Genomic DNA, 115,343 nt, shown 5'->3' on the forward strand with positions numbered 1-115,343 from the left:
GCGCGCTGGAGGCGTTAACGCTCAGTTTGCAAGCCTGCACAAGACCGGGAGATTGGGTGGTTGTGGAGTCGCCTGCATTCTATGGCGCATTGCAATCCTTAGAGCGGTTAGGTTTGAAAGCGCTCTCAGTAAGAACAGACCCAGTCACGGGCATTGACCTAGACTCATTGGAACGAGCGCTGCAAACACACGATGTGAAAGCATGTTGGCTGATGTCGAACTTCCAAAATCCTCTGGGTTTTACGCTCACCAACGAGAAAAAACAAAAGCTGATTGAGCTGACACAGCGATATAACGTGCCAGTGATTGAAGATGATGTGTACAGCGAACTGCATGCCGAGAATGACTCAGTTTACCCACTAAGAATGTTTGATGACATGGGCAATACCATGTTGTGCTCCTCGTTTTCAAAATCATTAATCGCAGGGCTACGTATTGGTTGGGTTGCGGCGGGAAAGCGGGCGCTAGAGGTACAAAAGTTACAGTTAATGAGTACATTAGCGACGAGTGCACCAGTGCAAATGACATTGGTGCACTATTTAACAAGCCGCAATTATGAATCGCATTTGAAGCAGTTACGGAAAAAGCTGTTTGAACGTAAAAGTAAGATGACGGATCTGCTTAATGAGCTGTTACCTGAAGAAGTCAACGTGTTAAGCCAAAGCGGCGGGTACTTTATTTGGTTAGAGCTTCCCAAGCATATCGACGCCTTGCAGATATATCGAGAAGCGCTAAAAGATAATATCAGTATCGCGCCGGGAAAGATGTTCAGCCTGACAGAACAATACGATCACTGTATTCGTCTTAACGCTTCTTTTGAGCTTAATGACAAATACGTTCATGCTCTCAATCTGCTTGCCAATATTATTCGCGATCATTTGGCGAAATAGCGACTTTCTTCAGTTTTTGGGTTTAATGGAGCGCGCCGGATTTCCAACGACTCGATCGCCCGGCGCAACGTCTTTGGTTACGACAGAGCCAGCGCCAACGACGGCCTGATCGCCAATGGTCACGCCTGGCAGTATGATAGCGCCCCCACCAATCCAAACGTTATTGCCGATTTTTACCGGTTTGGCGATCTCATCTCCGGCTAAGCGTCTTTGTGTATCGAGTGAATGAGCAGCTGTGTAAATTTGCACTCTAGGCCCAATCATGACGTTCGCGCCAACCTCAACCTGCCCATTGTCCAGAATAATGGCATCCCAGTTGATGTAGGTGTTTTCCCCGACGGACAAGTGGCAACCGTAGGTAAGTTGAAGCGGTGGCTCTATACAGGTGCTGTTTTCTAATTGGACGCCCATTTCCGCCAATAGTTGTCTACGGATATCTGGGTTTGGCTCGTGGTTAAATTGGAAGACAAGCTGCGCGGTTTTGGCGCGCATGAGCTTTAGTTCTTCATCCAGACAATTATAGGTTTCTCCAGAGCGCATCCGAGTCAGTTCTGACATAACAATCATTCCATCAATGTTATTTGCAACAAGGTGCACAATAATAAGTGAGAGTGATTCGAAGTGAAAATTTGATGCTTAAAAATCAGAAAGTTATCACTGATTTGCCTTGCGTATTCAGTCGGTTGATTGGCTCGTTTAGTACACAAAGACGTACTCCTTAAATGGTTTAATCGTGTTGAAGCCAAAGCGGGAAACCACTCGAAGCGTTTTACGTAGATTACAATATAGTTAATAAGAAGAACTTAATTGAGCCGCTTGCGCTATCGATTGGGCTAAAAATATAAGACTTATGCGCTCTGGCTTGCTGGTAACGATGAATCAAGAGTGAGCACTTTATGTTCGAACGGGTCATTTCATTTTTAGAAACAACGCTGTTTACCTTTAACGAACAACCTATCACGTTGTGGGCGATATTGATGGTGCCGACATGGGTGATTGTCGCTTTATGGTTGTCCAAAATTTTAATCAAAACCGTTACGTCAAGAATGTCTTCATCTGGGAAAGATCCAAACGTCATTCATTTGGTTAAACGGATATTATTTGTCATCGCTCTCGCCATTATTTTTATGACCACACTTTCGATGATCAATGTGCCAATCACCGCGTTCGCCTTTCTGTCTGGTGCCATCGCTATCGGCTTCGGTTTTGGTGCACAAAACATCATTAACAACTTCATAAGTGGCTGGATTTTGATTGGTGAGAAGCCAATCCGAATTGGGGACTTTTTAGAGGTCGAGGGCGCCAAAGGCATTGTCGAGCAAATAAATACACGTTCAACGCGAATCAGAAGAACCGATGGCGTTCACATGCTCATTCCCAACAGTCAGTTGATTGAGAACGTGGTGATCAACTGGACGTTATGCGACAGATTAGTCCGTGGCTCGGTCGTCGTCGGCGTCGCGTATGGGAGCGATGTCAAACAGGTTGCTGCCTTAATGGCGGAGGTGACTTCGCAGCAAGCGCAAGTTCTGAGTTCGCCAGCTCCAGACGTGTTTTTTCAAGACTTTGGCGATAATGCTTTGATCTTCGAATCTTATTTTTGGATTAACTCAACGGTTGAAGGCGGGATTCGATCGGTCGCAAGTGCCATACGTTTTGAAATCTATGAAGCTTTCGAAAAGCAAGGTATTGAAATCGCGTTTCCACAACGAGATGTGCACATTGATGGGCAAATCAAGTTGTCTAGGGAGAGAAACGGATAGGGCGATAAGCGGTGTTGGTGCCCTTATCTTGGCTTCGAGTAGTGATAGCGAGGCGGTCACAATATGGATTCACCTCGCTAGAAACCAGTTTGAAGGCGTTATTGGTTGTCCCACATGACTTCGCATTCTTCTTTGATTGCTGATTTTAGCAACTCAATCAGTGGAAAAGCTCTGCGTCCTAGGCTTACCGCGGGCTCTGCTTGTTCTTCCTCTTCGTCTACATCAGTAGGGAGGTTTTCTTCAGCTGCATTTTTCGCAGATAGAGCAGAAGTTAATCTTGATAGCGCGTCAGGAACATCTTGAGCGGAAATTGATCCCGGCACCGTGCCGCTGTGACCCATCATTTTGAGCATATCTAATGCAATATCACCAAACATTGTGACGTTTGAGTGGCTTCGACAACGAAATGTTATGAGCATTTACCTGATCCTGTTTTATATGTTCGGTTTGAAACTAAATTGTAGCTGAAATCAGACACTAATTAATGTGATGAAGACCGTTGAGCGTTAAGGTTTTTATGAGTAACAACAAAAAACGGGCACGTACGTCTGCATGCCCGTTGAAATATATTACCTGATTGGTTGTTGATGATTTACAAGCTATACGGATCGCCCAGAGCTAATGCGACCCTAGAAGCAGGAGACTTTCCTAACGCACGGCAAATTTGCCAACCCGCTTCATTGATGACGCTAAGGTCAACGCCCGTTTCAATCCCAAGTTGCTCACACAGATAAAGTACATCTTCCGTTGCAACATTACCACTGGCTCCTTTCGCGTAAGGGCAGCCGCCGAGCCCCGCTACTGCGCTATCAATGGTGTTGATGCCCATTAACAAGGCTTGATAGATATTGGCTAATGCTTGCCCATAAGTGTCATGAAAATGTACTGCGAGCGCGTCTTTTGGCAGTAGCGTTAACAACGAATCCAGCATGGCGATAACGCGATTAGGCGTTGCTTTACCGACAGTATCACCGAGCGAAATCTCATAACATCCCATATCAAACAACGTATTGGCGACCTTGGTAGTTTGCTCTGGCTTGATTACTCCCTCATATGGGCACACCATGGTACAAGACAAGTACCCGCGTACAGGAATGTTATGCTGGTTCGCCAATTCGATAACGGGCTCAAATCGAGCGAGACTTTCGGTAATGCTGCAGTTGATGTTCTTCTGGCTGAACGTTTCTGAAGCGGAGCCAAACACCGCAATTCGCTTTACACCGCTTTCCAGCGCACGTTCTAACCCTGCGAGATTTGGTGTGAGAGCGCTATAAACCACGTCAGGCTTTTTTGAGATACCAGCAAACACCTGATCGGAATCGGCCATTTGAGGCACCCACCTTGGAGAGACGAAAGATCCCGCCTCAATATGCTTTAAGCCACTGCTGCTTAGTTGGTTAATCAAACGGATTTTATCAACCAGCGTCACTGCCGTTTCATTTTGCAGACCATCACGAGCGCCGACTTCGACGATATTAACCTTCGCTGGTAGCATATTCGCGCTCCTTATCTTCACTGACGTTATCCGATATCAAAGACAAATTCAGCAGGATGGAACCGTGCTGTACTTGGTCCCCGTGCTGATAAAACAATTCGTCGACTTTTGCTGCTACCGGAGCCGTGATGGTGTATTCCATTTTCATTGCTTCGAGTACCAAAAGCGGATCGCCCGCCGCCACTTCGTCACCTTTAGCCACCATAACTGCTGAAATTATGCCGTTGAGTGGTGCGGTTGGACTTAGTTCATCATCTACATCTTTTGCAGAGTCAAAGTTAGGTTGATGAGCGAACGTGCGCTGTTGACCAAGATAAAATAGTGTTGTTCTTTGTTCATCGCTAAGTGCATTAAAGGTGTAACGCACATTATCAATATCGACGATAAACTGGTTGTCACTTTCAAGCAGGATGACCTGATGCAGCTCCTCGCCGCATCGGACAGTGAAGTGAGATCTTGTATCTTGCGATGATTGTTGCAAACGTGCCTGATGGTTGGCATTGGCATCCGTGAAGTTAAATCGGTAAACGTTGTCAACCGACAGTCTAAAACCTCGTTTGGTTGGCGCGGGTAACGTTGAGGTGTCTGATTTTGAAATGAGATCATTCCAGCGAGCAACCGCCGCCAATGTAAGCCAGATTGAATCCAACACGTCTTGCTGCTCATTTATGCCTTGTTGATGTGTGACGAGGAAACCTGTATCGAGCTCAATCTCGGCAAAGGCTGGCTGCGAAATAATACTGTGCAGATAACCAATGTTTGTCGTTACTCCACGTACGTGATATTGAGTTAACGCCTGCTTAAGCTGCTTTAGCGCGATATCACGAGTTTGCCCCCAGACGATCAGTTTGCTGATCATTGGATCGTAATATTCGCTGATGCTATCGCCTTGGGTAACACCACTATCAACGCGTACGCACGCTAGGCGCACATTACTGTCTGATACGGGTTCTTTTAAGTAGTCAATGCGGCCAGTCGACGGCATAAAGTCATTGTCTGTATCTTCTGCGTAAATTCGCAGCTCAATTGAATGACCGTTGTGGGTGATTTCAGATTGCGAAATAGGTAAATGCTCGCCAGCTGCAACTTTGAATTGCCACTCCACCAAATCAACGCTGGTGATCAATTCAGTGACAGGGTGTTCAACTTGCAGACGGGTATTCATCTCCATGAAGTAGAATTGACCTCGGCTATCGAGTAAGAACTCCACCGTGCCCGCGCCAACATAGTCGATCGCTTGAGCGGCCTGAACCGCAGCTTCACCCATTTGTTTACGCAGTTCATCACTAAGACCGGGAGCTGGTGCTTCTTCCACAACTTTTTGGTGACGGCGTTGAATGGAGCAATCGCGATCAGAAAGATAGACACAGTTGCCATGTTGGTCAGCAAATACCTGAACTTCAACGTGGCGAGGCTGCAATATGCATTTTTCGATTAGAAGCTGCTTGTCGCCAAAGCTTGAAAGTGCTTCACGCTGCGCACCGTCGATGGCCAGCGGCATTTCGGCTGCGCTATTGACTACTCGCATGCCTTTACCGCCACCCCCTTGGGTTGCTTTAAGCATCACTGGGTAACCGATTTTTTCAGCTTCCGCTAATAAGTGCTCTACGCTGTTGTCTGTGCCGTGATAGCCGGGAACCAAGGGCACGTTCGCCTCTGACATGATGGCTTTGGCTTGCGACTTCGAACCCATTGCTTCAATTGCGCTGGTGGAAGGGCCAATAAAAACAATGCCATTTTCGCTGCACGCTTTCGCCAGTTTCGGGTTCTCGGAAAGAAAACCATACCCAGGGTGGATAGCATCGGCTTGCCATTTTTTCGCAGCGCCGATAATCGCATCGATATCGAGATACGATTCACTCGCCGGAGCGGGGCCAATGAATTCAGCGAAATCCGCTTGTTTAACATGTAAGCTGCTGCGATCCGTTTCGGAATAGACGGCAACCGTCTCTATAGCCATGCTTTTTGCGGTTTTAATGATTCGGCAGGCAATTTCACCGCGGTTTGCGATCAGTATTCTTTTAAACATGATTCCTCCAATTGGCGGCGCGCTTTTGAAAAAATGCAGCTAGTCCTTCTTGTCCTTCGCTGGATACGCGAGCGGTTGCAATAGCTTGGCTGGTGTATTCAATTAATGAGTGATCGATAGGTTGATTGTCACAACGTAAGCAGAGTGCTTTTGCTGCCTGCATGGCTTGTGGACTGTTGTTAAGCAGGTGATCAATGGTGCGATTGACGGCTTCACGTGGTTGAGCGTCTATCTGATGAAGAATACTCATCGATAGCGCAGTCTCGGCATCAATCAGTTCGGCGGTTAAAAAGTAGCGTCGGCTTTGTCGTTGCCCAATCGCTCGGATTACGTAAGGTCCGATGGTAGCGGGTAATAAACCGAGCTTTACTTCACTCAAACAGAAGCGGCTTTCAGGTGTACCAATAGCGATATCGCAGCAGCAGATAAGCCCAAGTGCGCCGCCAAATGCAGCGCCATGCACCATAGCAATAGTCGGTGTGCTAAAGGTATCCAGCGTATGCAAAAGTTTTGCGAGTTGCTGTGCATCTTGCAGGTTTTCACTCTCGGTTTTGGTGGCCATTGACTGCATCCAGCCAAGATCCGCACCTGCAGAAAAGTGTTTCCCTTGCGCCGTTAGTACCAATGCACGTAGAGAGTCGTCTCTCTCAAGTTTTTCCAAGGTTTCGATAAGTGAAGCAATTAATTCATCATTAAACGCGTTGTGTTTCTCTGGTCGATTGAGGCTCACCCAAGCAACGCCATTGCTGTCTTTTTCAAGCAGTAGTCCGGTCATGTGACTTCCTTTGTCTGACATTTCAGTCTCTATTCCAATGCTCGCTAACCGTTACTTGTATAAACATCGGTATTCGCGAGGAGTTAAGGTTTGCCTTGCATCCGGCTACATACGGAAGATGCCAAATTTGCTGTCTGGTATTGGCGCATTAAGCGCAGCAGACAGAGCAATGCCGACAACATCACGGGTTTTCGCAGGGTCAATAATGCCGTCGTCCCACAAACGAGCACTGGCGTAATAAGCGTGACTTTGAGTCTGATATTGCTCCGCAATTGGACGTTTGAACGCTTCTTCTTCCTCCGCGCTCCAGCTTTCACCTTTGCGAGTTTTGATATCGCGGGTCACTTGCGCCATCACGCCAGCCGCTTGCTCTCCACCCATGACGGAGATGCGCGCGTTTGGCCACATCCACATCATGGTTGGATCATAAGCGCGGCCACACATGCCGTAGTTTCCTGCGCCATACGATCCACCAATCACTACGGTAAACTTCGGCACGTCTGCACACGCAACAGCAGTTACCATTTTCGCACCATGTTTGGCTATGCCTTCGGCTTCGTACTTCTGACCGACCATAAAGCCCGTTATGTTCTGCAAGAAAAGCAGAGGAATTTTGCGTTGTGCGCACAGCTCAATAAAATGCGCGCCTTTTTGTGCTGATTCCGAAAATAGAATGCCGTTGTTAGCGACAATGCCAATCGGCATACCGTGAATATGGGCAAAGCCACAGACCAAGGTTTCACCGAATAACGCTTTAAATTCATCAAATTGTGAGTCATCAACAATTCGGGCAATGACCTCTTTAACATCAAACGGCTTTTTAAGATCGGTTCCGACGATGCCGTACAGCTCTTGGGCAGGAAAACGCGGCTCCTGTGGCGTTTTTTGCTTGAGTTGAACGGGTTTCAAGTGGTTGATTTGTGAAACCGCTTGTCTTGCCAACTCTAACGCGTGGTGATCATTTTCTGCGTAATAGTCCGCCACACCAGAGGTGCGACAATGAACGTCTGCGCCACCAAGATCTTCCGCACTGACTTCTTCACCAGTCGCTGCTTTTACAAGAGGTGGACCTGCCAAGAAAATCGTGCCTTGTTCTTTGACTATGATGGATACGTCACACATGGCAGGAACATAAGCGCCGCCAGCGGTACATAGCCCCATGACCACCGCAATTTGTGGAATGCCTTTGGCCGACATACGGGCTTGGTTGTAGAAAATACGGCCAAAATGGTCTTTATCTGGGAATACCTCATCTTGGCGGGGTAGGTTAGCGCCGCCAGAGTCGACTAAGTAAACACACGGCAGTTGGCATTTTTCTGCAATTTCTTGTGCTCTTAAGTGCTTTTTCACGGTAAGTGGGTAGTAACTGCCGCCTTTTACCGTCACGTCGTTCGCGACGATCATGCACTCAGTGCCGTCAATCACCCCCACACCTGCAACCACTCCAGCACATGGAACGTAATCTGGATACACATCCCAGCCAGCAAATTGACCAATTTCTAGAAAGGACGAACCAGGGTCGAGTAGGGCAAGAATGCGCTCACGTACCGGAAGTTTGCCTTTCTTCTGCTGATGCTCGCGGGCTTTCTCACCGCCACCATCTTCTATTTGGGCAGTCACGGTATAGAGTTGATCTACGAGTGACGCCATAGAGCGGTAGTTTTCCTGATACTGCTCTGAATGGGTATTAATATTGGTCGTCAAACAAGCCATAAATAGCCGATCTCCATTCGGTAGACGGGTGACACCACCCGCCTTTATTTAGGTTGAATAAGATTTAGATTGAATAAGGAAGTTGTTTCGAGTTCGAACCGCCTAGGTATGATGATTAGGCGCTTTCGTTAAACAATTCGCGACCAATAAGCATGCGGCGAATTTCTGACGTGCCCGCACCGATTTCATACAGCTTGGCATCTCGCAACAAACGGCCCGTATCAAACTCGTTGATGTAGCCGTTACCGCCAAGTAGTTGAATCGCATCCAGTGCCATCTTGGTTGCCAGCTCTGCGCTGTAGAGGATCGCGCCAGCAGAATCTTTACGGGTGGTTTCACCCCGATCACAAGCGGCAGCGACGGCGTAAACATACGCTTTAGCGGCATTCATTTGTGTGTACATATCCGCGATTTTTGCTTGAACTAGCTGGAATTCACCGATGGATTTACCGAACTGTTTTCGGTCGTGAATGTAAGGCACAACGATATCCATACACGCCTGCATGATGCCAAGTGGGCCACCCGCAAGCACCACGCGTTCGTAGTCGAGACCGCTCATCAATACTTTCACGCCTTGGTTTTCTGCGCCGAGAATATTCTCCGCAGGGACTTCACAGTTTTGGAAGACCAGCTCACACGTATTCGAGCCGCGCATACCCAACTTGTCGAGTTTTTGTGCTTGAGTAAATCCAGGGAATCCGCGTTCCACAATAAATGCCGTGATGCCTTTGGAGTGCTGGCTTGGGTCGGTTTTTGCGTAGACAACATAGGTGTGTGCATCAGGGCCGTTGGTGATCCACATTTTGTTGCCATTTAATAGGAAAATATCGCCTTTACGTTCGGCTTTAAGCTGCATAGAGACCACATCAGAGCCGGCGCCGGGTTCACTCATAGCAAGGGCGCCGATATGTTCACCGGAGATGAGCTTAGGTAGGTATTTCTCTTTTTGCGCTTGTGTGCCGTTACGGTGGATTTGGTTGACGCAAAGGTTGGAGTGAGCGCCGTAACTTAACGCAACCGAAGCGGATGCTCGGCTGATTTCTTCCATAGCGATAACGTGGGCGAGATAGCCCATGCCTGCACCACCAAACTCTTCGCTGGTGGTCACACCTAAAAGACCCATGTCACCTAATTTGGACCAAAGATGGTTTGGAAAGTCGTTAGTTTGGTCGATAGATTGCGCTAGCGGCGCAATTTCTCTTGCAGCAAAACTATTGATTTGCTCGCGAAGCAAATCGGTATTTTCGTCATAAACAAAGTTCAGGGAAGAGTAGGTAGATTTCATTGCGTGTCCTTGCCTTTACGTCACCTACATCCCAGAGTTGAGGTGTTAGGTGACTTTTTCGCCTTTCATGGATCTCAGTGTGTTTTGGCATCGCAACTGCGCAGCATTTAACTCCATCATTACCGCTTGAATGTCGTTTGCTTGCTGTTGCAATGCTGCCTTCTTCTCTTCGATCAACCGAATCATATAGTTCAACTGCTCAGTACTTTGATCGGTATCGTAGAGTTCAAATAACTCTTTGATATCTGCAAGAGAAAAGCCCAATCGCTTACCTCGCAAAATCAGTTTTAGTCGAATTCGATCACGACCATTGTAGATTCGAGTGTTGCCTTTACGTTCTGGAGTTAGGAGACCTAAATCTTCGTAGAAGCGAATGCTTCGAGTAGTAATGTCGAACTCTTTCGCGAGCTCGCTGATCTTAAATGTGTTCATTCCTTAACCTTACGACTTTCGTATAACATTCATACGAATATACAGTTCGTTAACGTTAAAGTAAATAAACAACACCCACTGCTGAGCCTTGATATCACTCGCATTTACCCGAAATAAATGAGTCACTCGAACAAACAATAACCTCAAACTTGACGTTAACGTAAATGTTAGTATAGTTATGACGTAAACGTCAACAAAAGGTTAATGGAATGAAAAATGAAACATGGATTGTTGCCGCTAAGCGAACGCCTATCGGCTCTTTTCAAGGTGCATTAGCTTCAACAGATGTCACGGAACTCGGTGCGAAAGCCATTCAAGGGGCGCTAGCCGAAAGCCAACTCGATGTGCACAAAATAGACGAAGTGTTGATGGGATGCGTTTTACCCGCCGGTGTGGGGCAAGCGCCTGCAAGACAAGCAAGTCTTAAAGCTGAAATGCCACAATCGATTGGTTGTACGACACTGAACAAGGTTTGTGGATCGGGTATGAAAACCGTCATGCTGGCATATGACCTTATTCAATCTGGCAATGCGCATGCTGTCATCGCTGGTGGCATGGAAAACATGTCGTCTTCTCCTTATCTATTAAAGAAAGCGCGTGATGGTTTCCGTTTAGGTCACGAGCAAGTGCTTGATCACATGTTTTATGACGGGTTGCAGGATGCCTACCAAGGCGAGCTGATGGGTGTCTTTGCAGAACAGACGGCGCAAAAGTATCAGTTCAGCCGTGAAAGTATGGATGCCTGGGCGCAACAGTCGTTGACTCGTGCGCAGAAAGCAATCGAACAAGGTTTGTTCAAAGAAGAGATCGTGCCTGTTAACGTAAAAAGTCGACGCGGCGAAACCTTGGTTGTAGACGATGAGCAACCGAGTAAACTCGACGTCACTAAAATTCCTACCTTACGCCCTGCGTTTGCTAAAGATGGCGGCGTAACGGCAGCCAACTCAAGTTCTATTTCTGATGGTGCATCGGCAATGATCTTAGTCGATAGTGAGTTTGGCCGTCAGGAAAACCTTCAACCTCTAGCCAAAATTGTCGCGTACAGCACGCATGCAAGACAGCCTGATGAGTTCACCATCGCCCCCGTCTTCGCAATTGAAACGCTGTTGGAAAAAACGGGCTGGGACAAATCAGACGTGGACCTTTGGGAAATCAATGAAGCTTTTGCTGTCGTGACTCAATACGCGGTGAAAGCTCTCGAACTGGACGAGAGCAAAGTGAACCCTCGCGGAGGGGCTTGTGCGCTGGGGCATCCAATAGGCGCAAGTGGCAATCGAATCCTTGTCACTTTGATTCATGCGCTAAAACAAACTGGTGGTAAGCGTGGCGTTGCATCGCTTTGTATTGGCGGCGGCGAAGCTACCGCTATCGCGATTGAAATCTGCTAAATCACTCTCAACAAAGTTTCACTTACATAACAGTAGTCAGTAACAAGCTGAAAAATACAAGGATGTCATCATGACAGAACAAGTAAAGCAGTATATCGGTGGTGAATTTGCCATCTCCGATTCAAAACAATGGCTAGATGTAACCAACCCGGCAACCAACGAAGTGATTGCACAAGTACCTTGTGCCACCGAATCGGAAATGAATGCGGCGATTGCCAGCGCAACAGAAACGTTCAAACGCTGGAAAGAAGTTGCAGCGCCGGAGCGTGCTAGATTGATGTTGCGTTACCAACATCTGCTAAAAGAGCAACACGATGAGTTGGCGATACTGCTTTCAAGTGAGACAGGCAAAACCCTCGCGGATGCAAAGGGTGACATTTGGCGTGGGATTGAAGTCGTAGAACAAGCGGCGAACATTTGTAGCTCAATGATGGGCGAAACGGTGGAAAACGTCGCGACCAATATTGATGGTTACTCTTACATTCAACCGCTCGGTGTTTGTGCTGGCATCACACCCTTTAACTTCCCTGCGATGATCCCATTGTGGATGTTCCCGATGGCGATCGCTTGTGGCAACACCTTTATTCTAAAACCTTCGGAACAAGTTCCGCTGACTGCAATGAAATTGGCAGAGCTATTTGAACAAGCTGGTGCACCAAAAGGCGTATTGCAAGTTGTTCACGGGACCAAAGAGCAAGTCGACCGCATTCTGACTGATCCAGTCGTTCGTGCGATCTCTTTTGTTGGCTCTGTGCCCGTTGGTGAGTACATCTACAAAACAGGTACAGACAACCTGAAACGCGTGCAGTCATTTGCAGGTGCTAAGAACCACATGGTCATCATGCCGGATGCAAACAAACAGCAAGTCATCAATAACCTAGTTGGCGCGTCAGTTGGTGCTGCAGGCCAACGCTGTATGGCGATTTCGGTTGCCGTATTTGTCGGCGAAACCAAAGAATGGATTCCTGAGCTTAAAGAGGCGTTAGCTCAGGTTCAGCCTGGCGCGTGGGATGATGAAACCGCCGGTTATGGTCCACTGATTAGCCCTCAAGCGAAGCAGCGAGTGGTGAATCTGATTAATGAAGGCAAAGCGTCAGGCGCGAATTGTGTTCTGGACGGGACAGATTGCCAAGTACCTGGCTTCCCGAACGGTAACTGGGTGGGGCCAACACTGTTTACCAACGTGACCACAGACATGTCGATTTATCAGGAAGAAATTTTCGGGCCTGTACTGTTAACTATGGAAGTGGATGACCTAGATGAAGCGATTGAACTGATCAATGCAAACCGCTTTGGTAATGGTACGTCTATTTTCACGGCGAACGGCGCTGCCGCGAGAAAGTATCAACACAATATCGAAGTAGGTAACGTAGGAATCAACGTACCGATTCCGGTGCCATTGCCGTTCTTTTCGTTTACTGGGTGGAAAGGCAGCTTCTACGGCGACCTGCATGCTTACGGTAAACAAGCGGTTCGCTTCTACACCGAGACGAAAACTGTCACCGCGCGTTGGTTTGAAGATGACATTCCAAGCGGTCCAAACATGACTATTCAACTTAGCTAATTACTGGATTAGCGACACCTCTAGCCAAGCCCTTCATCCTTTTAGAGGGCTTGGCTCGGATACAAATGCAACGAATTAGACCTTAGGACTTCAAGATGGATTTTGAATTAAACGAAGATCAACTCGCGTTTGCCGAAGTAGCAAAGCAGTTTGCAGACCAAATGTTAGCGCCGCACGCGGCCGAGTGGGATGAAAACCATCACTTCCCTAAAGATGTACTGCGTCAGGCGGGTGAGCTGGGCTTTTTGAGTATCTACACGCCACCAGAGCACGGTGGCTTGGGGTTATCTCGTTTGGATGCGGCGATCATTTTCGAGCAGTTGGCTATGGGTTGTACCGCGACTACTGCGTTTATGACCATTCACAACATGGCGACGTGGATGATCACCAGCTTTGCCAAAGCCGAAGTGGCGCAGCAATTTAGCGCGGATCTAATTTCGGGTGAAAAGCTCGCTTCCTACTGTTTAACCGAACCTAATGCCGGCTCTGACGCCGCTTCTCTAACGACTAGCGCAGTGCGTGATGGCGATGAGTTTGTTCTCAATGGCGCAAAAGTGTTTATCTCGGGTGCCGGTGATACAGATGTATTGGTCGTGATGGCGCGTTCGTGTGGTGAAGGAGCGAGTGGCGTTTCTGCATTCGTTGTTCCTGCTGATTGCGAAGGCATTAGCTACGGTAAAAAAGAAGCCAAAATGGGTTGGAACTGCCAGCCAACTCGCATGATTACCTTCGAAAATGTCCGCATTCCGGCTGACTATCTGTTGGGTGAAGAGGGAGAAGGCTTTAAGTTCGCCATGCTTGGCCTTGATGGTGGTCGAATCAATATCGCTACTTGTTCCGTCGGTACTGCGCAACAAGCACTGAACGAAGCCAAGCAATATATGAACGAACGCAAACAGTTCGGCCGTTCACTGGCGCAATTTCAAGCGTTGCAGTTCAAGCTTGCTGATATGGCGACTGAGCTGGTCGCTGCGCGTCAAATGGTGCGACTCGCTGCCGCTAAACTCGATGCCCAGCACGCAGAAAAAAGTGCGTACTGTGCCATGGCAAAACGCTTTGCTACTGATGTGGGCTTTAAAGTCTGCGATCAGGCGCTGCAAATTCACGGTGGCTATGGCTACATCAAAGAATATCCAGTCGAGCGCCATTTCCGAGACGTTCGTGTTCACCAAATTCTTGAAGGTACCAACGAAATCATGCGTCTGATCGTCGCAAGACGATTACTAACGGAAGGCGTTGAGCTGCTTTAGTCAGCGAGACACAGCCTTACCTAAAGAAATTAAAAAGGACTGAAAGATTATGACGGCACAAATCAAATTAGAGCGCGAAGCGCATATTGCCAAGCTCACGATTAGTAATCCGCCAGCGAACACTTGGACGCTTGAGTCTTTGAATCAGCTAAAAGAGTTGGCGATTGAACTTAGCAATGATCGCTCTATTTATGCGTTGGTTTTAACAGGCGAAGGCGAGAAATTCTTTTCTGCTGGAGCAGATCTTAATAACTTTGCATCGGGTGATAAATCACAAGCAGCAGACATGGCGTTCGCATTTGGTGAAGCGTTTGAAGCGCTGTCTGCATTCGATGGGGTTTCTATCGCAGCGATTAATGGCTATGCGATGGGCGGCGGTCTGGAAGTGGCGATGGCGTGTGACATTCGTATCGCAGAAGAACAAGTACAAATGGCACTTCCTGAAGCATCGGTAGGTTTGTTGCCGTGTGCGGGTGGGACGCAAAACCTGACCGCGTTGGTAGGTGAAGGTTGGGCGAAGCGTATGATCCTGTGTGGCGAGCGTGTGACGGCCGAGCGAGCGGAAAAAATTGGGTTAGTCGAAGAGGTGGTGGCGAAAGGTCAAGCACTCGAAGCGGCTATGGAGCTAGCACAGCGTGTTGCAGGTCAATCACCGAAATCTGTGTCTGCGTGCAAAACGCTCATTCAAGGTCGACGCAGCCAAACTCATGCAGCTGGATTGGTTTCGGAGCGTGAACTGTTTTTACAGCTGTTCAATACACAAGATCAGACTGAGGGTGTGAATGCGTTTTTGCAAAAGCGCAAGCCACAATGGACAAACAGCTAGCGGAGGCCAAATGACAGGTACAGTAAATGTTTCAAAACTTGAGTGCGCTGATGGCTCTGTTATTGGTGTGCTAGAGCTTGATAACCCAGCAGCTCTCAACGCGTTGAGTTACGTGATGATTGAGAAGTTGTACAAACAGCTTAATGAATGGCAAACGGACGACAGCGTCATCGCGGTATTCTTGCATGCTCAAGGTGAAAAAGCGTTTTGTGCTGGTGGTGATATTCAAGCGATCTACCGTGCACTTGAAAACAAAGAGCAAGACTTTGATTCTGCGTTTTCAGCGATGGAAACCTTCTTTGACCTCGAATATCGCTGTGACCATCTTATTCATACTTATCCAAAACCGATCATCGCGTGGGGACATGGTTATTTGATGGGCGGCGGTGTGGGCTTATTTATGGGTGCCAGCCATCGCGTTGCAGAAACGACCACACGCTTTGCAATGCCAGAGATTAAAATTGGCCTTTACCCAGATGTAGGCGCGACGTACTTCCTAAACCAGTTGCCAAAACATTTGGCACTGTTCTTAAGTTTGACGGCTTGCCAAATTAACGCAACAGATATGAAAGCGTTGGGGTTAAGCCAATGGATTGCACAGCCAGAAAACAAGCAAGTGCTGCTGGATCTGCTTGCATCGATAAGTTGGAAAGGTGAAGCGAACATCAACGAAAAAATCGCCACTATGCTGCGTTCGGTACAAGTTGATGAGCCAAGCGAAGGGATGTTGATGCCCTATGCGGAATTGATTGAGCAGTTATGTTCGGGTGACTTAGCGTCAATTGTTGATGCAATCAGCCGTGCTAACGTTGATAGCAAGTGGTTCGTCAATGCGCAAAAAGCACTGAACTATGGCAGTCCGTTGTCGCTCAGTATCACTTATCAGCAGTTAACGCAGTATCAAAACCTCTCTTTGAAAGCGTGTTTTGATATGGAATTTAACCTAACACTACGTTGTGGCTTAGAAGGTGATTTTAGAGAAGGGGTTCGTGCGCTGATTATTGATAAAACCAATCAACCGACTTGGCAACATCGCACGGTTTCTGACGTAACGCCACAAGTTTTGGAGCGCTTCTTCTCGCCAATTGACTCAGCAGAATACCCACTGACCGCATCGTCGGTAGCTATAGCGGCACTTTAGTACAAGGAAGAAATACGATATGGACAAAATTGCATTTATTGGCCTTGGTAATATGGGTGCGCCTATGGCTAAGAATCTACTCAAAGCGGGCTTGAACGTCGAAGTATTTGATTTGAACCCAAACGCAGTTGAAGAGTTGACCGCATTGGGCGCTTCAAGTGCCGATTCCGTTCAGCAGGCAGTACAAGGTGTGGAGGTGGTTGTCACTATGCTGCCAGCGAGCCAACACGTTCAAAGCGTTTATCTTGGTCAAGATGGCATCTTAGATAACGTCGAATCAGGTACCTTGCTGATTGATTCTTCCACCATCGATCCGGCGACTGCTCGTTTGGTTGGCGAAAAAGCATCGCAACTTGGTATCAGTTTTGTTGATGCACCAGTATCTGGTGGCGTTGCGGGCGCAGCAGCAGGTACGTTAACTTTCATTGTTGGCGGCTCGCAAGAGAACTTTGTTCAAGCCAAAGCGGTGCTTAGCCACATGGGCAAAAACATCTTCCATGCAGGCGATGCTGGAGCTGGTCAGGTGGCGAAGATCTGCAATAACATGATGTTGGGCATTTTGATGAGCGGCACCTGTGAAGCACTCAATTTAGGGATGGAAAACGGACTCGATCCCAAAGTGCTTTCCGACATCATGTTGCAAAGTTCAGGGCGTAACTGGGCGCTAGAGCTGTATAACCCTTGTCCAGGTGTGATGGAAAATACGCCTGCAAGCAATGGTTATCAAGGCGGCTTTATGAGCCAGTTAATGGCTAAAGATCTGGGTCTTGCGATGGAAGCGGCGGTTGCCAGTCAAACATCAACGCCAATGGGCAGCTTGGCTCGTAATCTGTTTAATTTTCACAACGGTCAGGGCAACGGGCAAAAAGATTTTTCAAGCTTGTTTGAGTTCTACCAAAAGCAAAATCAGGCCTAAGGAGCGCTTATGGAGTTAGCAAATAAGGTCATTGCGATCACGGGGGCAGGGCAGGGGCTGGGTAAACAAATGGCACTGTCACTGGCGGAAAATGGCGTTCATCTTGCGCTTATCGACCTCAATTCAGATCAACTGGCTGAAACGAAAGCGGAATGTGAATCTCTCGGCGTTACCGCTCGTTTTTATGTGACGAACGTGACTGACGAACAGCAGGTGTGCACTGCTTTTGAGCAAATTGAGGCAGATTTCAAGCAGCTCAATGGCGTTATCAATAACGCAGGTATTATGCGTGATGGTATGTTCATTAAAGTCAAAGATGGTCAGGTTAACACGATGTCGCTGGAACAATTTCAGTCTGTTCTAGATGTGAATGTAACAGGCACTTTCCTGTGTGGCCGTGAAGCGAGCAAGGTAATGCTGAACACCGATAGCAAAGGGGTTCTGATCAACATATCCAGCGTTGCGCGTGCCGGGAATATTGGTCAAACCAACTATTCAGCATCTAAAGCGGCGGTAGCCACCATGGCAACGGTGTGGGCGAAAGAGTTAGGGCGTTTCGGAATTCGCTCAGTGGCGATTGCTCCGGGTGTCATCAAAACTGCCATGACAGACCAAATAAAACCTGAAGCGATGGAACGTTTAATCGGAATGATTCCAGTTGGACGTTTAGGTTTGGCGGATGAAATTTCATCGACCATAAAATACGTGTTAACCAACGAATTCGTGACCGGACGAGTGTTCGAAGTCGATGGCGGAATGCGAATGTAACCCCCTCTGCAACATAAAAAAGGGGAGCGAGTTTGATTGTCCGCTTCCTTCCATTTTCTCCTTTCTTTTATTGCTTCTATCTGAAAAATGTATTGGATGCATGGTCGACTGCTATCTCATCGAACGGTATAAAAATTGATTCTATTTCTAATGTGAATGGTTAGTTCTATATTGCTTGTCATGTAAATGTATCAACTCACAACTAAGACGATCTTTTGTCTCACTAACGAGATCGTCATTCTTGGTGTGTAAAAAACATTCTTATTGGTCATATTGTAACCGAAAACTATTTCGGCATCTAAAGATGGTGATTTATTATTCAGCGCAAAATACATGGGAATATGAGGCTGACTGAATAACCTTCAGTTGTCTTAATAATAAATAATCAGAATTCTCAATTACACTGAAGTAACTACCCATTAGGGAAGAGCAATAATGTCACTATTTCATTCGCTTAGGACGATGCCGCTATTATTGGGGTGTCTGTGTTTTTCTGTTCAGGCCTCCACAGAAAAGGTGGAACAGGAAGGTAAGTTTTTACAGTCGTTAGAAGGCATCGAAAATCAAATTTACGCATTACCTCAGAGTTCTTTAGCTTTGATTGAAGCGTTAGAAGAAGAGTCTTTACTACAAAACCAACCAACAGCGCTGTTGGTGCGTTACTGGCTTGCCAAGGCCACGGTTTTAGAGCTGCTAGGGCGCGTAGAAGAGAGTCAGAGTGTCGTTCAAAAAGGATTGGAGCTTGTGCGTCCACAGAGCCATGAGTATCTCCTGTTTAAGTTGATTCAGATGCGAACTATGGTTGGAAAGAGCGATATCGATACCGCGCTTTCTGCGTTGGATAGCTTGTTGGAAACATCGCGTGAGAATGGTGATAAGCAACTTGAATCAGAAATCCTGTTGCTAAAAGGACGCTATTACGATGAGCAAGGTGAGTTTAAAAAATCCTATGCTGCACTTATGTCGTCCATGGATGCGGCTGAATCTTCAGGTGTTCACGGGCTGGTCGAACGTGCAGCACTAGAGCTAGGTGACGTACTTGTCAAAATTCAGGGTTACGACCGATCTGAGGCGCTTTTGGAACAAGCATATCGCTATTTTAGGGATAGGCGTATGTCGTTCAATGAGTTGTTGAGCGTTTTGACGATAGCGAAACTTCATAAAGCACAGTTCCAATACGAAGAGGCGATAGCGTCATATCAGCGAGCGTTAAAGCTGGCTCAAATTATCGGTGATGGACGCTTTAGATTTCGAGTTAACCTTGAACTTGCAGCTTTATATCGCGAGACGAATCAAGAAAAGAAGATGGTTAACCACTTGAAGCTGGCGGAGAATTTACAGTACAGAGAAACGTCTAGCGCGTATTTGGCAACATTTAAGTTGTTACAAGCCGAATATATGTTAGAGCAGCAGCAATTTGAAATACTTTTAGCGATGATCGCACCAATGCTGCCGGAGATTATAGATAGTCGATACGTCAAGCAACAGCAAATGGAGCTACTAAAAGTCGCCGCTATGGCCTATGCGGGAAGCAATGACTTTAAACTAGCATTCGAAACTTACGGTAACTATCACGATAAATTTATCCAATTTAGCAATCAAAGAGAAGTTGAAAATCTTGAGCGCCAGCAGACGTTATTTGAGTTGGAACGACTTGAATATGAAAACGAAGATCTCAATTGGAACAATGTGTTGCAGCGTATGGAGCTAGAAAATAACCGTCGTACTTTTTACTTATTGGGTGAAGCGCTACTTGCGCTCATCGGTGTTCTATTTTTGATGGCGGTAGTATTTCTCGTCGTCAATCGCTCGCGTTTGAGAATGCGTCGCCTCGCAAAGACAGACACATTGACAGGGTTGTTCAATCGCCGTTTTTTAGAGGACTGGTTCACTAAACCAGTAGAAGTGAGGCGTGAGCGAAAAGAGAAACCGGTACCTCAATCTAAGCAAGAAAAGATACAACACTTTGTTTTTGAGCAAGTCGAGCAAGTTAAGTACGGTTATCTAGCTTTAAATAAATGGGTAGATAGCAAACTCGATAAACAGAAAATGGTGCCAAATAAACCACAATCGGGGCCAGTAACTTTAGCGTTAATCGATGTGGATTATTTCAAGCAGGTAAATGATACCTATGGGCATGTGTTTGGAGATACCGTACTAACGGGCGTTGCCAAAGTGTTGGAGGAAACTGTACGTGAGAACGACATTGTTGCTCGCTTTGGTGGTGAAGAGTTTGTTGTTGTTATGCCCAATACAGACCATAAAAACGCCCTTATTACTGCAGAACGTTTACGTAGCGCTTTATCCCTACATGGCTTTGTTACGGAACAGAAAGAAGAAGTGAGAGTGACCTGTAGTTTTGGAGTCGTTACCACTGAAGATAATGAGATGAGTTTTAAATCACTTTGCGATCAGGCCGATAAATTGCTTTATCAAGCGAAAGCGAACGGACGCAACTGCGTGAAAGGTCGCTCGCTAGCGTAACAGAAATCAAAAGTTCAGGCTCATCGCACGATGAATCTGAACTTATCCCTCCCATTTACTTTGATAGCCAAGTGACTTTGAGATCCTTGCTTCGAATATAAAACGCTGAATCTAACATCTTAAAGTCACTTGGCGATATTACTTAAAAATGGCTTAAGGATATCGAATCGCATATTCATGGCGTTCAATATAACCTCTCTTTTTGCCTTCTTCACCTTCAAAGTGCGAATGCCACTTGTGTCTACAAAACTATAACAAACTAGTGTGTCTATTCTTTGTACAAATAAACCGTGTACAGGTGAAATGATTAGTGGTCGATATAAATTTTTTGTGGCACAGATTTTTGTTGTTCAAAAATCAACTCGCTCATCATCGTTTTAAAAATGGATAAATGGTTAAGTATTTGATTTTGTTTTACTTATTTATTTGTTCTTAAACTAAAATCTAGTTATCCCGACAAGTTCTTGCTGAGCAATTTTTCGTACACCCTCAACTTTTCATCCTTTTTTACTAACATTTTTCTTTAAAAATAATTTGAGTTCGAATTAATTTTCAGGCATTTTATATTTAACTAACCGTTCAATTAAAAATAACAGGGACGCAAAATGCCAAAGGTGGGGATGCCTGAAATCAGAAAACCGCAGCTTGTGAAAGCGACAATGTCGGTGATTGATAGAGTCGGTTTACACGCGGCGAGTATTTCGTTAATCAGCAAAGAAGCCGGTGTATCAACGGGGATTATCAACCACTATTTCGGTGGTAAGCACGGATTGCTGGAGGAAACGATGCGCGAAATATTGCGTCAGCTTTCGTCCACTATCACACAGAAGTTACGTGAGCTGCCAAGTGATGCTCATCACCAAAGAATTAACGCCATCATTGACGGTAACTTTGTCGGCTATCAGGCAGAAAACCAAGTTGCTAAGACTTGGCTGGCGTTTTGGTCGTACTCAATGCATGACGAGCAGCTCAAGCGTTTACAGCGTGTCAACGAACGACGTCTATTGTCCCACCTAAGAAAAGAACTCAAAGCATTATTAAATGCAGAGCAGGCTGAATTGGTTGCTCATGGTATTGCATCACTTATTGATGGAATTTGGCTGCGCGGAACGCTCAACCCGCAAGGCATTGATGCAGAAAGAGCGAGAATCATCATCAACGATTATCTCGACAAACAACTTACGTTTTATTCTGAAAAAATATAAAAGTTACAGGTCTTCAAAATGGAAATGAAAGCACACTATATCAATGGTGCGATGTACGACGGGTGTTCAGATGAACACTTCACCACTTACAATCCGGCGAATGGTGAGCCATTGGCCAACATTAAACAAGCGAACCAAGACGATCTTCAAGCAGCGATTGAATCGGCAAAGAAAGGTTTTGCTGCATGGTCGGCGATGACTGCGATTGAGCGCAGCCGTATTTTACACAAAGCCGTTGCCATTTTACGTGAGCGTAATGACGAACTGGCTGCATTGGAAGTGGCAGATACTGGTAAGCCCATTCAAGAAGCTATCGCGGTTGATGTCACAACAGGTGCCGATGTTCTTGAGTACTATGCTGGCCTTGCTCCAAGTCTACAAGGTGAACAGCAGCCACTCAGCGACGATCAGTTTTTCTATACACGTCGTGAGCCATTGGGCATTTGCGCGGGTATTGGCGCTTGGAATTATCCAATTCAAATTGCGATGTGGAAATCGGCGCCAGCACTGGCTGCGGGCAACGCAATGATCTTCAAGCCATCAGAAGAAACACCATTAACGGCGCTTAAGCTCGCCGAAATTTATTCAGAAGCGGGCATGCCAGATGGCGTATTTAATGTCGTGCAAGGAGATTACCGAGTAGGACAGATGCTAACGGCGCATCCTGATATCGCAAAAGTGTCATTCACGGGTGAGTCAAGCACCGGTAAAGTCGTCATGAGTGACAGCGCTAAGACACTAAAACAAGTAACGATGGAGCTTGGTGGTAAGTCTCCACTGATTATTTTTGATGATGCGAAGTTAAACGATGCCGTTTCTGCGGCCATGGTGGCGAACTTCTACACCCAAGGTGAAGTTTGTACGCACGGTACACGCGTATTTGTCCATGAAGGTATTTATGACGACTTTATCGCACAACTTAAAGCCCGAACCGAGCTGTTAGTCGTCGGCGATCCGCTTGATGAGAACACGCAGATTGGCGCGCTAATCTCTAAAGATCATGAATCGAAAGTTCTAGGAGCGATTGAAGCCGCGAAAGCGAGTGGCGCGACGTTACTGACTGGCGGCTACAAAGTAACAGACAATGGCCTAGCTAATGGTAACTTTGTTGCTCCAACCGTATTTGTTGATTGCGATGATGATATGAGCCACGTTCAACAAGAAATCTTTGGCCCGGTAATGTCAGTTCTGAAATTCCGCGATGAGTCGGAAGTGATTGCGCGTGCAAATGGCACCGATTATGGCTTAGCGGCAGGTGTATTTACTCAAAACCTATCTCGTGCGCATCGTGTGATCCACCAAATTCAAGCGGGTATTTGTTGGGTTAACACATGGGGTGACTCACCTGCGGAAATGCCAGTTGGCGGCTACAAGCAATCAGGTGTTGGCCGTGAAAACGGAGTCGAAACCCTTAAACATTACACGCAAACGAAGAGTGTTCTGGTTCAGCTAAGCGACTTCGAAAGCCCTTACAAATGATACTACTCATAGTAGATAACTGACCACTTTAGCTTGTTAAAATGCTCGATAACTACGTTGTCAATTTTGATTGTAGGTTAACTACTTATCAAAATTTCCGCCTTGTTCTCAAGCATTTTTCCTACGCTAATTTCGCTCACTTATCTACGGTGATGAGTATTAACTCCTAGGAGAATAAAAATGCAACAACACTACGATTACATCATCGTCGGTGCGGGTTCGGCCGGCTGTGTGTTAGCGGATCGCTTAAGTGAAAGTGGTCAAAATTCGGTCCTATTACTCGAAGCGGGTGGGTCGGATAAAAGTATTTTTATCCAAATGCCAACAGCGCTTTCTTACCCGATGAACACTGAAAAATACGCGTGGCAGTTTGAGACGGTTGAAGAGCAAGGGTTGGATGGTCGCCAACTTCATTGCCCTCGCGGAAAAGTTCTGGGCGGTAGCTCGTCTATCAACGGCATGGTTTACGTTCGCGGACACGCTTGTGACTTTGACCAGTGGGAAGAGGAAGGCGCGAAAGGCTGGAACTATCAGTCGTGTTTGCCTTATTTCCGTAAAGCAGAGTCTTGGATTGGTGGTGCTGATGAATATCGGGGCGATCACGGTCCAGTCGGCACATGTAACGGCAACGATATGAAGCTCAACCCGCTGTACCAAGCTTTTATTGATGCAGGCAAAGAAGCGGGTTACCCAGAAACAAAAGATTACAACGGTTATCAACAAGAGGGCTTTGGCCCAATGCATATGACCGTCGACAAAGGCGTACGCGCTTCGACCTCTAATGCATACTTAAGCCGTGCTAAAAAACGCAAAAACTTCACCCTAATGAAGAGGGTGACGGTTCATCGAGTTTTATTAGAAGAAACTGGTGCAGAAGGCAAGAAAGCGGTAGGCGTTGAATTTGAAAAGTCAGGTTCAATTCAGCAATGTTTTGCGAATAATGAAGTGATTTCGAGTGCGGGTTCGGTTGGCTCCGTTCAGCTGTTGCAGCTTTCAGGCATTGGCCCTAAGGCAGTATTAGAAAAAGCGGGCATTGAGGTGAAACACTCGTTGGAGGGGGTAGGTAAAAACCTGCAAGATCACTTAGAAGTGTACTTCCAATATCACTGTAAGCAACCTATCACGCTCAACAGCAAATTAGGTTTGGTGAGCAAGGGCTTGATTGGTACTGAGTGGATATTAACTCGCAAAGGCCTTGGTGCTACTAACCACTTTGAATCGTGTGCGTTTATCCGCTCTCGTGAAGGACTAAAGTGGCCAAATATTCAATATCACTTCTTGCCAGCGGCAATGCGCTATGACGGGCAAGCTGCTTTTGATGGTCATGGTTTCCAAGTGCACGTCGGACCTAACAAGCCAGAAAGTCGCGGGTCGGTCGAAGTTGTCTCTGCGAATCCGAATGATAAGCCGAAGATTGAGTTTAACTACATTTCCACTGAACAAGATAAGCAGGATTGGCGTGATTGTATTCGCCTTACTCGCGAGATCCTCAATCAGCCAGCCATGGATGAGTTTCGTGGGGACGAGATCCAACCCGGTCTGAACATCACAACGGATGAACAGATTGATGAATGGGTGAAGCAAAACGTCGAGAGTGCTTACCATCCATCTTGTACCTGCAAAATGGGCGCAGATAATGACCCATTAGCCGTCTTAAATGAGCGATGCCAAGTACGCGGTATTCAAGGCTTGCGTGTGGTGGACTCTTCTATTTTCCCAACCATTCCGAACGGTAATTTAAATGCGCCAACGATTATGGTGGCAGAACGCGCCGCGGATATGATTTTGGATAACGCCCTAGAAACGTCGAACAACGTACCAGTTTGGATTGCACCGGACTGGCAAGAGATGCAACGAATGCATCCGCCAAAAAGAGATCTCGATTCGATCTCATAAAATGAAAAAATCAGTAATCATTACAAGGAATTCAACATGTCTAAGATGACAAAAATCTTCTCAACAATTGCACTAAGTACTTTAGCAACAGGCGCTTACGCCAACCAATGTGAAACGGTTCGTTTCGCAGATGTAGGTTGGACTGACATCACTGCGACCACTGCCGTTACATCAGAGTTACTTAAAGGGTTGGGGTACAAAACGAAGACTGATCTTCTGTCTGTGCCTGTAACTTACTCCTCTATGGCTAATGGCGATATCGACATTTTCTTAGGTAACTGGATGCCAACGATGGAAGGTGATATCGCGAAATACCGTGATGCAGGTACCGTTGAAACCGTACGCGCGAACCTCGTTGGCGCAAAATACACGCTAGCGGTTCCAAAATACGTTTATGACGCAGGCGTGACCAACTTCGCTGACCTAGTAAAACATGCCGACAAATTTAAAGACCGCATTTACGGCATTGAACCAGGAAACGATGGCAACCGCTTAATTCAGTCAATGATTGATAGCAACGCATTCGGCCTAAAAGATTTCAGCCTAGTTGAGTCCAGTGAAGCTGGCATGGTGTCTCAAGTATCACGTGCCGCACGCCGCAATCAATGGATTGTGTACCTAGGTTGGGCGCCGCACCCAATGAATAGTAACGTTGAAATGGAATATCTAGCGGGTGGTGATGACTTCTTCGGTCCTAACTACGGCGGCGCGAACGTCTACACAAACGTACGTAAAAATTACCTCGCTGAGTGTCCAAATGTAGGTCAGCTAGTGAAAAATCTAGAGTTTAACCTAGAAATGGAAAATGAACTGATGGAAGCGATTCTTAACCAGAAACAGAAGCCATCAAAAGCAGCGCAAGCATGGTTGAATGCAAACCAAGAGCAAATTGAAGCGTGGCTAGAGGGCGTGAAAACGGTAGATGGCCAAGATGCGCTAACAGCTATTACAAACTACTTAAAAACAAACGCTTAATAAGCAGTATTTGAGCTCGTTTTTTTAAAAGAAAGTGGGCAGAGTTTTGCCCGCTTCATTAACACAAAGGTTTTATTTTGAATTTTATTACGGACAACAAACTACCGTTGGGCCAATGGATGGAAACTGGCGTCGATTGGTTAACCATCAATGCATCGGGTTTTTTCGATGCAATCTCTATTACACTTGAAACGATCATTCTTTTCGTGGTGGACATTTTTAAATGGATGCCACCTGCAGCGCCAATCATTATGACGGCGGCAATTGCTTGGTTCTTACATCGCAGCATTCCTCTTGTCGTATTTATCGTGTTGGCCTTACTCGCAATTCTCAACCTTGGTTACTGGCAAGAAATGCTGGAAACCTTTGTCCTTGTGTTTGCAGCGACAACGATTTCCGTATTAATTGGCGTGCCGTTGGGCATTATGGCGGCGCACCGTCCTTGGTTATACACCTTGTTGCGGCCAATACTCGATTTGATGCAGACCGTACCGACATTCGTTTACCTAATTCCAACCTTGGTTCTGTTTGGCTTAGGTATTGTCCCTGGTCTAATCTCGACCATCATTTTCGCTATCGCTGCGCCAATTCGATTGACGTACCTCGGCATTATTAAAGTGCCGGAGGAGCTACTTGAAGCGGGTAAAGCATTTGGTGCCAGCCGCATGAAGCTACTGTTTAAGGTGGAGTTACCTGCGGCATTGCCAAGTATTATGGCTGGCGTTACGCAATGTATTATGTTGTCTTTGTCTATGGTTGTCATTGCGGCGCTTGTTGGTGCTGATGGGCTTGGTAAGCCAGTCGTACGTGCACTGAATACGGTAAACATTTCACAAGGTTTTGAAGCGGGTTTAGCGATTGTACTCGTTGCCATCATTCTTGATCGCTTGTGTAAAGCACCAAACCAGAAGGAGGCATAATCATGGACGCTATTACTATTAAAAATCTTGATGTCGTTTTTGGTCAGCAACAAGCACAGGCGCTAGCACTACTAGATCAAGGGAAGTCTCGACAAGAAATCATTGATGAAACTGGCCAAGTGGTTGGGGTTGATAATGTTTCGCTGAACGTGAAACAGGGTGAGATCTGTGTCTTGATGGGGCTTTCGGGCTCGGGTAAATCAAGTTTGCTGCGAACGGTTAACGGATTGAACGATATTTCTCGTGGCTCTCTGAAAATCAAAGATGGCGACGATATGGTTGAGCTCTCTAACTGTGACGAACAGAAGCTGCGCCACCTTCGTACGCACCGCGTGTCCATGGTGTTTCAGAAGTTTGCATTGATGCCATGGTTAACGGTGTTAGACAATGTAGCGTTTGGTCTAGAGATGCAAGGCATTGGTAAAGCTGAGCGCCGTAAAAAAGCGCGTGAACAGCTCGAAATGGTCGGTTTATCTGAGTGGGAAACGAAATTCCCGCACGAGCTCTCTGGTGGTATGCAGCAGCGTGTTGGCCTAGCGCGAGCGTTCGCGATGGACACAGATATCTTGTTAATGGATGAGCCGTTTTCAGCGCTTGACCCATTGATTCGTGCTCAGCTTCAAGATGAATTGATTCTGCTGCAAGAAAAGCTAAACAAAACCATTCTTTTTGTGAGTCACGACTTGGATGAGGCGCTTAAAATCGGCAACAACATCGCCATTATGGAATCAGGAAAGCTGATTCAACATGGCAAGCCAGAACAGATCATTCTTGCTCCAGAAAACGATTATGTGGCGGACTTTGTTGCTCACACTAATCCATTAAATGTGCTGAAGGGACGTTCCTTAATGCGTGACGATTTGGTTCGCGAAGATACGCGTGTTCTGATTTGCCCTGACAAAGATATTTGGGTGATACAAGAGAGCAAGGGGTTAAGTTTAGCGGATAAAGATAAATCGTTGATTCAATGGAAGAGCGGCTCTTCGAACCTTGACGAAGTTAATGAAAACTCTCTGGTTCAGGTTAGCCCAGAAATCAGTATGCGAGAAGCGATTGAACTTAAACAGCGTAGCAATCAACCTCTGCTTATGGTTGAAGATAATAAACTGGTTGGTGTGTTGAGCGACAATGAGCTTTACGATGCATTGCTTGGTAATTTTAAGTCAGAGCAAGTTGCGTAAAGTTGACGCAGAACCAAGTAAAAAAGAGCCGCATTAATGTGCGGCTCTTTTTAGTTTAAACAATGATTTAAGTCGCTAAGCTAAGACAATGGTCGACTATAGAGTCGTAATTACGTCATCCATTGCAAGGCGCGCTTTTGGAAGACCATGATTATAATCTTCCCCATCTTTATGGTAGCCAATCGCTAGCGCAACTTCACAGATATGGCCCTCGAGCTCTTCTTTAAACTCTTCTCCAATCAGAGCAGGATCGACACCTTCCATCGGTGTTGAGTCAATGCCTAGTCGTGCCAATGTGTGTAGTAGGTTACCTAGTGCCAAATAGACTTGTGCTTTTGTCCAGCTTCCGTTGAAGCCATTTTCGTCCGTATTTGCATCGGCAAAAGCGTAAGCACCCATAAAGTTGTTGTACATCTCCGCTGGCAAGTGGCCAGATGTTACTTCTGCATCCACACGCTTCGCAAATTTCTCTTTAGTAAATTTAGGATCGTAAGCAAACAGAATCGTATGTGATGCGGCTTTCGCGTGTGGTTGGTTAAACTGATGCATATTTGCAAACGTATTGTGGAAACGTTGCTTCGCTTCATCACTTTCAATAACGATGAATTTCCATGGTTGTGAGTTGATAGAAGACGCCGACAAACGCAGTGCTTCTTTGATTATCGCCATGTCTTCTTGAGAAACGCGCTTGGTTTCATCATATTTTTTTGCAGTGTAACGGTTATTTAGATCGGTAATGATTTGATGGGACACGTTTATATCCTCTTTATGTGATGACAGATGAGGATGCACTAGCATCGACAACCATGCGTACCTCGAATATGGGTTCATGATAATGGATATTTTTTCATTGATAAGAGGGTGTTTATTTAAATCACTTTTTACTTTTTGTTGAAAATCGATGTGAGTTGATCGATTTGAAACTTAAAAGTCCTTATTTGGAAGCTTTTATTTGATATTAAATTAAACTCATATTGAGGCGTAGGGGAAAGCAACATGAACGTGATTGAAGTTTTTAATGATAGCTATGAACGTTGTACTTCAGATCAGGAGTTTTTCGACTTGTTCTACAAAAATTTATGGTCGAAAAGTGCCAACTTTAGACAGAAGTTTGACGGTATAGACATGCACCAACAAGTGAGAATGCTTAGAGGGTCTATCGTATTTTTTATGATGGCAGATACCTCGACCGAAGCGCACAAAATGGTGGAAAAGTATGGGAAAAAGCATGCAAGTGCAGATATTGGTATAGAGCCGCAGGATTTTGATGTTTGGCTTGAGAGTTTGTTAGAAACGGTTCGACAGTGTGATTCCGGGTACGATGCCGATGTTGAAACCGCTTGGCGAACATGCTTTAAAACGGGCTTAGAAGTAATGAAACAAGAATGTGATAAAGAAGATGGGCACATCCTTAAAGCGAGTACCAAATAAGGAAGTAACGTGAGTGGTCGTTACTTCCTAGGGGCAGAATCTTACTTATCTTGTGTCTCTTTATTCTTTTTCACCGCTTCGGCGATATCACTGACAGCTTCGACAAGATTGATCGGCATTGGAAAAATAATAGTGGATGTTTTGTCTGTAGTGATTTCAGTGAGTGTCTGCATGTAACGTAATTGCAGTGCATTCGGTGCTTCGTTGAGCATTTGCGCTGCTTCTTTTAATTTATTTGAAGCCTCTAACTCACCAGTAGCGTGAATGATCTTCGCCCTACGGTTACGTTCTGCTTCTGCCTGACGGGCTAGGGCTCTGACCATGCTGTCATTTAAATCAACATGTTTGACTTCAACCGTAGCAATCTTGATTCCCCAGTCATCAGTCTGTTGATCGAGAATGGATTGTAAATCCTTATTGAGGCGTTCTCGCTCTGATAGCAATTCATCGAGTTCATGCTGACCCAATACCGAGCGCAGCGTGGTTTGTGCTAACTGGCTGGTGGCATCGCTGTAGCTTTCAATATTGTTAATCGCCATTTGAGGATCGACTACGCGAAAATAAACGACCGCGTTGACGCGCACAGAAACGTTATCTTTGGTAATTAAATCTTGTGTCGGCACATCCAAAACGACAGTACGTAAATCAACCCTCACCATTTGCTGAATAAATGGGATAAGGATGATCAAACCAGGTCCTTTGACTTCTTGAAATCGACCAAGAAAGAACACAACCCCACGTTCGTATTCTCTCAAAACCTTGAACATTTGGGTCGCTAGTGCGAACAGCAGCACCACGATCACCGCAACGGTATAGAGCATCATAAAGCGCCTCCTATTTATTTTGGCGGTCATCAGGCATCACAGTTAAGGTCAGCCCTTTAACATTAACAATGGTGACGTGATCACCTTGTTTGAATTGTTGATGGTCTTTGGCTTTAGCTCGCCATAACGCACCGTTGAGTTGAACGCGTCCTTCGCCATCGATAAAGTCATCGCTTACCACGGCGACCTTCCCAGGGTAAGTCTCTAAACCCGTCGTTACACGCCGGCGACGAATTTTGAGCAGCAGGCCGACGGTCAGCACGATTAGAGCCACGGAAAATATGGCAATACCAAAAATCAAAGGAAGGGCGATCTGGAATCCTGGTAACTCACTGTCCATGAGAAATATCGAACCGAGTACAAAGGCGACAACGCCGCCTAAGCCCAAAATACCAAAGCTCGGACTGAATGCTTCCGCTATCATTAGTGCAATACCGAGTAACAGCAGACCAAGACCTGCGTAGTTGACGGGCATCATTTGTAGTGCGTACATGGCAAGAAGCAGACAAATCCCACCTAGCACACCGGGTAAGCCAATTCCTGGGTTGTAAAATTCAAGAAGTAAACCGTAGATGCCGATGAGCATTAGAATGTAGGCAACGTTTGGATTGGTTATAACGGCTAGCATTTCTGCTCGCCAATCGGGTGTTCTTTCAATCCATACGGGATTTTCCAGTGACAATGTCACATCACGATTGTTAACTTTAACAGTTTGTCCATCAATGGCTTTGACTAAATCCTCTGGTGAGTTGGCTATATAATCAATAACGTTTAATTCCAATGCCTCTGTGGCGTCCAAACTTGCTGCTTCGCTCACTGCTTTCTCTGCCCACTCTGCATTTCGGCCATGAAGCTTTGCTAAGCCTTTAATATAGGCTCTAGCATCATTAATCACCTTTTTCTCCATTGCGGTTTTCGCGGGAACTTTCTCTGAACCTTCGTTGGTTCCTTCTGACGTTTCTTCCGCGTTTTGATCTTTGCCATCATCCGATGAAGGGGGCTGAGGGGCACCACCTAACGCGACGGGCGTTGCCGCGCCAAGGTTGGTGGCTTCAGCCATTGCGGCAACGTGGCTGGCGAGTAAAATGTATGTCCCTGCACTGGCAGCTCTAGAGCCAGATGGGCCGACCCAAGTTGCAATGGGAGTCGAGGAGGTTGTTATCGCGTGAATAATATCTCGCATTGCGCTATCTAAGCCGCCTGGTGTGTCCATCTCTAAGATCACTAAACTGACACCGTTTAGTTGAGCTTCTTCTATTTCACGAGATAAATAGTCGCTAGTAGCAGGCCCTATAGCGCCTTTGACAGGAACAATCCAAACAGTATTCGCCAGTGCTTGACTGGCAATCAAGAGTAAAGGTAAGAACCATATCCATAGTCGTTTCATGCAGTCCTCCTTGTGTGGTCACAGGGACTTTTTGAAATCCTAATTCAAGTATATCCAAATAACTTAGAGATGCTTGAGTATAGGTTCTAATGAATAAGTTCCCGAGGCTAATTAGGAGACTACATTTTTATATATAAACGCTGTGTGAGATAGTAAACTAAAGCAAATTATTGGTAATTGTGATGTTTATGTTTATTGTTCTGCGTTTGATTAAGTTGGCCGTTATCTGTGCCGTTTTCTTTACTATTTTCGATCTGATCTCCTATGGAGAGGTGACTTGGTTTCAACGGTTTTTGGCTTTTCTACACTAAACTCAGACTTCAATACGTTAGCTACTCATAAGGCGATCGATTTCTTCCTATTCGCCTTATTACTCTCTCTTCAACCAAAGCCTTAAACAAAGCAATACTTAACTCGGTTTTTCAACTTCCTGTCGGTGGAAAAAATGCCAAAATGCAACTAAATTCATATCAATGACAAGTTTAAGGTATGTAGTTGATGAGGCAATTCAGCGCAATCGCACTAGCTGTTGTAACACTCATTTTGAGCCAAACAACAATCGCAAGAAACGCGAAGATGTTAGGTGATATCTCTCTAGTTCAGCCCATACAGGGTGATCCTAATGTAGATATTAAGCTAGCGAGAATTGGCTGGCATCTCTTCCGCGATCCTCAATTATCGTCAAATGGTAATGTCAGCTGCGCGACATGCCACAATCTGCAAACCAATGGCGCTGAAAATACACCAGTCTCTACGGGGGTGAAAGGTGATGGAATTAGAAATTCTATAACAGTGTTTAATGCAGCGTTAAATTATCGTTTTTTATGGGATGGTACGGAAAACACCTTGATGGCTCAGATTGATGGTCCAATCCATAATCCAATGGAAATGGACTCAAACTGGCAAACAATACAGCAATATGTAAAAGAGAGTGAACATTATCAAGCTCTATTTAATCGTGACGGTGAATTGCCGATTAACGTTCATAATATCAAGTCCGCTATTGTGGAGTTTGTTGAAGGGCTGCAGACGCCTGGCGCACCATTCGATGCTTACTTATTGGGTTACACGCATGTACTGAGTGAACAGCAAATCAGAGGTTGGAAAACATTTCAGACTTCAGGTTGTGTGCAGTGTCATCAGGGCAAAAATATCGGCGGAGCGATGATCCAAAGGTTCGCCTATTTCAAGGATAAGCCAGTAGTAGAGGACTCGGGCAGGCAACTCGTTACGATAGAAGATGAAGAGCGATTCTATTTTAGAGTAGCCAGTTTACGCAATGTCGCGCTAACGAGTCCTTATTTTCATAATGGGCAAGTCGATAAGTTATCCGACGCGATACAAATCATGGCTAAAACCCAGCTCGGTATAACGATGAACGATGAGAATGTCGCGGACATTGAAGCATTCTTGCAGTCGTTGACAGCACCTAGACCCATAATTTTAGAGGTGTTGGAAAATGAATAAATTCAAACTGATCAACTTTTGCTTTTTTATTGGGATACTGACGTGCTGCACACTGGCGTATATGTCGTATATGAATTCAAAAAACGCTCAAGAATTTCATGCAGGGCTAATGAATATCGGACATGAGTTGATTGAAGAGCGTGATGTTATCGTGAACCGATATGCCGTTGAAGATAGGAAAAACTATGAGTTAACAACATCTTTAGTAGAGATAGAAATCGCAGCACAGGCACTGTTGGAATCATCAAAGGCATCAGTTTGGTTTCCCGTGACACCCAATCGTATAAAAGTTAGGGATACGCTTGAACAGTTTAAGGAGCGAGTGCTTCAAACAACGTTGAAGCTTGATATGTTAATTGGTGTTCAGGTAGAAAATCGGTATGCATTACTCATGTTGTTCAATTTATATCAGCAAGATGTTTCTACCGAGCGCGGCCAATCATTGGGTGGCAGTCGTTATTTTGAATTTCTCAACCAGTTGCTTCTAACACAAACTGAAGTTGAGAGTGAAAAGGAAGCGAACTTCCTTAAACGGCTTCAAACGAGTGATAAAAGAATTGAATTGCTGACGAATGAACTGCTTGATCACACTTATATTGAGTTTGTCGAAAGCTCAGAGCATCGGTTACTCAATATTGCTCAAAGTGAGGCGCGTTTTACGTGGTTGTTTGTATTTATTGCGGTGATGTTTCTAGTTAGCGCGTTTGTTTATCAGTCACATCACCGAATGCATAACTTAAAACAGTTGAATCTTGAAATTGAAGAGGCGAGAAACAAAGCCGAGCGAGCGGCAAAAGCGAAATCAAATTTTCTCGCTGCAATGAGTCACGAACTAAGGACGCCGATGAATGGTGTACTAGGGCTTTCTCAAATGATTGCAGAAGAGACCAAAGAGCCGACGACGAAAGAGCACATTAGGGTTATTCTTGACTCTGGCCAGCATCTGATGACTATCCTCAACGATATTTTGGATTTTTCTAAAGTTGAAGAAAACAAACTGGAATTTGAGCAAGCTAAGTTTAAGCTCGATCAAGTGCTTTCTCCAGTGTGTAGCGCAATAAAGCCACTTGTTGATGAAAAAAATATCGAGTTAATCTTGGAAAACGAGGTTTCTGAATATACTGAATTTACTGGGGATTGTGCGCGTTTACGACAGATCTTGTTTAATCTCGCCGGTAACGCGGTGAAGTTTACCAATGAAGGGCATGTGCTGGTTAGAACCGAGTTAGATGAATCGAATCAGTTGTTGGTCATGCGCGTGAGCGACACCGGTATTGGTATTGCGCCAGACAAGCACGAGCATATTTTTAACTCGTTTGAGCAAGCAGACTCATCAACGACTCGAAGGTTCGGCGGAACAGGGCTTGGGTTAGCCATCGTCAAAAAACTAACCGATTTGATGGGTGGCCATATTACTCTGAAGAGTATAGAAGGCGTTGGAAGTCAATTTATCGTTGAGTTGCCGATTCCTTGGGTAGAATCTGCTCCGAAAAAGCAGCAAGAAGCACCGAAACCTCGCGCAAAATCAAACCATTTAAAGATACTACTTGCTGATGATAACCGTGTGAATGCCATTGTGGCAAAAGGGTTTTGCGAAAAACTTGGGCATGAAGTGGAAGTTGCAGAAAATGGATTAATCGCGGTTAAAAAGGCGAAAGAGAACGAGTACGACCTGATCTTGATGGACAACCATATGCCCGAGATGAATGGCGTTGAGGCGACACGCGTTATCCGACAAGAGTTAGGTATCAAGACATTACTCTTTGCGTACACGGCAGACGTATTTCGTGAAGCTCACGATAGCTTTATTGAAGCAGGAGCAGACCATGTGCTTACGAAACCGCTACAGCATGAGAGCTTTTCAGACGCTCTCAAACAGTTTGCCGCCAGACTCGAACCGAAACAGAATCCGCCACTAACGAGTGACAGCAATGTGCTTCAATTGCAACGTAAGCCAATCGAGAACTTAAGGTTAACAGAGGAAGAACTCTCCCATTCAGGCATGTTTACTTCTTTACGAGATGAGCCAGAAGCGCTCGACGAGTTGCTAAAAAGCATTATTGTCGATTTTGAGACTTCGGTTGATGAACTTATTGAATACTTTATGGCTGAAGACTTTGCTTCATTAGAGCTGACGTTGCACAAAACGAAAGGGATGGCACTGAACCTAAGTTTACCTATTTTGGCGAGCCAAACGGAGGCCCTGGAAACTCAACTTAAAGCCAACCAAAGTCCCGAGATTGAGCAGTTGCAGATGCTGATCAATCGGTTACAGGTCAACATCCATCAGTCTCATAGACTTTTGGATGATATCCAGAAGAACAATGCCGATCCTCAACAGATTTTATAGTCCCTGTGAGTGCGATGCTTTCCTTAACTCATTTTGTTGTGGTTTACTGTGGCAAGGACGGATAGTGTTGATTCGTCGTCGGAAAATCAGGGAGTTAGAATGAGTAAGCATTCCGCTTTAATCAAATGGCATCGTAAAGCTGGCGAAGAGTTTAGTGATAATAAGTATAGTCGGGCACACATTTGGCAATTTGATGGAGGGTTGCAAGTCCCAGCATCTCCATCTCCCCACGTAGTGCCATTACCACTATCCGTAGAAGAAAACGTTGATCCAGAAGAAGCGTTTGTCGCGGCACTTTCTAGTTGTCATATGCTCGTTTTCCTGTCTATTGCAGCAAAGCGACGTTATGTTGTGGACAGTTACTTCGATGAAGCGGTAGGGGAGCTTGAAAAAGGCGAAAACGGAAAAGAGTGGGTATCAAAGGTAACGTTAAACCCTAAGATAACATTTTCAGGTGAAAAACAACCGACACCATCTCAATTAGAAAAACTGCACCACATGGCCCATGAGAATTGCTTTATCGCCAACTCCGTTAAAACAGAAGTGACAACGCTTATTGCGAATTAAGTGAAGCTCTTTATCGAAAGCGCGGCCTATTACAGAGTTATATTAAGCCAGCAGTCATCCTGCTGGCTCGTTCATCTAGACGACACCTTGCTCAATCATTGCATCAGCGACTTTTCTAAAGCCTGCAATGTTGGCGCCTAAAACTAAATTTCCAGGTTGGCCAAACTCTTTACTGGTTTCGTTTGCATTGATGAAAATATTTTTCATGATGGTTTGCAACTGACTATCCACTTGTTCAAACGTCCAGTTTTGCATGCTGGCGTTTTGCGCCATTTCAAGTTGACTGGTTGCAACACCGCCAGCATTGGCTGCTTTGGCAGGCCCATAAGCTATGTCTGAGTCCACGATAATATTGGCAGCATCACGGGTGGTTGGCATGTTCGCCCCTTCACTAATCAAAATACATCCGTTTTCGATAAGAGCCAGTGCGTCGTCTGACGTTAATTCATTTTGAGTCGCACAAGGGAAGGCAGCATCAGCCTGATATCGCCAAACAGCATGCCCTTCATTAGGATAGTCGCCCTCTGGTGTGTATTCTGCTTCAGGGTAAGTTTCTAAATATTCTTCTAAGCTTGCTCTTTTCACTTCTTTCAGTTGTTTGAGGAGCTTAAGATCAATACCGTGCTCATGATAGATCGTACCTCGAGAGTCGCTGCATGTAACCGGCGTTGCTCCCATATGGTACAGTTTTTCAATGGCGTAGATAGCCACGTTGCCAGCACCAGAAACGAGGCAAGTTTTCCCTTTCAATGAATCGTTGCGGTCGTTGAGCATGCATTCTGCAAAATAGACGGCGCCATATCCTGTCGCTTCTTTTCTGGCGAGTGAGCCCCCCCAAAGCAGACTCTTGCCTGTAAGCACACCTTCGTAGCGCCCCGTCAATCGTTTGTATTGACCAAACATATAGCCAATTTCGCGCGCCCCGACGCCGATATCGCCTGCGGGAACATCGGTGGCAGGACCGATATGACGGTACAACTCGTTCATAAATGATTGGCAAAATCGCATGATCTCGCCGTCGGATTTTCCTTTAGGATCGAAGTTTGAACCGCCTTTGCCGCCACCGATAGGAAGGCCAGTCAGTGCGTTTTTAAAGATTTGCTCAAAGCCGAGAAATTTTATGATGCTCGCATTGACTGAGTGATGGAATCTCAATCCTCCTTTGTACGGCCCCAAAGCAGAGTTGAATTCAACTCGATAACCTTTGTTTACTTGCACATTTCCAGCATCATCAACCCAAGGAACTCGAAACATGATTTGACGTTCTGGCTCGACGATCCTCTGGATAATCGCTTGTTCCTTATATTTATTATTGCCTTCTATTACCGGCGCGAGAGAAGTTAATACTTCTTCTACCGCTTGGTAAAATTCTTTTTGCGCAGGGCTACTGTGTTGCAACGCAACAATAGTATCGTGTATGTATGACATAGATTTCTTCCTTGATGTGAATAAGCAATCAGTTTATATGAATGTATTTCCATTAAATAGTGATTTTGACCAAGATTCAATGGTTGTAGTGGTCTTTCCTGCGGATGAGAATGTGCAGCTTCTAACCCAGGCAGTGTTGGTTGAGATAGGTAGGGCGAGCTAAGTAAGCGGGTGGTTGAGTGATCAGTTTCACATATAACAAGCAGAAATCACTTTAGTCGATGTTGTTGTGCAGTTACGCAAATTGTTTATGTTAACGTCATGTTAAAGTTTGTGTGTGTGATAACTTGTGAAAAGACAACTATATGGATGAGCTTAAGGTTCTGAACTCGTTTATTCAGCAGAATGGTCTACCAGCGTTTGGCCACCTTGATGGAATTCCAACATCGTTACAGCTAGATAAATTTACTTACCTCGATGAGATGGATAAGCCAGTGTCTAAGTGGCGCCGTTACCGCGATTATAAGCAGTTTCAGTTCGTCAATTTGGTCACACCTGATTACGTCATTGGAGTAGCGATTGCTGATATACGGTATTTAGCATCCGGCTTTTGCTACCTGTTTGATATTAAAAAGAATAAGTTGATTGAGCAACAATGGTTGAAACCTTTTAATATAGGTTATCAAACTCAGCCTTCCAGTTGGTGCAGTCTTGCCCATCTTGCTAACAAAAGAGTTCAGTTTTCTATTAAGGATGGTATTTGGCACGTCCACTTTGTGACAGAGTCAGTCAATGCGGATCTCTATTTACGTCCAGAAAACATGAGTTTGCCATTAATGTTGTGTACGCCAACAGGTTATGCGGGTTGGACATATACTCAGAAGCACAATGCGTTAGCAGTAGACGGTAACTTGTTCATATTAGGAAAAGAGCAAGATCTTTCAGAGGTGGCTGCTGGTTACGATTTTTCCGCTGGGTACATGCGGCGAGAAACAAGTTGGCGCTGGGCGAGTATCAATTGCTTTGAGGATGACAGGCGTCTGGGGTTGAACTTGGCAGCTGGCGTTAATGAAACTGGCTATTGCGAAAATGTATTGTGGATTAATGGTCAGCGTCACTTTTTGCAACCTGTGCAGTTTCAGTTTTCACGAAGTGATGAAGGGCAAAAGTGGCATATTACGTCTGAAGATAAACGAGTTAACTTACAGTTCACGCCTTTGAATCGACGCTCAGAGAAGAAAAATTTTTGGCTTCTCAAAAGTAACTTTCGTCAGTATATCGGTTATTTCTCTGGCTATCTTATCGATGGAAATGGCATCAAACATCAGTTAGAAGAAGTTATGGGTCTTACTGAAGATCACTATGCAAAATGGTAGAAACACAATGGATTGGACGCAGTTGATGGACCGCCCAGAATTACTTCTGATGATTCTGGCTCCAGTTTTCTTTTTCTGCATGCTTGCCGAATATTGGTTCGGACAAAGAAGGGGACGCTTGCCTGAAAGCGCAACGTATTACTTCCCTGAAGTAGCGTGTAATTTTGTTCTTGCGGGCTTACACCAAGCGACAGACATACTCACGGGTTTACTGATTGCTCAGTTGTATTTGTGGTGGTTTGATTGGCGTTTGTTTGATATCGAAATGAGCGTCTCAGCTTTTCTTTTACTTGTTGTCCTGCAAGATTTTTTCTATTACTGGTTTCATCGGGCTAGCCATCGTATTCGTTGGATGTGGGCCGCGCACGTTGTTCATCACAGTTCGGAAAGAATGAACTTCAGTACCGCCTTTCGTCAAAGTTTAATGTATCCGCTAGCGGGGATGTGGATTTTTTGGTTGCCCTTGGTGATTATTGGTTTTGAGCCAAAATGGGTTGTCTTCGTTGTGTTGTTTAATCTGGGCTTACAGTTTTTTGTTCACACCCAATCAATTCGTTCGCTCGGGCCACTAGAGTGGGTATTTAACACGCCGTCTCACCATCGCGTTCATCATGGTGTGAACCGTCAGTACATCGACAAAAATTATGCGGGTGTATTAATTATTTGGGATCGAATGTTCGGAACGTTTGAACCAGAGGTGGAAACGGTTCGGTATGGGGTTTCTAAACCTGTAAACAGCTTTAATCCCATCCGCGTGACGTTTGCAGAATGGAAAGACATGTTTTATGACGTAACTCGACCAAACTTATCATGGAAACAACGCTGCCGCCGTTTGTTCGCTCCGCCATCGGATTTTTATGAGTAAATTGAGATAAAGAGATTGGAGCGGGCAGCGGGAATCGAACCCGCATCATCAGCTTGGAAGGCTGAGGTAATAGCCATTATACGATGCCCGCGCATCGATAGGACTCGGTTAATATGCCACACTGGACGAAAAAGAAAAGTCTTTTCTCATCAAATGTTTGTCAGTTGCCTAAAAAAGTAGCGGACTGATGTTAAAGTGTTCATTGTCTCTGGTTTTTTGTGGCACTCGCGATTTCGTTACTAAGCCTAGAGGCTTCCAATTAGGTCGTAAACACCGAATTCTTAGGTGTTTAGATGTTGATGGTATTCAAGATTTTTTGTGCAAAGGTTAATCTCGTTTATTGAACAGTCACGTTTCATGGTCAAGACTAGATATTGAAATGATTACTTTTTACTGTTGATGCGTATGTATAACACAGGGTAATTCTGCTGAAACAGTCAGCTTAACCAAAGGAGATTTAACATGATGAGAGGTTTGATATTAGGGTTGGTGGTGATGCTGGTATCTGCTTGTACGACCGTGACAACCGATGTAGATAAACAAGCCGACTTTTCAGCTTACAGAACGTTTGACTTCGGTGCTCAGGCGGAAGCTCCTACCAGTATTGATGGTCGACGTATTGAGCAAGGGCTTGCTGAACAGCTTGAGGGTAAGGGTTTAAATAAGGTAAATAGTGGCGGTGACCTTTACGTACATCATGATATCGTAGAAGAATCCGAGCTTGTTTCTTCAGGATCGTCGGTGAGCTTTGGCTATGGCTGGAATAGCTTTGGTGTGATCACTTCAAGCCCAGAAAGATATAAAGAGCGTAAGTATGGGAAGTTGGTGGTTGAACTGGTTGATGCAAAGGCTAATCAAGTCGTTTGGAAAGGCGTTTCAAGTCGTAAACTGTCTGAGTCAATGAGCTCTGAGAAAAGAGAATCTCTCATCCAAGAAGAAATCGCGAAGATGTTTGAAAGCTACCCTTACGGTGAAAAATAATTAGTATTCTTAACGATTAAGAATACTAATTGCCAATAGTTACGCACAGGGTTAAAAGAACTTATCATTTTGGTTCTGGTTACCTTTGTGCGTACGACTCTGATTGCTTTACTCGGACTACTTTTCTGCTTGTTGGCTCCGAGCATGAGCCTTGCGTACTCACACCCAAATTTTCTTTCCGTTCATAACCAGAATATCGCTGTTGACGCTAAGTCGAAGCACTTTTCAGAACATCCCATCTCTTCAATACAGCAAGACTTTCCGAGTTTAAACTGCCGGAATGTATTGAGGGTTAGCCATGCTAAGGAAATGAGCTCGAACGACGATGTAGAACCCGAATGGTTTGAAATGCTTGATGTAGCATGGTGGGCGCATCGTTCGGCAATTTACTCGATGAAGCGGCTAAAACGCATCGGTAATGAGGCTTTAGGTTGTTGTATTGAAAGTATTTTTACTCACTCTAAATACAGAATCGGCGTGAGAAAAGAGTCGAATTTCATATACCGCTTTATACATGCTCGCTAACACATTCCATGTTTTTGCAACTTTTGGTTAATTATGCTTAGGAGCGGTTTATGTTTGATTCGATCATTCAGGTCTTGAGTGCTTTTTGGCATCAAGATTTCACGGCGTTAATGGCGCCAGGCAGTGCAGGTTTGGTTTATTTTGTTGTTGCTGTGAGTATCTTTTTGGAAAGTGGTTTTATTCCTGCTGCACCTTTCCCATGCGACAGTGTCGTCGTATTATCCGGTACGCTGGCGGCGGTTGGCGTCCTTGACCCAATTATGATCATGTTGGTGATAGCTGTTAGTGCGGGGTTGGGAAGTTGGGCGGCTTATTTACAAGGCAAGTGGCTAAATCGCTTACCTAAGGTTCAAGGCTGGGTGAGTGCGGTTCCTCAAAAGCGTTTGGAACAAGTCGACGTATTACTCAGTAAACATGGATTGGTTGCGCTTTTGTGCGCGCGGTTTATTCCGGTTGTTCGTTCCCTATTGCCATTAATGATGGGGTTGCGAGTGAAACGTATTAGTAAATTCCATTACTTTGCGTGGCTGAGTGCGATTTTATGGACGCTGATATTATGCGGTTTTGGTTCATTACTTCCTTTGCTACCAGAAAATATGAGCAAAGCAATCACAATGCTATTAATGGCGGCACCAATAATTACTCTTGTGATTGGAGTGCTTAGTTTCTTGTTTGTTAAAGCACGTCGAGCGACCTGTAAACCCAAGGATGTGTCAGAGTTTTCCCAATAAGTTTACTTTGATTTGCACTTTTAAGCTTGTATGCAGATTAGACCTCTAATCGACAGGTTTTTGTCAGTAAAAAGAAAGGCGCATACATTGCGCCTTTCTTTTTGAGTGTCGTTAGGGTTTCGAATTTAATAGCCAATGCTATATAGGTATTCGCCAACTTCTTTGCACTGAGACTTGTAGATGTTCTCTACTTCAGACTCATTCTTATCTGCTGCTTTAAATTCAAGTTCGGCAGACGATAGCTGGTCAAAGCTGTAGTCTCTCTCAGACATTAAGTAGTGTCTGAACATCGCTCTGTGTTCCGGAACTGCAATACGTGCGTTAGAAACGTTGGCACACTCTAACAGAGTGTCGTTACTCATTTCTTCTGGCTTAGTTTCTGTGTTTGCTAAGGTTGAGCCCGCTGCAAATAGTAATGCTAGTGCGATGGTTGTAGCGATTCTTGTCATTATATGGACCTCAAATTGGTTCTAGTAACAATGAGCATATTGGTTCTTATCGTTACATTTTCGTGTTCTCTGTATGTCATAAAAAGTTAAACAACAGAGAAGGCGTTGCGACCATGAGTAAAGACGTACATTAAGTTCGCTTCCTTTCTTCCTGAGAGGCGATAAAGAGAGCGTTGACTCATGAGTCCGCCATAACTGTCTAGAGGTAAGCGAGATGCTTGTTTTGCCAACTCCAGTAGTGGTGGAGAAGAGAAAGCAATAAGTAAAAAATAATCAGGAGTAAAATCTGATGATAAAACGCCATCAGTAGCTGATGTTCGGCGACAGGAGACAAGCCCGAACAACTCGCGCTTTATATGTAGGTAGTAACTTTCTGAACCCCAAGAGCTCAGAGAAGCTGAGGCATGAAAATCAGTGTGTGCTAGCTCAAAATCGTCCTGTTGAGAGAGTTTAAGTAGGCGCTCGGAAGTGTAATGTTTGGTGTGGTGCCACTCATGCGCATATGAAGCTGTGATGAGCCCTGAGAGCAGGGACAAAGAAAGCATCAATAATAAACGGTGTAGATAACGCAAGAAGTAACCCTAAACATATAAAGCCACAGTTACCCACCATGATTAAGGAATCTTAGTGGAACTATGATAACGATGAAAGCCAGTGTCTGATCAACTCAGCGTATACTAACGAGATGGAAGGGGGATGAACAGAGTTTTCTGATCGCACTTAGGTATATCAGCGAATAACACAATAATTTTCGCTTTCGAGTAAGCGAAAATGGAAAGAGAGTCGTTGCACAGGACGATTAAGCTAACAGGATTATTACTAGGGAAGAAATAGAATCTTCTTTTTCTTCCCCATATGTGTCGCATCGATATTATGCGCTTGCGTAAATAACGCTGCCGCCTTTTATGGTGTCAATGATCTCGCGAGACAACTTCTCTGGCAAAGCAGGGCAACCCCAACTGCGTCCGAGGTATCCATTCTTCTTGATGAAGGAAGGGTTTGCGTAATCGGCACCGTGCACGACAATGTAACGCTCGCGAGCTTTGTCGTTTAATCCAGAGCTTAGCCCATCTAATCGAAGTGAATAGCCATTTGAGCCGTAGTAAGTGGTATCAGTCAAAAAAGTGCCCAATGATGTTTTTCGCGAGTTCACGACATTTGAAAACTGTGTCGCTGTTTTCTTTCCGCTGTTCACGCCGTGAGAAACATACGTATTGTAGATTAGCTTCTTTTTATCTAAATCCACCACATAAAAACGCTTTTCAGTTGATGGTTTACTATAGTCGATGATCGTTAGTACCGACTTCTTTCTATCGGGTGTCTTCTGATAAGCGATGTAAGCGTCACTGAACAACTTAAAGTCTACTATGCCATCTAGCTTGGCTTGTTTAAACACATGTTCAACTTGCTTTGGTCGTAAATGATCCCTGGGTTCGTTATCTGATTGTTTTGCAAAAGCAAAAGGTGATACAGACAACAGCGCACATGTAAATAATATAATTAATTTTTTCATCTTGGCTAAATAAAACTCTATGGTGTTACAAATTTACCGATTGCTTCATGCATTCGTTAAAACAACATGCACATCAATATAATTCTATTCCCAATGTTTCTTATTGCACGCTTAGGTGCTTGATATTGGGTTGACGATAAGTTTTCGAGTTAAAAACTAACTGATTGAAACTTATATAAAATATGAAGTTTAACGATGGTTTCTATAAACTTCGGCGTAAATAATATCTGATATATGTAATTAATAAAACTGTGTTTAAGGATATTTGTGAAGTTGCTAATTTATAAAAACGGCGTTTTATTTTTCGTACTTTAGAAACTCTTTTTATTTCAATGTGTTTTCTTTTTCTACACTTTATCCAATACCTCAAAAGTTTGTGACTTAACTCGTAACAAATCGTAACGCCGAATCGTTATGTGTATAAGTGCATTTATAATGTATGAATAAACAACAGGGTGGTAAGAAAAGGCAGTAAAACAGCGGTGAATCGGTTGTTTTTAATTCACGATTGACAAAGCTAAGTCTAAGTCGTTCAAAAATTGAACTTGTGAATGTATCATTTAAGTGAGGGTGATGAGCTCAACAAAAGTGAAGTGACGCGTGCTACTGTTTATTTTCTAATTTATTCGATTACATAAGGAAGGGTACATAGTAAAAATTGAAAAAATAATTCTATCGTGTGGATTAAAATATATAAATAATAAAACTTCGAAATTAAAAGATAAGAACGCCAGATCTTAATTCATTAAATTTTTGAACATGAAATTAAACTCTATCTATTATGCTCGGTTTGGTTTGGTGTGAAAGCGCTCATCTCATTAAGAAAAGCGCTAGAATTTATTTAAGGACGGTTATGACAGCATTTAATAAAGTGTTTATTGTCACTCCCAATGTTAATGATTTTGCAATGTTGCAAGAGTCGCCATTGGAAATGTCTCTTCAAGTAACGGCAAGCAAACCTATCCAACTCTATGGAGAGTCTGTTAAAGCCAGTTGGAAAAGTATTGATATTGAATGGTTAGACGTTATGGGTGAAAAGCCATTGCCCAGGCCTGATATTGCAGCATGGGGATCTTTTACTCTTGCTGTATCCGCTTCTATTGCGGATAAGCTCGATGTGTTGAGCGAGAATGTCGAATTTTTACCATTAAATCTACAAGGAAAGCCTTGGCGAGCATTAAACATTGTCACTCAAATTGATGCCATTGATACCTCTGCTACCGAGTATAATCTTCGTCATGGTAAGCTAAGTCGTGCTAGACCGTTTAAGAAACTCGTTTTGAATAGAGAAGCCGTTAATGAATCTGACTTGTTCAGAGTAAAAGGTGCTGGGCTCAGAACGTTTTGCACGGACAAAAAAGGTGGCTTGTACGATAGCGTCAAAGCGCTGAATTTGACCGGTTTGGATTTCAAGGAAGTGCTGGTTTAAAAACGAATAAATAGTGATTTACTCGACTAAAGTCATAGATATAGGTATGGGGGAACAAAAGCTGAGCATCTATCAATGAAGCTCATATATAACTAAATACAGCCGCCACAGTTGTGACAGCTGTACGTCTCCCCTTAACTTATGTTCTTGAAACCCTAATTGAGCTGGCCATGGACGCATCAAATCGACTGTCGTCATTTGCCGATTGCCACCACAAGCTCAATTGTTCTTTAGTCATTGGTTTGCCAAATAAATAGCCTTGCATATAGTCGCAGCGGTATGCCGATAGCCATTCATGCATCATATTGTGTTCAATACCTTCTGCTGTAACCGTTTTATTCTGGGCATGGCATAGCTCAATAATAGGTTTGATCACATGGCCGTTGTTGGTCTTCATCAATGTAACGAGGAACTCTCGATCAAATTTGATTTTTTGAACCGGATACTGAACGAGCTGAGTTAACGATGTGTAACCAGAACCAAAGTCATCAATTGCAAGACGGTAGCCACGTTTTGATAGCTCATCAAGTAGAGCCGTGCCTTGTTGTTCTGCGGCAAAGGTTTCGGTTATTTCTATCTCAATACATTCTGGTTTAACACTGTGCAGTGTCGCTTGTTCATGGATGTAGTTTGCCATTTCTATCGAGTTTAGCTCTGCTGATGAAAGATTGACCGAAAGAACAATATCCTTACCGAAAATATTCCTTAATTGATGGTATTCCGCCGTTGCATTGGCGAAAACCCAGCGGTCAATTTTATCAAATAATCCGGCTTGCTCTGCAATTGGAATAAACTCCTTTGGAGGGATAGGGCCGATACCTTCGGCTTCCCAGCGCAACAAGACTTCTAACCCCTCAATTTCGTTGCTTCGATTGTTCATATAGGGTTGAAAAACAAGGTGAAATTCTTCCTCTACATTGCTTTTTCGGAGCGCACGTTCAAGTTGACTTCGTCTTTGAGACTCAATATTGAGAGCGGCTGAATAATAGGCGTATTGATTTTTCCCTGCCCGTTTTGCTTGATACATAGCCGCATCGGCACTGGAGAGTAACTTCGCGATGTCAGTACCGTCTTGAGGATATTGTGCAATACCTACGCTTGCCGTAACGGGAAATGAATTACTCCAAGATGAACTGAGATTACTAATCGGTTTTAGCAGCTCTGATGCAAGCAAATCAGGCAAGCGTTTTACCTCTTGATTTGAGCTCAGCAAAATTGCAAATTCGTCACCAGATAACCTGGCGGCAAAGCAGGGGCTGTTGTAATCGTGCGAGAACTTTTGACAGGCATTCTTGATGTGTGATGAGAACACTTTTAATAAGTTATCTCCCAATTCATGCCCGTATTTATCATTCACGTATTTAAAGTTATCAAGATCGACGTAAACAACCCACAGAAACTGCGAAGGGGAGATAAGTTCACGAGTGGCAAGCTCATGAAAACGATGGCGATTGGCGAGTTGCGTCAGGTGATCCGTTTCAGCTAGGCGTTTTGTCTTTTTATAGATGACATTAAGTTCCTCATACATATCAAAAAAGCGTGCAGAGAGGCGTCCTATTTCATCGTTTGTTTCTAGCTTTTCAATATTGTCACGTTGATTAGATTCAAGTTCGTTCAGCTGCTTATCAAGGCGAGAAACAGGGCGCAACACATAGCGGTACAACACCAAAATGATTAATGTGATGGTGAAAAACGCCGCTACGCCAAAGGAGAAAGCAAGTTCTAGCCACACTTTATCGACTTTATTCCACATTAAATATTCGGCAGGAGAAAGCACGGCATAAAAGTGCGGCAGCAGCTCAATGGTTTGAGCGAGAGGAATATCAAGATAAATGGGTTTGTCGGCGAAAGTAATCACGCTGTGCGTGTCAAACTCGATTTCATGCTTAATCTCGTTAAAGGCTTCAAGTGATACGGAAACTACCACAAAAAACACATTTTTCGAGTCAAAGCTCAAAGGGTGAGTCCCCGTTCTTTTGTCGACGACCTCATATTGAAGAAGAATGCTTTGTCCACTGGAGTTATAAATAAAGCCAGTGTGACTGAAAGCCTCTCTCTCATTGAAACTTCGTGATATGTACTCTAACACCTTTGGGTCGACCACGCCCGATGATTCGTAATATTTGTTTTCTGTGTAGTAGAGAAGGTTTTGTTTTCCGTCGAGGATCGCCATGCTCGCATCGCCTTTGTAACCATGGCTCAATACTTCAGCGGTCTCGTCTAATCGGTTAAACAAGACTCGTTCACGATAGGGGTTGTTATGATTTACCAAATAGTCTTGTAATACATCACTTTTACTGAGCGTATAGGCATAACTATTAAGAAAAATATTTGCTTGTCGAAACTGCCCGGCGAGCTTTTCCATTTGCAACTGAATATAGCTGTCTTCCCGCTTGATGAGCGTCACTTTTTGAATGCTATAAATAATATAGCTAGATACTAACGCGCTTAATAAGATCACTGGCGCGACAAGCAAAATGACTCTATTGCTTAACTTCATTATGGTTCTTAGTTTCCGTTTGTGTCCCTACAAACGTCGCGTACCAGGTAAGGTACTGAACGGATGATGTGTTTTGGCAAATTGTAACCAGATTGTAAGGTGAGCGTTCTCCAAAATCAGGCAGCTATCTAAGAATTGTGATGACGTGAAAGGTTTCGAGCTTATTAACTAGAGGTTTTCTCAGTAGTTGGACGTCTCTTTTCCTCCCTCCCTGTATAAAACCTAACTGTAATGACAGGGAAATACCGTCATCGAAACGTTTCGATGGTAAAGTGTGACTCAAGTGCACTTTTCCTATTCAATGACAATTGAATTACAGATCATTCTCACACCTTATCGATCTCACACTGGTCAAATTGCGATGACGAATTATTATTTCATCGAAACGTTTCGATGAGTTTTCTGTTAATAACGAAAACATTTTAAAACAGGCGCTCATGGTTGTATGAACGTGTAACCGAAAGGTCGATGAGATGAAAAAAAGTACCCTAATTAACTCAGATATTTCTTACTTGGTGGCGACGCTAGGCCACACCGACGAGATCACGATATGTGATGCTGGTCTACCAATCCCAGAGCATGTTCAGCGAATCGATTTGGCGCTAACGCATGGGGTACCAAGTTTTCTTGATACTGTTCGCGTAATTCTATCTGAGTCCCAAATCGAAGGGGTCATCATTGCGGAAGAGTTCTCTGATGCAAGCCCAGTTTTGCATGAAGCGTTGCTCAACGAACTGAGCAAAGAGAGTGAAGAAACGGGCAAATCTATTGAGGTGAGCTACGTGTCACATGAAGCGTTTAAAGCACGCACGGCCCAAAGTCGCGCTATCGTAAGAACGGGCGAATGCTCGCCATATGCGAACGTTATTTTCCAAGCGGGCGTGGTTTTTTAAGCCAGAGATATTGAGGACAGATTATGACTCAAGCCATTCTACAACTAAGCGAAATTGAGAAGGCGTTTCCGGGCGTAAAAGCACTCGACAAAGCAAGCCTGAATGTTTATCCAGGCCGTGTTATGGCGCTGATGGGTGAAAATGGAGCAGGCAAGTCAACGCTAATGAAGGTGTTGACAGGCATTTACCACATGGATGCGGGGAGCATTCAATATCAAGGTCAGCCGGCGGCCTTTAAAGGTCCACGCGATTCACAGGAAGCTGGTATTAGCATTATTCACCAAGAGCTGAACCTGATTCCTGAACTGACGATTGCTGAAAATATTTACTTGGGACGAGAGTTCACTGGATCCTTAGGGCGTATCCAGTGGGGCAAAATGTATGACGAAGCTGACAAGCTTTTAAAGCGTCTGAATGTAAAGCACTCATCAAAAACATTGCTTGGCGATTTAAGCCTTGGTGAACAACAAATGGTGGAAATTGCAAAGGCACTTTCGTTTGAGTCGAAAGTCATCATTATGGATGAGCCAACGGACGCATTGACCGATACCGAAACGGAATCACTGTTTAAAGTGATTAATGAGCTTCGTGCTCAAGGATGCGGCATCGTATACATCTCGCATCGTCTTAAAGAAATCTTTGAAATCTGTGATGATATTACGGTGCTTCGTGATGGTAAGTTTATCGGTGAGTGCAAGGTGTCCGACACTGATGAAGATGGCCTAATTGAAATGATGGTTGGCCGAAAATTAGAAGAGCAATATCCACGTATTGATGTCCAACATGGCGAAACTTGTCTTGAAGTCATTGGTTTGACTGGGTCTGGCGTTCAGGATGTGAGCTTTACTCTCAAGCGTGGTGAGATTCTTGGAATTTCTGGCTTGATGGGCGCAGGCCGCACTGAACTCATGAAAGTCATTTACGGCGCATTACCTAGTGAGCATGGTGTTATCAATCTTGATAACAAAACTATTAACCCGGTTAGCCCGCAAGATGGCTTGGCAAATGGTATCGCTTACATCTCTGAAGATCGCAAAGGCGATGGTTTGGTTTTAGGTCTTTCGGTTAAGGAGAACATGTCACTTTGTTCGCTAAACCAGCTGACCAAAGGCTTCCAGATTCAACACAGCGACGAAGTGATTGCTGTGGAAGATTTTATTAAGTTATTCAACATTAAAACCCCAACGCGAGATCAAATCATCGGCAACTTATCTGGTGGTAACCAGCAAAAAGTTGCGATTGCGAAAGGGTTAATGACGAAACCTAAAGTTCTGATTCTGGATGAGCCAACACGTGGTGTTGATGTCGGAGCAAAAAAAGAGATTTATCAGCTCATCAACAAGTTTAAGGCCGAAGGCATGAGCATCATCTTGGTTTCTTCCGAGATGCCTGAAGTGCTCGGCATGAGCGACCGTATTTTAGTGATGCATGAAGGTCGTATCACTGGCGAATTTGATGCGAAAGACGCCGATCAAGAAAAATTACTCGCCTGTGCCGTAGGCAAAGAGATCAATGAGGAAGCAGCATGAGTACGAATACCATGAGCAAACCAACCGAAACGAGCAACAAGAAGTTGTTCACAAAAGAGTGGCTGATTGAACAAAAATCACTGATAGCTCTGATCTTTCTGATCGTTGTTGTGTCATTTTTGAACCCGAACTTCTTTACGGTCGACAACATTCTCAACATTCTTCGTCAAACCTCCGTGAATGCCATTATCGCAGTGGGTATGACATTAGTTATTTTAACAGCAGGCATAGACTTAAGTGTTGGTTCGGTATTGGCATTGTGTGGTGCCTTTGCGGCAAGCATGATTGCGCTTGAGGTTCCGGTGCTGGTGGCGGTTCCAACTGCTTTAGTCGCAGGTGCAGCGTTAGGTGCGATCAGCGGTATCATTATTGCGAAGGGTAAGGTGCAGGCATTTATCGCTACGCTGGTTACCATGACGTTACTACGCGGTGTGACCATGGTGTACACCGAAGGTCGTCCAATCTCGACAGGCTTTACTGACACCGCGGATGCGTTCGCATGGTTTGGTACTGGCTACGCGCTAGGCATTCCAGTTCCTGTTTGGTTAATGGTGGTTGTGTTCGCTGCGGCTTGGTATTTACTTAACCACACGCGCTTTGGTCGCTATGTTTACGCACTAGGCGGCAATGAGTCTGCGACTCGCCTATCAGGTATCAATGTAGACCGAGTGAAGATTGGTGTCTACGCCATCTGCGGTATGTTAGCAGCGCTTGCAGGCATTATTGTAACGTCTCGTCTTTCTTCGGCGCAGCCAACAGCAGGTATGGGCTACGAGCTAGACGCTATCGCAGCGGTTGTTCTTGGCGGTACCAGCTTGATGGGCGGTAAAGGCCGTATCATGGGTACCTTGATTGGTGCGCTGATCATCGGTTTCTTGAACAATGCACTTAACCTACTTGATGTTTCTTCCTACTACCAAATGATTGCAAAAGCAGTGGTTATCTTGCTGGCGGTATTGGTAGACAACAAAAACAAGTAATTCATAACAATCTGTATATATAAAACAGTGAATACAAACCGAGTCAGGGGACGTGTACTGGCTCACCCTACACAAAGGACTAGAACGATGAAAAAACTTGCAACTCTTATCTCTGCTGCACTTCTTTCTTCAACCGTATCGGTAGCGGCGCAAGCTCAAGATACCATGGCGATTGTGGTTTCGACGCTAAACAACCCGTTCTTCGTAACGATGAAAGACGGTGCGGAAGCAAAAGCGAAAGAATTGGGGTACGACTTAATTGTACTGGACTCGCAAAATGACCCGAGTAAAGAACTGTCGAACATCGAGGATTTAAGTATTCGCGGCGTAAAAGCAATTCTTATCAACCCAACGGATTCTGATGCAGTGTCTAATGCAATTCGTATGGCGAACCGTTCTAAGATCCCTGTGTTGACACTAGACCGTGGTGCAAGCCGTGGTGAAGTTGTGAGTCACATCGCGTCGGACAACGTAATTGGTGGTGAAATGGCAGGCCACTACATCATGGAAAAAGTCGGCGAAAAAGCAAAAGTCATTCAACTTGAAGGTATTGCGGGCACATCGGCAGCGCGTGAGCGCGGTGAAGGCTTTATGAATGCCGTGAAGGGCAGCGATATGGATCTTCTTGCTAGCCAACCAGCTGACTTTGACCGCACAAAAGGTCTAAACGTAATGGAAAACCTGCTAGCGGCTAACCCGGATGTACAAGCGGTATTTGCACAGAATGATGAAATGGCGCTAGGTGCACTTCGCGCAGTTCAAGCTTCTGGCAAAGATGTCGTTATCGTTGGTTTTGATGGTACGGAAGACGGCATTGCAGCAGTTAACCGTGGCAAACTAGCGGCAACTATTGCTCAGCAACCAGACCTTATCGGTGCTTTAGGTGTTGAAACGGCTGACAAAGTTTTGAAAGGTGAAGAAGTAGAAGAGTACATCCCAGTACCACTAAAAGTAGTCACTAAGTAAGTTTTCAGTTCAATAAATCATCCTAATTTTTGCTCTCTCCTCCGTTTATATCTGTCGTTTAGGAGGTGAGGGCAAACTTACCCAAAATACTGCAAAGTGTGGGGTATAGATGCCTTTGGCTTTTTATCGAGACTCCTTCGTCAGGAAGAGAAGTTAAAGTCATCTAATGTATTTTCCTAAACAGTTTTTAAAAAGGGTTCATTCAGAACCGAGGATAACCGTATGAATAAGTTAGTGGTGTTAGGTAGTGTAAACGCTGACCATGTTCTTCAAGTGCCTTCTTTCCCTCGCCCAGGCGAGACGCTGCATGGTCGCAACTATCAAGTTATCCCAGGTGGCAAAGGTGCCAACCAAGCCGTCGCGGCGGCGCGATTAAATGCAGACATCGGTTTTATCGCTTGTGTGGGCGACGACTCATTCGGCATTAACATTCGCGAAAACTTCAAAATGGACGGCATCGATATCACTGGTGTGAAGATGCAGCCAAATTGCCCGACAGGTATCGCGATGATTCAAGTGTCGGACAGTGGTGAGAACAGCATTTGCATTTCAGCTGAAGCGAACGCCAAACTGACAGCAGAAGCGATTGAGCCAGATTTAGAGCGTATTCGCCAAGCAGATTACTTGCTAATGCAATTGGAAACGCCGATGTGCGGCATTGAGAAAGCTGCGCGTGTAGCGAAAGATGCCAAAACCAACGTAATTTTGAATCCTGCGCCAGCTCGTGAATTGTCAGATGAATTACTGTCTTACATTGACGTGATTACGCCAAATGAAACGGAAGCTGAAGTTCTGACAGGTATTACTGTAACAGACAACGAAAGCGCGCAAGAAGCGGCGAATGTGCTACATGGTAAAGGTATAGAAATTGTCATGATCACACTCGGTGCAAAAGGCGTTTGGCTAAGCCAAAACGGTCGAGGCGAAATCATCTCGGGTTTCCGCGTTGAAGCGACGGATACTACCGCTGCGGGCGATACATTTAATGGGGCATTCGTCACTGGTCTCCTAGAAGGTTTACCTTTAGAATCAGCGATTAAGTTTGCACATGCGGCGGCTGCAATTTCTGTGACCCGCTTTGGCGCGCAAACGTCGATTCCAACCCGCGAAGAGGTGGACGCGTTTCTCGCTGAACAATAAGGCGCACAACGCCTCATTAAAATAGGAGTAGTAACATGGCGACGATGAAAGACATCGCAAAACTGGCAGGGGTTTCCACTTCAACAGTGAGCCATGTTATTAACAAGACGCGTTTTGTGAGCGAAGAGATCTCTGAACGCGTTAACAATGCCGCAAAAGAGCTTAACTACTACGCGCCCTCTGCGTTGGCGCGTAGCCTCAAAGTCAATCGTACCAAAACCATTGGTATGCTCGTGACAACCTCAACCAACCCATTCTTTGGCGAAGTCGTAAAAGGCGTCGAACGCAGCTGCTACCAAAAAGGCTACAGCCTCATTTTATGTAACACCGAGGGTGATAACGAACGTATGCGTCAATCCATTAATACGCTATTGCAAAAGCGTGTCGATGGTTTGATCTTGATGTGCTCGTCGCTAGAAGGAGAGCGTATCGATGTATTTGAGCGTTACCCAGATATCCCAGTTGTGGTAATGGACTGGGGGCCGATGCTATTTACAAGCGATAAAATCCAAGACAACTCACTTCGTGGCGGTTACTTAGCGGCGAAATACTTAATTGATTGCGGCCATACCGAAATTGGGTGCATCACTGGCCCTTTGATTAAACACCAAGCGCAAATGCGATACGAAGGTTATAAGCGAGCAATGAACGAAGCTGGCTTGGAATTTAATGCCAATTGGATCATTGAATCGGACTTCGAGTGTGAGGGTGGGTATCAAGCGTTCAAAAAAATGGCTCAGCGTGGCGCATTACCTAGCTCGATTTTCGTCTCTAACGATATGATGGCGATGGGGGTGATTAACGCCGCAAATGAGCTCGATATTAAAGTGCCGGACGACCTGTCCATTATTGGTTACGATGACATCCATATCGCGAAATTTATGTCGCCATCGCTAACTACCATTCATCAGCCTAAGTACCGTTTGGGGCAGGCTGCCGTTGAGACTCTTGTCCGAAAGTTGGATGAAAAGTCAACAGAGGCACAGGTCGTACAATTAGAACCGACTCTAGTGGAACGAAAAAGCGTCAAGAGGTTAAAGTCAAACGTCACTGAATGACGTGTGATGTTGAGCTAAAAAATTAAAAAAGTCGTTTCTCTTTATACGATAAAGCCTTACTATCGTCGTTGATTATAAATAAAACTATTAATTGTTGTCTGGCGGATTAGTTAAATGTTATCAAAAGGTTACGCTAAGTTATCTGTAAAACACCCTTGGTTTCACCGAGTTAATGTTATTACAGTTGTATTGATTTTTTTTGTGAGCTGCTATCAGCTACTGGTTAATGAAGCATTTGAGTACGCAATTGGCTTTATTATTACACTTTTGGCGTCAGCTTTATTTGCATCAGCTTCTGCATTCAAAAAACGCTATCTAGGCTTGGATTCATAGGCACGTCTATTTCCAACATCGTTCAATAGCATCATTTATTGCTTTCAAGTAAACATTGAACTGAATTATGATCGAGTGCATCAAGAGGAGGACAAATGTCCTCCTTTTTGTTGGGGATCACGCTCTAATATAAGCGTATTCCAAACAAAATAATAAAGGACATGTTATGGACCTCTTTGCCTTGCTCGATATTAATAATACTCTCGTTAACATTCCGATTGGCGACGGCTACGCAATGAGCTGGATCGAAGCTTTCGGTACCGTTTTTGGACTGCTTTGCATTTGGTTTGCCAGCCAAGAAAAAACCATCAACTACTTATTCGGTTTGCTGAATGTCACGCTTTTTGCCGTTATCTTTTTTCAAATTCAGTTATACGGATTATTGCTTCTTCAATTGTTTTTCTTCTGTGCGAACATTTACGGCTGGTATGCGTGGACTCGTCCAAACGCACAAGGTGAAACGCTGGAGGTTCGCTGGTTAAATAAACAGAAACTTATTACTACTGCCTCTATTAGCGTTGCATGTATCGCATTATTAACGATCTATATCGACCCATTTTTCTTTGCGCTAGCAAACATTGCTGTTGATAGCTTGAATCTCTTTGGTGCTGACTTGGCTGAACCGGTGCTTGAACCTGACGCGTTCCCGTTCTGGGATGCAACCATGACAGTACTTTCTGTTGTTGCACAAATTCTGATGACACGTAAATACGTCGAAAACTGGATTCTATGGGTTGTGATTAATATTATCAGTGTGGGTATCTACGCGACGCAAGGTGTTTACGCAATGTCTGTTCAGTACGCGATTCTTATGTTCATCGCTGCCAATGGCACGCGTGAGTGGGCTCGTAGCGCTAAGCGCAATGGCGATAAAACCTTAGCGCACGCTGCTGCGTAAGGAACGAAAAATGGCCAAACAACCTCATATCGGAGTGGATGAAACACAAATCGCTCCCCTCGTTATTGTATGCGGCGAGCCAGATCGAGCGAATCGTATCGCGGTATTATTTGATGATGCAGAAATGGTGTCGGAAAACCGCGAGTACCGTGTGTTTACCGGCAACTACAAAGGCAAGCCTGTTTCAGTATGTAGTACAGGTATAGGTGCGCCATCGATGATCATCGCAGTGGAAGAGCTAAAACAGTGCGGTGTGACTCATGTGGTACGCGTTGGATCGGCGGGGGCAATGCAATCAGGCATTCATCTTGGCGAGTTGATCATTGCCGAAGGCGCGGTAAGAGATGAGGGCGGCTCTAAAGCGTATGTCGATTCGTCTTATCCAGCCTACGCAAGCTTTTCACTGTTAAAGGAAGTTGAGCGTTACTTGTCGATGCAAAAAGTGCATTATCATTTTGGTGTGGTGCGTTCTCACGACAGTTTCTATACCGATGACGAGGATGCAATATGCCAACATTGGAACAAGAAAGGCATCTTAGGTGCCGATATGGAAACCTCTGCGCTGTTTACGGTCGGTCGACTACGAGGCCTTCATGTGGCTTCGATATTAAACAACGTGGTGCTGTATCAACAAGATGTGAAAGAAGGTGTTGGTCAGTACGTTGATGAGGCTAAAGTAATGATGCAAGGTGAGAAGAGTGCCGCGATTACGGCATTAGAAGCCTTGGTTGCTCAGCGTTAGCCAGTCTCTATCTCAGTAAGTCACATAAACAGAATAGATGTAAAGCGACAGGTCACTGTCGCTTTTTTATTTGGAGTTACGGGGTACAATCCACCTTAAATAGTTGTCCGTAACTTTTTCTGAGAGAGCAGAAAATGAAAATCAGCCCTTATCCGACTGGTCGCTTCAAAACATACCTTGAAGAAAAGAGTGCCACCTTTCGCGATTTGATTTATCAATGCCAAATAAATTCGCGTTACTTTGATGCTGGGGAAGCAATTCTCCGCCAAGGTGAGCAACTTCAGTACTTGTATGTTGTGCCAGTAGGTCGAGTCTCGATGAACATATTGGCCGCAAATGGACGACGTTTTCAATTAGGGGAAGCTAACTGCGACTATCATATTTATGGTGAAATGGAGTTCTTCACTCAGACTCCTTGTCAATGGAATGTGATAGCAGATGAACATATGCAGGTTGATGTTATCTGTATCCAAAAACTAACCGAAGCACTGCAAAATCATCCCCAAATGATGGTGTTCTTCGCTTCAGCATTGGCTGAGGATTATCAAGACTCCATGGATATCTACACTAACCGTTTGTTGCATCCCATTACTTACAACATTGCCTATGATCTTCTCGTCCGTAATCAGACGGATAAGTTGCTTGGTGGTTTTGATAAAGTGAACCAAGAGGCTGAGCGGTTTGGTACCTCAGGCCGAGTCTATCGACGTGCAGTTAAGGACTTGATTGAAAAGGGATTGATTACAAAAACGGACAACGGTTTGGAGATTATTGATGCGCTGGCACTCAAAGCGTTTATTGAAGCGCATGAATGATACGCCCAGGTATTGGAACTGATGGGTTTTATAAGTCTTTGATATATCTAAGTCTTGAGTAAACGTAACTAATGTAAAGTACCTTAAATTTTGTTGAATGCATTAAAGAGTAGCGTTATATTGCGAACGCGTATGATAATAGATCTCATTAAGGCTTAACAAAATGAAAAAATTCGTTGGTGCGGCTATGCTGTCGTTATTTACTGTTTCTCCTTCTTTCGCTGCTAAAGTTGTGATTGACCACTACATGGGTCAAACAGAGCTAGAACAATCCCCAGAGCGTGTGGTTGTGATTGGCTTTGGCCCGCTAGATGCGCTGGACAACTTTGGTATCGATCCTGTTGCAGTATCTAACTCGTCTAATCTTCCTAGTTACCTTTCAAAATACAGCAAAGATAACTACACCTCTGCGGGTAGTTTGTTTGAACCTGATTTTGAAACCATCTACATGCAAAAACCGGATTTGATTTTGGTTGGTCCGCGAGCGTCTGCGAAATATGAAGAGCTGAGTGAAATTGCCCCTACAGTTGTTTTCGCGGCGAAAGAAAACCAAGGCTATTGGGAAGGCACGCAAGCGCAATGGCGCAATATTGGTAAGATCTTCAATATCGAAGAAAAAGTAGAGCAGAAAATTGAAGCGTTAGATACTCAATTCAAAGCAATCCGCGACTACAACCAATCGAACAAAAATGATGCATTAACGATTTTAAGCATGGGTGACAACATCAGCGCGTTTGGTGCCCAGTCGCGATTTGGCGTCATTTATAACGACTTTGGCTTCTTGGAAACGGTTGAGCACGTGAAAACGGGCACTCACGGAGATGTCATTTCTTATGAGTTTATTCGTGAAGCTAACCCGAAAAATATTCTCGTGGTTGACCGAAATTCTCTGACAGGTACGCCGGATAACGATATTCGTAAATCCATGGATAACGACTTAGTCAAAGCGACCGCAGCATATAAAAATCACAAAATCACTTATTTAGATGTGGACGCGTGGTATTTGTCGATGTCTGGTGTGACAGCAACAGAAAAAATGGTCAGTGAGATTAAGCAAACCGTTGAACTGTAATCCAAGATAGCAGAGGTTAACTTTGAAGAAGTTATTGCTAACCCTTGTGGTTTTAAGCACGGTTTCGTTATTTGTTGGGGTGGCAAACATGACACCCCAACAACTCTTTTCAGGTGATGAGAAAGCATTAGAGCTTTTCTTTACCAGCCGTATACCACGTTTATTTGCCATACTGCTTGCTGGTGCTGGCTTGAGTATTGCGGGTCTTGTCATGCAGCAAATCAGCCAGAACCGATTTGCGGCACCTTCTACAACTGGTACGATCGAATGTGCCATGCTGGGCTACGTACTGAGCGTGGTTTTCTTTGGTAACGACAATCACCTTTGGCTCGTATTCGGCATCTCGGTATTTGGGACGCTAGCGTTTGTTTTCTTTATTCAGCGCATTCAATTTAAGAGCGTGGTTTTTGTGCCTCTTGTCGGGATTATTTTCGGCAATGTCATCCAATCCATGACTACGTTTATCGCTTACAAATATGATGCACTTCAAAGTCTGAATGCTTGGACAGTCGCAAACTTCGCCAACATCTTGCGTGGTGATTTTGAACTGCTGTACATCGCGGTACCAATGGTTATCCTCAGCTATCTTTTTGGCGCAAGGATCTCTGCCGTAGGTATCGGAAAAGATTTCGCGATTAACTTGGGTTTAAATTATCAGCAGGTTGTGACGATTGGCGTGCTATTGGTGTCCATCATGTCAGCAAGTGTCGTGATGATTGTTGGCCAGTTGCCATTCTTAGGGCTGATTGTACCGAATCTCGTGAGTCACTTTTATGGCGATAACCTCAAAAAGAACATTCCGCTTACGGCCATGTATGGGGCCATTTTAGTGTTGTGTTGCGATTTGGTGAGTCGTTTAATTATTTTCCCTCATGAAATGCCAATCTCTATCGTGATTAGCATATTGGGTGGCGTGGTATTCATCGCAATGTTGTTGCGAGGTAAGCAACATGCGTGATTCAACGAAAATCCTGCTGCTAGGTGGCATTGCGATTCTTTTCGCGTGTCTGTTTATTGGTATTGGGCTAACGGCTGACAACTACCAATATTTTTTGTCTCGTAGAGTTCCTAAAGTATTGGCGATAGTGCTAGCGGGTGTGGCCATTGCTCAGTCTTCACTTGTATTTCAAACCATTACGCACAACCGAATTTTAACGCCAAGTATCATGGGTTTTGATGCGCTGTATGTGTTAACCCAAATTTTGATCGTGTTGATTTTTGGTGGGTTGAGTACCTTAGTTCTTAACTTGTACGTAAATTTCGCGATTGCAGTAATTGTAATGGTGTCGTTTTCGCTACTGCTGTTTGGGTTTTACTTTTCAAAAGGCAGCAAGAACTTGATTACGTTGCTATTGGTCGGCTTGATCTTTGGTCAGCTATTTTCCAATGCGGCGTCATTCTTTTCTTTGCTGATGGACCCAAACACATATGCAATTGTTCAGTCGAAACTGTACGCCAGTTTCAATAATGTCAAAGTGAACTTGGTTTATTTTAGTGCTCCGGCTTTGATGTTTGCATGTTGGTTGTTGTTTAGGATGCATCGCACTTTAGATGTGTTTTGGCTCGACCAAGACAATGCGAAAAGTTTGGGTGTTGATGTACCTAAAGTGACGAGAAATGTGTTTATTATCTCGGCGGTTTTGATTGCTATTTCTACGGCTTTGGTAGGGCCAATCATGTTCTTTGGTTTACTAGTGACCAACTTAAGCCGAGAAATGTTCCGAAGTTACCAACATAAAACGCTATTGGTCGGATGTTCGTTTCTATCCATCAGTTCATTACTTGCTGGGCAATGGATAATCGAAAACGTGTTCAGTTTTGAGACGACGTTGAGTGTCGTAATTAACTTTATCGGCGGTGCGTATTTCTTATACCTGCTGCTGAAAAACAAAGTTGTATAAATATGATAGTAATAGACAAATTAACGAAGGCTTTCGGTTCAAACAAAGTCGTAGACGAGGCCAATACTCAGTTTGAAAAGGGCAAGGTAACATCGATTATCGGTCCAAATGGCGCGGGAAAGAGCACGCTGTTATCTATGGCCTCGCGCTTAACGGAGCGAGATGGCGGTAGTGTTATCATTGATTGCAAGGAAATCTCGGAATGGGACACAAAAGAGCTAGCGAAAAAACTGGCAGTACTTCGCCAAGCTAACTCGATTACAATGCGGTTTACCGTAAAAGAGTTAGTCTCTTTTGGTCGTTTCCCATACTCTAAAGGAAATCTGACTAAAGAAGATCATGAGGTCATAGAACAAGCGATCGACTACTTAGATTTGCAAGATATTCAAGACAAATACTTGGATGAATTAAGTGGTGGTCAGCGACAGCTTGCATTTATTGCTATGGTGATTGCACAAGATACAGATTATGTCTTTCTTGATGAACCTCTTAATAACTTAGATATCAAACACTCTCTTCAGATCATGAAAGTTGTACAGCAGTTAGCCCATGACATGAATAAAGCCATGGTGGTCGTGATTCATGATATTAATTTCGCGGCGTGTTACTCAGATGTCATATTGGCGCTTAAGAAAGGCAAGGTTGTGGCGAGTGGTGCGGTTGAAGAGGTTATTCAAGCATCTACGCTAGAGGACATCTATGAAACGCCATTTAACATCATAGAGTTAAACGGTAAGCGCATGTGTACCTATCATTAAGCGAGCTAGTTCGTTTTTAACGAGATCAATAGATAGGCGGGCTTACTTGGTGAGCTCGTCTATGATCGGGCATCGGCTCTCTGCATCTCCAGGACAAGAAGAAACCCAACCTTCAAGTTGTGTTTTGATCTCCATGAGGTGTGCAATTTTTTCTTCAACCTCTCTCAGTTTGTCCATGGTTCTTGCTTTTACTTCGCTACTTTTGCGGTTGGGGTTATGAGCAAGTTGTACGAACTCTTTGCATTCTTGCAATGAAAAGCCTGCGCTTTTTGCGCGTGATACCAAGTTAAGCTCTTGAATATGATTATCTGAATATTCGCGATAGCCAGAGTCGCTACGCGCTGGTGGAGATATGATCCCTTTGTCTTCATATAATCGAATCGACTTAGATGAAAGCCCTGTGAGCTTCGCGACAGCACCAATATTCATGTTTAACCTCCATAACGTTTAAGGCGAGTATATACCGATGTTGTGGATAAGACACTCCTAAATAACAGTCAGTTACCTTACTCTTTAATCACTTCATGTGGTGGCACACCAAATGCCTTTTTGAAGGCATAAGTGAAGTTAGAAGGGTGGTGGTATCCGGCTTCATAGGCGGCTTCTGTTATCGTCACTAGGCCACGTTCCAAATGTTGCCTAGCAATCTCAAGACGTCGAAAACGAATGTAGCCGTTTATGGTCATATTAAGTGATTGTTTAAATCGGCGCTGCAGGTTTGAAACACTCATTGAGAATTGGCTCGCCAACTTTTCCAAGCGTAGTTCTTGATCAAGGTGAGTTTCAATATAGCTGACAATATCCTCAATCCGACCATCAATGTGTCGTTCAATACTGCTGTTTTTAGCACTGAAATTCTTAGGAATTTGCTTGGTGGCTTGATGTAATATTTGATAGATCAAGCTTTCGACCTCTAGCTTCTCTTGGAACTCTTGCGGTGTTTCTCTATTTGTTAACGTTTCAGCCAGCTCGCATAGCGTCTGGTTAAGCTCCAACTGTTGAAACGCCTGATGAGAGTTAAAAAAGGCTCGATGACTACAATTTTGCTCAAGGCGGGCCTCTAGCCATTGGGGCTTAACCAATATGTTGATCTTATTAATGAGGTTATCTTTGAGCAGTGAACGACGAAAATTTGCAGGTTTGAGTAAGTTCACCACTACACCCTTAGGGCCGTCGCTCGCGTCTAAATCAAATTGCAAATCGTCGTAGCCAAACGAGAGTCTACCTTCTAAAAGAATAGTGACCAGCAGTGAGGCGTGTGCAGTAGAAACAATATTCGAATCAATAAGTTCTAGACAACGCCCGCCATGAACAAAAATTTGATCATTGTACTGATATGATAGGAACTTACCTTCGGCCAGTTGAGTTTGATAAGGTTGGCCTTGCGTGACAATCCATTGTTTCTCTGTCGCCTCTAGTCTTTGGGTTAAAGCTATCTTGGCAATTTTAGTTCGTTTTGTTGTGACTTCCTGCATTTGACACTTCCTCATAACACTTGTGCGATTTCGCATAACCAAATCGCCTTTGTATTTATAAAACTCATGCTTATTATACCTGAGAATTATTATCATTAATATTTAGGAATTAAGTTATGGAAAGCCCTGCTTGTTCACCTATCAAGCTTTCAAGCCTTTGCCTTGCAGTGGGAATGGTGCTATCAACCCCTGTTTTAGCTCAAGATACTGAGTCACATTTTGAAGAGGTCGTTGTATGGGGAACGAAAGTTTCCAGCAACACTGAGTCGATGTTTGCGGACGACATGTCACTGAAGCAAGCGGATCACATGTCTGATTTACTGCGCGATATTCCCGGTGTGGATGTTGGTGGCACACACTCTGTGAATCAACGTATTACGATTCGTGGTTTGAGCGAAACCGATTTGGACATTCGTCTTGACGGTGCTTCTCAGCATGCGAGCATGTTCCATCATATTGGTAACTTGACGTTGAACCCTGACATTCTCAAATCTGCGGACATTAAGGTAGGTAATAACTCTGTGACTCAAAACGGGTTAGGCGGTTCGGTCTACTTTGAAACGAAAGACGCTCGTGACTTACTTCGTTACGATGAAAAGTTTGGTGCGCGTGTTTATGGCGGCTATGCATCCAACGACAACCAACAAGGTTCGTTGACACTGTACGGACTTTTGTCCGAAAACATTGATGCGATGGTCTATGGCCATTACGTTACGCGTGATGATTTTGAAGATGGTGATGGCAATAAAACCTATGGTGCTGCAGGTGATGTTTACAACATTCTGGCTAAGCTGGGGTATGAACTAAATGACATCCATCGTTTTGAGCTCTCTTATGACATGTACCGAGATAGTGGAGATTACAGTCCGCGTCCTGATATGTCTGGTAGTGCAAATAATAGCCTGTCGAGCAAGTTACTTATCCCTACGGATTATGACCGCGATACCGTTACTTTGAGTTACGAGTTGCGAGGCGAACAACACCAAGGAAACGTCACTCTTTATAATACCGAGACAGAAATTAAACGTGACGAAACGGTGATGGCCCCTCGTTGGCCCTCGAACCGTTTATCAAAGAACACCGCCAAAAACCAAAACTTTGGTTTGAATGGCAAATTCCAGTCAGATGTTATGTTAGGTGAGTTTGATAATCGAGTCACTTATGGCTTCGACTACATGGATAAAACGTCTTCGAGTTACTACGGTAGTCGTAAGTTTATGGACGAATCGGCGATTTCAACCGCACTGTTTGTAGAAGATCAGTTCTTCTTCTCTGATGCCTTCTTTATTACCGCAGGTATGCGCTTTGATGATTACAAACGCAAAGCTGAGACAGGAACCAGTAATTATGATGATGTGACTTGGGCTCTAGCAGCAGAGTGGGCGGTGACTCAAGATTGGACGTTGTTTGCGAGTGCACGTTCTCTATTTAAAGGTCCAGAGCTAATGGAAACCTTTATTGCTTACCAAGACGTTGCATTTTTAGAGGATGGGTTAAAGCCAGAAACGGGATTGAACACGCAGGGTGGTGTTCGTTTTGATAAAACCTTTGATAAGCATTTCTTTGGGGCGAATATTACGGTATTCCAAACGGAAATTGATGATTACATTGCAGATCAGTACCAAAACGCGACTCAAACTTACCTGATTTACAACTTAGGTGATGTTGAGATTAAAGGCTTTGAGGCAAGTGCTTCTTATGGTTACGACAAGTTTAACAGCAAACTTTCTTACTCTAAGTCGGACACCAAAAACAAGAATACTGGTGGTCCTGTTGCTGGGGGCAATGGGCGTAGCATTGATATGGGTGATAGCATTGCTCTAACTTTGGATTACCAGTCAGACGCTTTAGAAACGATCTTCGGGTGGAACTCAATGTTTGTTCGAGAGGAAGACAACGTCTTTGATGGTCAGCCAAAGAAAGCAAGTTATGATGTGCATAATCTATACGCTCAATGGGTGCCGTCTGATATTGATGGACTGTCGGTGACCTTTGGTATTGATAATGTATTTGACGAGTTGTACAGCTCTCATGCGTCTCGTTCGGGTACTGCACGTGGCTTCACGCTTGATGACTACGAGCCGGGTCGCAACTTCAAGCTCTCTGCAGCTTATCAATTCTAACAAGGTTCTTCATAGGACGTTTCAAAGTAACGAGTAAGTTCATGATTAAAGAAAGCACCCGAATAGATAGCGAACACGCTGACAAATACTTAGTGACGCTTTGTCGGCATTTTGGACGAAAAGTTCCTGCTACTTGGAATGAAAATAGCGGTTTGGTGACATTTCCGACGGGAAAAGCGGAGTTTAACCTTTGTGCATCTAGCTTAACTATAACCTGTGAGGCGGATTCAGAAGAGAAACTGAATACGGTTAAGGCGATCATTTCATCGCATGTGGACATGTTTTCTCGTCGAGAAACATTAGCACTTAGCTGGGTTCGTTAGCGCTCGTTTAAGGATGCTGTGATAGAAAGGGAATGTTAAAAGCAAAAGCCCGCAATCTTATGATTTGCGGGCTTTTATTGTTTGAATGCTATTGCGCTTTCTCAGGCTCTAGGCTTTTTTTTTCCTGCTGCATTTTTGCTAGGAAGTAGATGTTAACGCAAGCTATAAAACCGTTAGTTAGTACTACAGGCCAAGAATCAATCATTAGTCCGTAAGCAGTAAATAGCGCACAACCAATAAAGTTAAGGATACGAAGCTTAACAATATCTTTCATAGTTAGCGAAATAGCGACCATGATTGAAGCTGCATAACCTAAAATCTCAACCATATTCATGTCCATTTTTTGACCCTCTTAAAATCTGCCGAATTTTGTCGGTACCAATTCTTCTCATCTTGAGATTAATGAGGAAGCTCCATGCCTCGAATGGTCTTTTTTTGTTGTATGGACGCACTATATCAATGGAAAAACCGTGATAAAAGCCTCAAATCAAGGTTAAGAGAAGGTTAGCGATTACGCAAACGTTTAGGGCTGGAATTACTGATAATTTTACTTATTGTGTTGATTGATAATAACGATGACATTAATAGCTCAAACACCATTGAAAGTAAGGGAATATTTACATATGATTGAAAATGATAATTATTTTCAAGTGCTGTGTTTATGTATTTTATTATTAGCTTGCTCGTGTTTTTTTTGCTGTATATCAGAACAAAACCGAACTCGTGGTGTGCGGGGATTCATATCGTAAGCCACATTTTTATCGTTGCATTTTGTCCTGCAATTTATGTTGTTCAATATTTAATCGTTACGTTTTTTTCGTCACCGATATTGATTAAGCTGTCATCACGCTCCGGTGTATACAACATTCTCATTGCTTTTCTTCCATTATTGATCGCAACCGGCAGTCTGGCGTTTAGCTGAATGATTTCATCTCTCTTCTTTTCTTAAAACAACTACACTTAATTAGAATAAGGTATCAATTTCATATAATTATTCGATATCTACGTGTTAGCACATGTGTCACATTTCTGTGACTACGAGTAAGTTTTACTTATGTTGCTCGGTAGTAGGGTATTTATCGATTGTTTAATGATTCAATACTTAGTTTAATCGCATAAAGGTGTGCAGTATGCCGCACTAAATTAATAAGAAATTATCTAAAAAGGTTAATGGGAAACGTAAGCCATTAGCGGAGGTCAGATGAGTACGCACACGGTACCGCAGAGCGCGATTGTAAATGCTGTCAAAGGTGAAGTTTTGGTTTTGGGCCTGGATGGAAACGTTAAGGTCATAAAAGCGGGGGATGAGTTAAGACCTGGCGAGATTATTATCACAGAAAATAATGCTTCTCTCGACGTACAGATAAATAATGAGCTTTATCTGGTCGATGCAAATTGTGTTGCTTGTCTTCCTGTGCCTTCTTCTGAATCACTAGAACCAGTATTGGTACAATCTCCAGTTAATGGCTTGGTGACTTTTGACCCAACGGCTATTGGAAGTGCTGACTTCGACGCCAACGATATTGCCGCTATCCAGCAAGCTATTTTAGACGGAGCTGACCCTACCGCTATCTTAGAAGCAACAGCTGCTGGCGCAGGTGCTGAAGGCTCGGCTAATGCTGGCTACGTGACGGTTGAATATAATAACCCGGAAGTACTCGCGTCTACTTTTTTTGAAACGTCTGCGACTCGCAGCGGAGAAGATGATCGCGACGAAGATGACGGTTTGAATGTCACGATCTTTGCTGATGGTGGGCAGTCACTGCAATCTAGCGTAACAGAAGGCTCAATTTCTCTATCTAGCTACCCGCAAACCATTTCTTCTAGTGTGCTGGTTGAAGCAGGGGATCTCGCACTTGATACTGCTTCATTTGTACCTGAAACGTCCTCATTAGAGTCTTTGTTAACCGAGTTAAATAGTGACATTACCTCTGGTGGTCAGCCAGTAGCGTTCGTTTACGACGAAGCGCAAAATGCCATTATCGGCACTCAAGGTGGTAACGAAGTGCTTTGTATCGAGATCGAAGCGACATCTTTAGGCCGTGATTTAGAGTTAGAGGTCGTTACCACGATTAGCCAGGGTATTGACCATGTGGCGTCCATCGCTGATGGCCAAGTATCTATCGTCGGTGATCAAATCAATATCGCTTTTGATATTACTGGCGCAGATATTGGTGGGAACAGCATTCAAGCGCCTATTGATTTTACGACAACCGTTATTGATGGCGATGATCCTGCGCCGCAAAACGTTACTTTTGAAAACGTTGAATCTTCTTCTACACCAATCACTGGCACCTTTGTTGATATTGGTAGTGATCAATTGGCAACGGTCACGTTTAATCAAGAAGGACTTAGTCAGTTCGATGGCCTATTGAGTGATAATCAGGCGACAGAAGCGGTACTCTCTGAAGACGGCAGTACTATCACCCTATCCATTGCGGGCTCGAATGAAACCGTCTTAACCATCAGTTTGAATACTGATGGTACCTACCAATTTGAGCAATTTAAGCCGTTAGAACAAACAAACGGTGAAGATACAATTGAGCTCTCTTTGCCAACCACAATCGTCGACTTTGACCAAGATACGGCAAGCAACACCTTTACGATGACCATCCTTGATGGCGATAATCCAGTGATTGAAAACGTGACGGGATTGTCTTTAGACGAGGCGGGGGTTGACCAAGGTTCACAGGAAGGCGCGGTAGTAACAAGTGGGACTGGGTCGATCACGACAGCGGTCGGTAGTGACATCATTGATCACTATGAGTTGGAACCTACAGAGTTCAATGTTGGTGGAGAACTCCAATCTCAAGGGCAGGTTGTTCAACTAGAACTAGCGTCCGAGAGTAACGGCGTACGTACTTACGAAGGCTTCATTGAGCTGGATGGTGTGCGTATTACCGTATTTGATGTGGCGATTGATGCGCCTGCATTGGGCGAATACCAATTCAACTTGTATGAACAACTTGACCATACGGGTGCCAACGATGACTCGCTTACTTTCTCATTGCCAGTTTACGCGGTAGATGCGGATGGTAACCGTTCCTCGATTACCGACGGTTCGAACACACCAGAAGCAGCGCAAATTGTCATTCAAGTTCAAGATGACGTTCCTACGATTGATGGCGTTGAGGCTCTAGCCGTCGATGAAGACGATTTATCAAGCATCGGCTCTGATCAAAGCGACTCTGTGCTCGCGCAAGGCAGTTTCACGACGACTCAGGGCTCAGACCGTGTTGTAAGTTATCAATTAGAAAGCGGCACTGATCCACTCAATGGGTTGGAATCACAGGGGCGATCTATCTCTCTGACGGAAACAACCAACTCAGATGGCAGCTTTACCTATTCTGCAACGGCAGAAGGGGACGCTATCTTCACCTTACAAGTGAACCCTGACGGTTCTTATTCATTTACCCTTGAAGGTCCAATCGATCATGCTGTGGGTAGTGATAGCTTAACTCTAGACTTCAATATTGTCGCAACGGACTTTGACGGTGACACCAGCTCACTTGTTCTACCAGTTACCATTGCTGATGATGTGCCAACCATTAATGACGTTGTTGCTCTTACCGTCGATGAAGATGACTTAAGTTCGGTAGGCTCTGACCAATCACAGCCAACGTTGGTTGAAGGTCAGTTCACGACAACTCAGGGCTCTGATGGCGTCGTACAGTATCAGTTGGATGTAAACGCTGATCCTTTAAATGGCCTGCAATCTCAAGGTCAAACCGTCTCCATTGCCGAAACGCAAAATGCAGACGGCAGTTACACCTACAGCGCAACGGCAAATGGCAGCGCAGTTTTCACATTAATTTTGAATACCGACGGCTCGTACAGTTTTGAGCTGCAAGGTCCAATCGACCATGCGGCAAATAGCGACAGCTTAACCCTCGATTTTAATGTTATTGCTACTGATTTCGATGGTGACACAAGTCAAATCGTATTGCCTGTTACCATCGTGGATGATAAGCCAACCATTACCGACGTCGATGCGATTACCGTTGATGAAGATGACTTAGGCACGATTGGGTCAGATCAGACTGACCCGATTTCAATCGATGGCAACTTCACCACCACACAAGGCTCTGACCGAGTGGTGAGTTATCAGCTCGATGCTTCTTCAACACCAGTTGATGGCCTTACATCACAAGGCGTGGCCGTCACGCTGACTGAAAGCGCAAACGGTGATGGCAGCTTTACTTACGAGGCGACGGCGGGGAGTGAAGCGGTCTTTACGCTGACAGTGAATACTGATGGCTCTTATAACTTCACGCTAGAAGGGCCGATTGATCATGCTGTTGATAGCGACGAGTTGACACTGAACTTCCCAATCATCGCGACAGACTTTGATGGCGATACCACAAATGCCACTATCCCAGTGACAATCGTGGACGATAAGCCAGTTATTACTGACGTAGATACCATTACGGTTGATGAAGATGATCTAGCGTCAATTGGCTCAGACCAAAGCAACCCGATTTCTATTGATGGTAACTTCACCACCACACAAGGTTCAGACCGAGTGGTGAGCTACCAATTAGATGGCTCATCAACACCAGTTGACGGTTTAACGTCGCAGGGCGTGGCTGTGACACTGACAGAAACCGCAAATGGTGATGGTAGTTTCACTTATGAAGCGACTGCGGGTGGCAACCCTGTATTTACTTTGACAGTGAATACTGATGGCTCTTACAACTTCACACTAGAGGGGCCAATTGATCATGCTGTTGATAGTGATGAGCTGATACTGAACTTCCCAATTATCGCAACCGACTTCGATGGCGATACTGTCACAGAAACCATTCCAGTTACGATTGTTGATGATGTACCGACCATCACAGCGGTGGATGCGTTAAGTGTCGATGAAGACGACCTTAGCGGTGTGGGTTCCGACCCTGGCGGCGATCTGTTCGTTGAAGGCGCGTTTACCACCACTCAAGGCTCTGACCGAGTGGTGAGCTATCAACTGGATTCAACAGCAGATCCTGTTGCGGGGCTGACCTCTCAGGGTGAGGCGATTACCTTGGTGGAAACCGCGAATGGTGACGGCAGCTTTACTTATGTTGCGACCGCTGACGGCAATCCTGTCTTCACGTTGAATGTAGCAACAGATGGTACGTACGACTTTACGCTGCAAGGTCCGATTGACCATGCAGCTAACAGCGACAGCCTGACGATTGATTTCCCAATTATTGCCACCGATTTTGATGGTGATACGACTTCGGCAACCATTCCAGTCACGATCACGGATGATGCGCCAATCATCGATAATGTTGTGCCTCTGGCTGTTGATGAAGATGATTTATCAGGCATTGGCTCAGACCAAACTGACGCTGTGTTTGTGGAAGGCGCGTTTACGACCACTCAAGGCTCAGACCGTGTGGTGAGCTACCAACTTGATTCAACGGCTGATCCTGTTTCGGGGTTAACCTCTCAAGGTGAGCCTGTTACTTTGGTAGAGACTGCGAATGCTGATGGCAGCTTCACTTACGTGGCTACCGCGGATGGCAATCCGGTCTTCACCATGAATGTGAATGCTGATGGCACATACAACTTCCGTCTGGAAGGTCCGATCGATCACGCGTTGAACAGCGACGAGTTAGTACTGAATTTCCCAATCATTGCAACAGACTTTGATGGCGATACGACGACCGCGACCATTCCAGTCACGATTACTGATGACGTTCCAACCATTAATAACGTTGTTCCACTGACAGTAGACGAAGATGATCTCGCTACAATGGGCTCAGACCAAAACGATGATGCGTTTATGTCGGGCTCTTTCAGCACAACTGAAGGCTCAGACAGCGTTGTTAAATACCAGCTTGATGCAACGGCAGATCCAGTAGCAGGGTTGACCTCTCATGGTGAGCCTGTCGTGCTTGCAGAGACAGCAAATGGTGATGGCAGCTTTACTTACACTGCCACAGCAAATGGCAATGACGTATTTGAATTGGTGGTGAAGCCAGACGGCAGCTACACCTTTACTCTGCAGGGCCCACTAGACCATGCGGTGAATAGCGACAGCCTGCAAATCGACTTCCCGATTATCGCAACAGACTTTGATGGCGACACGTCGACAGAAACACTACCTGTCACCATCGTTGATGATAAACCAACCATCACTGACGTAGACGCAATCCGCGTGGATGAAGATGACTTAGCGACGATTGGCTCTGACGGCTCAGATCCAATTTCAATCGATGGCAACTTCACTACAACGCAAGGTTCTGATGGGGTAGTAAGCTACCAATTGGATGCTGCTGCAACGCCAGTTGATGGTCTAACATCACAAGGTGTGGCCGTCACGCTGGCTGAAACCGCAAATGGCGACGGTAGCTACACTTATGAAGCGACAGCAGGAACTGAAGCAGTATTTACGCTGACCGTTAATACGGATGGTTCATACAACTTCACGCTGCAAGGTCCAATCGACCATGCGACAGACAGTGATGAGCTGACACTGAACTTCCCAATCATCGCGACGGATTTTGATGGTGATACCACCACAGAAACGATCCCAGTCACCATCGTGGATGATAAACCGACCATTACCGATGTTGATGCGATTACCGTTGATGAAGATGACTTAGGTACGATTGGCTCAGATCAGACTGGCCCGATTTCAATCGATGGCAACTTCACCACCACACAAGGCTCGGACCGAGTAGTGAGCTATCAGCTCGATGCTTCTGCAACACCAGTGGCTGGACTCACATCACAAGGCGTGGCAGTCACGCTGACTGAAACCGCAAACGGTGATGGCAGCTTTACCTATCAAGCAACAGCAGGCACCGAGTCGGTCTTTACACTGACAGTGAACACTGATGGCTCTTATAACTTCACGCTTGAAGGCCCAATCGATCATGCTGTTGATAGTGATGAGTTAACGCTCAACTTCCCAATCATCGCGACCGACTTTGATGGTGACATCACAAATGCCACTATCCCGGTCACCATCGTGGACGATAAGCCAGTTATTACTGACGTAGATGCCATTACGGTTGATGAAGATGACCTAGCGTCAATCGGTTCAGACCAAAGCAATCCAATTTCTATTGATGGTAACTTCACCACCACACAAGGTTCAGACCGAGTGGTGAGCTACCAGTTAGATGGCTCATCAACACCAGTTGACGGTTTAACATCGCAAGGTGTGGCGGTCACATTAACTGAAACTGCAAACGGTGATGGCAGCTTTACCTACGAAGCAACCGCGGGCTCTGAAGCGGTCTTTACGCTGACAGTGAATACTGATGGATCTTACAACTTCACGCTAGAAGGGCCGATTGATCACGCGGTTGATAGTGATGAGTTAACGCTCAACTTCCCAATTATCGCAACCGACTTTGATGGCGACACCGTTACTGAAACCATTCCAGTCACGATTGTTGATGATGTACCTACCATTACAGCGGTGGATGCGTTGAGTGTCGATGAAGACGACCTTAGCGGTGTGGGCTCAGACCCAGGCGGCGATCTGTTCGTTGAAGGCGCGTTTACGACCACACAAGGCTCTGACCGAGTGGTGAGCTACCAACTGGATTCAACGGCTGATCCTGTTGCGGGGCTAACGTCTCAAGGTGAGGCGATTACCTTGGTGGAAACCGCGAATGGCGACGGCAGCTTTACTTATGTTGCGACCGCTGACGGCAATCCAGTCTTCACGTTGAATGTAGCAACAGATGGTACATACGACTTTACGCTGCAAGGCCCGATTGACCATGCAGCTAACAGCGACAGCTTGACGATTGATTTCCCAATTATTGCCACCGATTTTGATGGTGATACGACTTCGGCAAGCATTCCAGTCACGATCACGGATGATGCACCAATCATCGATAATGTTGTGCCTCTGGCTGTAGACGAAGATGATTTATCAGGCATTGGCTCAGACCAAACTGATGCTGTGTTTGTTGAAGGCGCGTTTACGACTACTCAAGGTTCAGACCGTGTGGTGAGCTACCAACTTGATTCAACGGCTGATCCTGTTTCGGGGCTAACCTCCCAAGGTGAGCCAGTTACTCTGGTAGAGACTGCGAATGCTGATGGCAGCTTTACTTACGTGGCTACCGCGGATGGCAATCCTGTCTTCACCATGAACGTGAATGCTGATGGCACATACAATTTCCGTCTGGAAGGGCCGGTCGATCACGCGTTAAACGGCGATGAATTAGTACTGAACTTCCCAATCATTGCAACAGACTTTGACGGCGATACGACGACCGCGACCATTCCTGTCACGATTACTGATGACGTTCCAACCATTGACAATGTTGTTCCACTAACAGTAGACGAAGATGATCTCGCCTCAATTGGCTCAGACCAAAACGATGATGCGTTCATGTCGGGTTCTTTCACCACAACTGAAGGCTCGGACAGTGTTGTTAAATACCAGCTTGATGCAACCGCAGATCCAGTAGCAGGGTTGACCTCTCATGGTGAGCCTGTTGTGCTTGCTGAAACTGCTAACGGCGACGGCAGCTTTACTTACACAGCTACAGCAGATAGCAATGCCGTATTTGAACTGGTGGTGAAGCCAGATGGCAGCTACACCTTTACTCTGCAGGGCCCACTAGACCATGCGGTAAATAGTGACAGCCTACAAATTGATTTCCCGATTATCGCGACAGACTTTGATGGTGATACGTCGACAGAAACATTGCCTGTCACCATTGTTGACGATAAACCAAGCATCACTGACGTAGACGCGATCCGCGTGGATGAAGATGACTTAGCGAAGATTGGCTCTGACGGCTCAGATCCAATTTCAATCGATGGCAACTTCACTACAACGCAAGGCTCTGATGGGGTAGTAAGCTACCAATTAGATACTGCTGCAACGCCAGTTGATGGCCTAACATCGCAAGGTGTGGCAGTGACCCTGACTGAAACTGCAAACGGTGACGGCAGCTTCACTTACCAAGCGACGGCAGGTACTGAATCGGTCTTCACGCTAACAGTAAATACGGATGGCTCATACAACTTCACGCTTCAAGGTCCAATCGACCATGCGTTAGACAGTGATGAGCTGACGCTGAACTTCCCAATCATCGCGACGGATTTTGATGGTGATACCACCACAGAAACGATCCCAGTCACCATCGTGGACGATAAGCCAACTATTACCGATGTTGATGCGATTACCGTTGATGAGGATGATTTAGGTACGATTGGCTCAGACCAAACTGACCCGATTTCAATCGATGGCAACTTCACCACCACACAAGGCTCGGACCGAGTGGTGAGCTATCAGCTCGATGCTTCTGCAACACCAGTGGCTGGACTCACATCACAAGGCGTGGCAGTCACGCTGACTGAAACCGCAAACGGTGATGGCAGCTTTACCTATCAAGCAACAGCAGGCACCGAGTCGGTCTTTACACTGACAGTGAACACTGATGGCTCTTATAACTTCACGCTTGAAGGCTCAATCGATCATGCTGTTGATAGTGATGAGTTAACGCTCAACTTCCCAATCATCGCAACCGACTTTGATGGCGACACGTCTGCTGAGACAATTCCTGTCAAGATCGTTGATGACAAACCGACACTTGGTGGCATCGAAGCAACAAGTGTGCAAACGGTTGACGAGGACGATATCCCAACAATCGGATCTGATGGTACGCAGTCGAACAGCATTGCAGGTAACTTCATCGCGACTGATGGCTCTGATGGCATTGTGGAGTACAGCGTTTCTGACCTGACGACGCCAGTACAAGGCCTGACCTCTGGTGGTCAATCTCTAGTTATGGTTGAAGTATCAAACGCAGGTGGCGTCTCAGTTTACGAAGCTCGTATTGATGGCACGACGACACCAGTATTCCGTGTGACCCTTGATGCCTCTGATGACAGCTACACGTTCGATTTGCTTGCTCCTCTCGATCATCCAAATGCTGATGGCCAAAATGAACTGGTCATCAATTTACCGATAAACGCGACTGACTTTGATGGAGACGTGTCGAACAACATCACCTTACCAATTACGGTTGTGGATGATGTTCCGACCATTGATGGTTTGCTAGCAGGCAGCGAACAAACCGTTGATGAAGATGACCTACCAGCAGGTACGGATGCTGCAAGTGCAGAAGATACTGTTATTTCAGGTACTTTTGATATCACCGAAGGTGCTGACCAAGTTGCTTCTATTCAGCTGAGTGACCTGACCACGCCTGTTGCGTCACTGACTTCAGATGGTGAAGCTATCACCTTAGTTCTGTCTTCTAGCGCAAACGGCGTGAACGTATACCAAGGTGTTGCTGGCAATCCTGCTGAAGTGGTTTTCGAACTGACGCTGGATGCAACGAACAACTCCTATGAGTTCGATTTACAGAAGCCGCTTGATCATCCCGATGGTAATCAGCAAAACGAGATTGTTATTAACCTCCCTGTGACGGCGACAGATAATGATGGTGATACTTCACCAGCCTTCACATTGCCAATTACCGTTGTGGATGATGTTCCAGTTGTTACCAATATTGAAAGTCTACGTGTCGACGAAGATGACTTACCTCTTGGTTCTGATGGAACGAAAGAGCCATTAACGGTATCAGGTGAGTTCGAAGTCACTAGCGCAGATGGTATTGATGCTTTCGAATTGGATCTAAGCTCAAATCCTATCCCGAATCTGAAATCGGGTGGAGAAGAGGTAACACTTTCTCAAGACGTTGGTGCTTCAACTGCTGACGCGCTTGTTTACGTGGGACAAACTCCGGGTGGAGTGACTGTCTTCACGTTGACACTTCATCAAGATGGTAAATACGACTTTGAGTTATCTGGTCAGTTAGATCACGCGGTTAACTCTGATGAGATTTTGTTGAATCTACCTGTGAAGATCACGGATGGCGACAACGATATCATCACTGCGACCTTGCCAGTGACCATCGTAGATGACAAGCCAACCATTGATGCTATTAGCTCTGGTAGTACCTTGTCTGTGGATGAGGATGATATTCCAAGCCAAGGTTCGGACGACACGCCAGAATCCAATATCATTGGTGGCAACTTTGACGTTACTGATGGTGCCGACTCTATCGTTAGCTTCCAGTTGGATAGCTTAACGTCGCCTGTTTCTGGACTTACCTCAGGTGGTCAACCGCTTGAGTTGGTTGAGTTTTCAAATTCAAACGGTGTGATTGAGTACCGAGCTTATGTACAAGGTACGACGGACACCGTCTTTAAACTGACGCTAAATGGTTCAGCAGACAGTTATGAATTTGAACTGTTGGGTGCACTTGATCATCCTGCGGGTAACGATGAAAACTCGTTGGTCATTAACTTCCCAGTCAACGCGACTGATTTTGATGGCGATGTGTCCAATAACATCACCTTGCCGATCACCGTGGTGGACGATGTTCCAGCGATTGTGAAAGTGACAGACTCTAGCCAACAAACCGTTGATGAAGATGATCTTGCCGGTGGATCTGACACGACAAGTAATGATTCTACGGTATTGAACGGCGGATTTGAGGTCGTTGCTGGTGCAGACAAGATTGTCAGCTACCAAGTTTCAGACCTCGATGCAGTCGTGTCTGGTTTAACGTCGAACGGCAGCAGCATCGAGTTGAATCTAGTAGGCACGAATGGTGGAGTAACCAGTTACGAAGCGGTTATTACTGGCACATCAACTAAGATCTTCACGCTGTCTCTTGATGCGAATAATGACAGCTACCAATTTGAGCTGTTGGGACCAATCGACCATGACGCTGTTCAAGGTGAAAACAACCTTGTCATTGATATTCCAATTACAGTAACAGACTTTGATGGTGACACGTCATCATCACTGAATCTTCCAATTACCGTAGTTGATGACATTCCCGAAATTAAATCAGCAGATGCTTTGGCTGTTGATGAGGATGACCTTGCCAACGGCTCTCAGGCAACCAACAAAGACAGCCTAGAAGCGACGGGCAATTTCGATACGGTGGAAGGGGCAGATACCGTTGTCTCTTATCAGCTGGATCTTACTTCTAACCCGATACCAGGAGTCACTTCAGGTGGTCTTGCGGTGACGTTAGTTCAAACCGCGGTAAGCAACAACAACTTTACTTATCAAGGTCAAACACCTGATGGTAACTCAGTATTCACGCTAGTTTTGAACGCTGACGGCTCTTACAAGTTTACGCTTGAGGGTGCGCTAGATCACTCAACTCAAGGCGAAGATACACTCATACTTGATCTCCCAGTCTTTGCGACCGATGTCGATGGCGATACGGCAGGTATTAACTTACCAGTGACGATTACCGATGATGTTCCAACCTTGCACGATGCATCTATTTCGCGTGTTGAGGGACAAGGCAGCCGCACGGTTCGTTTATTCCGAGACCCTGTAGAGGGGGATGATGACCTTGGTGCTGACGGCGCACAAGTGACTTCATTCTCGGCTGATGATTCAGGCATTTACTTTAAGCAAAACGGTGTTGATTCTGATTCTGTCGATTTGAACGGCAGCGACCAAGTCGTATTTGTTCACAAGGTTCTTGACGGAGTGGATACTGAAATCGGTCGTTTGGTTGTTCGAACCGATGGCAGTGTGTCATTCCGTCCGAATGACGATCTTGACCATACCGAAACCGACTCGATTGATTTCACCATCAACGTTGTTGCAACCGATGGTGATGGCGATATCGCAGATGCCGATGTGGATATCTCGATAAGAGACCGCAATGCGCAAATTGACACGTCTACCGTTACTGCGTTCGAAGACCAAGGGCGTGATGGTGTCGTTGTGGGCGTTGACTCTGCAAATACTCAGGACAACTTGTCGACGCTGGATGTTAGCCCTGCGAAAGTCGACCTGGTTATCAATTTACATGATATCGACCGTAACGAGAGCTTAGGTGACATCACTATTCGAGATGCTGATACTCACAACGGTACGTTCTACTACAGAGACGGCAGTGGCAACTACATTGAATTAACATCTGTGGGCAATACGGTTGTTCTCGACGCATCAAATGTTGAGCAGTCATTCAATGGTGAGCTTGTCTCGTTAGATAACTTGTACTTCGTACCAGATCGTCATACATCAACCGATGCTTCTGGTATCGATCCTCGTATCCGCGTGGAAATTCTTAACAATGGTACGCCAGATCATACGATTAATGGTCGTTTAGACATTGAAGTTGCTGCCGTCGCAGATATTGCAACGTGGACGGCAAGCAGCGAATTTAACTACTCGGTTGATGAAGATGGAAACAATGTCGCACTTAACATCACGGCTGAAACCCAAGACACTAGTAACCCTGAAGGCATTGTGTACGAGCTTGTCTTTACACAAGGAGAAGGTAACGCAGAGTTAGTCTATTCAGATGGTAGTGCGATACCAAAATCCGGTGGTGTTTATCTGGTGGATGCAAGCCGAATTGATGAAGTTCAAGTTGATCCGATAGATAACTTCTCGGGTGAAATCAGAATTGATGTCACCGCTATTACGACGGAAAACAACAATCCACTGCTTGGGAAAGATACCGCTCGCTCAGAAACCGAAACCATCATTATTGATGTAAACCCAGTTGCGGATAAAGGTAGTTTTACTGTAAACCGAATTAATGTGTTTGAGGATAATGCTCGAACTCAAAATACGGTAGACCCTGTCACTGATCACGACCCACTCCAATTAAGTGAAGTGATCACCATGAAACCATCAGCGGACTTAGATGGTTCTGAAGCGTTATTTGTGCGTATTTCTAACTTCTCAATTGATGGGGTTACTTTGGTGTGGCTGGACTCAGCAAACCCAAGTCAGATAGTAGAAGTGACCGATTCAGGCGGCAATGTACTTTATTACGAAGTGCCAGAGTCTGAATTAGCGAACGTCGAAGTTCTTCCTCCGTTGCACAGCAATGATGACTTTACTTTCAATGTCGAAGGCATTGTGAAAGACACAGCATCATTGTCTACCGGTACGACAGAAGATGTGTTGTCACTGGGCAGTAAGACCGTCATCGTTGGTGTAAAAGGTGTTGCTGACATACCAGACACGGTATTAATTGACGCGGGGAACGTTTGGAACCGATTCGTAGACGGAGATGTGGCCGGGATAGAGACGACTATCGAAGAGAATGGTGTTGTAAACCTTAACTTCTCGGTTGTATCTGGTGAAGTTGCCGATAGACCACAGGATGATTCAGAAGCCATTACTGTTATCCTGTCCAACATCCCCGACGGTGTTCGTGTCGTAGATTCAGACGGTTCAAGCGTTGACCTCACCTTTGTTGGCTATGATGGTAACGGTCAACCGATTTACGAAGCAAACATCACTGGGCTGAATTTTAATTCCGGTATTCAAATTATTCCGGAAGCCTCTTCAACTGAAAACATTGCGATTACAGGGACGATCATTGTTACCGAGAATGATGGTCATAGTCGTGTGATTGAAAGAGAGGTAAGGATCAAGGTCGAACCCGTTATTGACGCTCAAGATAACTACGTTGTTCGATCGGAGGGAGATGAAGATACGCGCTTTGACATCGATTGGAAACCGACGCTCGTACAAAGCCCTGATACCGATGAATTCTTTAGTGATGTAACCATCTCTGGATTTCCTCCAGGCAGCACGGTCTATGTAGATGGTGTGGCACAAACGCTTGTTTCTGGAACACTAACGCTTTCACCGCAAGCCGGTGAATCAGAGCAAGATTTTTCCGCTAAAATCTCTCAAAGTGGCTATGTTCAAGTCCAGTTGGAGCAGGATTCAAGTACTGACTTTGACTTGACCACAACCGTCACTGTGAAAGAGATTGACCATGAATATGTTGACGCTTCGAATCCCGGTGAAGGTATCGCTGAGAAAACCATCAATGGTACGGTGAATGTCCAAGTTAATCCAATCGTTGAGCCAGAGGATAAGACGGGGGCAATAGACGACCAAACCCGTCTGCTTGTCACTGAAAGTGGTGGTGGTGCTACCGATATCGTGAAGTCAGACGATCAAGGTAACATTGACTTTACGATCAACACTTCTATGGGGGGCGAATCTGGTGCTCATATCATTAAATATCAAGAGTTTGATGCGTCTTCAGATGAAGTGGTGACTCAACTTGTTGTTCAATTTCACAATGTGGACCCTGAGATCCTCAACCAATTGGTTATCGTCGGTGCACTAAATGAAGGTGGAGGTCGTTGGACAGTAACTAATGAAGACAACTTCTCAATTAAAGCGCCGTCTGGACTTGATTTAACACCAAACGATGACAGTGACGATGGCGATAACGGTGGTCTCTCTCAAATTGGCTTAACCATTTACGCAGAAGTGAATGATTTGGGCGAAGATTTGGGCAACGAAAAAGATGCGACGGTCATGCGCCAAACGGATGTGACACTTGAATTTCCTACCGTTCTCACACCGCAAATGAGTGTAGCGGCAGAGATTCAGGTGGCTGATGATGTCCAAATTCAAGCGTTGGAAGACAATTCTATTAACCTTGGTGCTCAGTTAACGTCGAAAGTTGATGCGATTAATGCAGATGGCGTGGAGGATGTCTTGACTATTATCGTCGATCCTTCAGCTCCTGGTATTCCTCCTGGCTTGGTGATCACGGGGACGGATATCGACTTTGTCAATGGTAAATACGTGTTCCAAGCCCATATCGATGCGAGTGGAAATATTACTGGCCTTGATGGTTTGACGATGCACTTGGCAGAAGATTACGCAGGTGATTTCGAATTACCAATTCGGTTCGTCACTAAAGACACTGAGTCCGGTGATGAAAAAGAAAATAATGTTCAGTTTCCAGTTCAGGTTTTACCGGTTGCAGACGTTCCGAGTTCAGCCGGGGATCAGCCGTTGGATAGCGATGTCACACCAAATGTAAGAGTAGATATCGTCGGTACTTTCGGCTTGGATGCAAACAAACAACCTGTGACTGATCTAAATAACGACGTTCCCACGGCGGATGGTGTTGGTTACGAAGATGGCTTAATCCAACTTAACTTGAGTGTTGATTTTGCCGATCAATTTAACAACACTCAAGGTGGTCGAGAAACACTAACGAACATCAAGTTAGAGCTTGATGACACAACATTAGGTGAGTTTGTTGATGCCAATGGTAACAGCTTAGGAACCAGTATTGAGTTTAATGAAGCTGAGATTTTAGCTGGTGCGCTTGACAATGTTCTGTTTAAGCCAAAAGAAAATTACCCCGTAGGTGGTGGCCAAAATACCGTCAAGATTAATGTCGAGGGAGAAATTACTGATGAAGCTGTGTTTGATCAGTCTATCTTGAATAACTCTGGCGATAATATAGATGTGAGAACCTTCACTGACGATGTCACATTTGAAGTTACGCCAGTCGTTGATGACATTACCATTACAGGTGCCGATCCGACGCAGCCAATCACGGTGATTGGTGACGAAGATACTTTAATTTCGCTGAATCAATCGGGCTCTGGTGTTTCGATCAGCCTGAACGATAATGACGGTTCTGAGAGTTTCGTTTCACTCAAGTTAACGGGGCTTCCTGATGACTTTATCGTTAAATCCAATTCCTCTGATTATGTTGTTAAGAACAACGGTGGGGGCGAATGGAGTATTCAACTAAAAGATCTCACTCAGACGTCCATTGACCTGAGTGACATCCAAATTAAACCGCCAAAACACTTTAGTGGCGAGGCTGAGATAGGTATTACGGTCTTCATTCAAGAGGAGTTGCTACAAGTTCCAACGGAACGAAACAACAACTTTACGCTTATTGTCAATCCTATTGGTGATGATGTTGATGTGAATCCCGATACTTCGGCTGCAGGTAATGAGGGCGAAGACATTGTTATTAATGTAAATGCGTTAGTGGTTGATAACAAAGAGTCCATCGGAGATGGTGCAAACTACCAGGAAAATGATCCAGAGACGCTGAGAGTTGAGGTCTCCAATGTCCCTGATGGGGCGAGTGTTTCATTACCTGATGGGACCGTGTTTACTGACCAAGGCGGCGGCATTTTTGTCTTAGAAATCAATGCTCAAGACTTGGATCAAGTGGTGTTTAATTCTGGGGATCGCAACGATAACTCATGGGATGGTTCGCTGCATTTCAAAGTGCAAGCCGTTGATACTGGGCTCGATGGCAGTCAAAGCTTGGGCTCCGCAGAGGAGTTTGATGTCACTGTTGATGTTGAAGCAGTGAACGATCGTCCAGAGTTCGTCAACACCGTGGATGTGGAAACACCAGAAGATACGCCATTGCTGCTTGATGGTTTCAGCATTACCGACATTGATGCCGTACTCGATGATCCGAATGCTGAATATGTACTCAATGTGAACGTCGACAGCGGTATCTTGGAGCTTAATCCAACGCTCATCGCTACTTACAACCTAACCGTGAGCGGTGATGGTACGGACTCCGTTGAACTGAAAGGCACAGTGGCCGATCTAAACAATGCCATTGCAGACGGTCTGATTGAGTTTAACCCAGAGCTGAACTTCTTTGGTGACGTTCAGGTGGACGTGACAGTCGATGACCAAGGTAATGAAGGTATCGTAATTGGTGGGGTAGATGACACCCTAAATACCAACAGCAGCAGCTTCAATATTGAAGTAACAGCGGTGAATGATACCCCAGAAACTACGCCAGTGACGCTACCGGACATTGAAGAAGACAGTGGTGTGTTCTCCATCTCTGAAGCGGATCTTATTGCGAATGCGACAGACGTAGAGAACGATAATCTCACGGTTAGCAATGTTCAGTTAACGGATCCGAATTCGGGCAGCATTACTTTCAACAGTGGCACGGGAGAGTGGGAATTTACCCCAGCACCAGATTACAACGGTCCAGTTGAAATCACGTACACCATTACAGATGATGGCACGACAAATGGTGTATCCGATCCTAAATCGGTTAACGGCAGCGCATCGTTCAACGTAACGGAAGTCAATGATGCTCCAACGACGTCTGAAGTGACACTTTCTGATATCGCAGAAGACAGTACGGCGGTTGATATTACCCAAGCTGATTTGTTGGCGAATGCGTCTGATATTGAAAACGACACCTTGATGGTGAACAATGTCCAGTTGGTTGATCCAAGCAGCGGCACATTGGATTTCGACAACGTAACAGGTACATGGTCATTTACTCCTGCGCCTGGCTACAACGGCAAGGTCGATTTGACCTACGACATTACCGACAACGGTACAACGAACGGTGTTTCAGATCCTCAAACGGTGTCAGGAACGGCGACCTTCGAAGTCACTGAGGTGAACGATGCACCGGTAACATCAGAGGTAACGTTGAGTAGTACCGAAGAAGATGGTGGTTCGGTAACTATTACGGCTACTGAGTTGCTGAGCAACGCAAGTGATCCTGAGTCAGACAACTTGACCGTCGATAATGTTGTGTTAGTGGATCCAGCTTCCGGCACGCTGACTCAAGTGAGTGCGACAGAGTGGACGTTTGAACCCGCAGCAGATTTCTTTGGTGACGTTAATTTCACTTATGAAATCACAGATGACGGAACCACTAACGGCGCTCCAGACCCAATTACAATCGCGGGCACTGCAGTGTTGAATGTTGAAGCGACCAATGACGCACCTGAAATCACTGCAACGTCGGTAACGGATACGATCAATGAAGCTGATGGCCAGAAAGTAACGGGTATTAGTGTGAGTGACGTCGACTTTGCGGGCGCACAAGCAAATGAAAGCATGACCGTGACTCTTACAGTTACCGAGGGCGACCTTCGTGTCGAGCCGCCAGCAGGTAGTGGTGTGACTGTTGGGGCGGGGATGGCTGGTGAAATCACCCTAATGGGCACACCAGATAATATTAACTCCGTTCTTGGAGCAACAGACGCTTCTGAGGGTGTATTTGTGGATGCAGGAGATGTCAACGCAGCTTCAATCACTTTATCGGTGAAAGTCGAAGACAACGGCGTGTACTTCGAAAATGCATCGGGTACCGCATTGGAAGCGAATCAAGACTTCACTATCAATGTGACACCTGTAGCTGATGCACCTACATTGAGTATCAATCCTCAGTTTAATTACATTCGTCAAATTGCGGCTAGCCAAACCGCGAGCAGTCAAGGTTTAGCGATTGTCGGAATCATGGCGGCGCTTACTGATATTGACGAGGTGCTGTCTTTGGAGCTAACGGGCGTACCAGCTAGTGCTGAGGTAACAAGTGGCGTTTCTCCATCAGGCATTAGCTTCGATGGTACCACTTGGACAGTACCAAGCGATGAAATTGATACGCTAGAAATTGTCGCAACAGATACTAACAGTGGTATTGATGTCGGTTCTTACGATATTTCGCTTACGGCGATATCAACGGAATCTAATGGCGATGAAGCGCAGTCTTCACCTGTCCAAATTAGTTTGGATGTGAGTAGTGATAGCGACGATATTGACCAGTCAACCGCAGTGGACGACAGCTATTTAGTCGGCGGAGACACAGGTACCAACTTGATTGGTGGAGACGGTGACGACGTTATTCTGGGTGGTGATGGTGATGACGTGCTTATCGGTGGCTTAGGTTCAGATATCTTAACGGGTGGAGACGGCAGCGATATCTTCAAGTGGACGGTAGATTCCGTTGATGAAGGGGCAGTGGATACCATTACTGACTTCACTGTTAACGAAGACAGTATCGATTTACGTGAAGTTATCTCTGATCTCAATAACTCAATGATCGACATGGATGATCTGCTTGGTCACATTTCAGCAGACTACGATGCATCGACGGAAAGTGTTTCTCTGAACATTACGACGGATGCAAATGTTCAACAGACTATTGTCGTGGAAAACTTAGGTACTTCAATCGACTTCAACGGTCTCAGCTCCAATGAGATTGTAGAGTCATTGCTGAACAACGGTGTTATTGATAACGGATAAACCTGTATATAACACAAAAATGGGCGGCTCTGATAAGCCGCCCATTTTTTTTCGGGAACGCTTGATTTTAAACAGGAGATATTTGAATCCAAATAGAAAGCAAGAACGAAGCAAAGGGGTTATCTTGTTACGACGTTATAGTGATAGTTGGAAATTAAAATAGCGATAATTTGACGTTAAATCGCCTAAACGTGGATGTCTAGCAAGCTGCCAATGATTTCATTGTTTTTCTCTATGACAGACGCGCCAACTCGGTTATAACCAGCGGCTTGTGCGAGGTTGATGAGAGATTCAACTTTTTGAGAGGGAAGGCTAGGTGTTGAGGCTGTTATTGCGACATCCGCAACCGCAGCTAAATCGATGTTGTGATCAGAAAGCTCTTCTTTTACCTTACTTACATTATTGCTAATGCCATGTGCAGCTTTCTCGGCCATTTGTTGTGACATCTGAACGATGTGGTATCCAGATTGAATTCCCGATACAGGCATATCACTACTCCCAACATTATGATAGTGAGAGCATAGGTGGAGTTTATAAAACGTTCAAGTGTTTTATATCAATGACTTGATTAGGCAAACAGTTTGGCAAGCATTTCTCTTTCTTCACCAGATAGAACCGGTTTTTGCGCTTTATTTAGTTTCACGCTGATCTCACCTTGTAATGACTTTAACTGACTTGCCGTTAAATCACTGAGCTTTTGCTTAAGTTCATTAAATTGTTGTGCGTTCATCTCAATACCTTCGTCGTGATTCGGTTTATCCGTCGTTGCCCGAAATTCTTCATCCTTTGGATATAACATATTTATTCAACCAAAATAGATTAGAATTTGATCGATTGCTTTTTGTCCGAATATTGTCAAGGTGTGTTAAGTGATACGTCAGATTTTTCCTAAGAAGGTACATAATTACCCACTTTGGGGTAGATGGAAACGTAAAAAGAAAAAGAGAAGCGATATAGCGCTTCCCTCTTACATATGGTTTGAATGTTACTAACTTACCCTGACGGCAAACTTACTAGCAAGTGAATGAAGCTCTGGGAGCATGCGATAGATAAGATGAAGTTGCTGCAATACCATGCGGGCAGAGCTGTCGTCTTCATCGCGCCATTCGTTTAAGCGTTGCTCGAGTCCAGCATCATCAATATTAGATAGGTCACACTCCTCACAATGCTGGTGAAGCTGTTTATGAAGTACATCCAGATGCTGATGAATACAACGGTGAGCATCTAAAACGAGTTTATGAATTGACTCATCTTCGATGCGAGTTCTGTGCGCGCCTAATGCAGAAATATAGTTCAACATTGCGTGATTTAACGTTAGGAAGCGAAAACTTTCATCAACAGCTGCGCGATATTTGCCAGGCTCCGCCAGCATCGTACTAATCGCAGAAGAGAGTGAGGCATCATTATTATGGGCCTGGCGGCGAGCGATACGGTAGCTCAAATTGTCTTTCTTGCCGATTCTATACTGACCAATGATCTGATCGAGATACTGCTTGTTCGCCTCTATCGCATCCGACATAACTTTGTGAAGCCTTCTCGACTGCCAGTCGGGCAAAATAACTAATACTGCTCCTACTGCAAGCACACACCCGATGAGGGTATCTGCTAGTCGAGGAAGGACAACTGCGTAACCTTCACCTAGTTGATTAAATAAGAAGAGGACGAGCAGTGTAATAAAACCAGTCGCGTACCCATAGTTGTTCATCCGGAAGGCGAAAAACATCACACCAGAGATAACGATAAATACTAACTGGCTTTCTTGAGAAGGGAAAAAAGTCAGCAATGGTACACCAATCAACAAACCAGCTAATGTACCTATTACTCTTGCCGTCAATTTTTGGCGAGTGGCACTGTAGTTCGGTTGGCATACGAATAAAGTGGTTAAGAGTATCCAGTAACCTCGGTCGATGTTGAATATTTGAATGATTCCATAGCCAATCGTTAAGGCAATTGACATACGTAATGCATGCCGAAACAGCATCGAATCTTTGTGTAAATTTGCTGATATACGCTGCCACATCGCTTTTAGCGTGTGTGGGTTGGTATCGGCGAGGGTATCTTCTTCGAGGCCTTCAACATCTGGGTTGTTAATGTTATTAAGCTGTTTTTCTACCGTCGCTAAGTTGTTGAATAAATATGTTAACTGCATCAGAAGACGTTTCCAGTGCCCTTGCTTTTGTTCTTCTAGATAAGCAAGAGAGTTTTGTACTTCAGCTAATGCCAGAATAGATTGATCGGTATGGGAGTATTCATTTCCTAGCTGAATGGCTAGTGCAATATCACGACACGCTTGGGCTTGAGACTCCAAAAGATATTTAAAACGAAACAGCACATCAGAACGTTCAAATTCGGTCGCTAAATCCTGATAGCGATAATGGCTAGAACTGACTCGTTCGTGAATGTCTTGAGCGATGAAATAAATATTTAAAAATCGGTCACTAGGCCCATCAATGTGACCCCGTTTCGATCGGTTAAGTAATGTGGTTTTACAAGCGTTTAGTGCCGTAACCGTGGCAGCATTGCATTTTGCAGCTTCAATCCTCAGCGGTTGTGGCGTCAAGTTGGTCACAGGGTGAAAAAGCTTGGCTTTCGCATCAAGATAATTCGCCATTTGGAAAAACACATTGGCTAGGCTTTGTTGCACCGGTTGAAGGGGCCAAAATATCTGCCAAATCATGGACATGAAGTAATACCAGGCGGCACCAGTTAAAAGCAGTAGTGGCTGAAACCAAATGTTGGTGCTTTCATGTGCGCCAAGCATAGTATAAATAGCGATCAGCAACGAACCAAAAGCAATACTCGCGTACTTAGGACCTATCGCCCCAAGAATGATGAAGCCGAAGGTTGAGATAAATAATCCCAACGCAAAAGCCCAAGGGGTATCGAACAAGATTTCAATTGAAAAAGCAGCAAGCGCAAAACAGAGAAAGGTGAGAATCAGAGCCTTGATGCGTCCAGTGAAACTGTCATCACTTTCAGCCAAAGCAGCAGCAATAACGCCTAATATTAATGGCGTTATCAGCGTGTTTTGCTCGAAGTACCAAGTTGGGATAACCACACCCAGTAAGGTAATGAGGATAAGAACGCTGTAATTTATCGTCTTGTTTGCCCAATATAGCCGAAATTTAGAAGTTGCTTGCACAATGCGCCTTATGTTTCCGATGAAGAACAGGGGGAATACTACCAGACCCACTATAGCGCGTTTATGATTTACTTTAAGAAAAATTCGTGGTTGCTGATAAAATCAGCAGGGATGTCATCGACTTATATTAAAACTGCCAGGTCATGTATTGAGGATTGTAAAGCCAGCTTCAAATAACCTCAGCTTTAGGTTATTAAATCGACAGTAATGTGAATTTTATTAAAGAATAGAAGAAGAAGCTTACTTAGGTGCTCGCCGTTGCTACAATTTAGCGCCTTAAAATGATATAAATCGACAACTTCTAAACTAAAAGGCGCACGTTTCATGCAGCTTACTGCCACTAGCAAAGCACAGTTTTTTATTCAAAATGAGTACCATCACGTCGAAATAAAAGAGAACAGTGTTTTATTAAGCTCGATAGGCAGTGAAGAACATATTCCTTTTACGATCTGGAATGGCAAAGTTAGCGTAAAGCGTGGGTTATTATGGAGCTCTTTACAGTTTTTTGCTCATGAACACGAAGGCAAACAACAAAGCTGGCTAGTCCAAGGTTTACCGTGGCCACAATGCCGAAAGTTCGCGCTTGAGGCCGTTCGTCAATATCAAGAGTGGCACAACACTCAGTGCCGAAAACTGGCTGAGTATCTACCTAAGTGGGAAGAAGAGCTTTACAAACTAAAGCACTTGCCTGCTTACTTATCGCATTCTCAAGTGGTCTCCTGGGTTGAAAGTCTTAACCAAGAGTTAAGCGAGATGAAAACCACCCTAGAAGAAGCCAAAATGCGAATGCCGAATCGTATGTCGCAAATAGAGCCTTGGCTCATTGATACCTCTGAGGCGCTTGGTGAGCGTAATCGCGATTGGCTAGAAGCAGAACGTCCAAATTGGGAAGTGCTGTTTAATCAAATTGAATCCTCTCCTTTGAATTTATCCCAGCAATATGCGGTATTACTCAACGACGACCACAACTTAGTTCTTGCTGGTGCCGGCTCGGGCAAAACCAGCGTTTTAACCGCACGAGTTGCCTATTTGTTGCAAAGCCATCAGGCTCAAGCAGAAGAGCTTCTCATGTTAGCGTTCGGTCGTGATGCGGCGACTGAAATGAAAGAACGCTTAGTAGATAAAGTGGGCATGGCGGCAGACGGTGTGCGCGTCAACACATTCCATCAGTTGGGCTTGTATATTCTTAAACAAGTCGAACAGCAACCTGTCGAAATTAGCCCTTTAGCGTTGGACGAAAATCAACGAACGGCATGGTGTGTAGACTGGTTGAAAAAACATTGGATGACACCCACCAACTTTAAACGTTGGCAAAAACATTTAGACAAATGGCCGATTGCGTACCTAAAAGGGGATGATGAGTTAGGAAGCCATTCAGAAAATCCAAAACTGATCGCTTGGCTAGATTCGCAGCTGTCTCATTTAGCGGCGGTAGGGTTGACCAAAAAGCAAGTACAAGAAAAGCTCGTAAAGCACCAAGACTATACGCGTTTAAATAGTGAACTCGCCTTATGCTGGCCATGTTTTACAGCGTGGCAGAAAATGCTTAAAGAAAGCAACCAAGTGGATTTCCCAACCATGATCAGTCGTGCGACAGATTATGTGAATAAAGGAAAGTTTGTCTCGCCATGGCGCTTTATTATGGTCGATGAGTATCAAGATATCTCTCCAGACCGTCTGGCATTGATTGAAGCACTGTGTGAATCCACTCAGAAACAAGCAGGTGCGACGTTATTTGCTGTTGGCGACGATTGGCAAGCGATCTATCAGTTTGCAGGAGCGGATGTCGATCTTATCACTGGCTTTAAAGAACGCTTTGCTCACTCAACCGTTCATCACTTAGATACAACTTATCGTTTCAACAATCAGATTGGTGATGTAGCGAATACATTCGTGCAGCAAAACCCATCGCAGTTGCCGAAAACACTAAACAGCCACAAACAACGCAAGCAGAAGAGCGTACATACCGCGCCGAGCAATCAAGTGGAAAAGATCTTGGATCACTTGAATCAACAAGCCAAGCAAACCAAGTCAGTTTTATTGCTAGGACGTAACCATTATCACAAGCCCGATTTGTTCGACGATTGGTTGCGACGTTTCCCTAATCTCGATATTCGCTTTATGACTTGCCATGCGAGTAAAGGACGCGAAGCTGACTTTGTGATTATTCTTTCTGTGGATGAGGGGCAATTCCCCGCTAAGAAGAAGCAAATTCACATTGATGGTGCGTTGACGGAGTCCAAAGACAAATTCCCTTACGCAGAAGAGCGCAGGCTATTTTACGTGGCGATTACACGTGCAAAAGAGAAGGTTTGGATCACGCATACTGGTGCGGGGTCTGCGTTCGTTCAAGAGCTCGTTAATGGTGACTATCCCATCGTGACTTCCCGTTAAATGCAGCGTTTAGAATGTTAAAAACAGCAAAGGCGATACTTGGTATCGCCTTTGCTTTATTTGGTTGGCATCAAAGCTTACATACGCTCAGCAAGATAGGCTTCGTAATCCGGCACTTCGATGTCTACTTCTTGCTCAAGAAGAGGGGAGTTAAACAGGAACTTAGCGGTGGCTCGGTTCGTTGCTACAGGAATATTCCAAACACTAGCAATACGAAGAAGCGCTTTAACATCTGGGTCGTGAGGTACGGCATTCAGTGGATCCCAAAAGAAAACGAGAACGTCGATTTTGCCTTCTGAAATGAGAGCGCCTAGTTGTTGATCACCGCCCATCGGACCACTGATCATGCTCTTGATCGCAAGTCCAGTTTCTTTACTTAGCATGTGTCCTGTCGTGCCAGTTGCGTAAAGGAAGTGACTCTGTAGCTTTTCTTTGTTTTCTTTTACCCAGCGAAGTAGCTCAGGTTTGCAGTTGTCGTGAGCAACCAAAGCCACATGTTTATGGGTTGGCATGGTACGAATGGTTTTTTGCATCAAGATGTTTCCGTTTGTATGATTTTAAAATTGTTGTGACTCAATAGAACACGTTTTTGGTCTTTCAATCAACAGCCTTAACACGGAATGTCGGCCTATATTCTGACGGAGATAACGATTCTTCGATCGTGTCGTCATGAAGCGTCTTCGGAGTCAGTGGTTTGATGGTTGGTGAGGCATGTTTGTCATAAGCTTCACCTCTTAAGTAATGCGTTGCTTGCATCAGGGAAAGCCGACCTTGCTGCACCATTTTATCTGTTGGTGCGAAGAGTACTTTGTTACGTAACAGGCCTCGATATACACCATGACTTAAGTACACAGAAACTAAACCGATCTCCTCAGCTTTGCCGGCACTGCGCAGCTCACTGATGGCCGCTTCAATCGCCACTGCACTGCCAACAATGTAATCTATATTTCCCATATCGATCACACGTTGAACTAGGTTACGTTGTAACTCCTTGTCGTTGTCTGCCCAAAATGAGTCAACAATGTTGATATCACTTCCTTGTATCGCTTCATAAAATCCGGCAGTAACGGGTTTCGTACCACCACGAGTTCGCGGCCCCAAAAGTAAGGCAATGTTGGTTTTTCCTGACCCCTTTGGATGGCGAGCTGCCAAATATTGACCCGTTTCGTATCCCATCCAATGCCAGTCAACACCGACAGTCCCTTTTAGCAACTCACTTTGTTCTTCATCCAAGTCGAGTTGGTTCACAGTAGCAAAAACGGGAGTATTCCCCACCCAATTTTTAAGTGAATGCTCGTAAGCCTGTGGGTCCACGGTCCCAAGGATAACCGCATCTGCTCCCCATTGGTTACACAGTGCGAGTTGTTGTTCTTGACGGGTTTTGTTTGGGTAGCCGCCCGCTTCAAGGACTCGTAGCTCGACACCTTCTCTTTTCGCTTCGGACACCATTCCATAGTTTACTGACAACCAGTATGAATCCTTTAGGTGAGGGTATATTGCACATATTTTCTCTGCGGCAACCGCTGGCAAAGAAGCAACTAGGGTTAAAATGGCTGCAGAATGTTTGAAAAATGTGCGAAATGCGTGTTGATTTTTAACCATGAAATGAAGTTCGTTGGCATAGATTAAGTAAACACTGCAAAATATAACGTAATATGTCGCTGAACACGAACATTAAGGTCATGAAAATATGCTGCTAGCAACTGCAAGCATCGGTCGTAAACTTTTGTTGTCTTTCATTGCGATGGCAATACTGGTCATGTTATCGGCACTTATTGGTGTGTCTGGATTTTCTTTGGTTGCCAAAACCGAAAGAAATGTCGTGGATTCTGCGATTCCCGCCATGATTGAGGCGAGACAAGTCTCTGAGTTGAGTACTCGTATTATTTCGTCTGTACAAATGTTGTCGAACGCAAGAAACGAGCAGGAAAGAAAGGAGTCAGGGCGAGTGCTGTTCGAACAGCTCGAGTCTTTACTCACTCACATCAAGGAGCTCGGGAGTGAGTCGTTCGATTCTCAATTGTTAGAAGCTTTAGAGAATAACGTCCAGAACGTTATCGACAATTTGGCAGAACTCGGTGTTTCGGTTGAAAAAAAGCTGTGGCTTGCAAAAGAGATAGATACTCGTGTTGAAGAAATGCGTCTGCTCAGTGAAGAGCTAGAACAACTAACTCGTACGCAAGTTCAGAATACAAGCACCATTGCTGTTGCTAACGTCACGCATATTTATGACTTATTAGAATCGAATAAAAAATCGCAAGTTTATCAGGCGCTAGATGCACTGGTGGAGGTCGATCTTGATCTGACTGAGCGATTGCATGAACTGCACTTGTTGGCCTTTAAAATGTTGAATCAGATTGAAGAGGCTCGGACATTAACGAATATTGAGCGAATTCAACAGGTTCAAAGTGATTTCGATAGCAACCTCAAAATCATGCAACGCCGTGTACTCGCTGTGGAAGATCCTACGCGCTCTAAGCAAATGAGCCAACTGCTCATAGAGCTTGGTAAGCGTCAGGTCGTATTTTCTATACTGATGCAGCAATACGAGAATAACGAACAGTCACAACAACTGATGCAAAAGACATTAGAGTTGTTCTCAGAGCTTAATGGCACGGTCAACAAATTGGTTGATGATTCAAACAAAACCACTACCGTCGCTGTAGACCAATTGACCAGCACACTGAAATTCGCTCAGTGGTCTTTAACCGTTATTTCAATTGTTGGTTTGATTGTATTGGTGCTGATTTTATGGCGTGTGGTGTACCTTTCTGTTGTGAAGCGGTTAGCTGAATATTCCGCTGCGTTGCTTTCTGTGGCGCAGGGTAACTTAGCGGTTGAGTTGGAAGTGAAAGGCAAAGATGAGTTGGCGCATATGGGGCAGGCCATCATCACGGCTCGTAATACCGCGCAAGCACTAAAAGTGGTAGCTGAGGGTGAAGCTCAAGCCAAGCGAGAGCTTGAGGAACATAAAGAGCATTTAGAAGAGCTTGTTGAGCAGCGCACTTCGCAGTTAAAACAAGCTAACCGCCGTTTGAATGAAGAGGTTTTGAATCACGCTAAAGCTCGCAAGCAAGCAGAGCAAGCGAGCCGAGCAAAATCGGCATTCTTGGCGACGATGAGCCATGAGATAAGAACGCCAATGAACGGAGTGTTGGGGACAGCACGCTTGCTGATTGACTCAGGCCTCAACCCAATTCAAAAACGCTATGCGGAAATCATTAATCGTAGTGGTAAAACGTTGCTCGCGATCCTTAATGATGTACTGGATTACTCCAAGATTGAAGCGGGGCATTTAGAAATTCGTCACATGGGCTTCGATTTACACCAAATGGTGGAGGACACTTTCCAGTTAATGAACAGTCGAGCACAAGAGAAGAAGCTGCTGTTCTCCTACCATATTGAAAGTGATGTTAGTCGCTACTGGAAAGGGGATGTCACCAGAATCAGTCAGGTGCTGAACAATCTTGTTGGTAACGCGATTAAGTTCACTGACGAAGGAGAAATTGATATCTACGTTAGCCTGAACCCTGAGGACGAGTCGCAAGTCCTGTTTGAAGTATCAGACACTGGAATAGGAATTGCCAAAAAATACCAGAGAACGTTGTTTGATGCCTTCACGCAAGCTGAAGGTGGGATGAGCCAAACTGGAGGTACGGGGCTTGGACTTGCCATCAGTAAGCGAATCATTGAAGCGATGGGCGGTGTTTTAGAAGTCGATTCCGAAGAGGGAAATGGTAGCCGATTCTGGTTCTCTATTCCGTTAGAGGAAAGCGAACCTGTTGAAACAGGAACCGTGGCAACCGCACGTTGCAAAGTGAAAGCAAAGGTCTTGCTGGTAGAAGATAATGAGGTCAACCGAGTGGTCGCGGAAGGCTTTCTAGAAAGCATGGGGCATCAAGTCGTGATGGCAGAAAACGGCTCACAAGCAGAGCAACTGATCAGCACACAGGATTTTGATATCGCTTTAGTCGACATCAACCTCCCTGATTGTGATGGAACTGAGTTGATCCAACGCTTAAAGCGGATTGAGTGTGATAAGCCGGCCAATAAAGCGCTTGCCGTCACGCCAATGATTGCAGTGTCTGCGCACGTTTTTGCGGAAGAAGTTGAGCGCTATCTAGCCGCTGGTTTTGACGGATACTTGCCTAAGCCATTGGCAAAAGAGGCACTCGCGGCATTGATTCAGGATGCGCTAGACGGAAAGCCGTTGTTGTTGCCACAAAATGCCGACTGTACCCCGTTTGATCAAATATCGTCTCAAGAACAAGAGCTACAATTAAAGGTCGTTCAAGCACCTAAAACAAAGGAACCCGATGTGGTTATCATTAATCCGAGCGTGATTGAGTCCGATATGAAAATCTTGGGCAGAGATAAGATGTTGCACATTATTAATCTGTTTAGAACCACCAGCACCGATGTATTAAGCAAGCTGCAAGCGTCTGCTGAGGACAATGATAGTAAAGAAGTAAAGAACCTTGCCCATAAATTAAAGGGCAGTGCAGGAAGTTTAGGACTAACTGCGTTAATGAACGCTTGCCAAGCAATTGAAGCCGCGCCTCAACCTCTAGATACCTATAATGCGACTAAAGATGATTTAGTTTCTCAAGTGTCTGCATCAATTCAAGCTCTGGATGAGTTAATGGCGAAGTAATCCATCGAGCATTAAAAATAAAAAAACCTCCGGCTTTCCGGAGGTTTTTTCTATTCGGTCATGTCATCTTCCCACTCGAATCGAGTGTCTAGGGCATAAGGGTCATCATCAAAAGGATGTTCCACTTTGCCACGCAAGTATTCGAGTTGATGCTCAAGCATATTGACCGTTTCGTAGTCTCCCTCAGAACAAGCAACGTAAATCTGTTGTTCAAGAGCGGCAATGTTATCTCGGATACCCATGAGAACCCCCTTAAATCATCATCGATTCTCAAAACGATTATAGTCAAGTAATCCAAATTCGATCGGTTGTTTTGTACGGTACCAATTGTGTAAACGATCGCTAAATGACCAGAATTTTTCTGAGCTTCTACGAATCGCAAAATTATCCAATAACTTAACGTAATCGGACTCGTTTTGGATGGCACTAAATTGATCGACAAAATCTTTTACTTGGTTTTCGTTGATCGAGAAAAATGCCGCAGGGTAGCTTCCCACAACGCCGCGTACAATGGTCATATCATCGTTAGCAAAGTCACGGTTACTTTCTTCATCAAACAAGCTAGAGATGTTTGTGTGTGCATTGTTGTGAAGTAAGGTGAACAGTTCATCTTCCCCTGATTGACTTCTCACCATAAGCATAGTGATTTGCGGAACGGTTTTTAGGCCTTCACCACGAACGTGGTCAATACGTTTTAGTTGCTTTTCACTACTCGCAGAAAGAGCCGTGTCTTGAATTTCGTAGCGAGGCAGAAGCACGTCTGAAACATGTTCGCTCAACAACTCCACCAACTCCGTTTTTGGATCGTCACTCTTATACTGAACGCTGGTTGGTTGGTTAAACGGCTTCACATTTCGTTGTAAAAAGTCACTCAACTGCGGGCTTTGATCTTTATACCAGCTAGATTGCAGTTCATGGCGCATATCGGCGGGTAACAACGAGATAAAGTTACTTTCGCCTTCTAGACGCAAGAAGTCCATAAACATTCGTGTCATGAGCTGATGGCCGAAGTTACCGTAAACGTCAAACCCAGCAACAAGCAAATAGTGGATACGCTCTAGTAACGCGTAGTCAAGAATCCACACTGTTTTAGGCTGCTCACCAACTAACCCTTGAACAACAGAAGCACTATCAAAATGGCGGAATATCGTTAATGCCGCATTATGGTTGGTGCCATTACCGTCCCAAATTACATCGGTGGATAGGTTTTCACCTTCTTTAAACCAGTTATTAGTGAACTCAGATTTAGCCTCTAGGTAGCGAGCTTGCTGGCGTGCGTACTTGACCCAGTTGGTAACAGGTAGCGTGTTACTTTCTTGTTCTGCCGGTAGTTTTAGGTTATCAGCCTGAGATCGGTAAAACTCATTTACTTCTGGGATGTCTGCTTTATCTGGATCAAGGAAAAACACCCAAAAGCGATCATTGATAACATTCAATGCCAGTTGGCCACGACAAACTGGGCCTTTGATGTATGCCATTATTGTATTTTGTGCATTATCTAGCATGAACTTAAAGCGCGACTTCACTGGAAGGTCGATGAATGATGTCATCGGGTTTGCAGCAACTTCTGGTTCATAACTCGGTAGCTGACTAACCATATAATCAGCATCAATAAACCAAGTTTTCCAGTTCTCTATACGTTGCTTGTTTAACGCGAATGGCATGTGAGTTTTATCTACTATGGTCCCTTGCTCTGGAATAATTCGATAAAACACACGTTCAACCCCTGGATCATCGTACGGGCGACGCGTTGAAATACGTTTGACGGGCTGTCCTGGTGGTGTAGCAGAGCGGACTAGCGTGAAGAATCGGGGATCTTCATCGAGTTCCGAAAAGTAGAGATGAGATAAAAATAAATGCTCATATATATACCTAGCCATCAGCTGATTTTTCAAATCAGAGTGGTTAAGTAATGCTTCGTACTTATCTATTTGCGCTTGCTCTTTCTCACTAACAGGTCGGTGAACGTTCATTATTGCGCCGTTTTCCAACCAAGTCATGAGTATGTGGTATTCACTGTTTGATAGGTTTGGCATACCAAAAGGCATGCCCCAGGTCGGGTTATCCTTTTCGTATTGCTCGTATTCTTCAATCGTCGGACAGGTTTGCTCTCGGTCTATCGAAAAGTCAAAGCCTTCTAACTGGACTTGGTCAGGCAATGGGTGGCGCTCTTTTTGTTGTAGCAAACGTGCGATAAGGCCTGCATCAATGTTGGCTGCCATGCTTTGATCACGTTCGTTGAGAACCGGATGAAAACCCGCATCGCGCCACTCTTGGGTTGTTTCTGCATCTTCGAATAAGCGTGTTGGTGCTGCGGCTGTGAGTCTTGTTCCTTCATATACCAGTGCTTTACTCGCACCACGGTCAATGCCTTCAACAGAAGAGAGCTTAAGCTGACATGGTGCATCGTAGCACGCGTGGCAGACGACACAGCGGTTATCCATAATGGGTTTAACTTCGCTTTGGAAGAAGTTTGCTTGAGGGGTTTCCACGTCAACTGTGCGTTCACGCACGAGCTGTGGACCAAACAGTTGGTCATAGTTAAGACCAGCATAGGTTGCACAGCCGGCAAACAAAGTAGCAATGCAAAGTGTAAAAATTAAGCGCAAATTCATTGAGTTATTTTACGTGATTAGAATTTGCATTAATTAAAGCAAAATAAGCGGTCAATTACCAAAAGTTGGGTCAATTAGCGTTAATTTTTCTGTTGATTGTCTGAGCGCTTGAAAATGTAACCCTGGCGGTGGACTGTCTGAATTCTGTCTGTTGGAACGCCTTCGTGAACTAGACGCTTTCTCATTCTGCTCATGTGCATATCGAGTGCTCGATCATGTTCAGTAAATTCACGTTTTAGTACTGTTTCGTAAAGAAAATGCTTACTAAGTACTTGATCTTGATGGTGAGTGAGAGTTTGCAGCAGCTTAAATTGAATGCTTGTTAACTGAACAGATTTCTTGTTTGGCAAGTAATTGAGTACTACAGAGTGAGTGCGCTTATCTAGTAATAGCTCCTCATCATTATGGTGAACGCCGTTGTGTTGGCATTGGGAAGTTTTTCCATTTGAAACCTTGGAGTCAAGCACACGGGTACCTTAATTATTAATAGTAGTAAAACGTATTATCATTAATATTTATATAAAAGCAATCAGGTACTTTATGAGCACTGTGATATGCGTAGACAATCTTAATATTTGATATTAACAGTAGTGATGAATGGTGCGATGGCGCGCTGAACTAAAGTGCTATTGGAGTGCGTATTAGCTACAAATAACGGTGTAATGTTAGGCAAAGATAGAAAGAATTCTCATTTAGTAAATTCGCTTATCCGCTATTTGTGAACTATACATTCTGTTGCAGGAAGCACTTTTCTAATACACACAGAGGTTTATATGACAGCGAAATATGGCGTTAAACGCCGATTAGCGATTCTTGCCGCCGCTTTAATCGGTGCGACAAGTAGCAGTATCGCAGCAGAGAAACCAAATATTCTCGTCATTTGGGGTGATGATATTGGCCAGTCCAATCTCAGTGCTTACACGTTTGGCTTGATGGGGTACAAAACACCAAATATAGACAGTATCGCCAAAGAAGGCATGATGTTCACTGACTATTACGGTGAGCAATCTTGTACAGCGGGCCGTTCTACTTTCATTACGGGCCAAACCGTTCTTAGAACAGGTTTGAGTAAAGTGGGGCTTCCAGGTGCTGATCTTGGCTTGAAGGAAGAGGATGCAACCATTGCCGAAATGCTGAAGCCGATGGGCTATATGACAGGGCAATTTGGTAAAAACCACTTAGGTGATAAAGATGAGCACCTTCCTACTAATCACGGCTTCGATGAATTTTTTGGCAACCTTTATCACTTGAACGCCGAGGAGGAGCCAGAAAACGTCGATTATCCTAAAGATCCTGAGTTTCGTAAAAAGTTCGGTCCGCGCGGCGTTATCCGTTCGTACGCTGATGGCAAAATTGAAGATACAGGGCCTCTAACTCGCAAGCGCATGGAAACCGTGGATGAAGAGACGTTAGATGCGGCACTTGACTTTATGGATCGTGCCGTCAAGGCTGAAAAACCTTTCTTTGTCTGGTGGAACGCAACTCGTATGCACTTCCGTACTCATGTGAAAGAAGATAACTCTGGAAAAACAGGCATCAGCGAGTATGCAGATGGTATGGTCGAGCATGATAACCATGTAGGTCAGCTACTGAAAAAAGTGGATGATTTGGGTATTAAAGACAACACAATCGTCTTTTACTCCACCGATAATGGCCCACACATGAACTCGTGGCCAGATGCGGGCACAACGCCATTCCGTGGAGAGAAAAATACCAACTGGGAAGGTGCGTACCGAGTTCCTGCGATGGTACGTTGGCCGGGTAAAATTAAAGCTGGCTCTGTTTCGAATGATATCATGCATCACATGGACTGGATGCCAACGTTCGTTGCTGCCGCGGGTGATGACAATATCAAAGAGAAATTGCTCAAAGGTTATAGTGCGAATGGTAAGAAATTCAAAGTTCACCTAGACGGCTATAACTTCCTACCATATTTGACTGGTAAAGAGGATAAGGCTCCACGTGAAGAAATTTTTTACTTCTCAGATGATGGAGACTTAACTGCACTTCGCTATAACAAATGGAAGCTGGTCTTTATGGAGCAACGAGCAAAAGGTACGTTGCGTATTTGGGCTGAACCATTCACCACACTTCGTGTTCCTAAGATCTTCAACTTGCGTATGGATCCTTACGAAGTGGCTGATATCACTTCTAACACTTACTACGATTGGATGCTAGACCGTGCTTACATGCTTGTTCCTGCGCAAGCTTACGTAGGCAGATTCCTTGAAACGTTTAAAGAGTTCCCACCAAGGCAAAAAGCAGCAAGCTTCTCGCTCGATCAAGTGATGGAGAAACTAAAAGAGAACCCAAATAAGTAAGAAAAGCTAAGTGAAGTTCCACATCTAGAAAGAGGCTCATTAAAGTGAGCCTCTTTTTTATCTGTAAAATTCTATCTATTAAGGTTTGTAGAAAGCTTGATGACGAAAACGCCTAACGCTTCAAAAGACAAGATTTATAAACAAATTGGTTCGTAGTGGGCTGCCGTTAAGTTGGCTTTGATTTTTTCACGTAGAGCGATGTGGGCTGGGTTGTTTACCTCTCGCTTATGGTAGACGAACTTGTAAGGGATAGAGCGTATCGAAATGGGGCAGGGCAAAATTTGAAGTTTGAGCGCTTTGCTCCACTTGTTTGCAAAAGATTGAGACACGATCCCTAAACTGTCTCTTTGGGCGACATACAGCGCCATGCCCGCTAGCGAAGATGTGATCAAGTCGACTTTTCTTTCTTGAATTGTTTCCTTTGCTAGTTGCTCGAACCCCGACATGTTGTTCCATTTTCCTGAAAATAAACAGTGAGTTTCCTCATAAAATTGCTCTTTTGTGAGCGTGCCGTGTACACGGGGATGGTTCTCACTACAGATAACCACGGCTTCTTCCTCATAGGCATCTTCAATAATAAACGCTGCATCTTTCGTGATCACCGTATCGATTACTAGATCGACTTTTTGTTGTCTTAACAGCTCAAATAATAGGAATTTTTCGGGTGGTGATTCATAAAAAATAGTGTTCTTTATCGGGTCCATAATGTGCAACAAAATTTCCGAACAACACACTTCAAAATGATTTTTATCAGATATCGCATTGTCAATAATATTAACCGCTTGCTGGAATTGCGGCAGTAATTGATAAGCGGTGGAGGTTAGTGCGATACCTCGCCCTTTTTTAACGAATAATTGCTTATCGACGACTTGCTCTAAACGCTTTATTGCAGCGCTCACAGCAGGTTGTGTAAGCCCTAATTGTTCCGCGGCTTTTGTATAAGATTGAAACTCCGCAACAACAAGAAAAGTTTGGATCAAATTCAAGTCCATAACGTCACTAATAAATTTAATTTATAGGTTAACTAATTTTGACTGCATTTATCGCCTGAAATTAGTGCTTTATCTTATATCAACAATGGTATTGAAAAGCGAATACCATTTTTACGCACTAGCGAACTCTTGGAGATAATATGAAAAATGCGACCAAAACGAGCAGTAAAAAACTCGTACTTAACGCATGTACGTTAGCTTTGGGCGCTGCATCTGCAGTTGCACATGCAGCGGACAAACCCAACATTCTTGTCATCTTTGGTGATGATGTTGGTTACTGGAACCTTAGTACCTACAACCAAGGCATGATGGCGTACAACACGCCAAACATCGATAGCATTGCTAAAGAAGGTGCGAAGTTCACTAACTTCTACGCGCAGCAAAGCTCGACAGCAGGCCGTTCTGCATTCATCACTGGTCAAATGCCAAAACGTACAGGTCTATCAAAAGTGGGCTTACCAGGCGCTCCGGAAGGTATCTCGGAAAAAGATCCGACGATTGCAACCGTGCTTAAACAAATGGGTTACGCAACCGGACAATTTGGTAAGAACCATTTAGGTGACCGAGACGAGCATCTTCCTACCAACCACGGTTTTGATGAATTCTTCGGCAACCTATACCACTTGAACGCAGAAGAAGAGCCAGAGAACGTGGATTACCCTAAAGATCCGGAGTTCAAGAAGAAATTTGGCCCTCGTGGCGTTATCCATTCTTACGCTGATGGCAAAATCGAAGATACCGGTCCACTAACGCGTAAGCGTATGGAAAATGTTGATGGTGAGTTTCTTGATGCCGCTGAGAGCTTCATAGAAAAACAAGTAAAAGCGGACAAGCCGTTCTTTACTTGGTTTAACACCACTCGCATGCACAACTTCACGCATGTTCCTGAAGAATACCAAGGTAAAACAGGTGCCGGTTTCTACGCGGATGGTGTTAAGCAGCACGATGACCAAATCGGTCAGCTACTTAACAAGATCAAAGAGTTAGGTGTGGATGACAATACAATCATTGTTTACACCACTGACAACGGCCCTATGGTGGATTTGTGGCCGGATGCAGGGATGACACCGTTCCGCTCAGAGAAAAACACTGGCTGGGAAGGGAGTTTCCGTGTGCCAATGTTGATTAAATGGCCTGGAAAAATTGAGGCAGGTAAAACATTCAACGGCATGATGTCATTAGAGGACTTTTTCCCGACACTAGTTGCTGCGGCAGGTGATACCAAAGTTAAAGACGAACTGCTAAAAGGCAAAAAAGTTGGCGATATGGACTACAAAGTTCACCTAGACGGTTACAACCAACTGCCATATTTAACGGGTAAGTCAGACAAATCCGCACGAAATGAGTTCGTTTACTGGAGCGACGACGGCGATCTTGTGGCATTGCGCCAAGGAAAGTACAAGTTCCACTTTATGATTCAAGAGAATGAAACGGGTATGGATGTATGGCGTAAGCCGTTCACTAAACTTCGTGTGCCACTGATCTTTGACTTGAGCATTGATCCATTTGAACGAGGCGATCAAGGCATGGGTTATTCTCGTTGGATGTACGAGCGTTCATTCTTAATGATGCCAGCAATGGATACAGTGAAAGAGGTGATGGGTACATTCAAAGAATTCCCGCCTCGTATGGAAGCAGGTTCGTTCGTACCTAAGTCTTCTAAGTAAATTAAGATTATATAGCGCTTTTTGGAGCGCTATATACCCAAATAGCTTCACTTTTGCTGTACAGCGCTCACGAGGTTATTTGGGTATATGTAATTGGGTATATGTAATAGTGAGAAACGTATGAGTAAGATTTCCCCTCGCCATTCTACTACCATGCCTATTGTTCCTCTTAAAACGGCGTCTAAAGCGCCTGTTCTGGGCGCGTATGACCGTCGATTCCATGTGATGGCAAAGCTAGGCGGAGCAAAGTGCAACATCGATTGTCAGTACTGCTTTTATCTGCATAAAGAAAATCTACTGCACCAAGAAAAGCAGCCAAAAATGGACGACGCAACACTGGAAGCGTTCGTGAAAAGCTATATCGAAAGTCAGGATGGCGAAGAAATTGTATTCTCATGGCAGGGCGGGGAGCCGACGCTGCTTGGGTTGGACTATTTCCGCAATGTCGTAGCTTTGCAAAAGAAATATCAGCCGAAAGGCGTTCGCATTGAAAACGACCTTCAGACCAACGGCATTTTGCTAAACGATGAGTGGTGTGCGTTTTTAAAAGAGCACAACTTCCTAGTTGGCTTGTCGATTGATGGACCACGAGAGCTGCACGACAAATATCGCAAAACCCGCAGCGGTAAGCCAACGTTTGATCTCGTGATGAAAGCGGTAGATAAGCTCAAAGCGCATGGCGTGAAATTCAACGCGTTGGTCACGGTGAATCGTCACAATGCGAAATACCCGCTCGAAGTATATCGATTTTTAACCCAAGAATTGGGTGTGACTTATATCCAGTTTGCGCCGGTGGTAGAAGCCAACAACTTCCAAACAACCGCGCCGCAGTTTTGGAACGAACAGATGATCCCAACCAAAGGCAGTGATCTGGCTAAACCGGGGCATCCAATGTCGATTGTAACGGATTGGTCAGTCGATCCTGAAGACTGGGGACGCTTTTTAATGGCGACCTATGAAGAGTGGGTGAATAACGATCTTGGCCGTGTGCTGGTTAATCTGTTTGAAACCGCGGTGGCGCAAGTAATGGGGAAACCGTCTCAGCTTTGCGTGACGGCGGAGTTTTGTGGCAAAGGGTTGGCGATTGAGCACAATGGCGACGTGTTCAGTTGCGACCACTATGTGTATCCAGAATACAAACTCGCCAACATTCATGAACACTCACTGAATGAAATGGCCTTCTCTACAAGACAATATACTTTTGGCATGGCAAAACGCGATTCATTGCCGACGTATTGTAAGCAATGCCCTTACTTGCCTTATTGTTGGGGTGAGTGCCCAAAAAACCGTTTGATCAAAACGCCGAATGGTGAGAGTGGTCTAAACTATTTGTGTTCGGGAATCAAAATGTTCTTTGATTATGCGTTACCGATGTTGGTTGGTCTTGCACAACTTCTCCAATCTCAAGAACCGCAAAGATAACATAGTGAATATAACCTTAAGTTATTTCATTTGTTCTTATACTTAACTATCGAAAAGACGGCTTAAACCATTGAAAAGGTATCCTATGAATCACGCACAACAAGCGATAAAAGAACTCATCGAACAAACAGAAAAAAGCGTCATTGGACAAAGCCACGTGGTTCGAGCTTTAGTCATCGGGTTATTAACAAATGGGCATATTCTGCTAGAAGGTTTACCGGGAACGGCAAAAACACGTTCCGTAAAATCGTTGGCGAACTTGTTAAACACCAGTTTTGGTCGAATCCAGTTTACGCCGGATCTTTTACCATCTGACGTGACGGGTACTGAGGTTTATCAAGAGCTGGATGGTAAGCCGCAACTCCATTTTCAGCCAGGGCCAATTTTTAACAGCATTGTACTTGCTGATGAGGTCAACCGTGCACCAGCCAAAGTACAAGCGGCACTGCTTGAAGCCATGGCCGAAGGCACAATCACAGTAGGCGATAAAACTCACGTATTGCCAGACTTATTTATGGTGCTTGCAACGCAAAACCCTGTAGAGCAAGAGGGCACGTACCCGCTGCCAGAAGCGCAAATGGACCGCTTTATCATGAAGGTTACCGTCGATTATCCAGAAGATGACGCCGAACGTGACATCATTCGTTTGGTGCGCAGTGAAGAATTGGGTGCGGAAACCAGCAGCGAAATTATTACGCCAAAACACATCGAGCCAGACGTGGTGCTAGAAGCGCGCCGTCAGTTACCAAACATCGTGGTATCGGACCTAGTGGAAAACTACATCGTTGCGTTAGTGATGGCGACTCGTAAGCCAGAGCGTTATGCCGATTCAAACTTAGCAAAATGGATTGAGATTGGCTCTAGTCCTCGTGCTTCCATCGCACTCGACAAATGCGCTCGTGCGTATGCGTGGATGCAAGGACGTGACCATGTGACTCCTGACGATGTGCGTGCCATGGTTCCGTCTGTATTGGGCCACCGTTTTTCTTTGACCTACGACGCACTAGCAGACGGAGTCGATCACCAACGAGTCGTACAAGAGCTGCTAGATTGTGTAGAAATTGGGTAAGTGGGAGGCATTATGGCTAAGCCAACTCTTGCGCCAAAATCACAAGGGATGGATCCCCGTTTGTACTGCGATTACGCTCGTTTAGTACGTCTGCAAGCACAAGCAGAATCATTCAGTTTACTTCCTCACCTAAAGGCGGGTAGCGTACTCTCTGGCCGACACAATTCGTTGTTTCGCGGTCGTGGATTGAACTTCGAAGAGCTGCGCCATTACCAATTAGGTGATGATATTCGTAACCTTGATTGGAAAGTTACGATGCGTACGGGTAAGCCGCATGTACGCAGTTATACAGAAGAAAAAGATCGCAACGTAATCGTGTGTGTCGACCAGAGAAGCACAATGTTTTTTGCTTCGACGCAAGTAATGAAATCAGTTGTCGCGGCAGAGATCGCAGCGATGTGTGGGTGGCGAGTATTAAAAGATGGCGATCGAGTCGGTTTTGTCATCGCATCCCCGCAGGCGTTGTTTCACAGCAAGGCACAGCGTTCGCAAAACGATCTTCTGGCGCAACTTAAACGTCTCGCTAAAGCCAATCAATCGCTCAATGTGGACTCCCGCAACTCCGAAAAAGTAACGTTCAGTCAATGGATTGAGCTCATTAAACGCATGAAGCTCAAGCAATCCACTTTGATTTTTATCAGCGACTGGAGCGACTGCGAGGAGCACCATCTTGATCACCTTAAACAGCTGCAACAGCACAATGATGTTCTCGCAGTGATGGTTAGTGACCCATTAGAACAAACGTTACCAGACGATTTGGCAAAATCGAAATGGGTGGTTGGTGATGGGCAGTATCAACTCAACTTAGACAGCAAAGCAAAGGTAGAAGCTGCGAGCGCAAAGCTTGAGGCTCGAACTAGCTTACAGCGTCAATCACTCTCTCAACTTATGGCGATGAAACACCTTCCACACATCGAACTCGATACGACAGGTGAGCACATTAAACAATTCCAAAAACTGGTAGGAGGGCGTTAAATGAGTGATCTTCCTACGCCTCCGAGTACCTACATACTCAGAGAGCTGCATGATGTGGCTGTACCACCCAGCGTGAGTTGGTACCCGCAAACTATTGGCTGGAAAATTTTAGCGGCGGTTGTGCTCATTGCATTGGTGTATGTCGTATATCGATTGGCTCGGCAATGGTGGCATAATCGTTACCGAAAAGAAGCTCTAATGGCGATTTCGCAAATCAAATCGAGCGACAAAGATATGCCTAAAGCATTGTTCTCGGTGCTTAAAGTAGTGCTGATTCATATTGATAGCCGCAACGCGAAATTGTTTGATACCGCCTTTCTGCGCAAGCTCGATGCGCTGTATCCGCAAACCGAAGATTCTCAAGCAAACTCGCTTGTGGTCTTTAACGATGAGCTTTCAAAGCGCTGGCTACAAAGTATTGTCGACCCAAGCGTTACGCTAACCAACGAAGAGCGAGTAACGCTTATTGCTCGTGCGAAAAACTGGGTGAGTGAACACCGTTGTGATGCTCAAAAAAGCGCGGCAAATAAATCACCACGATTGAAACGCAAAGCACATCAGGGAGGTCAACATGAATGATCTTCTTGCATCGATAACTGGTTTGTCTGGTTTTGAATTTGCTCACCCAATGTGGTTTCTGGTTTTGCCCTTGCCGTTGGTGGTGTACTACTTGGTGCCTGCATATCGCACTAAGCAAATGGCGATCAAAGTGCCGTTTTTTAGTCAGCTGGTGGAAGCGATTGGCGAGACGCCATCAGAAGGTGCAAGCCAGTTGATACCGAGTTGGTGGCAACGAGCAACGTTGATTCTCTCATGGCTTTTGGTGGTGTGTGCGATGGCAAAACCCACCGTGTTAGGCGAGCCTCAAGTTCGCGAGAGTTTAGGGCGCGATGTGATGGTGGTGGTGGATCTTTCGGGTTCCATGGCCGAGCCAGATTTCACCTCACGTACAGGCGAAAAAATTTCTCGTCTTGATGCGGCAAAAGAAGTGCTGTCGGAGTTTGTTCAGTCTCGTAAAGGTGATCGATTAGGCTTGGTGCTTTTTGGTGATGCCGCTTTTGTGCAAACGCCATTTACCGCAGACCAAAAAGTGTGGCTCGAACTGCTTAACCAAACCGATGTGGCGATGGCAGGGCAGAGTACCCACCTTGGCGATGCGATTGGCTTAGCGATTAAAGTTTTTGAGCAAAGCGATAAGTCGCGTGGTGCTTTAGAACAAGACCAAAACCGTGAAAAAGTCGCGATTGTATTAACCGATGGTAACGACACGGGCAGTTTTGTTGAACCGATTGATGCGGCGAAAGTTGCGAAAGCCAAAGGCGTGAGAGTACACGTCATTGCGATGGGCGATCCGGAAACGATAGGTGAAACCGCGTTGGATATGGACACGATTCATCGCATTGCGAAAGAATCCGGCGGTGAAGCGTTTGAAGCACTCAACCGTGATGAACTATCGGCTGCCTACGACGAAATTGGCAAACTGGAACCTCAACTTTACGAAAGCACTACATACCGCCCAAAACAAAGCCTTCATCATTACTTGATGGCGTTAGTGGTCATCATGCATTTGCTCGCGTTTAGCGTCGCAACACTCAAAAGAAGGGCTGTTACACGATCATCATTAGGAGATAGCGATGTTTGATTCTCTTAGTTGGACGCAATTCTTTACGCAGTTTCATTTTATTCGACCACTGTGGTTACTGGCTTTGATCCCCATGTTTTTCTTGGTGTGGTTACGCTGGCGAGAAGAAAGCAAGCCAAGCTGGAAGGATATTTTGCCCGAACATTTACGCAATGCTTTGACGATAGGTGAGCGAGGCTGGCGTAAGCAACTGCCGCTTAAGCTCTTGATGCTGATTGTGTTCATCGCCATTGTGATTTGTGCAGGCCCAACGTGGCAACGAGAATCTTCTCCCTTTGGCGAAGATAAAGCCTCTATGCTTGTGGTGCTTGATAACAGCGACTCGATGCTGCAAAAAGATCTCCCACCAAGCCGCCTTGAGCGTTCCAAACAGAAAATACGCGATTTGCTAGCCGTGCGAAAAGGCGGAAAAACGGGTTTAGTCGTGTTCGCGGGCAGTGCTCATGTCGCGATGCCTATAACTCCAGACAGCAAAGTATTTGACCCATTTTTGGCGGCCATTACGCCAGAAATTATGCCCGTGCAAGGTAAGCTTGCCGAAAAAGCCTTGCCGTTAATTGATCAACAATTGCAAGGTCAACCAGGCTCCACCGTTCTGTTGGTGAGTGATGGCGTTAATCCAGCCACGATTGAGCAATACCAAGCGTATTTCTCGGGCAAACCTTATCAACTGTTAATTCTTGCGGCAGGGAATGCTGACATTGTGAGTAACAACCCAATGGATTTGGATTCTCTACAAAAACTGGCTAGTCAGACTAACGGTCGATTGGTGGAAGTGACCGTCGATAATAGTGATATCGAGCAACTGAACCGATACGTTGAGCGCAATATGCAGCTTAATGGCGAATCTTCAATGCCTTGGAAAGACATGGGGTATCAACTTCTGTTCCCAATCGCGCTGATCATGATGCTGTGGTTTAGAAAAGGGTGGTTAGTGCAGTGGTGCGTGATTGTAATGGTGAGCGGCACTTTATTGATGCCAACCAGTGCAATGGCCGAGAATATTTCAGTTAAAGCCGAGCAGCCACAAGTTGTGCAAAAAGTGACGGCTTTCGACAAGATGGCGCAATGGTGGTGGGATTTGTGGCTGACGCCAGACCAACAAGGACAGCGTTTGTTCAACCAACAAGCGTATTTAGAAGCCGCGAAACACTTTATCGATCCATTACGCAAAGGGACGGCGTACTACTACGCTAGCGAGTTTGAACTCGCCCACAGTGCGTTTTTGGAAATGCAAAACGACCCGTCCGAAGAGGTTCGAGATTACGGTCTTTATAATGCGGCGAGTGCATTGGCGCGTCAGCGTGAATATTTGGCTGCACGTGACTTGTTAAAATCCCTAGCCAACAAGCCAACGTTGAACGAGAGGCTAAGACCGGATGTTGAGCATAACTTGAAAGTGATTGGTGGTATTGTAGAGGACATCAACCGGATGAGTGAGAGTCAGGCAGGAACAGAGCAAGAAGCATCAACCGAGCTAGGCGATAACCCTCAAACCGCAGAAGGGGCGGATGAAAAAACGTCAGCGGAGTTGATGATTAAAGAGACGTTAAGTGCAGACGACATCTTAGGTAGCCAAGAATTAGCCGACAAATGGTTAAAGCGAGTCGAAGCGGATCCTAAATACTTCTTAAATGCGAAGTTTCAGATTCAATTGCGTTCAATAGAAACCGGAGAATCAACCTTTACTGCGAACGAAAATACAGAGGAGGCGGTGCAATGATGAAAAGCCACCGTTTTACGCCCTTTGCTTTACCCTTGTGGTTAGTTATCTGTTTCGGTTTCCTCCAGAGCAGTAGTGTGTTAGCTCAAGATATTCGTGACGTTCAACGAGAGCATGGTGTAGAGTTACAAGCGTGGGTTGGTCAACAACCAACGGCTGGAGAGAAGCGTAAAACACCAAGTTTTAGCGTCAATGAGCAAGTTATTTTAACCATCGAAGTGGCAACGCCGCGTTGGTTTACGGGTGGTACGAGAATTGGCAATATTGAAATGCCCAATGTTATCGCCAAACAGCGTAATCAACTAGCAACCAACTTTACTGAGCAAAAAGAGGGACAAACTTGGTCGCGTCAACGATGGGAAGTGACTTTGTATCCTCAAGCTTCTGGTGATTTTGTGATTCCACCTGTCGCAGTGGGCGTTCAGGTGTCTGCGCCGGACGGCGAGAAGGTGTCAGGCACACTTTACACGCAGCCGATTAAGTTCAAAACTGTCTTGCCATCGGGCCTGCTGAGTGGTGAGACACCTTGGTTTTCTGCAACAGATGTAGAGGTAAAGCAAGAGTGGGATACCTCCACTGAGTCACTCAAAGTTGGGGATGCAATCACGCGTAAAATCACCATTTCGGCTCAAGATTCACTATCTGTATTGCTACCAGACTTGTTGAAAGGAGAATCAACAACCCGTTATCAAGCGTATCCTCAACCCCACCGTTTGACAGATACGCAAACACGTGGTGATTACCAGTCAACACGCACAGAAGAGAGCGTGTACGTGATTCAACAAGGTGGTGAATTAACCCTGCCGGATTATGAGTTCCGTTGGTGGAACAGTAAGACTCAGCAAGTGGAAACGGTGATGTTAGAGGGCAAAACTTTTGCCGCGAAGCACACGTTGAAGTCCTTCATCAGAACGTACTTTGAATGGATTGTTTCCACGCTTGTGTTGCTGGGTTTTGTGATTATTTCATTGGTAGCCATTAAACGTTACTACCGCAACAGACCGACACCAGCATGGCTGACGTTCCACCGTTTGTTAAAGGCTAAACGTTGGTCTGAAGCAAGGACCATATTGTACAAACAATTGCGTTTAAATACGGCCGAGCTAGAAATGACCAAAGCCGATACGAGTGAATCGTGGCAAAAAAGTGCGTCGCGAATGCAAAATGGTGAAAATAGCGCTCATTTACTGAAGTCGATGTGGCGCAAAATCCAGACCAAACAAAAACGCTTTAAATTCCGTATTCCGCGAGCGTTACCAGAACTGGACAAAGTCATTGGAAGAGATGGCAATGAATAAAACGGGGCGCTAATATAGCGCCTCGTTTTTATTAGAGAATAGAGTTCAAATGAGCCAAGAGTTTATGCGCCGCGCATTAGAAGTGTCCAAAAATGCGCTTCCTGAATGTCAACCCAACCCGCCGGTTGGCTGCGTGTTAGTGAAAGACAATCAAATCGTTTCTGAAGGTCATACTCAAGCGATTGGTGGCAATCACGCGGAAGTGGAAGCGCTGAATGCGTATCAAGGCTCGTTAGAATCGGTGACGGCATACGTTACGCTGGAACCGTGTTCGTTTGTTGGTCGCACGCCAGCTTGCGCGGTGACATTAGTCAAATCCGGCATAAGCAAAGTCGTCGTAGCCATATTGGACCCCGACCCGCGCAACAGTGGTCGAGGTATCGAGATTCTAAAACAAGCAAGTATAGAGGTAGAAACTGGTTTATGCGGCGAGGAAGTCAGCGAGTTTCTTACCCCTTACCTAGGCAAAGCCTAAGTCAAGCTTTACGTTGCACTATGGTGCCAGTTTATGTGGTGAATGAAGTGCGTCAAAATTGAGTTAAAACTCATTAAAACAAGCGATACCGCCCATTTATTGCACTTGGCTACGTGAAGGATCATGCTGTTAGATTAAAATAGAGAAAGTGACTTTTGAAAAATTTAATAGCATGAAACCGACCGACCTTAATCTTATTCCCATTTTCACTGCCATCTATGAAGAGCGTAACTTGTCTCGGGCGGCGGCGCGTTTAAACATCACCCAGCCTGCGGTGAGTAAAGCGCTAGCAAGGCTACGTGATATCTACGATGATCCATTGTTTCATCGTTGCGTTAAAGGTGTCGAGCCTACCTCGTTTGCAATGGATATTTATCCTGCTCTTCTAGCTTCAGTACAAAATTTCACTTCGACATTATCGGCCTCTAGTGAGTTTGACCCTAAAGTGTCGAATAGAGTGTTTTCTATTGCCTGTGTGTCCGTTGCAAGCTTTGAGTTGCTACCTCAAGTCATGAAACAAATCCGTGTGTCGGCGCCAAATGTTGCATTAGAAGTACATCCGCTTTTTACGGAAGATTTTGAAAGTGATCTGCGGTTACAACGATACGATTTGATCATTGATATCACACCAAGAGCAAGAACGGTGTTAAAACTGGAAACTGTACTTACGGAGCGTTTGGTGGTGGTATGTAGCGAAGCGCATCCACGCCTGAATGACGAGATTACGGCTGAACAATTTTTTGAAGAAGAACACGTAGTGGTTTCGCAGTGGCAGAGTCGTAAGAGCTTGTTAAACGCCGATGACATTGTCGACTTGGATAAGAGAAAGATTAAGTATCGAGCCTCAGGCGTACTAGAAATGATCCCAATTATTTGTGGTAGTGAATACATTGGTTTAATGCCAGAGTCGATGATCAACTTGTTCAATAACACCTATCATGTTAAATCTTTATCAATGCCATTTGATGAACAAATGTATGAGCTTTGTACAATCTGGCATCCTAGTCGCACAAACGACAGCGCCCATCAGTGGTTACGTTCACAGATTAAGCAAGCAGGAAAAGTCATCAACCAATAGGAAGTGCAATGAAAAAGACAATACGTGCCATCCTTAACGGAAAAAAAGCTGGGAATCCAGAGTTAAGAGATGCAATCATGAAAATGAGAGAAAAAGGCATCGACGTACAGGTGCGTGTGACGTGGGAATCTCAAGACATGCCGCGGCTAGTTAAAGAAGCGGTTGATGAAGGCATTGAACGTATTGTTGTCGCTGGTGGCGATGGGACCGTCAATGAGGCGGCTTCTGCGATTATTCAAATTGACAAAGAAAAACGCCCTGAGTTAGCCATTATTCCCCTTGGTACCGCCAATGACTTTGCTACCGCTATTCAAGTACCTAATTCCATTAAGGCGTCTTTATCTCTTGCTGTTGAGGGGCAGTCCGCTTTGGTCGATTGCGTCAAAGCGAACGATCGCTGCTTTATTAACGTGGCAACAGCAGGGTTTGGTGCAGAAGTTACAGCAGAAACGCCTGTTGAACTCAAAAACTTTCTTGGCGGCGGAGCTTACACGTTAACTGGTGTTATAAAAGCACTTGGCTTTAAACCATATGACGGAACAATAAAGATTGAAGGTGGCGCGTATCAGGGAGAAATGTTGCTCGGTGCGTTTTGTAATGGGCGCCTTGCTGGAGGTGGGCAAGAGTTAGCTCCAAAAGCGATGATTAATGATGGGATGATGGATCTAACATTGGTGCGCCCATTTTTACCTCATGAGCTGCCTAAAGTAATCGACGAGATCAATAACCCGAGTGAGAAAGGAGAGTTTGTGAAGTACACTAAAGCAAGCTGGTTGGAGATAGATTTTCCGAATCCATTGCCTCTTAATTTAGATGGAGAACCTTATCATTCGAGAACCATTAGATTTGATGTTCAGCCTAAGAGTATACGATTAGTCGTACCGCAAGATTGCCCTTGCTTGACTAGCTAAACGAGCGTTTTCCATGATTATTGCGTAACACAGCCACTAAAATGTGGCTGTGTTATTTGTGTTGAGGTATTAGTCAACTTCTTAACGTTTTTGAATGGTCTCAACGTCTATTTGCGTAGTTGTCCAATCTGAATCAACCTCTCCTCGAATCATTACGGTATCTTTTGGTGTCACTTCTTGACCCATCCAATCTTCGTTGTCGATCTCTACTTCGATCTCACCAGTGTTGTCTTTGAACAAGTAAGTCTCGTTACCAAATGATTGAACAATATGCCCGGTTAGCACTACAGCGCTGTCGTCGGTTGCGTTGCGCGCCTCTTTCACCGTATTGATTGCACTGACTTCTGGACCATTAAACACGGCGAAAACCGAGCTTGAAAGTAGGGCAAGCATGGATGTTAACAATACTCTTTTCATTATCATCTCCTTATATTAGAAGTAATAAGTTGTGCCTACGTTAAAGGATGCAGTGTTCGCGTATCGGTCTAGTTGATATTTTGCGTTTACACCTATGGTGAGCTGCGGGAAAATTCTGTATTCCGCACCCACTGAGAACATTGCGCCTAGCTCGTTGTTTTTCTCCGCGCTATGGAAAAGCGTGTTGGTCATTTCCACATCGTCGTTCGTGACAAGTTCGTATTCTTGATGTTTAGAAACCTTGGCGTTGTATTCCGTGTACGTTAGACCCGCTTTGAATTTTGTTGTCCATTTATCATTTAATGCATAGTTAAACACAGGAGCCAACGACACTTGCTTGGCTTTGATTGACGCATCCCAATCCATTTCATGATGGTAATCTTTGCCATCGATTGACTTGATACCTAGGTTTTTTGAACGACTATCATCAAGGTCAAACTGGCTGTAACCCAGTTCCAATGCCCAGTTGTCATTAAATGCGTAACCGACAAAGCCTGAGAAAATACCGTCTTCAAGCTCAGGGTTGAGTGTTACGTTGTCAGTTGAAAAGTGAGGTTCCAAATCATGGTCAGTGGTGCCTAGTCCATATTCCAGACCTACATAAGGAGCCGCAGATACCGAAACTGAGCAGGTAACAAGTAACGCAAGAAGTGTTTTGTTCATTTTATTTTGCCTCTTCAAATCAACTTAATGAGTAGAAGCGCATTGTGTGTGATGAAGCGTGAAGTGATCGTGAAGAAACAAAAATATTTCAGAAAAAGAGCAAGGTGCGGTAAAAAAGAAATTGTTTTAATGAATATGCGCCAAGCTCTTTATATAAAGAGAGTTAACTTGCGGCGACGTAACACACCGCAAATGGCACATTAAGGCGAGTAAACTCTTTAATCCAACGCCATTGGTTATCCTGGAGTTTATCGCCTGGCCCTTTTACTTCAATCCATTCGAACTCGTTTCCTTTAAAAGCAATCAGATCAGGCATCCCATTGCGGTAAAGCTTTAGGTCACTCAATTGTATTTTAAATAGCGCCATCAACATGTTAGTTGGGATTGTATCGAGTGCCATTTCGAGTAGCTCTTTACTTATTAAGCTCCAATGCACAAATGGATTGCTGATACCAAACTTCTCATCGTATCTAGTTAACAACGTATAAGTATTGCCCGTTTCCAACATATCAAACGTCGCATCTATCAAAGCTTGGCGTTTGGTAACAAAATCAGAATGGTACAAATCCAGAGGACGATGTTGATAGGCATTGATGAATGCGCCTTCGATGGGAGCGAAAATCGCATCCCAAAAAGTGAGACCAAGTAATGCATTAAGCAGTGCATTTTCGGCGTAAAATACAGTCCAGCCTAAGGACTCAAAATACGCTTTGCTGGCGAGTTCGACTCTCTGTTGAGATAAATCCAGTTCAAGGCGGTATTCCGTACAGGTTGGCTTCGTCACTCTTGGCACTTTCTCGCCTTGTTTTCGTTTTAACCGTTGCTCAAGTTTTTGTGCAACTTCGAGCTCAGACACATCGATCGGTGAGTTAAGCATATCTGTGACAATGTCACCAAATAAATCATCATGGTTTAATTT

At 44.9% G+C, this 115,343-nt stretch carries 87 protein-coding genes and 1 tRNA gene (2 of these 88 only partly in view); 56 read left to right on the forward strand and 32 right to left on the reverse strand.

The window, feature by feature from the left end; all coding sequences use genetic code 11:
- Positions 1 to 890, forward strand: the 3' portion of a protein-coding gene (locus R7Q48_RS02260; RefSeq protein ID WP_318132168.1) for a PLP-dependent aminotransferase family protein. 544 nt of this gene lie to the left of the window's left edge; 890 of the gene's 1,434 nt are visible here — the last part of the coding sequence; its start codon lies beyond the left edge, outside the window; it ends in the stop codon at positions 888 to 890.
- A gap of 9 nt (positions 891 to 899) precedes the next feature.
- On the opposite strand, the gene R7Q48_RS02265 is transcribed toward R7Q48_RS02260, so the two are convergent.
- Positions 900 to 1,448 (reverse strand): sugar O-acetyltransferase, encoded by a 549-nt coding sequence (locus tag R7Q48_RS02265; protein WP_308387398.1) that lies wholly within the window; start codon positions 1,446 to 1,448, stop codon positions 900 to 902.
- A 338-nt stretch (positions 1,449 to 1,786) separates the two neighbouring features.
- Here R7Q48_RS02265 and R7Q48_RS02270 point away from each other — a divergent pair, with 338 nt between their 5' ends.
- Entirely contained in the window at positions 1,787 to 2,653 is an 867-nt protein-coding gene (locus R7Q48_RS02270; protein ID WP_132937145.1) for a mechanosensitive ion channel family protein, read from the forward strand.
- A 98-nt stretch (positions 2,654 to 2,751) separates the two neighbouring features.
- On the opposite strand, the gene R7Q48_RS02275 is transcribed toward R7Q48_RS02270, so the two are convergent.
- The 7 genes from R7Q48_RS02275 to R7Q48_RS02305 all read right to left on the reverse strand — a co-directional run bounded on the left by R7Q48_RS02275 (position 2,752) and on the right by R7Q48_RS02305 (position 10,382).
- Positions 2,752 to 3,072: a DUF1840 domain-containing protein gene (locus R7Q48_RS02275; RefSeq protein ID WP_005373256.1), complete on the reverse strand. Its 321-nt coding sequence runs from the start codon at positions 3,070 to 3,072 to the stop codon at positions 2,752 to 2,754.
- 173 nt (positions 3,073 to 3,245) lie between these two features.
- On the reverse strand, positions 3,246 to 4,148 hold the full coding sequence (locus R7Q48_RS02280) for a hydroxymethylglutaryl-CoA lyase (RefSeq protein ID WP_005382683.1): 903 nt from the start codon (positions 4,146 to 4,148) through the stop codon (positions 3,246 to 3,248).
- Positions 4,129 to 6,177, reverse strand: a complete 2,049-nt coding sequence (locus R7Q48_RS02285) for an acetyl/propionyl/methylcrotonyl-CoA carboxylase subunit alpha (RefSeq protein ID WP_165935386.1) — start codon at positions 6,175 to 6,177, stop codon at positions 4,129 to 4,131. The genes R7Q48_RS02280 and R7Q48_RS02285 overlap by 20 nt, the downstream gene beginning before the upstream one ends.
- A complete protein-coding gene (locus tag R7Q48_RS02290) occupies positions 6,170 to 6,952 on the reverse strand; it encodes an enoyl-CoA hydratase-related protein (RefSeq protein ID WP_165935387.1) in 783 nt (260 codons plus the stop codon). The genes R7Q48_RS02285 and R7Q48_RS02290 overlap by 8 nt, the downstream gene beginning before the upstream one ends.
- Before the next feature lie 105 nt (positions 6,953 to 7,057).
- Complete coding sequence (locus tag R7Q48_RS02295; protein ID WP_140280762.1) at positions 7,058 to 8,665, reverse strand: carboxyl transferase domain-containing protein; 1,608 nt, start codon at positions 8,663 to 8,665, stop codon at positions 7,058 to 7,060.
- Between the two features lie 115 nt (positions 8,666 to 8,780).
- Positions 8,781 to 9,950 (reverse strand): isovaleryl-CoA dehydrogenase, encoded by a 1,170-nt coding sequence (locus R7Q48_RS02300; RefSeq protein WP_130546303.1) that lies wholly within the window; start codon positions 9,948 to 9,950, stop codon positions 8,781 to 8,783.
- Between the two features lie 45 nt (positions 9,951 to 9,995).
- Positions 9,996 to 10,382 (reverse strand): MerR family transcriptional regulator, encoded by a 387-nt coding sequence (locus R7Q48_RS02305; protein ID WP_005373242.1) that lies wholly within the window; start codon positions 10,380 to 10,382, stop codon positions 9,996 to 9,998.
- Positions 10,383 to 10,591: 209 nt separating this feature from the next.
- On the opposite strand from R7Q48_RS02305, the gene R7Q48_RS02310 reads away from it, so the two are divergent.
- From R7Q48_RS02310 to choV, 14 genes are all read left to right on the forward strand, one after another.
- Positions 10,592 to 11,770 carry a thiolase family protein gene (locus R7Q48_RS02310; RefSeq protein WP_213903279.1) on the forward strand — a complete coding sequence of 393 codons (1,179 nt, stop codon included), beginning with the start codon at positions 10,592 to 10,594 and terminating at the stop codon, positions 11,768 to 11,770.
- Between the two features lie 70 nt (positions 11,771 to 11,840).
- Complete coding sequence (locus R7Q48_RS02315) at positions 11,841 to 13,334, forward strand: CoA-acylating methylmalonate-semialdehyde dehydrogenase (RefSeq protein ID WP_005382664.1); 1,494 nt, start codon at positions 11,841 to 11,843, stop codon at positions 13,332 to 13,334.
- A gap of 95 nt (positions 13,335 to 13,429) precedes the next feature.
- Positions 13,430 to 14,584, forward strand: coding sequence for an acyl-CoA dehydrogenase family protein (locus R7Q48_RS02320; protein WP_006741037.1), 1,155 nt, complete (start codon positions 13,430 to 13,432; stop codon positions 14,582 to 14,584).
- 49 nt (positions 14,585 to 14,633) lie between these two features.
- Positions 14,634 to 15,410, forward strand: coding sequence for an enoyl-CoA hydratase (locus R7Q48_RS02325; RefSeq protein ID WP_069502001.1), 777 nt, complete (start codon positions 14,634 to 14,636; stop codon positions 15,408 to 15,410).
- A gap of 10 nt (positions 15,411 to 15,420) precedes the next feature.
- Positions 15,421 to 16,551 carry an enoyl-CoA hydratase/isomerase family protein gene (locus R7Q48_RS02330; RefSeq protein ID WP_318132133.1) on the forward strand — a complete coding sequence of 377 codons (1,131 nt, stop codon included), beginning with the start codon at positions 15,421 to 15,423 and terminating at the stop codon, positions 16,549 to 16,551.
- Between the two features lie 19 nt (positions 16,552 to 16,570).
- Positions 16,571 to 17,467: a 3-hydroxyisobutyrate dehydrogenase gene (gene mmsB, locus R7Q48_RS02335; protein ID WP_318132134.1), complete on the forward strand. Its 897-nt coding sequence runs from the start codon at positions 16,571 to 16,573 to the stop codon at positions 17,465 to 17,467.
- Between the two features lie 9 nt (positions 17,468 to 17,476).
- Complete coding sequence (locus tag R7Q48_RS02340) at positions 17,477 to 18,235, forward strand: SDR family oxidoreductase (RefSeq protein WP_005373217.1); 759 nt, start codon at positions 17,477 to 17,479, stop codon at positions 18,233 to 18,235.
- Between the two features lie 462 nt (positions 18,236 to 18,697).
- Positions 18,698 to 20,719: a diguanylate cyclase gene (locus R7Q48_RS02345; protein WP_395234088.1), complete on the forward strand. Its 2,022-nt coding sequence runs from the start codon at positions 18,698 to 18,700 to the stop codon at positions 20,717 to 20,719.
- A 605-nt stretch (positions 20,720 to 21,324) separates the two neighbouring features.
- On the forward strand, positions 21,325 to 21,924 hold the full coding sequence (gene betI / locus R7Q48_RS02350; RefSeq protein WP_005392557.1) for a transcriptional regulator BetI: 600 nt from the start codon (positions 21,325 to 21,327) through the stop codon (positions 21,922 to 21,924).
- An 18-nt stretch (positions 21,925 to 21,942) separates the two neighbouring features.
- Positions 21,943 to 23,403: a betaine-aldehyde dehydrogenase gene (gene betB / locus R7Q48_RS02355; protein ID WP_171343168.1), complete on the forward strand. Its 1,461-nt coding sequence runs from the start codon at positions 21,943 to 21,945 to the stop codon at positions 23,401 to 23,403.
- 180 nt (positions 23,404 to 23,583) lie between these two features.
- On the forward strand, positions 23,584 to 25,299 hold the full coding sequence (gene betA, locus R7Q48_RS02360) for a choline dehydrogenase (RefSeq protein ID WP_005373209.1): 1,716 nt from the start codon (positions 23,584 to 23,586) through the stop codon (positions 25,297 to 25,299).
- A gap of 36 nt (positions 25,300 to 25,335) precedes the next feature.
- A complete protein-coding gene (locus R7Q48_RS02365; protein ID WP_005382646.1) occupies positions 25,336 to 26,274 on the forward strand; it encodes a choline ABC transporter substrate-binding protein in 939 nt (312 codons plus the stop codon).
- Between the two features lie 77 nt (positions 26,275 to 26,351).
- On the forward strand, positions 26,352 to 27,194 hold the full coding sequence (gene choW / locus R7Q48_RS02370; protein ID WP_005392552.1) for a choline ABC transporter permease subunit: 843 nt from the start codon (positions 26,352 to 26,354) through the stop codon (positions 27,192 to 27,194).
- Positions 27,195 to 27,196: 2 nt separating this feature from the next.
- Positions 27,197 to 28,375: a choline ABC transporter ATP-binding protein gene (gene choV, locus R7Q48_RS02375; protein WP_256902738.1), complete on the forward strand. Its 1,179-nt coding sequence runs from the start codon at positions 27,197 to 27,199 to the stop codon at positions 28,373 to 28,375.
- A gap of 96 nt (positions 28,376 to 28,471) precedes the next feature.
- Here choV and R7Q48_RS02380 read toward each other — a convergent pair whose 3' ends face one another.
- Entirely contained in the window at positions 28,472 to 29,128 is a 657-nt protein-coding gene (locus R7Q48_RS02380) for an NAD(P)H-dependent oxidoreductase (protein ID WP_064376638.1), read from the reverse strand.
- A 243-nt stretch (positions 29,129 to 29,371) separates the two neighbouring features.
- Between R7Q48_RS02380 and R7Q48_RS02385 the strand changes: the two genes are divergently transcribed.
- On the forward strand, positions 29,372 to 29,806 hold the full coding sequence (locus R7Q48_RS02385; RefSeq protein WP_017633662.1) for a globin: 435 nt from the start codon (positions 29,372 to 29,374) through the stop codon (positions 29,804 to 29,806).
- Positions 29,807 to 29,847: 41 nt separating this feature from the next.
- Here R7Q48_RS02385 and R7Q48_RS02390 read toward each other — a convergent pair whose 3' ends face one another.
- Positions 29,848 to 30,630, reverse strand: a complete 783-nt coding sequence (locus R7Q48_RS02390) for a slipin family protein (protein WP_005373196.1) — start codon at positions 30,628 to 30,630, stop codon at positions 29,848 to 29,850.
- A 10-nt stretch (positions 30,631 to 30,640) separates the two neighbouring features.
- Positions 30,641 to 32,017, reverse strand: coding sequence for a nodulation protein NfeD (locus tag R7Q48_RS02395; RefSeq protein ID WP_318132135.1), 1,377 nt, complete (start codon positions 32,015 to 32,017; stop codon positions 30,641 to 30,643).
- A 498-nt stretch (positions 32,018 to 32,515) separates the two neighbouring features.
- Here R7Q48_RS02395 and R7Q48_RS02400 point away from each other — a divergent pair, with 498 nt between their 5' ends.
- The 3 genes from R7Q48_RS02400 to R7Q48_RS02410 all read left to right on the forward strand — a co-directional run bounded on the left by R7Q48_RS02400 (position 32,516) and on the right by R7Q48_RS02410 (position 36,401).
- Positions 32,516 to 33,484 (forward strand): cytochrome-c peroxidase, encoded by a 969-nt coding sequence (locus R7Q48_RS02400; RefSeq protein WP_182015896.1) that lies wholly within the window; start codon positions 32,516 to 32,518, stop codon positions 33,482 to 33,484.
- The gene (locus tag R7Q48_RS02405; protein ID WP_318132137.1) at positions 33,477 to 35,834 is read left to right on the forward strand and encodes an ATP-binding protein; all 2,358 of its coding nucleotides are present in this window, start codon (positions 33,477 to 33,479) and stop codon (positions 35,832 to 35,834) included. Before R7Q48_RS02400 ends, R7Q48_RS02405 begins: the two co-directional genes overlap by 8 nt.
- 99 nt (positions 35,835 to 35,933) lie before the next feature.
- Positions 35,934 to 36,401, forward strand: a complete 468-nt coding sequence (locus R7Q48_RS02410; RefSeq protein ID WP_017820322.1) for an OsmC family protein — start codon at positions 35,934 to 35,936, stop codon at positions 36,399 to 36,401.
- A 75-nt stretch (positions 36,402 to 36,476) separates the two neighbouring features.
- On the opposite strand, the gene gdhA is transcribed toward R7Q48_RS02410, so the two are convergent.
- Complete coding sequence (gene gdhA / locus R7Q48_RS02415) at positions 36,477 to 37,829, reverse strand: NADP-specific glutamate dehydrogenase (RefSeq protein WP_017633658.1); 1,353 nt, start codon at positions 37,827 to 37,829, stop codon at positions 36,477 to 36,479.
- Positions 37,830 to 38,134: 305 nt separating this feature from the next.
- Here gdhA and R7Q48_RS02420 point away from each other — a divergent pair, with 305 nt between their 5' ends.
- Positions 38,135 to 39,145 carry a DUF2804 domain-containing protein gene (locus R7Q48_RS02420; protein ID WP_053307607.1) on the forward strand — a complete coding sequence of 337 codons (1,011 nt, stop codon included), beginning with the start codon at positions 38,135 to 38,137 and terminating at the stop codon, positions 39,143 to 39,145.
- 7 nt (positions 39,146 to 39,152) lie between these two features.
- The gene (locus R7Q48_RS02425; RefSeq protein WP_005373167.1) at positions 39,153 to 40,010 is read left to right on the forward strand and encodes a sterol desaturase family protein; all 858 of its coding nucleotides are present in this window, start codon (positions 39,153 to 39,155) and stop codon (positions 40,008 to 40,010) included.
- A 16-nt stretch (positions 40,011 to 40,026) separates the two neighbouring features.
- Here R7Q48_RS02425 and R7Q48_RS02430 read toward each other — a convergent pair.
- Positions 40,027 to 40,101: transfer RNA gene (locus R7Q48_RS02430), tRNA-Gly, on the reverse strand.
- Between the two features lie 371 nt (positions 40,102 to 40,472).
- Between R7Q48_RS02430 and R7Q48_RS02435 the strand changes: the two genes are divergently transcribed.
- From R7Q48_RS02435 to R7Q48_RS02445, 3 genes are all read left to right on the forward strand, one after another.
- Positions 40,473 to 40,991 carry a DUF4136 domain-containing protein gene (locus R7Q48_RS02435; RefSeq protein ID WP_053304498.1) on the forward strand — a complete coding sequence of 173 codons (519 nt, stop codon included), beginning with the start codon at positions 40,473 to 40,475 and terminating at the stop codon, positions 40,989 to 40,991.
- 87 nt (positions 40,992 to 41,078) lie between these two features.
- On the forward strand, positions 41,079 to 41,516 hold the full coding sequence (locus tag R7Q48_RS02440) for a hypothetical protein (protein ID WP_318132138.1): 438 nt from the start codon (positions 41,079 to 41,081) through the stop codon (positions 41,514 to 41,516).
- Positions 41,517 to 41,566: 50 nt separating this feature from the next.
- Positions 41,567 to 42,247 carry a DedA family protein gene (locus R7Q48_RS02445; RefSeq protein WP_054577812.1) on the forward strand — a complete coding sequence of 227 codons (681 nt, stop codon included), beginning with the start codon at positions 41,567 to 41,569 and terminating at the stop codon, positions 42,245 to 42,247.
- Positions 42,248 to 42,372: 125 nt separating this feature from the next.
- On the opposite strand, the gene R7Q48_RS02450 is transcribed toward R7Q48_RS02445, so the two are convergent.
- The 3 genes from R7Q48_RS02450 to R7Q48_RS02460 form a co-directional block, all read right to left on the reverse strand.
- Positions 42,373 to 42,696: a hypothetical protein gene (locus R7Q48_RS02450; protein ID WP_005373158.1), complete on the reverse strand. Its 324-nt coding sequence runs from the start codon at positions 42,694 to 42,696 to the stop codon at positions 42,373 to 42,375.
- An 86-nt stretch (positions 42,697 to 42,782) separates the two neighbouring features.
- Positions 42,783 to 43,241, reverse strand: coding sequence for a hypothetical protein (locus tag R7Q48_RS02455; RefSeq protein ID WP_017633653.1), 459 nt, complete (start codon positions 43,239 to 43,241; stop codon positions 42,783 to 42,785).
- A gap of 326 nt (positions 43,242 to 43,567) precedes the next feature.
- Complete coding sequence (locus R7Q48_RS02460) at positions 43,568 to 44,209, reverse strand: murein L,D-transpeptidase catalytic domain family protein (protein ID WP_017633652.1); 642 nt, start codon at positions 44,207 to 44,209, stop codon at positions 43,568 to 43,570.
- An 853-nt stretch (positions 44,210 to 45,062) separates the two neighbouring features.
- Here R7Q48_RS02460 and R7Q48_RS02465 point away from each other — a divergent pair.
- A complete protein-coding gene (locus R7Q48_RS02465) occupies positions 45,063 to 45,638 on the forward strand; it encodes an imm11 family protein (protein WP_017635389.1) in 576 nt (191 codons plus the stop codon).
- Between the two features lie 139 nt (positions 45,639 to 45,777).
- Here R7Q48_RS02465 and R7Q48_RS02470 read toward each other — a convergent pair whose 3' ends face one another.
- A complete protein-coding gene (locus R7Q48_RS02470) occupies positions 45,778 to 48,138 on the reverse strand; it encodes an EAL domain-containing protein (RefSeq protein WP_167416090.1) in 2,361 nt (786 codons plus the stop codon).
- A 473-nt stretch (positions 48,139 to 48,611) separates the two neighbouring features.
- Between R7Q48_RS02470 and rbsD the strand changes: the two genes are divergently transcribed.
- The 13 genes from rbsD to vctC all read left to right on the forward strand — a co-directional run bounded on the left by rbsD (position 48,612) and on the right by vctC (position 61,223).
- The gene (rbsD, locus tag R7Q48_RS02475) at positions 48,612 to 49,031 is read left to right on the forward strand and encodes a D-ribose pyranase (protein ID WP_005382620.1); all 420 of its coding nucleotides are present in this window, start codon (positions 48,612 to 48,614) and stop codon (positions 49,029 to 49,031) included.
- A 23-nt stretch (positions 49,032 to 49,054) separates the two neighbouring features.
- Positions 49,055 to 50,560, forward strand: coding sequence for a ribose ABC transporter ATP-binding protein RbsA (rbsA, locus tag R7Q48_RS02480; protein WP_025767874.1), 1,506 nt, complete (start codon positions 49,055 to 49,057; stop codon positions 50,558 to 50,560).
- A complete protein-coding gene (gene rbsC, locus R7Q48_RS02485; RefSeq protein WP_005373145.1) occupies positions 50,557 to 51,540 on the forward strand; it encodes a ribose ABC transporter permease in 984 nt (327 codons plus the stop codon). Before rbsA ends, rbsC begins: the two co-directional genes overlap by 4 nt.
- A gap of 87 nt (positions 51,541 to 51,627) precedes the next feature.
- A complete protein-coding gene (gene rbsB / locus R7Q48_RS02490; protein ID WP_005373143.1) occupies positions 51,628 to 52,506 on the forward strand; it encodes a ribose ABC transporter substrate-binding protein RbsB in 879 nt (292 codons plus the stop codon).
- Between the two features lie 222 nt (positions 52,507 to 52,728).
- Positions 52,729 to 53,646, forward strand: a complete 918-nt coding sequence (rbsK, locus tag R7Q48_RS02495; RefSeq protein ID WP_017820311.1) for a ribokinase — start codon at positions 52,729 to 52,731, stop codon at positions 53,644 to 53,646.
- Positions 53,647 to 53,681: 35 nt separating this feature from the next.
- The gene (locus R7Q48_RS02500) at positions 53,682 to 54,704 is read left to right on the forward strand and encodes a substrate-binding domain-containing protein (protein ID WP_025767871.1); all 1,023 of its coding nucleotides are present in this window, start codon (positions 53,682 to 53,684) and stop codon (positions 54,702 to 54,704) included.
- Between the two features lie 499 nt (positions 54,705 to 55,203).
- Entirely contained in the window at positions 55,204 to 55,935 is a 732-nt protein-coding gene (pnuC, locus tag R7Q48_RS02505; RefSeq protein ID WP_017820308.1) for a nicotinamide riboside transporter PnuC, read from the forward strand.
- 10 nt (positions 55,936 to 55,945) lie between these two features.
- Positions 55,946 to 56,677, forward strand: a complete 732-nt coding sequence (locus R7Q48_RS02510; RefSeq protein ID WP_005373131.1) for a nucleoside phosphorylase — start codon at positions 55,946 to 55,948, stop codon at positions 56,675 to 56,677.
- Between the two features lie 134 nt (positions 56,678 to 56,811).
- Positions 56,812 to 57,492, forward strand: coding sequence for a Crp/Fnr family transcriptional regulator (locus R7Q48_RS02515; RefSeq protein ID WP_005373126.1), 681 nt, complete (start codon positions 56,812 to 56,814; stop codon positions 57,490 to 57,492).
- Positions 57,493 to 57,655: 163 nt separating this feature from the next.
- The gene (locus tag R7Q48_RS02520) at positions 57,656 to 58,564 is read left to right on the forward strand and encodes a siderophore ABC transporter substrate-binding protein (RefSeq protein WP_065275234.1); all 909 of its coding nucleotides are present in this window, start codon (positions 57,656 to 57,658) and stop codon (positions 58,562 to 58,564) included.
- 22 nt (positions 58,565 to 58,586) lie between these two features.
- Positions 58,587 to 59,522 carry an iron chelate uptake ABC transporter permease subunit VctD gene (vctD, locus tag R7Q48_RS02525; RefSeq protein WP_158155936.1) on the forward strand — a complete coding sequence of 312 codons (936 nt, stop codon included), beginning with the start codon at positions 58,587 to 58,589 and terminating at the stop codon, positions 59,520 to 59,522.
- Positions 59,515 to 60,465, forward strand: a complete 951-nt coding sequence (gene vctG, locus R7Q48_RS02530; RefSeq protein WP_005376631.1) for an iron chelate uptake ABC transporter permease subunit VctG — start codon at positions 59,515 to 59,517, stop codon at positions 60,463 to 60,465. The genes vctD and vctG overlap by 8 nt, the downstream gene beginning before the upstream one ends.
- A 2-nt stretch (positions 60,466 to 60,467) precedes the next feature.
- Complete coding sequence (vctC, locus tag R7Q48_RS02535; protein WP_256902734.1) at positions 60,468 to 61,223, forward strand: iron chelate ABC transporter ATP-binding protein VctC; 756 nt, start codon at positions 60,468 to 60,470, stop codon at positions 61,221 to 61,223.
- Between the two features lie 42 nt (positions 61,224 to 61,265).
- Here the strand turns inward: vctC and cueR are convergent, their stop codons facing one another.
- Both cueR and R7Q48_RS02545 read right to left on the reverse strand, forming a co-directional pair.
- Positions 61,266 to 61,652 carry a Cu(I)-responsive transcriptional regulator gene (gene cueR, locus R7Q48_RS02540; RefSeq protein WP_005376627.1) on the reverse strand — a complete coding sequence of 129 codons (387 nt, stop codon included), beginning with the start codon at positions 61,650 to 61,652 and terminating at the stop codon, positions 61,266 to 61,268.
- A 77-nt stretch (positions 61,653 to 61,729) separates the two neighbouring features.
- Positions 61,730 to 62,698 (reverse strand): helix-turn-helix domain-containing protein, encoded by a 969-nt coding sequence (locus R7Q48_RS02545; protein ID WP_213972720.1) that lies wholly within the window; start codon positions 62,696 to 62,698, stop codon positions 61,730 to 61,732.
- 116 nt (positions 62,699 to 62,814) lie between these two features.
- Between R7Q48_RS02545 and R7Q48_RS02550 the strand changes: the two genes are divergently transcribed.
- Entirely contained in the window at positions 62,815 to 64,821 is a 2,007-nt protein-coding gene (locus R7Q48_RS02550) for a TonB-dependent siderophore receptor (RefSeq protein ID WP_276576962.1), read from the forward strand.
- Positions 64,822 to 64,862: 41 nt separating this feature from the next.
- Positions 64,863 to 65,144, forward strand: coding sequence for a DUF2218 domain-containing protein (locus tag R7Q48_RS02555; protein ID WP_005376622.1), 282 nt, complete (start codon positions 64,863 to 64,865; stop codon positions 65,142 to 65,144).
- 88 nt (positions 65,145 to 65,232) lie between these two features.
- Here the strand turns inward: R7Q48_RS02555 and R7Q48_RS02560 are convergent, their stop codons facing one another.
- Positions 65,233 to 65,484, reverse strand: coding sequence for a YgjV family protein (locus R7Q48_RS02560; RefSeq protein ID WP_005376619.1), 252 nt, complete (start codon positions 65,482 to 65,484; stop codon positions 65,233 to 65,235).
- Positions 65,485 to 66,345: 861 nt separating this feature from the next.
- Between R7Q48_RS02560 and R7Q48_RS02565 the strand changes: the two genes are divergently transcribed.
- The gene (locus tag R7Q48_RS02565) at positions 66,346 to 84,966 is read left to right on the forward strand and encodes a retention module-containing protein (protein ID WP_318132139.1); all 18,621 of its coding nucleotides are present in this window, start codon (positions 66,346 to 66,348) and stop codon (positions 84,964 to 84,966) included.
- A gap of 185 nt (positions 84,967 to 85,151) precedes the next feature.
- On the opposite strand, the gene R7Q48_RS02570 is transcribed toward R7Q48_RS02565, so the two are convergent.
- The 3 genes from R7Q48_RS02570 to yccS form a co-directional block, all read right to left on the reverse strand.
- Positions 85,152 to 85,454, reverse strand: coding sequence for a hypothetical protein (locus R7Q48_RS02570; RefSeq protein ID WP_047101396.1), 303 nt, complete (start codon positions 85,452 to 85,454; stop codon positions 85,152 to 85,154).
- A gap of 80 nt (positions 85,455 to 85,534) precedes the next feature.
- Positions 85,535 to 85,765, reverse strand: coding sequence for a hypothetical protein (locus R7Q48_RS02575; protein WP_005376575.1), 231 nt, complete (start codon positions 85,763 to 85,765; stop codon positions 85,535 to 85,537).
- A 189-nt stretch (positions 85,766 to 85,954) separates the two neighbouring features.
- Entirely contained in the window at positions 85,955 to 88,108 is a 2,154-nt protein-coding gene (gene yccS / locus R7Q48_RS02580) for a YccS family putative transporter (RefSeq protein ID WP_005376573.1), read from the reverse strand.
- Between the two features lie 324 nt (positions 88,109 to 88,432).
- On the opposite strand from yccS, the gene helD reads away from it, so the two are divergent.
- The gene (gene helD / locus R7Q48_RS02585; protein ID WP_318132140.1) at positions 88,433 to 90,502 is read left to right on the forward strand and encodes a DNA helicase IV; all 2,070 of its coding nucleotides are present in this window, start codon (positions 88,433 to 88,435) and stop codon (positions 90,500 to 90,502) included.
- Positions 90,503 to 90,579: 77 nt separating this feature from the next.
- Here helD and R7Q48_RS02590 read toward each other — a convergent pair whose 3' ends face one another.
- On the reverse strand, positions 90,580 to 91,035 hold the full coding sequence (locus tag R7Q48_RS02590; RefSeq protein WP_005376571.1) for a methylglyoxal synthase: 456 nt from the start codon (positions 91,033 to 91,035) through the stop codon (positions 90,580 to 90,582).
- 64 nt (positions 91,036 to 91,099) lie between these two features.
- Positions 91,100 to 92,149, reverse strand: coding sequence for a TMAO reductase system periplasmic protein TorT (torT, locus tag R7Q48_RS02595; protein WP_318132169.1), 1,050 nt, complete (start codon positions 92,147 to 92,149; stop codon positions 91,100 to 91,102).
- A 43-nt stretch (positions 92,150 to 92,192) separates the two neighbouring features.
- On the opposite strand from torT, the gene torS reads away from it, so the two are divergent.
- Complete coding sequence (torS, locus tag R7Q48_RS02600; RefSeq protein ID WP_213969763.1) at positions 92,193 to 95,156, forward strand: TMAO reductase system sensor histidine kinase/response regulator TorS; 2,964 nt, start codon at positions 92,193 to 92,195, stop codon at positions 95,154 to 95,156.
- A 50-nt stretch (positions 95,157 to 95,206) separates the two neighbouring features.
- On the opposite strand, the gene R7Q48_RS02605 is transcribed toward torS, so the two are convergent.
- From R7Q48_RS02605 to R7Q48_RS02615, 3 genes are all read right to left on the reverse strand, one after another.
- On the reverse strand, positions 95,207 to 95,398 hold the full coding sequence (locus tag R7Q48_RS02605; RefSeq protein WP_005376565.1) for a hypothetical protein: 192 nt from the start codon (positions 95,396 to 95,398) through the stop codon (positions 95,207 to 95,209).
- A gap of 18 nt (positions 95,399 to 95,416) precedes the next feature.
- Positions 95,417 to 97,771 carry a fatty acid cis/trans isomerase gene (locus R7Q48_RS02610; RefSeq protein ID WP_213966167.1) on the reverse strand — a complete coding sequence of 785 codons (2,355 nt, stop codon included), beginning with the start codon at positions 97,769 to 97,771 and terminating at the stop codon, positions 95,417 to 95,419.
- An 80-nt stretch (positions 97,772 to 97,851) separates the two neighbouring features.
- A complete protein-coding gene (locus tag R7Q48_RS02615) occupies positions 97,852 to 98,238 on the reverse strand; it encodes a winged helix-turn-helix domain-containing protein (RefSeq protein ID WP_005376561.1) in 387 nt (128 codons plus the stop codon).
- 306 nt (positions 98,239 to 98,544) lie between these two features.
- On the opposite strand from R7Q48_RS02615, the gene R7Q48_RS02620 reads away from it, so the two are divergent.
- Complete coding sequence (locus R7Q48_RS02620; RefSeq protein ID WP_213966169.1) at positions 98,545 to 100,092, forward strand: arylsulfatase; 1,548 nt, start codon at positions 98,545 to 98,547, stop codon at positions 100,090 to 100,092.
- Positions 100,093 to 100,226: 134 nt separating this feature from the next.
- Here the strand turns inward: R7Q48_RS02620 and R7Q48_RS02625 are convergent, their stop codons facing one another.
- Entirely contained in the window at positions 100,227 to 101,084 is an 858-nt protein-coding gene (locus R7Q48_RS02625; protein WP_017635364.1) for a LysR family transcriptional regulator, read from the reverse strand.
- Between the two features lie 140 nt (positions 101,085 to 101,224).
- Here R7Q48_RS02625 and R7Q48_RS02630 point away from each other — a divergent pair, with 140 nt between their 5' ends.
- From R7Q48_RS02630 to yegS, 11 genes are all read left to right on the forward strand, one after another.
- Entirely contained in the window at positions 101,225 to 102,751 is a 1,527-nt protein-coding gene (locus R7Q48_RS02630) for an arylsulfatase (RefSeq protein WP_017635363.1), read from the forward strand.
- Positions 102,752 to 102,871: 120 nt separating this feature from the next.
- The gene (locus R7Q48_RS02635) at positions 102,872 to 104,173 is read left to right on the forward strand and encodes an anaerobic sulfatase maturase (RefSeq protein ID WP_318132141.1); all 1,302 of its coding nucleotides are present in this window, start codon (positions 102,872 to 102,874) and stop codon (positions 104,171 to 104,173) included.
- A gap of 85 nt (positions 104,174 to 104,258) precedes the next feature.
- Complete coding sequence (locus tag R7Q48_RS02640; protein ID WP_005376549.1) at positions 104,259 to 105,242, forward strand: AAA family ATPase; 984 nt, start codon at positions 104,259 to 104,261, stop codon at positions 105,240 to 105,242.
- Positions 105,243 to 105,254: 12 nt separating this feature from the next.
- Positions 105,255 to 106,217: a DUF58 domain-containing protein gene (locus R7Q48_RS02645; protein ID WP_047101409.1), complete on the forward strand. Its 963-nt coding sequence runs from the start codon at positions 105,255 to 105,257 to the stop codon at positions 106,215 to 106,217.
- The gene (locus R7Q48_RS02650; RefSeq protein WP_213901176.1) at positions 106,218 to 106,796 is read left to right on the forward strand and encodes a DUF4381 domain-containing protein; all 579 of its coding nucleotides are present in this window, start codon (positions 106,218 to 106,220) and stop codon (positions 106,794 to 106,796) included. It abuts the gene before it with no gap.
- Positions 106,789 to 107,859 carry a vWA domain-containing protein gene (locus tag R7Q48_RS02655; RefSeq protein WP_213960643.1) on the forward strand — a complete coding sequence of 357 codons (1,071 nt, stop codon included), beginning with the start codon at positions 106,789 to 106,791 and terminating at the stop codon, positions 107,857 to 107,859. The genes R7Q48_RS02650 and R7Q48_RS02655 overlap by 8 nt, the downstream gene beginning before the upstream one ends.
- The gene (locus R7Q48_RS02660) at positions 107,852 to 109,582 is read left to right on the forward strand and encodes a vWA domain-containing protein (protein ID WP_318132142.1); all 1,731 of its coding nucleotides are present in this window, start codon (positions 107,852 to 107,854) and stop codon (positions 109,580 to 109,582) included. Before R7Q48_RS02655 ends, R7Q48_RS02660 begins: the two co-directional genes overlap by 8 nt.
- On the forward strand, positions 109,579 to 110,880 hold the full coding sequence (locus R7Q48_RS02665) for a BatD family protein (RefSeq protein WP_318132143.1): 1,302 nt from the start codon (positions 109,579 to 109,581) through the stop codon (positions 110,878 to 110,880). Before R7Q48_RS02660 ends, R7Q48_RS02665 begins: the two co-directional genes overlap by 4 nt.
- 49 nt (positions 110,881 to 110,929) lie before the next feature.
- Positions 110,930 to 111,355 carry a bifunctional diaminohydroxyphosphoribosylaminopyrimidine deaminase/5-amino-6-(5-phosphoribosylamino)uracil reductase RibD gene (locus R7Q48_RS02670; RefSeq protein WP_167416072.1) on the forward strand — a complete coding sequence of 142 codons (426 nt, stop codon included), beginning with the start codon at positions 110,930 to 110,932 and terminating at the stop codon, positions 111,353 to 111,355.
- Positions 111,356 to 111,527: 172 nt separating this feature from the next.
- Positions 111,528 to 112,433 carry a LysR family transcriptional regulator gene (locus R7Q48_RS02675; protein WP_318132144.1) on the forward strand — a complete coding sequence of 302 codons (906 nt, stop codon included), beginning with the start codon at positions 111,528 to 111,530 and terminating at the stop codon, positions 112,431 to 112,433.
- Between the two features lie 8 nt (positions 112,434 to 112,441).
- Positions 112,442 to 113,344, forward strand: a complete 903-nt coding sequence (yegS, locus tag R7Q48_RS02680) for a lipid kinase YegS (RefSeq protein ID WP_005376540.1) — start codon at positions 112,442 to 112,444, stop codon at positions 113,342 to 113,344.
- A gap of 81 nt (positions 113,345 to 113,425) precedes the next feature.
- Here the strand turns inward: yegS and R7Q48_RS02685 are convergent, their stop codons facing one another.
- The 3 genes from R7Q48_RS02685 to R7Q48_RS02695 all read right to left on the reverse strand — a co-directional run.
- A complete protein-coding gene (locus tag R7Q48_RS02685) occupies positions 113,426 to 113,761 on the reverse strand; it encodes a YgiW/YdeI family stress tolerance OB fold protein (protein ID WP_213885834.1) in 336 nt (111 codons plus the stop codon).
- Between the two features lie 15 nt (positions 113,762 to 113,776).
- A complete protein-coding gene (locus R7Q48_RS02690; RefSeq protein ID WP_005376538.1) occupies positions 113,777 to 114,424 on the reverse strand; it encodes an AcfA family outer membrane beta-barrel protein in 648 nt (215 codons plus the stop codon).
- Between the two features lie 163 nt (positions 114,425 to 114,587).
- On the reverse strand, positions 114,588 to 115,343 hold the end of the coding sequence (locus tag R7Q48_RS02695; RefSeq protein WP_213885833.1) for a VRR-NUC domain-containing protein. Its footprint extends 858 nt past the window's final position; the window shows 756 of its 1,614 coding nt (coding positions 859–1,614); its start codon lies beyond the right edge, outside the window; the stop codon is at positions 114,588 to 114,590.

It is taken from the genome of Vibrio sp. 378 (genome assembly GCF_033339435.1).

What these genes read in the sequence shown, in the direction of transcription:
- R7Q48_RS02265 (WP_308387398.1), bottom strand. Translation starts at nt 1,448, where the DNA reads ATGTCAGAACTGACTCGGATGCGCTCTGGAGAAACCTATAATTGTCTG.
- R7Q48_RS02270 (WP_132937145.1), top strand. Translation starts at nt 1,787, where the DNA reads ATGTTCGAACGGGTCATTTCATTTTTAGAAACAACGCTGTTTACCTTT.
- R7Q48_RS02275 (WP_005373256.1), bottom strand. Translation starts at nt 3,072, where the DNA reads ATGCTCATAACATTTCGTTGTCGAAGCCACTCAAACGTCACAATGTTT.
- R7Q48_RS02280 (WP_005382683.1), bottom strand. Translation starts at nt 4,148, where the DNA reads ATGCTACCAGCGAAGGTTAATATCGTCGAAGTCGGCGCTCGTGATGGT.
- R7Q48_RS02285 (WP_165935386.1), bottom strand. Translation starts at nt 6,177, where the DNA reads ATGTTTAAAAGAATACTGATCGCAAACCGCGGTGAAATTGCCTGCCGA.
- R7Q48_RS02290 (WP_165935387.1), bottom strand. Translation starts at nt 6,952, where the DNA reads ATGACCGGACTACTGCTTGAAAAAGACAGCAATGGCGTTGCTTGGGTG.
- R7Q48_RS02295 (WP_140280762.1), bottom strand. Translation starts at nt 8,665, where the DNA reads ATGGCTTGTTTGACGACCAATATTAATACCCATTCAGAGCAGTATCAG.
- R7Q48_RS02300 (WP_130546303.1), bottom strand. Translation starts at nt 9,950, where the DNA reads ATGAAATCTACCTACTCTTCCCTGAACTTTGTTTATGACGAAAATACC.
- R7Q48_RS02305 (WP_005373242.1), bottom strand. Translation starts at nt 10,382, where the DNA reads ATGAACACATTTAAGATCAGCGAGCTCGCGAAAGAGTTCGACATTACT.
- R7Q48_RS02310 (WP_213903279.1), top strand. Translation starts at nt 10,592, where the DNA reads ATGAAAAATGAAACATGGATTGTTGCCGCTAAGCGAACGCCTATCGGC.
- R7Q48_RS02315 (WP_005382664.1), top strand. Translation starts at nt 11,841, where the DNA reads ATGACAGAACAAGTAAAGCAGTATATCGGTGGTGAATTTGCCATCTCC.
- R7Q48_RS02320 (WP_006741037.1), top strand. Translation starts at nt 13,430, where the DNA reads ATGGATTTTGAATTAAACGAAGATCAACTCGCGTTTGCCGAAGTAGCA.
- R7Q48_RS02325 (WP_069502001.1), top strand. Translation starts at nt 14,634, where the DNA reads ATGACGGCACAAATCAAATTAGAGCGCGAAGCGCATATTGCCAAGCTC.
- R7Q48_RS02330 (WP_318132133.1), top strand. Translation starts at nt 15,421, where the DNA reads ATGACAGGTACAGTAAATGTTTCAAAACTTGAGTGCGCTGATGGCTCT.
- mmsB (WP_318132134.1), top strand. Translation starts at nt 16,571, where the DNA reads ATGGACAAAATTGCATTTATTGGCCTTGGTAATATGGGTGCGCCTATG.
- R7Q48_RS02340 (WP_005373217.1), top strand. Translation starts at nt 17,477, where the DNA reads ATGGAGTTAGCAAATAAGGTCATTGCGATCACGGGGGCAGGGCAGGGG.
- R7Q48_RS02345 (WP_395234088.1), top strand. Translation starts at nt 18,698, where the DNA reads ATGCCGCTATTATTGGGGTGTCTGTGTTTTTCTGTTCAGGCCTCCACA.
- betI (WP_005392557.1), top strand. Translation starts at nt 21,325, where the DNA reads ATGCCAAAGGTGGGGATGCCTGAAATCAGAAAACCGCAGCTTGTGAAA.
- betB (WP_171343168.1), top strand. Translation starts at nt 21,943, where the DNA reads ATGGAAATGAAAGCACACTATATCAATGGTGCGATGTACGACGGGTGT.
- betA (WP_005373209.1), top strand. Translation starts at nt 23,584, where the DNA reads ATGCAACAACACTACGATTACATCATCGTCGGTGCGGGTTCGGCCGGC.
- R7Q48_RS02365 (WP_005382646.1), top strand. Translation starts at nt 25,336, where the DNA reads ATGTCTAAGATGACAAAAATCTTCTCAACAATTGCACTAAGTACTTTA.
- choV (WP_256902738.1), top strand. Translation starts at nt 27,197, where the DNA reads ATGGACGCTATTACTATTAAAAATCTTGATGTCGTTTTTGGTCAGCAA.
- R7Q48_RS02385 (WP_017633662.1), top strand. Translation starts at nt 29,372, where the DNA reads ATGAACGTGATTGAAGTTTTTAATGATAGCTATGAACGTTGTACTTCA.
- R7Q48_RS02390 (WP_005373196.1), bottom strand. Translation starts at nt 30,630, where the DNA reads ATGATGCTCTATACCGTTGCGGTGATCGTGGTGCTGCTGTTCGCACTA.
- R7Q48_RS02395 (WP_318132135.1), bottom strand. Translation starts at nt 32,017, where the DNA reads ATGAAACGACTATGGATATGGTTCTTACCTTTACTCTTGATTGCCAGT.
- R7Q48_RS02400 (WP_182015896.1), top strand. Translation starts at nt 32,516, where the DNA reads ATGAGGCAATTCAGCGCAATCGCACTAGCTGTTGTAACACTCATTTTG.
- R7Q48_RS02405 (WP_318132137.1), top strand. Translation starts at nt 33,477, where the DNA reads ATGAATAAATTCAAACTGATCAACTTTTGCTTTTTTATTGGGATACTG.
- R7Q48_RS02410 (WP_017820322.1), top strand. Translation starts at nt 35,934, where the DNA reads ATGAGTAAGCATTCCGCTTTAATCAAATGGCATCGTAAAGCTGGCGAA.
- gdhA (WP_017633658.1), bottom strand. Translation starts at nt 37,829, where the DNA reads ATGTCATACATACACGATACTATTGTTGCGTTGCAACACAGTAGCCCT.
- R7Q48_RS02420 (WP_053307607.1), top strand. Translation starts at nt 38,135, where the DNA reads ATGGATGAGCTTAAGGTTCTGAACTCGTTTATTCAGCAGAATGGTCTA.
- R7Q48_RS02425 (WP_005373167.1), top strand. Translation starts at nt 39,153, where the DNA reads ATGGATTGGACGCAGTTGATGGACCGCCCAGAATTACTTCTGATGATT.
- R7Q48_RS02435 (WP_053304498.1), top strand. Translation starts at nt 40,473, where the DNA reads ATGATGAGAGGTTTGATATTAGGGTTGGTGGTGATGCTGGTATCTGCT.
- R7Q48_RS02445 (WP_054577812.1), top strand. Translation starts at nt 41,567, where the DNA reads ATGTTTGATTCGATCATTCAGGTCTTGAGTGCTTTTTGGCATCAAGAT.
- R7Q48_RS02450 (WP_005373158.1), bottom strand. Translation starts at nt 42,696, where the DNA reads ATGACAAGAATCGCTACAACCATCGCACTAGCATTACTATTTGCAGCG.
- R7Q48_RS02455 (WP_017633653.1), bottom strand. Translation starts at nt 43,241, where the DNA reads ATGCTTTCTTTGTCCCTGCTCTCAGGGCTCATCACAGCTTCATATGCG.
- R7Q48_RS02460 (WP_017633652.1), bottom strand. Translation starts at nt 44,209, where the DNA reads ATGAAAAAATTAATTATATTATTTACATGTGCGCTGTTGTCTGTATCA.
- R7Q48_RS02465 (WP_017635389.1), top strand. Translation starts at nt 45,063, where the DNA reads ATGACAGCATTTAATAAAGTGTTTATTGTCACTCCCAATGTTAATGAT.
- R7Q48_RS02470 (WP_167416090.1), bottom strand. Translation starts at nt 48,138, where the DNA reads ATGAAGTTAAGCAATAGAGTCATTTTGCTTGTCGCGCCAGTGATCTTA.
- rbsD (WP_005382620.1), top strand. Translation starts at nt 48,612, where the DNA reads ATGAAAAAAAGTACCCTAATTAACTCAGATATTTCTTACTTGGTGGCG.
- rbsA (WP_025767874.1), top strand. Translation starts at nt 49,055, where the DNA reads ATGACTCAAGCCATTCTACAACTAAGCGAAATTGAGAAGGCGTTTCCG.
- rbsC (WP_005373145.1), top strand. Translation starts at nt 50,557, where the DNA reads ATGAGTACGAATACCATGAGCAAACCAACCGAAACGAGCAACAAGAAG.
- rbsB (WP_005373143.1), top strand. Translation starts at nt 51,628, where the DNA reads ATGAAAAAACTTGCAACTCTTATCTCTGCTGCACTTCTTTCTTCAACC.
- rbsK (WP_017820311.1), top strand. Translation starts at nt 52,729, where the DNA reads ATGAATAAGTTAGTGGTGTTAGGTAGTGTAAACGCTGACCATGTTCTT.
- R7Q48_RS02500 (WP_025767871.1), top strand. Translation starts at nt 53,682, where the DNA reads ATGGCGACGATGAAAGACATCGCAAAACTGGCAGGGGTTTCCACTTCA.
- pnuC (WP_017820308.1), top strand. Translation starts at nt 55,204, where the DNA reads ATGGACCTCTTTGCCTTGCTCGATATTAATAATACTCTCGTTAACATT.
- R7Q48_RS02510 (WP_005373131.1), top strand. Translation starts at nt 55,946, where the DNA reads ATGGCCAAACAACCTCATATCGGAGTGGATGAAACACAAATCGCTCCC.
- R7Q48_RS02515 (WP_005373126.1), top strand. Translation starts at nt 56,812, where the DNA reads ATGAAAATCAGCCCTTATCCGACTGGTCGCTTCAAAACATACCTTGAA.
- R7Q48_RS02520 (WP_065275234.1), top strand. Translation starts at nt 57,656, where the DNA reads ATGAAAAAATTCGTTGGTGCGGCTATGCTGTCGTTATTTACTGTTTCT.
- vctG (WP_005376631.1), top strand. Translation starts at nt 59,515, where the DNA reads ATGCGTGATTCAACGAAAATCCTGCTGCTAGGTGGCATTGCGATTCTT.
- vctC (WP_256902734.1), top strand. Translation starts at nt 60,468, where the DNA reads ATGATAGTAATAGACAAATTAACGAAGGCTTTCGGTTCAAACAAAGTC.
- cueR (WP_005376627.1), bottom strand. Translation starts at nt 61,652, where the DNA reads ATGAATATTGGTGCTGTCGCGAAGCTCACAGGGCTTTCATCTAAGTCG.
- R7Q48_RS02545 (WP_213972720.1), bottom strand. Translation starts at nt 62,698, where the DNA reads ATGCAGGAAGTCACAACAAAACGAACTAAAATTGCCAAGATAGCTTTA.
- R7Q48_RS02550 (WP_276576962.1), top strand. Translation starts at nt 62,815, where the DNA reads ATGGAAAGCCCTGCTTGTTCACCTATCAAGCTTTCAAGCCTTTGCCTT.
- R7Q48_RS02555 (WP_005376622.1), top strand. Translation starts at nt 64,863, where the DNA reads ATGATTAAAGAAAGCACCCGAATAGATAGCGAACACGCTGACAAATAC.
- R7Q48_RS02560 (WP_005376619.1), bottom strand. Translation starts at nt 65,484, where the DNA reads ATGGACATGAATATGGTTGAGATTTTAGGTTATGCAGCTTCAATCATG.
- R7Q48_RS02565 (WP_318132139.1), top strand. Translation starts at nt 66,346, where the DNA reads ATGAGTACGCACACGGTACCGCAGAGCGCGATTGTAAATGCTGTCAAA.
- R7Q48_RS02570 (WP_047101396.1), bottom strand. Translation starts at nt 85,454, where the DNA reads ATGCCTGTATCGGGAATTCAATCTGGATACCACATCGTTCAGATGTCA.
- R7Q48_RS02575 (WP_005376575.1), bottom strand. Translation starts at nt 85,765, where the DNA reads ATGTTATATCCAAAGGATGAAGAATTTCGGGCAACGACGGATAAACCG.
- helD (WP_318132140.1), top strand. Translation starts at nt 88,433, where the DNA reads ATGCAGCTTACTGCCACTAGCAAAGCACAGTTTTTTATTCAAAATGAG.
- R7Q48_RS02590 (WP_005376571.1), bottom strand. Translation starts at nt 91,035, where the DNA reads ATGCAAAAAACCATTCGTACCATGCCAACCCATAAACATGTGGCTTTG.
- torS (WP_213969763.1), top strand. Translation starts at nt 92,193, where the DNA reads ATGCTGCTAGCAACTGCAAGCATCGGTCGTAAACTTTTGTTGTCTTTC.
- R7Q48_RS02605 (WP_005376565.1), bottom strand. Translation starts at nt 95,398, where the DNA reads ATGGGTATCCGAGATAACATTGCCGCTCTTGAACAACAGATTTACGTT.
- R7Q48_RS02610 (WP_213966167.1), bottom strand. Translation starts at nt 97,771, where the DNA reads ATGAATTTGCGCTTAATTTTTACACTTTGCATTGCTACTTTGTTTGCC.
- R7Q48_RS02620 (WP_213966169.1), top strand. Translation starts at nt 98,545, where the DNA reads ATGACAGCGAAATATGGCGTTAAACGCCGATTAGCGATTCTTGCCGCC.
- R7Q48_RS02625 (WP_017635364.1), bottom strand. Translation starts at nt 101,084, where the DNA reads ATGGACTTGAATTTGATCCAAACTTTTCTTGTTGTTGCGGAGTTTCAA.
- R7Q48_RS02630 (WP_017635363.1), top strand. Translation starts at nt 101,225, where the DNA reads ATGAAAAATGCGACCAAAACGAGCAGTAAAAAACTCGTACTTAACGCA.
- R7Q48_RS02635 (WP_318132141.1), top strand. Translation starts at nt 102,872, where the DNA reads ATGAGTAAGATTTCCCCTCGCCATTCTACTACCATGCCTATTGTTCCT.
- R7Q48_RS02640 (WP_005376549.1), top strand. Translation starts at nt 104,259, where the DNA reads ATGAATCACGCACAACAAGCGATAAAAGAACTCATCGAACAAACAGAA.
- R7Q48_RS02645 (WP_047101409.1), top strand. Translation starts at nt 105,255, where the DNA reads ATGGCTAAGCCAACTCTTGCGCCAAAATCACAAGGGATGGATCCCCGT.
- R7Q48_RS02650 (WP_213901176.1), top strand. Translation starts at nt 106,218, where the DNA reads ATGAGTGATCTTCCTACGCCTCCGAGTACCTACATACTCAGAGAGCTG.
- R7Q48_RS02655 (WP_213960643.1), top strand. Translation starts at nt 106,789, where the DNA reads ATGAATGATCTTCTTGCATCGATAACTGGTTTGTCTGGTTTTGAATTT.
- R7Q48_RS02660 (WP_318132142.1), top strand. Translation starts at nt 107,852, where the DNA reads ATGTTTGATTCTCTTAGTTGGACGCAATTCTTTACGCAGTTTCATTTT.
- R7Q48_RS02665 (WP_318132143.1), top strand. Translation starts at nt 109,579, where the DNA reads ATGATGAAAAGCCACCGTTTTACGCCCTTTGCTTTACCCTTGTGGTTA.
- R7Q48_RS02670 (WP_167416072.1), top strand. Translation starts at nt 110,930, where the DNA reads ATGAGCCAAGAGTTTATGCGCCGCGCATTAGAAGTGTCCAAAAATGCG.
- R7Q48_RS02675 (WP_318132144.1), top strand. Translation starts at nt 111,528, where the DNA reads ATGAAACCGACCGACCTTAATCTTATTCCCATTTTCACTGCCATCTAT.
- yegS (WP_005376540.1), top strand. Translation starts at nt 112,442, where the DNA reads ATGAAAAAGACAATACGTGCCATCCTTAACGGAAAAAAAGCTGGGAAT.
- R7Q48_RS02685 (WP_213885834.1), bottom strand. Translation starts at nt 113,761, where the DNA reads ATGAAAAGAGTATTGTTAACATCCATGCTTGCCCTACTTTCAAGCTCG.
- R7Q48_RS02690 (WP_005376538.1), bottom strand. Translation starts at nt 114,424, where the DNA reads ATGAACAAAACACTTCTTGCGTTACTTGTTACCTGCTCAGTTTCGGTA.